We start from the raw sequence: 113308 nt of genomic DNA, 5'->3' as shown, positions 1-113308 counted from the left end.
CTGCAAGCTTGGGGAGCGAATTGATGGAGATGATCACGTACTGTGCCTGGACAGGTTCCGGAAGGGGCATGTTCAGGTCGGTGGACGTGAAGCTGTTCGTTCCCACGGCCTTGGCCCCGTCCATGGACGGCCGGTCGTTGGTGTAGACCGTGATGTTGCCTCCGGATCCTCCGAGCTGGGACAGCGTGATGGAGGAGACGGTAGCAGTGCCCTTAAGCTTCACCACGAGCGGGACGCCCTGGGGAGCCAAACCGCCCCAGTTCTCCGTCGCGAATTCCATGTCGGACCAGTAGCTGGCGGCATTTCCGTCATAGGCCTTGACCAGGTCACCATCGAATGTGGCGGCGAAATCGAAATTACCCTGCCGGCTGACGCTCTCGATTACGGGCGGGACGGCCGGCGGAGCCGACGGGGTTGCCTGCGTTGCCGGTGCCGAGTTCTGCGGAGCATTGCTGGTAACAGGGGCCGCTGTTGGCTTGGCCTGTGGTTCTGATGAGAAGAGGCTTCCAAGATTGGTGACCGCGAAGATCAGGCCCGCGATCAGGACAACAGCCAACAGGCCGCCAACCAACCAGCGCATCGAACGGGGCTGGTTGTCGGATTCATCCCGGTCATCGTCGTAGTCGTCCCGGTCAGCAAACGAGACACCTGCCGCAGCGGGTGCTGCCGCACGGGCAAAAAGAGCCCCCTTGCCCTTGACCGGACGCTGTTCCTCCGGAGCGCCATCGGAGTCCTCGTAAGGATCGTGGTCTCCGGACTGGGCGTAGTCGTCACTGGACCACAAGGACACCTTCGGCTTCTGGTCAGCAGCCGGTGACTGTTCCCCGGCAGGGCTGCTGCTCGGAGCAGCAGTATCGTTCGGGCCCGTGTCCGCCTCAGCAGAGACAGCTCGCCCCAATTCGGTTGCAGCAGTGGGCGCTACCGGCTGGGCGGCAGTGGCATCCGGATCAATCCGCGAGGCACCCGACTTAGAGGCGGCACCTGCGGCGGCAGCTGCAGCCGCCGCACCTGCGGCAGCGGCTCCGGTACGGCCGTGGGAAGTGGCGGGCTGGGCGGCGGGACGGACCGGCGGCCTGGGCGGAACGGCGGGAGCTGACCGCTCAGGTGCTGACCGCTCAGGAGCTGAACCGTAGTTATCAACCTCGTTGGGGTGTGAATCGGCGTAGCTGATGTAGCCCGCCTCGACGTGGTCTTCTTCGTCGTAGGGTTCAGGCTCGTGAGACCGCGCCTGTCCGAAGATCTCGCTGCCCAGGGTGTCCGTGAAGAACGGTTCAACGTATGGCGGATTGGGCGCCACCACAAGATCCAGGAGGTCGGCAGCGGAGGTGTGGTTGGTGATGAGGTAGGTGGCGTCCTCGGTGACGCCGAGATCCAGGACCTGGACCGTTCCGGGACGTTCGCCGGTGGCCACTTCGCGGGCGCTCTGGGCAACCTGTTCCGTGTTCTCCGGTCCGGCGACCAGGATGCTGACGGGCCGGTTGAGGACCTGGTCCACACCGTCCAGCACCAGATCGTGGTCGTGCGAGGCCAACACTGTGGCGGTGACCTTGTAGCGGCCGCCCAGTACTGATCCGACATCGATCGGGTTGGACACGTGTTCCTCCTAGACTGTCCGGGATTGCCGGCCTCAATGACGCAACCGCTTTCCAGGTGCCCGCGCGCACGGCCCGGCCTGAATGCAACTACCCCTGTATCTGTTCGATCCTAGCCGATCCGCCCCGGGCGGCTGCGGAGAAGACGGCCGCCACAGGCAGCCGAACTTACTTTTTGCGCTTACGCCGGGTACTGAAAAATGGGTTCTCGCCGGCCTTGCCCTGGTACGTCCTGCGGCCCGGAAGCGGAATCTGCTCGCTGAGCAGGCCGCCGCGGGCGGTGCTTGGCTGGTCCTCACCCGGCAGGTAGGAGGTGTCGGCAGCCTGCCGCGCCCCGCCGTCGTACGTGTCCTGGCGGCCGCCCGCGCGCTGGGGGTCCGGGCCGGCGCGGAACGATACGGCGTCGAACTCGCCGGAAATCCGTGGGATGAGCCCGGTGTCCACGGAGGTGGTGGCCCGCTCGGGCTGGTTCCCGTGGGCAGGGAATCCATCGGAGGGAGAGGACGACGGCGCGTCCCCGGCTTCCGGAGCAGCGGCCTGGTTGCCCCGGCCAAACCTTCCCAGCAGGGGCCGGAGCATGTCGCTGAGCTCGGACACACGGAATACACGGAGGAGCAGGAAGTAGACGGCCAGCATGACCGGGCCCACGACGATGAGCGTCACGAGTGCCTGGAGGCGGCCGCTCCATGCGAAACCGTCCGGGTTGTAGCTGCCCATGAGCCACAGGGCGACGGCACCGGCGATTGCCGAGCCCAGGGCCGCGTATCCCATCCGGATGTACGAGTTGGCGATCCGGGCGCCGTCCAGGTGCCCCAGCATGCGGCGCAGGAACACTGCGCTGATAACCACCGAAAGGATGTTGCCCACCATGTAGAGGACGGCGATGGCATAGATGATCTGGCCCACCGGCAGGAACTGGATGGCGAATGCACCCGCCACGTAGACGACTGCCAGGAGCAGCTGCACGTAGAACGGGGTGCGGGCGTCCTCGTTGGCGTAGAACACGCGGGACATCATGAAGTTGGCGCTCATGAACGGGGTGCTGAGGGCCAGGATGGTCAGCGTCTGGGCCAGCATGACTCCGTCCTGGCGCAGGCCGCCCGAGAAGAACATGCCCAGGGGGCCGGCCAGGGCAAACAGCGCCAGCGCACCAAAGACGGTGGCGACGGCCATGGTCCGCAGACCGTGTGAGAGCGCGTCCCGCAGTTCGACCCGGTTGCCTTCCTGGGAGGCGCGGGTCATGCGGTTGAACAGCACGGTGGCCAGGGACAGCGCGATGATCGAGTGCGGCAGCAGGTACAGCTGGCTTGCCACCTCGAGGACGGCGTTGCCGGGCAGGGTGGACGCGGCAGGGTCCCCCGCTTCCTGCAGCCGGATGCGTTCGGCGCCGGGAATGGTGGCGATGCGCATGACATACAGGAAGGCCAGCTGCCCGACGGCGGCGGTCAGCAGCGTCCATACGCTCAGCTTTGCGGCGTGGCCAAGTCCCACGCCGCGCCAGCCGAACCTGGGTCGAAGTCCCAGCTTCAGCCGGAAGACGGGTACCAGGAGGATTGCCGTCTGCGACAGAACGCCAATAGTGGAGAACCCGGCCACCAACAGCGTCTGGGTGGACCCCCAGTTGTCCAGGGTGTGGGTATTGACGTCGTTGGTGCCGAAGATCCAGATGAACATCCCCAGGCCGGCGATGGCCACCACGTTGTTCAGGATCGGTGCCCACATGGCGGGGCCGAACGCGCCGTTGGCGTTCAGGACCTGGGTGAGCAGGGCGTAGAGCCCATAGAAGAAGATCTGTGGCAGGCACCAGAACGCAAAGGTGACAGCGAGGGCCTTCTGCTGCGGCGAGTACCCCTGCGTGGTCAGCTCGATGACCCCCGGCGCCGCCAGGGTAACCAATGCCGTCAGGCCGAAGAGAAGCAGGACAGCCAGCGTCAGCAGCCGGCTGATGTAGTCCGCTCCCCTGTCCGGAGCCTTGCTGGCCTTGATGATCTGCGGGACCAGCACGGCATTGAACACGCCGCCGGCCACCAGGAGGAAGATCAGGTTGGGCAGGTTGTTGGCATTGATGAACGTGTCATTGACCGTTGAACCGAGCCCCAGCGCGGTACCCAGCATCCAGGTCTTGCCGAAGCCCAGGAAACGCGACACGAGCGTCCCGGCAGCCATGATGGCGCTGGAACGGGTCTCGCTGACGCCTGCTGCGGCAGGCTCCGCAAGGTCCGGTGCCGCGGGCTCAGGGGGGACGCCGTCGGGCGCGGCGTCATCGGGCCGGCCGGACCGGTCGGAAGGAAAGTTGGTAGCTGACATCGACTTCATCGTCTCACCCGCGGGCACTTAACACCGCAATGACGACGGCGGCGTCCGGGCTTACAGGTGTCCGGGAAGGACCTCGCGGGCGAGGTCGGCGATGCGGCGTTCGTTGGGGAAGGACAGCTTCCGGGCCAGCTCCTGGATGGGCACCCAGGCCACGTCCACGGCTTCCTGGTCGGGATCGTTTTCGATGGTGAGCTCACCGCCCGTGGCACGCAGGAGGTAATGGTGCACGGTCTTGTGGACCCGGTGGCCGCTGACGGTGAACCAGTAATCGATGCTGCCCAGAGGTGCCAGGATGGTGCCCTCGATGCCGGTTTCCTCGGCAATTTCCCGGACCGCGGCCTCTTCGTTGTTTTCCTTGCCCTCCGGGTGCCCCTTGGGCAGGCACCACTCGAGGCGTCCACCCCTGTTAAGGCGGGCGATGATCGCAACCCTCAATGCGGCGTCGGACGTGTCCACCACCACGCCGCCGGCCGACACTTCCTCAACCGTTGGCAGCGATGCCGGTGCCGACTGCTGGGCAGGGGCAACGTGCGCACCTATTGCCGACGGCAACGGTGCGTTTGTCCTCCTGCCTGGAGCGCTCGGTACTGGATGGGCCATGGAGTCCACTCTAACGACTGTTGCCCTCCCGTGATGACCGGAACATGACACCAGCATGGACGGGATATGACGTACTTTCCGGAGCGGAACGCCAATCAGCGCGGATCGTGACGCTTTTTTGGACTGCCAAGGCGCTGGTTTCTGCCAAGCTTAAGGAACTATGGCGCACGCACATCACAAGATTGATTCCCACACTGTCGACTTCAAGGTACCCCCGGTGGTCCTGGAGCTCGGGCAGCGCTTCGTGGACGCCGGCCACGAACTGTCCCTGGTGGGCGGTCCGGTGCGTGACCTCTTCCTCGGCCGGACGTCCCCTGACCTGGACTTCACCACTGATGCCACCCCGGACCAGACCGTGGCATTGATTAAGAAGTGGGCGGACAACTTTTGGGAGATCGGCCGGGCTTTCGGGACCATCGGCATGCGCAAGGCCGGTTTCCAGATCGAGATCACCACCTACCGGGCCGAGGCCTACGATCCAGACTCCCGCAAACCCGTAGTGGCCTTCGGTTCCTCCCTGACGGATGACCTGCTGCGCCGGGACTTCACCATCAACGCCATGGCGTTGAAACTGCCGTCCATGGAATTGGTGGACCCCTTCGGCGGGGTCCGCGACCTCCACGCTTCCATCCTGGCCACGCCCGGGGCGCCGGAAGCGTCCTTCTCCGATGACCCGCTGCGGATGATGCGCGCCGCCAGGTTTGCCGCGCAGCTGGGGGTTTCGGTGCACGACGACGTCCGGGAAGCCATGACGGGCATGGCCGACCGGATCAAGATCATTTCCGCGGAGCGGGTGCGGGACGAACTGGTCAAGCTGATGTGCGGGGCGCGGCCGCGGACAGGGATTGACCTCCTGGTGGACACGGGACTGGCCGAACATGTGCTGCCCGAGGTGTCCGCGCTCCGCTTGGAATCCGACGAGCACCACCGGCACAAGGACGTCTACCAGCACTCCCTGCAGGTCCTGGAACAGGCAGCCGAACTTGAGACGGACGGGAACGGACCCGTACCCGGTCCGGACTTTGTGCTGCGCTTCGCAGCCTTGATGCACGACGTCGGGAAGCCGGCTACGCGCCGCTTCGAACCGGGCGGCGCGGTGAGCTTCCGGCACCACGACATGGTAGGTGCCAAGCTCACCAGTAAACGCATGAAGGCGTTGCGGTTCGACAATGACACCACCAAGGCCGTGGCACGGCTGGTGGAACTCCACATGCGCTTCTACGGCTACGGTGACGCCGGCTGGAGCGACTCCGCAGTCCGGCGCTACGTCACGGACGCCGGCCCGCTGCTGGAGCGGCTGCACCGGCTTACCCGCTCCGACGTCACCACCAGGAACCAGCGGAAAGCCGAACGCCTGGCCTTTGCCTACGACGACCTTGAGTCGCGGATCGCAGCCCTCCGCGAACAGGAATCCCTGGACGCGGTGCGGCCGGACCTCGACGGTGCCCGGATCATGGAGCTGCTGGCGCTTAAACCGGGCCCCGTGGTGGGCCGGGCCTACAAGTTCCTCCTGAATGAACGGATGGAGCACGGTCCGCTGCCCACCGGGGAAGCGGAGGCGCGCCTGCTCCGCTGGTGGGCCGAACAGCCTGAATCAGCACCTGCCGGCCCCGGGGCAGAAGCCTCTCCCGCCGTCGTCGAACCTTCACCCGTTGAGGAGTCCAAGTGACCAATCCCGCCCTTGCCCCGCGCCCCCAGCTCTGGATCCTCCGCCACGGTGAGACTGAGTGGTCCAAAAGTGGACAGTACACCGGCCTGACCGACCTCCCCCTGACGGTGGAAGGTGAGCAGCAGGCCGTGGAAGCCCGCAAGGTGCTGGACGGCGTCGACTTCGACCTGGTGCTCACCTCCCCGCTGCGGCGTGCGCGCCGGACCGCCGAACTGGCCGGCTTCCCTGATGCCCGGCATGAGCCACTCGCGGTGGAATGGAACTATGGCGACTATGAAGGCATCAGCTCCGACCTGATCCGCAAGGACAACCCCGACTACCTGATCTGGACCCACGGGGTACCCAACGGCGAGACGTTGGACGAGGTTGCTGCCAGGGCTGACAAGATCATTGGCCGGATCCTCGAATCCGGAATGGACAATGTGCTGATCGTGGCACACGGGCATTTCTCCCGGATCCTGACCGCCCGGTGGCTTGAATTGCCGCCTGCGGAGGGACGGCACTTTGTCCTGGGGACGGCCAAAGTCTGCACCCTGGGATGGGATAAGAAGACACCCGCAATTGTCCGCTGGGGCCTCTAGAACACCCAATTCCAAGATTTATTGCCTTTTCTGCCGCAATTGCTGGTAATTCGCGGAAACCTGCGGTACTTTTATTCCTGACCCCGCGGTGACTATGCGGGGCTATCGGCCGCATCGCAAACCACGCAGCGGACAGCAGAAAAGGAGGTTGGGAAAATGATGACTTTGACTGGCGAATGGAATGCCCTCATCAATGCGTTCCCGGCCTTTGCTGATTCCGTACGCGTTGCCTCGGTTGCCCCGGATACCTGGCGCACAGCCGCCTTCCCGGGCCTGCGGCGCCGCTAACCGGCACCAGCCTTCCGGCCGGGACCACTCACGGGATTCCGCCCGGACAAATGTCCGGGTAACGGAACTATCCCTGCTGACTCATTGGTAGCCCACGGCATCACCCCTGCCTTGCCGTCGGACGGTCCCTGCCCGAGCCTTACGAGGCAGGCACAGGCCAGTTCCGCTGCAGCAACTCCCGTAATTGTCAGATTCAAATTGCGCTGAGTCCTGCAATTAATTGGCATTTCCTTATGGAATGCCGACCCCTTATTACTTCCATGCTATTTTGCGCCTAAAAAGGCGCTAATTTGTCATGCCCTTTTGCTGACGCCAAAGAAAGGAGGTGGCTCCATTGATGCAAAGAATCATGAGACTCCTGTCCCGTCCCCTGCAGCGCCACAGTTCTCTGAACAGCGACCTGCTTGAGCAGCATCGAAATGACGTATTCGTGCTGATGCACCAGCAGGTTGGCGGCCTGCGCTGACGGCCGGCCCCGGTCCCGCGGGACGGGGGCCGGCTGTAAGCTCGATCCCATGCACGAAACCCAGCCGCCGGAGGATGGTCGACGGCCCCGCATCGTGGTGCCCAGCCGAAGCGACACCCTCCTGCGGAAGTTCACCGAGGTAATAGGCGGCCCGCTGGGGACCCGGACGGATCCCGGAGTCGTCACCCCCGGCATCTTTACCGTGGAGCGGGTGCTCATTGCCCTCACGGCGCTGGCAGCCCTGCTGGGGATCCTGCTGAAGGGTTATTGCAGGGCCAACGGGTGGGAGACGCCCACGCAGTTCTATGCCACCTGCTATTCGGACTTTCCGGAGCTGTTCCGGAGCCGCGGCATGGCAGCGGGAGTCTTTCCCATCGTGGGCAGCGGCAGCTTGTTCGAATACCCGGTGCTCATCGGATTGATCGCGGGCCTGACGGCATGGCTGGTCCCGGGAGGGGACGCCAGCGCCCGGGCACTGGCCTACTACGACATCAACGCCGTCCTGCTGGCGGCCGCGGCCATGATTACCGTGCTGGTGACTGCCCGGATGCCCGGCCGCCGTCCCTGGGACGCCGCCATGGTGGCACTGGCGCCGGGCATCGTGCTGGCCGGGACCATCAACTGGGACCTCTGGGCTGCCTGCATGCTTGCGCTGGGAATGTACCTCTTTGCCCGGCAGCGGCTGGTTCCCGCCGGGGTGCTGATCGGCTTGGCCACAGCCACCAAGCTGTATCCCCTCCTGGTGCTCGGGGCCATCCTGCTGCTGGCGGTGCGGACTGCCCGCTGGCGCCCACTGCTGGTTACCGCCGGGAGCGCCGCCGCCGCATGGCTGGTGGTCAACCTCCCGTTCGCCCTCGCGAACTTTTCCGGCTGGACCTATTTCTTCCAGTACAGCGCCGACCGGGGCGCCGGTTACAGTTCGCCCTGGTTTGCCTACAACCTGGTGGCAGACAGGCTGCACTGGTCCAAGCTGGATGCCGAAGGCGTCAGCCTCCTGTCGGGCGGCCTCTTCGTGGTGGCATGCCTCGGTATCGCCGCTGTTGCCCTCACGGCCCGTCGCCGCCCGCGCCTGGCGCAACTCGTATTCCTGATCGTGGCCGCCTTCATCCTGACCAGCAAGGTCTATTCCCCGCAGTACGTGGTGTGGCTCATTCCGTTGCTCGCACTGGCCAGGCCGCGATGGCGTGACTTCCTCGTGTGGCAGGGTGTCGAAGCCCTGCATTGGGCTGCCATCTGGATGTACCTTGGTCAGGTGACCAGCGCAGGTTCCTCCCAGCACAACCTGGACATGCCCTACTACGTCCTGGCTGTGGCCGCGCACATGGCCGCGGTGGCCTACCTCATGGCCCGCGTCGTCTGGGATATATACGATCCTGCGTACGATCCCATCCGCCGGCACCACCTCGACGATCCCCACGGCGGTCCGTTTGCCAACGCGCCCGACCGGTTCCGGCTAAGCCCATTTGGGCCGGCTGCGCCGCTGCTTCCTTCGAAAGCAAGGTCCCATGCCTGATGTCGCGGTAGTAGGTTCCGGTCCCAACGGACTCTCGGCAGCAGTGGTCATGGCACGGGCCGGGCTGTCAGTGGAGGTCTTCGAGGCGGCCCCCAAAATCGGCGGCGGCACCCGGACCACAGAGCTCATGCAGCCGGGACACTTTCACGACGTCTGCTCCGCGGTGCATCCCATGGCCGTTGCGTCCCCTTTTTTCCGCGCGTTCGAGCTGCCCCGGCGGGTGGAACTGGTTACGCCGGAGATTTCTTTCGGGTCACCGCTGGACGGCGGCCGCGCGGCGCTGGCCTACAAGTCGCTGGACAGGACGGCAGCGGAGCTAGGCCAGGACGGCCCTGCGTACCGGCGGCTGATGGAACCATTGGTCCGGCACATTGACGATGTCATGGACTTCACGCAGAACCAGCTCCTCCGGATCCCCCGGAACCCCCTGGTGGCCGCCGTCTATGGGTTGCGGACAATGGAGCAGGGGACCGGGCTGTGGAACACCAGGTTCCGGGATGACCTTGCGCCGGCACTCCTCAGCGGTGTGGCCGCCCACGCCATTTCGCATTTGCCCTCCCTCGCCGCCTCCGGCGCCGGTCTCATGCTCGGCGCCCTGGGGCACGCCGGCGGGTGGCCTATCCCCCGCGGCGGCTCCGCATCAATTGCGGAAGCACTTGCCGAGGACATCAAGGCCCACGGCGGCGTCATCCACACCGAAACACCGATCGACCGGCTCGAACAGCTTCCTGCCTCCCGCGCCACCCTGCTCGACGTGGCGCCCAAGGGGCTGCTGGACATGGCGGGGAATTCCCTTCCTGCCCATTACCGGCGGGCCCTGGAGCGTTTCCGCTACGGCAACGGCTCCTGCAAGGTGGACTTCATCCTGTCCGGGCCAGTGCCGTGGCAGGCAGCCGGGCTCTCCGATGCCGGGACGGTCCATGTGGGCGGAACGCGGGCTGAACTCGCGCGCTCAGAGAACGAGGTCAGTGCCGGTCACCACCCCGAACGGCCGTATGTGCTCGTGGCCCAGCCGTCCCGCTTCGACTCCAGCCGCGCACCGGAAGGCCGGCGCATCCTGTGGACCTACTGCCATGTGCCGTCCGGTTCGACGAAGGACATGACCAGCCAGGTGGTGTCCCAATTGGAACGGTTCGCGCCGGGCTTCCGCGACCTTGTGGTGGAATCGCACGCCATCACCGCTGCGGAATTGGCCGACTACAACCGCAACTACATCGGGGGCGACTTCAGTGCCGGCGTGATGGATGTCCGCGGACTTGTCCAGAAACCGGTGGTATCTCCCGTCCCGTGGCGGACACCCCTGCTGGGTGTCTACCTGTGTTCGTCATCGACGCCGCCCGGTCCCGGCGTCACGGGTATGCCGGGGATGCACGCGGCAAAGCACGCCCTCAAGGACATCTTCAAGCTCCCGGTCCCGGAACTGGGACTGTCCTAGCTCCTCTGGACGGCTGCCACCGCCGGGGTGGCGCGGCCCACGTCCGGTCCGGGGGATAATGGCGCGATGGGGAAATCAACAAAACTTTCGCTTGCTGTAGCTGCGCTCATTCTGGGCACCACACTGGTGGCCTGCGATGACGGGAAATCCGGGGCGGAAGCAGCAGCACAACAACTTGCCGGTGCCGTATCGGCGCTTGACGTAGGGTCTGTGGCTTTCGAAGGCAAGGACGCCGCCGCGGCCAACGACCAGCTCCACCAGGTCTTCGCGGCCCTGGACCCGCAAAAGCCCGACGTCCAGGCCGGCGCCTTGACGCTGGACGGAGACAAGGCGTCCGCGCCCTTGAACTACACCTGGAAGTTCGGCGACGCGGAGTGGAAGTACACCCTTCCAGCGAATTTCAAAAAGTCCGGTGACAAATGGCTGACCGTCTGGAATCCGGCCATCCTGGCCCCAGGCCTGGCTGACAGTGAGATCGTGACCAAGGGATCCCAATCCCCCCAGCGCGCCGACATCCTGGGAGCCGGTGACGTCCCGCTGGTGACCTACCGCCCCGTGGTGAACGTAGGCATCGACAAACCCCAGCTGGGCACCGCGGACCCGGCTGATTCCGCCGGAAAGCTGGCGGCACTGGTGGGAGTGGACCCCGCCGCGTACGTCCAGCAGGTCAAGGCGGCGGGCGCGCAGGCCTTCGTTTCCGCCATCACGCTGCGTGAAGAGGGACGCACCATCTCCGATGAGCAGATCGCGGCCATTCCCGGCGCCCGCGGCATCCCGGCATCGATCCCCCTGGCCCCGAGCAGGACGTTTGCCCGCGCCGTGCTTGGCTCGGTTGGCGAGGCCACCGCGGAACAGATTGACGCTTCCAACGGTGTCCTGACAGCGGGCGACGTCACGGGCATCGGCGGCCTCCAGCAACAGTATGACCAGCAGCTCCGTGGATCAGACGCCGTGGTGGTCCGCGCGCAGCGGGCGGACCTGACCCGCGAACAGATCCAGTCCGCCGGGACGGACCCCCGGCGGGTCCTGTTCCAGGTGGAGCCCAAACCCGGGACCCCGTTGAAGACCACCCTTGACCCGCGGCTGCAGGCGCTGGCCGAAACCACCCTGGAAAAAGTAGGTCCGGCATCAGCAATTGTGGCCCTGCGCCCCTCCACGGGAGAGGTGCTGGCTGCGGCCTCCGGACCCGGCAGCAACGGCTACAACACCGCCATGCTGGGGCAGTACGCCCCTGGCTCCATCTTCAAGATGGTGGATTCCCTGGCCATGTTCCGCAACGGGATGACGCCGGATTCCACCGTCCAGTGCACGCCAACCCTCACCGTGGACGGACGGACCTTCAAGAACTCCGAAGGCTACCCTGAGACCTCCCTCGGCGCCGTCACGCTGCGCGACGCCTTTGCGCACTCCTGCAACACCGCCTTCATCTCGCAACGCGACGCCGTTTCACAGGGCCAGCTTGAAGCGGCTGCCACGTCCATGGGGGTGGCGGTTGAGGCGCCCAAACTCGGAGCAGAAGCCTTCCTGGGTTCCGTCCCCGGTGAAGCCCAGGGCACGGAACACGCGGCGTCCATGATTGGCCAGGGCAAGGTGCTGCTCTCCCCTTTGGCCGCAGCGATCATGGCCGGATCGGTAGCCAAGGGCGCCCCGGTCTCCGCGCAGCTGGTCCTTAACCCCGACGCCGGTGCTCCCGCCGCCGGGACAACCGCGGGTTCCACCGCGCCGGCAGCCGAAGCGTCGGCGACCGCCACTGCCGAGGCGCCCTCCACGGCGTCGAAGACTCCCATCACCGCCGCGGAGGCGGCATCGTTGGCCGACATGATGCGGGCCGTGGTCACGTCCGGGCACGCCGGCTTCCTGTCCAGCGTCCCCGGCGCACCGGTCGGTGCCAAAACCGGAACGGCCGAGTTCGGGACCGAGAACCCGCCCAAGACCCACGCCTGGATCGTGGCCGTCCACGGCGACCTGTCCGTGGCCGTCTTCGTCGAGGACGGCGGCCTGGGCGCCACCACCTCCGGTCCGCTCCTGAAGCAGTTCCTCACCGCCGCCGGCTAGGTCCGGCATGGGAGGATTGACGGCGTGGCCCATATTGACGTTTCCGGCATCGACTACTTCCTCTCCGACGGCACCCAGCTGCTGAACGGTGTGACCTTCAAGGTCCCGGACGGTACCAAAACCGCCCTGATCGGGCCCAACGGGACAGGCAAAACCACCCTGTTCAGGATCATCGCGGGGGACCTGGTCCCGGACGAAGGCGTCATCGGCCGCTCCGGCAATATGGGCATCATGCGCCAGTTCGTGGGCCAGGTCCGGGACGGCTCCACTGTGCGGGACCTGCTGGTATCCGCCGCTCCCCCGGCGCTGGCGGCCGCTGCCCGCGAGGTGGACGAGGCTGAACTGGCCATGATGGAGCACGACGACGAGCCCACCCAGATGAGGTATGCCCAGGCGATCGTGGACTGGGGCGACGCCGGGGGCTACGACGTCGAAACCGTCTGGGACGAGGTCTGCATGGCCGCGCTGGGTCTCCCCTTTGACCGCGCGCAGCACCGCCCGGCGTCGACCCTTTCCGGAGGCGAGCAGAAACGCCTGGTGCTGGAGGCTCTCTTTGCCGGCCCGGACGACCTCCTGCTCCTGGACGAACCGGACAACTACCTGGACGTCCCGGGCAAGCGCTGGCTCGAGGAGAAGCTGAACGAATCAAAGAAGACGGTGTTCTTCATCAGCCACGACCGGGAACTGCTGAACAACGCGGCCGGCCGCATTGTCACCCTGGAGCCCGGAATCAATGGCGCCGCGGCATGGATCCACGGTGGCGGCTTCGGGTCCTACGTGGAGGCCCGCGCAGACCGGAACGCGCGCTTCGAGGAACTCCGCAAGCGCTGGGACGAGGAGCACATCAAGCTCAAGGAACTCGTCAACATGTACAAAAACAAGGCTGCGTTCCGCTCTGACATGGCCAACCGGTACCACGCGGCGCAGACCCGGCTGGCGAAGTTCCTGGAGGCCGGGCCGCCCGAGGCCCTGCCCATCGAGCAGAACGTCCAGATGCGGCTCAAGGGTGGCCGGACCGCCAAACGGGCCATCGTGGCGGAACACCTGGAGCTTACCGGCCTGATGAAGCCGTTTTCCACGGAGGTGTGGTTTGGTGACCGCGTGGGCGTGCTGGGCTCCAACGGCTCCGGCAAATCGCACTTCCTGCGGCTGCTTGCCACCGGCGGCACGGACCCCGAGCGCGAGCACCTGCCCGTGTCCGACGTCGAGATCAAGGAAGTTCCGCACGAGGGCACCGTGAAACTCGGCGCCAGGATCCGGCCCGGATTCTTTGCCCAGACCCACGTGCGTCCGGACTTGTTGGGCAAGACCCTGCTGGAAATCCTGCACCGCGGCGACGAACACCGCTCCGGGCTGGGCCGCGAGGCCGCTGCCGGCGCACTGGATGGCTACGGACTGGCTGCGCAGTCGGAACAGAAGTATGAGTCACTCTCCGGCGGCCAACAGGCCCGGTTCCAGATCCTGCTCCTGCAGCTCAGCGGCGCCACGCTGCTCCTGCTGGACGAACCCACGGACAACCTGGACCTGCACTCGGCCGAAGCACTGGAACGGGCCATCGACCATTTCGAAGGCACCGTCCTCGCCGTCACGCACGACCGCTGGTTTGCCCGGACGTTCGACCGGTTCCTGGTCTTTGGCTCGGACGGAAAGGTCTACGAGTCCGCGGAGCCCGTGTGGGACGAACAGCGGGTGGACCGCGTCCGCTGAGGTCTACGGGGTTGGTGATCAACCCTGTGAGCAAATGATCAAAAACTGTTAGCATTTGATCATGAAAACTGATGACCGACACCGGGTCATCGCTGAGGTCCTCCGGCGGAAACCGGAAGTGGGCGTGGAAGAGCTCATGCAGGCCTGCGGCGCCTCCGGTGCGACCATCCGCCGCGACCTTGAGGTACTCGCCGCCCATGGCGTGCTGCGCAGAGTCCACGGCGGTGCCAGGAGCCTGATCGGGCAGGGGCAGAACCCCGGCTACGGACAGCGCGAGCTGGAGGAACAGGACGGCAAGCGACGGATTGCGGCCGCCGTCGCAGGCCTCCTTGCTGACCGCGAACATGTCTGGCTGGACAGCGGAAGCACAGCTACCGCCGTGGCTCGGGCCGTGGCAGGCAGGGAGCTGACGCTGATGCCGATGTCCCTCCAGGCCCTCAACGCGGTGGCCGGGGGTGAGGACGCTAATGGCCAGCACCCGGCGCTCTTGCTGCCGGGGGGCAGCGTAGTGCCCGGCGAACTTTCCTTCCGCGGACCCCTTGCCGAGTCCAACCTCAGGTCCCTCCGCTTCGACACCGCCGTGCTAACGCCCTGTGCCGTGGACTTCAAGGACGGCCTCCTGGCCCACGACCTGGACGATGCGGCAGTCAAGACCGCCGGCCTGGACTCAGCCGCGCGGGTGGTCGTGGCCGCCTCCGCTGCCAAGTGGAAGGCCCACGCCAGGGTGCTCGTGGCCGGCCTGGACCGGGTGGACGTCATCGTGACAGACCGGACATTCAGCGCGCAGGAAAATGCCGAACTCGAAAAATACTCAGTGGAAGTAGTGAGCGTATGAGCACCAACACCGGCACCGAACAGCAGGCAGGCCTCAAGGCCGCCGCTGTGGCAACGTTCGTGGTTTTCGGCATCAACGGGTTGGTCTTTGCCAGCTGGGCAGCCAGGATCCCCGCCGTCACCCAGACGCTGCAGATCACGTCGGGCCAAATGGGCACCCTGCTGTTGTGTACGGCCGTGGGCTCACTCCTCGCGCTGCCCACCGCCGGCCTGGTGGTGGGCAGGATCGGGACGGCCAACACGGTACGGTTTGCCGGGCTCCTGGCGGCAGCTGCCGGAGTGGGCATCGCCTTGTCACTTCTTTCCGTCTCCATTCCCGGAACAGCCGTGTCACTGTTCTTCTTCGGCATTGGAATCGGCCTCTGGGATGTGGCGCAAAACATCGAAGGGGCAGACGTTGAGCACAAGCTCATGCGGACCGTCATGCCCCAGTTCCATGCAGCTTTCAGTGGCGGCGCCTTCGTCGGCGCCCTGCTGGGGGCTGGGCTGTCAACCCTCGGCGTGGACCTGCCCCTGCACCTCCTGGTCATCGCGGCCGTCGTGGTGGTGGTGGCACTGGCCGTGCCCCGCTACTTCCTCCCCCACGTATCCGCGGCTTCAGTGGAGGGGGAGCCGAAGGCGGCCAAGGGGCCATCCGCCTGGCGGGACAGCAGGACCCTGCTCATCGGCGTGGTGGTCCTTGGAGCAACCCTCACCGAAGGGGCGGGCAACGACTGGATCGCCAAGGCCTCCGTAGACGGCCTGGGCACCTCCGAATCCACCGGTGCCCTGATGTTCGCCCTGTTCGTCCTGGCCATGACGGCCATGCGGTTCCTTGGCGGCCGGGTGATCGACAAATACGGACGGGTGGTTGTCCTGCGGGCCAGCATGGCCGCCGCGGCCGCCGGGCTGGGCCTCTTCGTGCTGGCAACCAATATCTGGCTGGCCGGCGTCGGCGCGGCCCTCTGGGGAGTAGGAGCCGCCCTGGCCTTCCCCATGGGCATGTCCGCTGCTTCCGACGATCCAAAGCATTCAGCAGCGCGCGTCTCTGTTGTATCCACGTTGGGGTATATATCGTTCCTTGCCGGGCCGCCCCTGCTCGGCTACCTCGGTGACCTGACCGGCATCCACACCGCGCTGCTGGCCATCATGGCGCCCATCCTCCTGGCGCTGGTCCTCGCCGGAGCAGCCAGGCCACTGCGGGTGGAGCAGGAGCAGGCGCAGCGGGACTAGCTGCCGGGGTTAGGGTGATCACATGCAAAGCACCAGCCGGGGGGGCCGGACATGGATCAGCCGCCTCGATAGGTACCTCTTAGGGTATGTTTCACGCCTGCCGGGAGGGAACCATGATGACTTCTTCCGCCGCCTGTCCGCCTCTGCCAACCAAGGCAAACTGTGGATAGCGGCGGCCGCTGTCCTGGCACTGTTCCCGGGCAAGACGCGAAGGGCAGCGGTGCACGGCCTGCTCGCCCAGGGAGTAGCCTCCGCCGTCACCAATGTGGTGTTCAAAACGCTGCTGCCCCGGACGCGTCCGCTGCCGGAGCATCTGCCCGTCTTCCGCTTTGTGCACCCGCAACCCACGAGCTCCTCCATGCCGTCCGGGCACTCGGCGTCAGCCGTGGCTTTTGCAGTAGGAGTGGGGCTGGTGCGTCCGGCCCTCGGTGCAGCCCTGGCGCCGGCTGCCCTGGGCGTGGCCTACTCGCGGGTCCACACCGGTGCACACTGGCCGTCGGATGTCCTGTTCGGGTCGGCGCTTGGTGCCGGTGCCGCCCTGGTAACGCGCCACTGGTGGCCGGTCCGGCCGCCCATTCCCCAGACCTCACGGGCCTGGACCAGCGCGCCGGCACTCCCGGACGGTGAGGGCCTCAGCATCGTGGTCAATACCTTGGGCGGTTCGTTCAAGGAGGAGACGGCATCGGCGCTTCAAGAAGTATTTCCCAAGGCGCATATAACTACCGTGCAGCCGTATGAGGACCTGGTGCAGCGCATCAACGCCGCCGCCGGCTCTCCCGGAACCCTGGCGCTGGGCGTGTGGGGCGGAGATGGGACAGTAGGCGCAGCGGCCGCCGCCGCCGTCGAACGTTCAATTCCCCTGCTGGTCCTGCCGGGCGGGACCCTCAACCATTTCGCGCGCGACGCTGGAACCGGAAGCCTGAAGGATGCGGTGAAAGCGGCCACGAACGGTGAGGCCGCCCTGGCCGACGTCGGCATGGTCACCGCTGAACGGGGACTGGCCGGCAACCCGGAGGTTTCACACCTGGTCATGCTTAATACCTCGAGCGTGGGCCTGTATCCGAATTTTGTGCGGCGGCGGGAGCACCTGCAGCGGGCGCTGGGGAAGCCCCTGGCCGGCGTCGTGGCCATGTTCCGGACGTTCGCCGCCGGGACCCCCACCACCCTGAGCGTGGACGGCGTCCGGCATAAGGTGTGGATTGCCTACCTGGGGCGGGGCCGCTTCTACCCGCGGGACCACGCGCCGCTGATCAGGCCAGTGATGGATGACGGTGTCCTGGACGTCCGCCTGATCACCGCTGATGAACGCTTTGCCCGGCTCCGCCTTCTCTGGTCCGTGCTCACGGGTACGGTGGCAAGCTCCGGGATCACGCACCTCCGGGAGGCAACAAAAGTCAGGATCGACGCCGGCGGCGGCCCCATGGCGCTGGCGGTGGACGGAGAAGCGCTGGCCGGGGTGCGCAAAGTGGCCTACGAAGTCCGGCCCAGGGCTCTGACGTACTACTCTCCCCGGCCCTAGTGCAGCCCGTGCAGTGGAGGGCTACCCTGATTCTCCCCTGAATCATCCCTGAAAGCGGCGAAAAGCGGCGGCGGCCTCGGTAGCGTGGGGAAGGTACCCGCACCCAACAACGTCTGCAGCCGTCCGCTGCCGTTCAAAGGATGATTCATGATCGAGGTAAACGGGCTGACCAAGGTCTACGGCGACAAAACCGCCGTAGCCGGGGTCAGTTTCACCGTCAGGGCAGGGCAAGTCACCGGCTTCCTGGGCCCCAACGGGGCAGGAAAATCCACCACCATGCGCATGATCATGGGCCTGGACCGTCCGACGTCGGGGTCTGCCAAGGTGAACGGCCTGCCCTATGTCCAGCACAAGGCACCCCTGCGCGAGGTGGGTGCGCTGCTTGACGCCAAAGCCGTCCACACCAGCCGCAGCGCCTACAACCACCTGCTGGCCATGGCAGCCACCCACAGCATCCCCAAGTCCCGGGTGCATGAGGTGATCGAGATGACCGGGCTGGAAGCCGTGGCGCGGAAGAAGGCCGGCGGTTTCTCGCTGGGCATGGGCCAGCGCCTGGGCATCGCGGCTGCCCTGCTGGGGGATCCCCAGACGCTCATCCTCGACGAACCGGTCAACGGGCTGGACCCCGAGGGCGTGGTGTGGGTGCGCAACCTGGTCCGGTACCTCGCCGGGCAGGGACGCACTGTGTTCCTCTCCAGCCACCTGATGAGTGAAATGGCGCAAACAGCCGACCACCTGGTGGTCATTGGCCGCGGCCGCGTCATTGCCGACGCCCCCATCCAGGACATCATCACCGGCAAGGGCCAGTCCCGTGTCCGCCTCCGCACCGACCAGCCCGACCGCCTGCACCAACTGCTCGCCGAACGCGGTGCAACCATTGCTTCTCCGGAGCGTGAACTGCTGGAAGTAACGGGCCTGGACCCGAGGAACATCGCAGCCCTGGCCCTGGAGAACCAGGTCATGGTGTATGAACTCACGCCCCTTGTTGCAAGCCTCGAGGAAGCGTACATGGAACTGACCAAAGACGACGTCGAATACCACTCCCTGCCCGCTGCGGAGGTAAGCCACTCATGAGCTCCACGACCACTGAATCCATCCCCCCGCGCGAACCGGCAGCCTCCCCCGCCGGGCCAGGCGCACGCAATGCCGGCCAGGCCCTTCCCGGGCCAACATTCCTCCGGGTCCTCAACTCTGAAGTCATCAAGTTCCGGAGCCTGCTCTCCACGCTGATCCTGCTCGCCTCCACCGCGGTGGTCATGGTCGGCTTTGGTGCCCTGTCGGCATGGGGGACGGGCCAGTTTGCCGATGCGGCCAACCGGGATCCGCAGGCCGCGGCCCGGATGGCCGCCCAGGGCGGAGACCTAGCCGTCAGCGTGCCCACATCCGGCATCGCCTTCGCCCAGCTGATCCTGGGATCACTGGGCGTGCTCCTGATGAGCTCGGAATTCACCACTGGCATGGCGCGGTCCACCTTTGCGGCAGTGCCCCGGCGCCTTCCCGCTTTCGCTGCCAAGCTGGTGGTGGTGATGGTGACATCGTTCGTGGTCACTGCCGCCTCCACCTGGGTAGCGGGACTGGTCGCTGTACCCGTGCTGGACAACTACGGCCTCAAGCTGGACCTGGGAAGCTCACAGTCGGTGAAACTCCTCCTGGTCAACAGCGTCTATGTGGCGGCCGTCGCTGCCATCGGCATGGCCCTGGGCACCCTGATCAGGAATTCGGCCGGCGGAATCATGAGCCTGGTGGGCATCTTCTTCGTGGCACCCATTGCGTTCCAGCTCATCCCCGGCGACTTCTTTACGGAGGCCCGCAAATACCTGCCGGGCAACACCGTGGAGCCGTTGACGGCGGCGCAGCACGTTCCGGACACCCTTGAGGCGTGGCAGGCCGGCTTGGTCCTCGGCGCCTGGGTGGTCATCCCCGTCCTGCTCGCCGGCATCCTGTTGAAGCGGCGGGACGTATAGTCCCTGAACCCGGATTCCGCCACGCGCCACACCGGGCGCGTGGTTTCGGGCACATTACAAATGTGCCTGAAGGAAAACTTTTATTGCTCCCAAGTGTTTCTGCTTGGAGCGCCGTCCTGTTGGCGGGAAGCAGGTCTGTTGGACTGCACAAAGCAAGGCGCATAATGGCGGATCTAGGGTGAAACGACGATGTGGTGCATCACACGGTCTTCTGCCGGTGCACCAAGGCACGTCGCTCAACCCATGCTATTTCCCAACAGGACGGCGCTTCCATGCATGCTGACCAGCAACTTTCAAAGTCCCTGAAACCCAGGCACCTGTCCATGATTGCCATTGCCGGCGTCATTGGTGCGGGCCTTTTCGTCGGCTCGGGGGCAGCCATCCAGCAGGCCGGACCGGGCATCCTCGTGGCGTATGCAGCAGCCGGGCTGGTGGTCATCCTGGTGATGCGCATGCTGGGCGAGATGGCCGCGGCAAACCCGGAGACAGGCTCCTTCTCCACCTATGCGGACAAGGCACTGGGCCGGTGGGCGGGTTTCAGCATCGGCTGGCTCTACGCCTGGTTCTGGATCATCGTCCTGGGCATCGAGGCCACCGCCGGCGCCGCCATCATGCACCGCTGGGTGCCGGGCATTGACCAGTGGGTATGGGCCCTCGTGCTCATGGTGCTGCTGACGCTCACCAACCTCGGTTCCGTAAAGTCCTACGGCGAGTTCGAGTTCTGGTTCGCCTCCATCAAGGTGGCGGCAATCGTCCTCTTCCTCATCTTTGGCGTCGCCGCCATCCTCGGCCTCATCCCCGGCGTCCCCGCACCCGGCCTGGACAACCTGGTCAATAACGGCGGGTTCATGCCCAATGGGCCGGGAGCCGTGCTGGCCGGCATCCTCGTGGTGGTCTTCTCCTTCTTCGGCGCCGAGATCGCCACCATCGCGGCCGGCGAATCCGAGAACCCCGTGGATGCCGTCAAGAAGGCCGTCAAATCCACCGTATGGCGCATCCTGGTCTTCTACATCGGCTCCATCGCGATCGTGGTCACGCTGCTTCCTTGGAACTCCGCCTCCGTGGCCAAGAGCCCGTACGTGGCAGTCATCGAACTCTTCGGCATCCCCGGTGCCGGAACCATCATGGACGTCGTGGTGCTGACCTCTGTCCTCTCCTGCCTGAATTCCGGGCTGTACACCGCCAGCCGCATGCTGTTCTCCCTCTCCACCCGCGGTGACGCCCCGCGCTCCTGGACCCGTATCTCCCGCCGCGGAGTCCCGGCCGCTGCCGTCCTGGCCTCCACCGTGGTCGGCTTCGTCACGGTGGGCCTGAACTACATCGCCCCGGACACCGTGTTCCTGTTCCTGGTCAACACTTCCGGCGCCATCGCCCTGTTCGTGTGGCTGGTCATCTCGGCCTCGCAGCTGGTCCTCCGCCGTCGGATGGGTGCCGCAGCGAAGGACCTGCAGCTGAAGATGTGGCTGTTCCCGTACCTCACCTGGGCAGCCATCATCAGCATCGTGGCCCTGCTCATCGGCATGGTGATCGTGGAATCAACCCGGGAATCCCTGCTGCTCTCACTGGCACTGGCCGCCGTCGTGGTCGCCCTGGGCGTACTCCGCTACCGGCGGAAGGATGCCGCAGGCGCCGGACAGGCCGCCGCAGCAGCCGAGGCTGCCCCGGCTTCAGCGGAGCAGACGCAGCGCTAGACTCGGGACCATGCCTTTGCCTTCCTCTGCCGCAGACCACATCCAGGATCTTGGCGCGTATGTCAGCGCATCGCCGTCGAGCTTCCACGCTGCGCATGAGGGGGGCAGGCGGCTGGAGGAGGCCGGATTCGTCCGCCTGGATGAGCTGCAGCCGTGGGAGGGCGGCGCTGGATCCTTCTTCGTGATCCGCGACGGTGCGCTGATCGCGTGGGTGGTCCCGGAAGGAGCAGGGCCGGCCACGGGGTTCAACATCCTGGGGGCGCACACCGATTCGCCGTCGTTCAAGCTGAAGCCCAAGCCCACCACCGGTGCCCATGGCTGGCTGCAGGCCGGGGTGGAAATTTACGGCGGACCACTGCTGAACTCCTGGCTGGACCGCGAGCTCCGGCTCGCGGGCCGGCTGGTGATGCTCGACGGCACCGAGCACCTCACAGCCACGGGCCCGCTGCTGCGCTTCCCGCAGTTGGCCATCCACCTGGACCGTGCGGTGAACGAGGGCCTGGCCCTGGACAAACAACGCCACATGAATCCCGTGTGGGGCCTGGGAAATCCCACGGACTCGGACCTGCTGGGCGTGCTGGCGGCCTCGGTAGCCGGCGCAAGCGTCGACCCGGGGCAGATTGGCGGGTACGACGTCGTCATTGCGGACACGCAGGCACCGGCAGTTTTCGGGGGCAAAGGGGAGTTCTTCGCATCCGGGCGGCTGGACAACCTTTCGGCCACGCATGCAGGCCTGGCGGCTTTGGCGGCCCACGCCCAGTCCGGGCCTCAGGGCGGCCCCATCGCAGTCCTCGCCGCTTTTGACCACGAGGAAATCGGGTCCAACTCCCGCTCCGGTGCGTGCGGACCCATCCTCGAAGACGTGCTGGTGCGCATCTCCGACGGCCTCGGCGCCACGGTGAGCCAGCGCCGGCAGGCCCTGGCGGCGTCGTTCTGCCTTTCCGCCGATGCCGGCCACGCCGTGCACCCGAACTACCCCGAGCGGCATGATCCCGCCAACCACCCGGTGCTGAACGGCGGCCCGCTGCTGAAGATCAATGCCAACCAGCGCTACGCCACGGACGCCTACGGTGCGGCGTTCTGGGCGCGGCTCTGCGGTGAGGCCGGGGTGCCGTACCAGGAGTTCGTCTCCAACAACGTGGTGCCCTGCGGCTCCACCATCGGCCCGCTCACTGCCACCCGGCTGGGTATCCGCACCGTGGACGTAGGCGTGCCGCTGCTGTCCATGCACTCCGCCCGCGAACTGTGCGGCGTTGAGGATCCCCGGCGCCTTGCCACCGTCACGGAGCTGTTCTTCCGCACGGCGGCATAGTTCCCCTGCCCGCCGGCCACCACAAAGCACCGTGCGGATATCCACATAGTCCTTGCCGCCGTATGGTCCGGCTCCCAGGACCCACCTAGCGTTGGACTGGAGATGCCAGCGGGGTGATTGAGCCAGGTTCCGGCTCCGTCACGTCCTCCTGCCGGCGTCGATTTGCCAGGTAAGCGACAGCAGGGCCGCCAAGCCGGCCCGCAGGCGTGCCGGGGGAGTGCAGACCCCCTTCATGCCGCTTCGCGAGTGGGCCGCGACCATGGAGCCGGAATGACATCTGCACGAGGAGACCTTCGCCGCCGTATCCACGGGCTGGGGACGGTGGATCGGGTCGCCCCCAAAAGCGTTGGCCACAGAGCGGAACGGCGGCCATCCGCTGCCTCCCGCTCCACGGGTTCTGCCCCCGCCCGGAGCCAGGGCATGAAGGTGAACCTCGGTGGGGTAGCCGTTGACCTGATGGGCCGCGACGAGGCCGTGGCGAGCATCATGCAGCGCGCTGTCTCCGGCGGTCCAAAGCCACTGGGTGTGCTGTCCGCAAACCTGGACCACCTGAACCACTTCGGTGCCGGTGGCCGGTGGGAGAACACCCTGGACATCGCCGCCGTCGAATGGATGACGCTGCTGGACGGTGCGCCATTGGTAGCCAAAGCCGCCGAACTCACGGGTCAACGCTGGCCGCGCCTGGCGGGAAGCGACCTGATCGGGCAGATTCTCGACACCGCGGCAGTGCGTGGGCTTTCTGTAGGATTCCTGGGCGGAAGCGAGGAAGCCCAACGCATGGCCGCGAACCGGCTTGGAACCGAAAAGCCGCTGCTGCGTGTAGCCGGTTGGTGGGCACCAGCCCGGCACGTCCTGACGGACCCGCGGGCATCGCGGCGCCTGTGCCGTGAGATCAGTGCTGCAGGTGCGGACATCCTGTTGGTTTGCATGGGCAAGCCCCGGCAGGAACTCTGGATAGCGGAGTACGGCCATCTCACGGGTGCCAAGGTCCTGCTGGCCTTCGGCGCCGTGGTGGACTTCCTGGCCGGGAACGTCCGGCGCGCGCCGGGGCAAGTGAGCTCCATGGGACTCGAATGGGCCTGGCGCTTGGCCATCGAGCCGCGGAGGCTTGCCAGGCGGTACCTGCTGGAAGGACCCGAATCCTACCTACGGCTCCGCCGGCACAGCGCAACACCCGTGCCCGGCGTGCTCTCAGTGCCCCACGCCCCGGCCGGGACTGCCCGGGCCCTCAACCCCAGGCCCCTGGGCTTTACCCCCGTCGACAGGCATGCCGACGTTGCGGCGCTGGTGGTCACGTACAACAACGGCGCCGATGTATGCCGAATGCTTGAAAGCCTCCTGCAGGAAACAAAAGACCAATCGATCAAAGTGGTCGTGGCCGACAACTCGCCCACCCCTGACACCTTGGCCTGCCTGCAGAAGTACCCGGAGATCATGGCCTTCGCCACGGGGGGAAATCTGGGCTATGCCGGCGGTATCAACGCTGCCTATGCAAAAGCCGGCCCTGCTGACACCTACCTGGTGCTCAACCCGGACCTGCGTGTTCAGCAAGGGGCCGTCCAGGCTCTCCGTGCGTCCATGGCAAGGACAGGCGCAGCCGTTGTTGTCCCCCTTCTGCAGGACGCGGATGGGACGCTGTACCCGTCCCTGCGCCGCGAGCCAACCATCCTGCGCGCACTCGGCGACGCCGCCCTGGGCAGCAAATTCCCAAGCCGCCCCGGGTGGCTCTCGGAAATGGACTTCGACGCTGAGAGCTACGCCCATCCGCACAAGGTGGAATGGGCCACCGGCGCTGCCCTGCTGGTCCGGGCTGACGTGGCAGCGCAGGTGGGCAGCTGGGATGAGAGCTACTTCCTGTATTCCGAAGAGACGGACTACCTGCACCGGGTCCGCGACATGAAGGCCGCCATCTGGTTCGAGCCCCTGGCCGCCATGACGCACTGCCGTGGAGGGTCGGGAAGCTCACCGGCGCTTGATGCGTTGATGACCGCAAACCGGATCCGCTACGCCCGCAAGTTCCACAACGTCAGCTATGCGCGGGCCTTCCGGGCGGCTGTCCTGCTGTCCGCACTGCTGCGGGCGCCGCTTGCCGGACACCGGGGAATCCTGGGGCTTGTTGCCTGGGAGTCCCGCTGGGCGGACCTTCCCCATGCCGTTGCATACCCGACGTCGACTGGCGTTGATGCGGACTTCCCGGCCGGGGCAGTCATTATCCCTGCACACAATGAAGCATCGGTTCTCGGCAGAACCCTCGCGGCTCTCGAGTTACCCCTGGCCACCGGCCGAGTCGAGGTGATTGTGGCGTGCAACGGCTGCAGCGACGGCACCGAGGCAGTTGCACGGTCCACCCCAGGCGTGCAGGTCCTGCACGTGGGGGAGGCGTCCAAGGTTGCGGCCCTCAACGCTGCGGACAGGGCAGCCACCCGCTGGCCCCGCATATATGTGGACGCGGATATTGAGGTACCGGCGGAGGCGCTGCGGGCCACCATGGAAGCACTCTCGGCCACACCGGGAGTGCTCTGTGCCCGGCCGGCCTTTGTCTACGACACGTTCGGAGCCTCCTGGCCGGTCCGTGCCTACTACCGTGCCCGGAACCGTCTTCCCCAGGCATCAGGATCGATGTGGGGCGCCGGCGTATACGGACTCAATGAAGAGGGCCATGAGCGCCTGGGGGCATTCCCTCCAGTAACCGCAGACGACTACTACATCGACCAGCTCTTCAGCACGTCCGAAAAGCTGGTGGTGGAGTGCGTTCCGGTTATTGTCCGAACACCGCGTTCCACCCGGCTGCTTCTTTCAACGCTCCGCAGGGTGTACCGGGGAAACAGCGAACTGCGGAGCATGGGCGGCGCCCGGACGGGGCGGACGCTGCGTGAACTTCTTGCCGCCGTCGAAGGACCGGCTACCGCCTTGGACGCCCTGGTGTATGCAGCTTTCGCTGTAGCCGGCCGCGTGGCACGGAAACGTCGTCCGGGGAGCGCGTGGGAGCGCGACGAAAGCAGCCGGATCCCGGAACTGTAAAAGCGTGGAGGGGATCCCGCATCCCCTTCGCCGGCCTGCAGGCCTATACATCCAACAGGGACTTTTTACCGCGTGGTTTGTTGCGGGCTTTCAGCTTTGCTTTGCCGGTCATGAGGGCTGCCCCACTGGCCAGTGCAAGGGCAAGGACAGTGAGGGCACCCACGGCGGCGGGCCGGTTCGTGCCGTGATAGCTGGTGGTGGGTACGGACGGTGAAAGCTCAGTGGAAATCCGGGCTGTCGGAATGACCCCCAGTGCTCTCTGCTCCTGCCCTGCGGACAAAGTGATGCTGTCCGCCAGTTGCATGGCCCTCTGCGTCGCAGTTGCTTCGTCTTCCGACACGACTTCAATGGACACTACGGCCCTCTTGAAGGAACGCTGCCACTGACTTCCCGCGTTGGGCTGGTAGACGCGATACCCCTCCCGGATTCCTGCTGCGAAAAGACTGGCTCCGTTCAGCTCGATGTCCGGTTCAGCGCTTTTAGTGATGGCCCGTCGTTGAATCACAGCCGCGAACTGCACGACATCCTGGGAATCGGAGCGCAGTGGATTGCCTGCAGCAGCCCCCGCGGGCGGCAGGAAGACCACATCCACACGGGACCAGTAGACGCCCTTGCTCTGGCCGGCCGCAATGATGATCGGCACCATCAGAGCCAGGATGACCAGGGCCGCGGGCCACCGACGAAGCACCGCCCCTCGGGGTGCAGGTTTCATGAAGCGGCTAGCCATGACCTGCCTCCACATCAACATCTTTGAGCCGCCAGAAGGCACCGCACAGGCCGAGAACCAGGAACAGCACGCCGGCTGCCTGGGGGAATGACAAGGCATCGAAGAAGCCCGTCAGCACTGCTCCCGCTACGACGCTGGCCGCCAGTCCGGGACCGAGGCTCCGGAAGAGTGGGTGTGCAGAGCGCCTTCCTGCCTTGATTGCCACAACGACCGCGGTAGCCGCCACGCCGGCGAAGGCCGCCAGCCCCAGCGCGCCGGTTTCCACCAGCGTGAGCAGGTACTGGTTGTCGAGGATCCGGTACGCAGGCAGGAAGGTGCCAAAGCCGCGGCCAAACACCGGATTGAGCTGCCAAAATGACCAGACAACTGTGTAGCTGTCCGTTCTCGAGTCCACACCCGGATCATGCTCGCCGAACAGATTCAACAGCGTGCCCATCATGCCCGGAACCATGATCCACACGACCCCCAGAAGCCCCAGGGCTGCAACCGCAGCCTTTCGACGAACATCCGCCGTCCAAAAGGGCACAAGAACCACGGTGGCAACGGCCACCCCGACAATTGCCGACCTTGAAACGGAGAGCGCGGCCGCAGTGGCAATGGCGGCCACCGGGAACCAGCGCATGAGTGCGTTCTGCTTCCTGTCGTGGAGGGCCAGACTGACGGCGATGGGAAAGAACATAGAGAGCACGTAGGCGTACTCCAGGGGATTCCGGGCCGTTGAGGAGGGCCGGTTGAAGCCTCCCCGTTCCTGGAGGGCGCCGAAGTCGCTGACTGCCAGCCCGGGAAGGGAAATACCTTCCACAAAAGACTGTCCTGTGACGAACTGGACAACCCCCAGGGTCGCGTACATCCCGCACAGGAGGCAGCACCAGCGGAGCAGTTGGATCAAACGGCGCCTGCTCGGGATGCCGTCAGCGGCGACCGCCAGGATACCCATGAACGAAGCAGCCCTCAGCAACCCCAGGTTGAGCCCATTGCTTTCGGGGTCTGAGAGGGCACGCAGTGATCCAGCGGCGTAGCTTGCCAGGATGCAGAGCAGGAGAATGACCATGGCGGTCCGCACTGGCTGGGCCGGGGCGGGGAAAAGCCGGGCTTCCCGCTGAGCCGCATACCATCCCCACCACGGCAGGAAGAGCAGCGCGAGAAGCATCGCCGGAACGCCTGCCCCACCAAGGGGCTCGATGGTCCGGTTGGACGGAATGGCAAGCAGAACCAGGAGCAGCAGCGCCAGGGCATCCACGGCATCCCAGCCGCCATCTGCCCGCTTGCGCAAAGGGCGGCGTAATCGCGTCCCTGCAACGGCTGTGCCGCTTGAGATACGTTCAGGGCTTTGCGGCATCCACGTGTTCCCGCCCGTGTGCAGGGTCCTCACCCGTCAACCGGGAGCTGCTGTTGGTCCCGGCCCCGGATCCCGCCCGTGTTGGTCCATGGGTCCTGTTGCGCCTGCCGGCGGCACCCGCGCCAACATGCCGAGGGCCTTCAACGACAAAATCCTCCTTCCGTGGAGAGGCCGGCTTCACCGAGGGTTCGCCGACGTTGGGAGGAACGCCGTCGCGGCGCCGGCGGAGAAGGACCTTATCCAGTTGGCCGGTCAAAATGACTGTTCCAGCGATTCCCACTGCAGCCAGGGCCAGGAGGATCCGGCTTCTGCCGCTGCCGTTGGCCACCGCTTCATCATCTTGCGAAAGCGGGAGCGAGGTCATCCGTGAAGCGGCGCTCAAGTTGAGTGCGTCCTGCAGCGACGTGAGGTTCTCCGGCACCGAGCCGAGGACCTGGCGGAGCACGCTGAGGGTTTCAGTGGCATTGGGTCCGCTGACGGAAATTCGGACAATCGGACCATTCGTGGAGGGTTCCCGTACGGCGGTGTATTCGGTGTCGGGAAAATTGTCCGAGACTTTGTGCTGGACTTCGGGCGAATTCAACTTAACGATCAGCACACCGAGTGCCTGTTCCAGTCCACCCATGTACAGGAACGGGTTATCTCCCGAAATGACAGCAGTTGCCGGGGGCACCAGGGCAACGCTGCCGGAGGCCTCGTATTTGACGGGAGACTGGCCGTAGGCCAGTCCCGCTATGGCAGCTGTTATCAAAATCCCTGCCGCTACGATGTACCACCGACGCCTAAGGCTGTCGTACAGGTCACGCAAGAACATGGTTTACTCCTTCCTATTTACGACTGACCAGGGCATTGGCCTGTGCACGAACGAGGGTTTTGACTCGGTCCAGGCCATCTTTACCGGCCAGCAAGATGATGGTGTCCCGCGTCGCCGACCGCGCGGCATCCCGGGCTCCGCGGTAGAGGCCAGCGGAGGCTTCCCGCAGCAGCGCGGCTTTCGAGGGGTTTTCGACACCAGCCAGCAGGGAGCCAAAACGCAGGATGTGTTCAGCTCCCACAGCGATTCGTCGTCCGCGGACGCGGTTGCTGACGTTCGTTCCGTGTATGACCTGCAACCAAGCGGCCGGCCCACCGATTTCCGCCACGGACATGGAAAGGCCCAACCGGTTGTGCCAGTCTGCCCAGCACGTTTGGGGATCATCCCAGGACTCCCTGACGGAGCAGAATGCGTTTGCAGCGTCCTTGCGGGCGTAAACCCTTTCGCCGTGGCGGATCAGGCCTTGGGTGAAGTAGACAGCCGATCTTGAATGGCTGTTAGGGAGGTTTTGCAGGCGCTCGACGAAGTCTGCCGCGAGTCCATCATCGTTGTCGAGATTTGTCGTGATGAGGGTCTTGCCGGCGGCGCCCGTGACGGCCTCCAAATCCTGTACACGATCCGCCGCCGAAACTGCGGTTCGGAATACAGGAGTGAAAATCCGCGGCGAGTTGAGGTCATTGAGCCGGTCGAGCAGCCAGTCCGGGCTTTCGGGATCAAGGTAGATAATCCAGTGAAAATCCTGGCATGTCTGGGCGCGGACCGATGGCAAACAGAATTCCTCAAACAGATCCAATCTGCGTGAAAGCCATCCATCCTGGGCGCGAACGTAGCTTTCCGTGCCTAAAGACGGAAGGTTGAAACGGGTAAGCAGTACGTGATCGATTGACCGGCTCATAGCTTCACCTTGTAGATGTGGTAGGTCGATTCTTTAGGGAACGAATCAGAGAACTTACCCTGGCTGTCGACGCTTATGGACCGGTTTTCGAAGAGCAATTCCGCGGACGACGTCTTGATTGAACCGGGCAGGGTGAGCGTCCGGTCGCCGGGACGGGAGCCTGCTTCAATCATTGCGAACACGTACGCATATCCCTCATGGACCTTGAGCATTGTGTCCATGCCGTCGCCAAAGCGGTACTCAAAGGACTGGGTATTGATTACTGGCGCCAGCTCGCGGATGTGTGCATTGACTGTGCGCATCGCGTCCATCTGGGCTGCACCGCAGAAGCCTGGAGACACCTGGGCCGCACGAAGTGCGCTGCCCGCCAGGCAGGGCCCGTTAAGGCTCTGGTTGAAATAGACGATTCCCCGCGCCTCGTGAATAACAGAGTTCATGACGGCGCCTTGGAGCTGGTCGGCCGCAATATTTGCAACATGGCTGCCCCCGCCAGGGCCGCCGTTGAGGTTCTCGACGAACTGCCACAAAGGCTGGAGTTTCCCGTCTGCAGCGTCCTGGAGACGCAGGGCGTCCAGGGTCTTTCCGTAGCTTGAGGCGCTCCGGCAACTTTCCCGGCTGATGGGAACAATATTTGTGTTGACGTAGGTGGCGGGATTACAGGTAGGAACCGTGTACCAGTACATATCGACCGAAACCGCGTCGGTGAATTCGTTGACGAATGCCTGCGCATCAGCAGCCTTCATATTGTTTCCAATCACCATATTGGTGAAGTTTGCGTAGCTGAAAAGCCCCGGGGGTACCTCCGCACGCAGTTGGGCGCGGTGTTTCCGGCCCTCTTCCGGGGTGAACCGTCCGTCAACCTCATCATCGAGAATTGCGCCCACCCAGTTCCTGCTGGACGACGTAAAGGAGTCATTTAGCTTCCCGCCAATCCAGAAGACGCCATTGCGGTCGAAGATGGAATAGGGGGTGCTGCTATCCATGCCAATGTACGTATTGATGCCATGATCTTTGTCGAAACGGACTTCATCATCGGTGCTGATGCCGTTGTACCAAATTGCTATCGGAAAAAATGCAGGATCATCCCAGCCGGCCGCATCAGCCTTGGCGAATGACTTCCAGTAGCCGGGACCGCCTTCCCAGGGGATGGTCTTCAGATTGAGTGGTTCCCCGGCGGCGGGGAGTGCATCTGCGCTCGGGGTGCAAGCGGAGCAGCACATGCCGATCAGCGCGAAGATGACCGCCGCAGCCCTAATTGCTTTGATTCCCATGCTCACCGGTCCCTTCAAAACTCCGGATCAGTTGCGCGGCGCGCTCGTCCCACGTGTGGCGCGCGGCAAAGGCCCGGTACTTTCCGGGGGAGAACCCGCGCGGATCGGAGCGGAGAATCCGATGCACCTGCTCAACGAAGTGTGAAGGTCCGCTGGAAATGGACACCAGGTCGGTATCCAGCCACCGCACCGAGGGAAGGTCAGTGGCCACAACGGGCAGTCCCGAGGCCAGGTAGTCGAGGGTCTTGAGCGGAAACGCGGCCCGGTTGAAGGGAGTATCACGGTACGGCGTGAGTCCGACCCGGGCTGAGCGCAGGTGCGCCTGGGTGTCGGCGTACGGCAGTTTGCCCAACCAGGACACATTGTCCGCAGCCAGGAATGCGTCCAATCGCGTCCTGGTCTCCGGGTCCCGCTCAGTGCGGGGACCCGATGACGGTCAGGTGGATGCCGGATGCCTGCAAGGCCTCCAATACCGGCAGGTCCAGACGCTCGTTCAACTGACCTACCAGGACGGCTTCTGATGCCTTGGTTCCGGGCTCTTCGCCTGGAACCGGAAGTTCACATCCATTGGGGAGGACGGCGGTCTTTTGCACCGTGGATGGCAGCAGCGCGTCGAGACGGCTGGCCAGGGCGGGTGACACTGCCATTGTTGACTGGGCTGCCTTGAGATTGCACTCAAGCGTCTGCTGGACCAGGCCGCGGTCCAACCCCATCAGGGGGGCCCCGGATACCCAGTCATCCGTGGCGTACAGGACTTTGGTGCCTGGGAGGCCGGTTGGGAAATGCGCCAATGGCGACAGCACCAGGGTTGCGACTGGGGTGAGCCGGAGTTTCGCAATGGTGCGCCGGATGGCTGTATTGACAAGGAACCTCGCGGCCGGTGCCAGTTGCCTTCGTGTGAATCCCGGGACTGTCATGACCCGCAGACGGGTGATGCCAGGATCGACCAGGGAAAGGTCCGTGGGTTTCCGAAGGACATCCCGCCCGCGCAGGGCGAGGTGGAGTGGCAGCGGGGGGTCGACCCAGAGGACAGGGATCGATTTCGACAGCGACCTGGCCAGGTGATGATCAGTTCCCCTGACATCCTCCCAACGGCTGCCGGCCAGGAGAACAATGGTTCGCGCGGGTGCCATCACGCGTTCCCCCTGACGGTATGACCGGGACTGGAGGGTGCTGCCAGCACCTTGTCCATTGCGTTGAAGTCGTCCCGGGCAACAGGGCCGAAAAGTCGCCGTGCCTGCTGGGAGAATTGATGGGCGATGTAGCGGCGGGCAGCGTCTGCGTCATTCCGCAACGCCGACCCGGGCTGCCGTGCCGCTATGGCCCTGGCGTAGAACTCCTCCTGGAGTTCCGCAGCCCTGCCCAGTGAAAACCGGTCGGAGACTGTCTTGAGGCAAAAGGTTCCCAGTGCCGCCCGCCTTCCCGGCTCTGACTGCAGGGCGGTCAGGAGTCCAGCCAGCTTTGAGGAGGCACCCAGCGGGTTGTCACCGATGCCGTACCAGCCTTGCCGGAGGAAGAAAGGCAGGGTTTCCGGGGTGACCAACTCCCAGAAGCCACGCTCACCCTGCACAATGGTAGGTTTTCCAAAAGCCATGGCCCGAAGGGCTGAACTTCCCATGCCAATGACCGCATCCGCGCAGGCGTATGCCGGCCGGGGGTCCGCGAGCTGCCCGGTTAATATGACAGCCTCGCGGCCCAGGCCGGCGTTGGCCACGGCCGCGGCTGATGCGACTTCACGGCGGGCTGGGCCGTCGCCGGCGATAAGCAGTTGGACCCGCAGTGCGGGATCTACCTGCCGCACTGTGTCGATTGCAGAGAGGATGCCCTCCAGCTTGAGCTCGGCGGCCAACCGCGTAACGGTGACCACCACGAACGAGCGGTCCTCCAGGCCCCACGTGCGCCTGAAGGCAGTTGCGCCTACGTCAACCGCAGGGTTGTTTTCCGCCAGGTCGACAGGTGGTTCCATCAGTTCAACCGCTGTACGTCCGAAGCCGCGTTCCCTGCAGAGGATTTCCTCCGTGCCTACCAGCAACGGCACATGTTTGGGAATGAAGGGAGCAACGGCCATGGACATCACCGTGGACACGGCTACTGCCCGCGAGCGTCTCGCGGCGAGCAGGCATTCCAGGGCCGGCGGCCATTCATAGCCGTGCAGGACGTCAATGCTGCGTTCTTTCACCAACCTGATGAGGGTCCCCACAATTCTCGGAGTGGGCCGGTGCGAGGGGCGCGGTGCAGCCACGAACTCCAGCCCAAGCTGGGCAATCCTCCCGTTCAAGGCCCCTGGTTGACCGAAAATGACCACCTCGTGTCCGCGGCGTTGAACGCCGGCTGCAATTTCGATGGCGTTGGTCTGGCTGCCGCCGATGCCAAGATCGTGGGGAAATACGAGGATTTTCATGACGCTGCCGCAGTTCTCAGCGGGGCGGAACCTACGGTGCGAAGATCCCGTACAAGGTCGCGGCGCCGATACAGCAGCCATAGTGTCCCGCCGCCAGCCGCCGTTCCGCCGGCAACGAGGGCGAGCACCGGATTTGGTTGCAGGGACGCCGCCAGCCACGCGAGTCCACCAACTGCCAGCCCCACCGTTGCCGGGACGAGCATTCCCCTGAATATGGCGCCCGTGTCCAGGCCGGCTTTGTGCAACTTCCGCAGGTACGAGGGAAGCACGATGAAGCCGGTCACCAGCGCCTGTGCCGCTGCCACTCCGGGGACACCAAAGAGCTTTGATCCCGCGATCAGGGCTGGAACAAGGACCAGCAGGCTTCCGGCCTGGATGTAGAACACCGTGCCTGACTGGCCCAGTACTACAAGGAAGTCATAGGCAAGATCGCAGAAGATCTTTGTGAAGGCGGCCAGGATCAACCAGGAAAGGACTTCTGCCGACGGCAGCCAGGCCCGTCCGTAAAGCAACAGGACCAGCGGCTGGGCGCAGCCCACCAGGAAGAGCATGGCGGGAAGGGCGGCGCATGTGATCACGGAGAAAATTGCCCCTGGAAGGGCGTTCATCCGGCCGCGGTCATGCTGGAGGGATGAAAAGGCGGCCGGTGCGACCCGTCGCAGCGGCTGGGCGAGGATACTGACCGGCCAGCTTGAGAGGTTGAAGGCCAGGACGTAGAAACCGAGGGCCGTGGAGCCCAGGACTGCCCCGGTGGTCAGCTGGTCCGCGTAGCCCAGGGCAAAGAAGATAATGCTCGTGCCCGCCAGTGGGAGCCCGAACCGCAGCAGTGGCATGACCAGGTCCCGGTCCAGGCCCAACCGGTAGGGGAGCGGTGACGCCCGGAGGAACATCGCGGCGGCGAGCAGGCTGCCGGCCACTCGTCCCAGGGCCAGCGCCATCGCCCCCATACCGGTAAGGGCCAGGACCAGGGAGAGCAGGGCGCCCACCCAGACATTGACCTGGTCGATCCCCAGCCTGGTCTTCTCGCGGAAGTCCCGCTGGAGCAATGCGGCCGGGGACGCCACCACGCCGTTGATCAGGACGCTGAGGATCAACACCCTGATGACATCTGTTGCCTGTGGATCTCCCACGGCGGAGGTAAACAGCGGAGCAGCAACTATGGCCGCCCCGCAGAAGACGGTACTTCCCACCACCGAAATGGTGTTGACGGTCGGCACGATCCGGGCAGGATCCCCGGGCCACCTGACGATGGCCAGTGACACGCCGAGTTCGTTGAAGCTCAACACCGCCATGAGCGCCACCAGTGCCACCGCGAAGGTACCGAACGACTCCGGCCCCAGCACGCGGGCCAGGACGATGCCGATCCCCAGCGTCCCCAGCCGGGAGAGGACGGTGTTCAGCAGGCTCCAGCCGAAGGCACTGGAAGCTCCGGGGCGGGACGCAGTTTCCGTCATGCCGCCCCCACTGCACCTGCAAGCACATCGACCACCCGTTCCTGCTGCTCCGCAGTGATGTGCGGAAACAGCGGGAGGGACAGGATGCGCCGCGCGGCTTCTTCGGCCACGGGGAACGAACCGGAAGCGCCGGCGGCGTAGGCGCCGCTCATATGCACAGGGACGGGGTAGTGGATTCCGGCCTGTATCCCGGCGGCATGCAGGGCCTGCAGGACCGCATCCCGGCGCGGAACCCGCACCACGTACAGGTGCCACACGTCCACGTTTCCGGGCGCCTCCTGCGGGATCTCAACGCCCGGCACGTCGGCCAGCAGCGCGGCGTACCGCTTCGCCGCCGCGCGCCGTCGCAGGTTCCACGCGTGAAGCCTGCCAAGTTTAGCCTTGAGGACCACAGCCTGGACCGTGTCCAGGCGGGAATTGAATCCAATGGCCTCGTGCCGGTACTTTTCCGAGCTGCCGTGCGCCCCCAGCAGCCGAACGCGGGCTGCAAGCGCGGGATCGTTGGTCAGGACCGCTCCGGCGTCCCCGGCGGCGCCAAGGTTCTTGCCAGGGTAGAAGCTGGTCCCTGCCGCTGTACCCAACGTGCCGGCATGCGCACCAAAGCGCGTTGCACCCTGCGACTGTGCAGCATCTTCAATGATTGCGGCACCGCTGGACTGCGCAATGGGCACCAGCCGCTCCACGAAGGCCGTCTGCCCGAACAAGTGGACCGGCACGATGGCCTGCGTTCGTGCCGTGACGGCGGCGGCCACGGCGTCCGGATCGATCAGCAGGTAGCGGGGGTCGACGTCGACTGGTACCGGGACTGCCCCGATCCGGCTGACTGCCTCGGCGGTCGCGATGAAGGTGTTCGCGGGGATGATCACTTCCCCGCCGTGGTGGACACCCCCGGCTCGCAGGGCAAGTTCCAGGGCGTCCGTTCCGTTGGCAACGCCCACGCAGTGCCCTGCGCCCACGAAAGAGGCGTATGCAGCCTCAAAATCTGCAACCGCCGGGCCGCCAATGAAGGAGGCTGTAGAGAAGACGTCTGCCAGTTCGGCCATGACTCCCTCATGGACCTCCGCCTGCTGCGCGGCGAGGTCCACCAACGGGATGGCCTGCAGATCGACACCGGCACTCATGACATCCCCCTGAACGTGGAGTTCGTCCCGCTGATTTCGTGCGCCGGCACACCCACCCACGTCTGTCCATCGGGAACGTCGCTGAGGACCGCCGCGCCCATCCCCACCGTGGCGTAGGCCCCCACGGACGTCCGTTCGCGCACGCTGGCGTTCATGCCCACATACGCTCCCCGGCCAACCCGGACTCCGCCGCCCAGGGACACTCCCGCAGCGAATGTGGCGAAGTCGGCCACGTCGTCGTCGTGCGTGAAGGTCACCGAGGGCATGGCGACCACATGGGCGCCCAGCGTCACGGACGCGGTCATTGTGACGTTACGCAGCAGGATGCTGCCCCTGCCGACGCGGCAGCCCTCCGGGTACTGGACGGAGGGATCCACCGCGATGGCATATCGGGACTCGGTGAGTCCCATCGCAGTCAACCGCTCCACCACGGCTTCACGGACCCGGCCGGACCCGATGCATACCAGGACGAACGCGTGCGTGTACTTCGCCGCGTCATCGATGGTTCCCAGGACGGGTGCCCCGTCCACGGTGACGCCCGCCATGTCCGTATTGTCATCAAGCAGTCCGACGACGTCGTACTGGCCGCTGCTGCGGACCATCGCCAAGACTTCGCGGGCCAGGCCGCTGGCAGCGATCAGGATCAGCTCACTCATGTGCGCATCCCGGCAGCTGCAGCCCGGATGGTGCTGATGATCCTGGCCAGCCCCTCGTCATCCAATTCGTGGTAGACGGGGAGGATCAGCGTCCTGTCATTGAGCCGTTCAGTCTGCTGCAGCAGTGCCCGGCCGGCGTTGTGCCACCGGTACGCTGGCTGGCGATGCGCCGCCATGATCCCCCGTCTCGCCGAGATACCGGCTTCCGCCAGGAGCTCCATCAGGCCGTCCCGGGTGGTGCCAAAGCTGGGGAGGACCTCCACCCAGAACGACTGGAAATTGGTGGTGCCGTACGGTGGGTCGGACACCAGCCGCAGGCCCGGCACCCTGGCCAGGCCGGCAACATACTGCGCGGCGATGTCCCGCCGCCGTGCCAGGACTTCCGGTAACCGGCCCAGCTGGACAATTCCGACGGCGGCCTGCAGGTCCGTCATCCGGTAGTTGAAACCCACCTCCAGGTAGGACTCCGGCGGGGCGAGCAGGGAACCGTGCCGGTCCGCCGCGGATACGCTCATCGAATGCTCGCGCAGGGTCCTGGCCCTTGCCGCCCAGTCAGCCCGGTTGGTGGTGAGCATGCCGCCTTCACCGGTGGTCAGGATCTTGCGCGGGTGGAAGGACCACACGGCGACGTCCGCGCCCGCACCCACCGGACGTCCCTTGTAAGTGGAGCCCACGGCACAAGCAGCATCTTCGATGACGGTGATTTCGTGGCGGTCGCACAGCTCGCGGATGGGGTCGATGTCCAGCGGCACGCCGCCCTGGTCCACCACGATCACGGCACGGGTGTCCAGGGTAAGCGCGGCGTGGATGGTTTCCGCGGTCACGTTTCCGGTAGCCGGGTCCACGTCGCAGAACACCGGGCGCGCGCCCACGTACGTGACGGCGTTGGCGGTGGCGATGAACGACAGGGACGGAACAACCACGTCGTCCCCCGGGCCTATTCCAGCGACCACCAGGGCAAGGTGCAGGGCCGTTGTGCAGCTCGACGTGGCAACCGCGTGGCGGACTCCCTGGAACGCGGCGAAGCGTGACTCGAATTCCTTGACCTTCGGTCCCTGTGCCACCCAGCCGGAGGCCACCACTTCAGCCAGGGCACGGGCTTCCTCCTCGCCAAGCCAGGGCTTCATGACGTTGATCCGGGCGAGAACGGGTTCAGCAGTCATCACGCACCAACCTTCCGGGCAGCGCCGATCTCCCCGCGGAGCGGCAGCCACCAGCTGACGAGCTGCCGCAACCCCTCTTCCAGGTCCACTTCGGCCTTGAAGCCAAGATCGCGTGCGGCTGCCGAGGTGTCAGCCAACCGGCGCACCACTCCGTTCACCTGCCGCGCGGGCCCGTGCTCCACGGTGAGGCTGGATCCCATGACCCGAAGCAGTGCCTGCGCCATCTCCAACAGGCTGGTTTCCGTCCCGCTGGCCACGTTGTACGTCCCTTCAACGACGTCACTGCCGGCGGCCAGCACATTTGCGCGTGCCACGTCGGCGGTATGGATGAAGTCCATCGTCTGGAGGCCGTCGCCGAAGATCAGCGGCGGCTCCCCGTCCATGATCCGTTCCATCCACCGCACAAGGACTTCCGTGTAGAGGCCGTGGACGTCCATCCGCGGCCCATACACGTTGAAGTAGCGGAGCATCACATAGTCCAGGCCTGTCATGGCCCGGAAGCTCCGGGCCATGCCCTCATTGAAGGATTTGGCCGCCCCGTAGAAGGTGTCGTTGTTGGCATGATGGTGCCGCTCCGTGGTGGGGAATTCTTCAGCCATCCCATAGACGGAGGCGCTGGACGCGGCGACGACCTTGGCCACCTTGTGCTCCGCGGCCGCCTCCAGGACATTGAAGCTTCCGTCCACCAGCACCTCCAGGGCCAGCCGCGGCTCCTCGGCACACTGCGTGATGCGGATGGCCGCCTGATGGAACACCAGGTCCTTGCCGCGCGTGAGGTCATGCACCAGGTCACGGTCCTGGATGCTGCCCTCCACCAGCCCTACCCGGCCGGATGCCAGGGCGCCGGCCAGGTTGTCCCGCCTGCCGCGAACCAGGTTGTCCAGCACGTCGATGCGGCTGACGCCGGCGTCAAGAAGGGCATCCACCAGGGTCGATCCGATGGTGCCGGCCCCGCCTGTCACCAGGACGCCGGCACCCTCCAGGGCGCTCACCGCGCCCCCTCCATCTCGGTGCCCGTTCCCGCCAAGGCTGAGCCTGCCACCGGTGACGCCTGTCCATCCATTCCCAGGCTGCGGGTGACCGCCTCAAGGACGGACAGCACCCGCAACCCGGAAGTGCCCCCCGTCCTGGCCTCCTGGCCGTTGCGGATGCAGGATGCCAGTTCCTGTACCACCAGGCCCAGGGCCTCACGCTCCGGCAGTGCAGGGGACCAGGTATCGCCTAGCCGGTAGGAAACTGCAGTGGTTGCCTTCTCTCCCACCGACCTGGGCTGCCGGTCCAGGCTGACGCCGCGGTCGTAGACGCTGAGCCGCTGCTGGGGGTTGAGGTCGTCCCAGACCAGGGTCCGCAGGGACCCGCCGATCACCATTTGGCGGATCTTGGTGGGGCTCAGCCAGTTCACGTGCACGTGGGCGGTGGCATCGTTGGGAAGCCGGAAATTCAGGTGCCCCACGCAGTCCCGCCCGGTACCCAGCGGGTCTGCGCCGAAGGCGGACACGGCAGCGGGATTAAGTCCCCCGGGGAGCACAAAATCCAGGATGGACAAATCGTGCGGTGCAAGGTCCCAGAAGACATCCACGTCGGGCTGGACGAGCCCCAGGTTGATCCGGGTGGAGTCCACGAACAGGATCTCCCCGAGGGAGCCGGACTGCACCAGTTCCTGCATCTTCAGGACAGCCGGGGTGTAGCAGTAGGTGTGGTCAGCCATCAGCACCAGCCCGTTCGCCTTGGCTTCGGCGACCATTTCCAGCCCGTGTTCCCTGCTGTCCGCCAGCGGTTTTTCCACCAGCACGTGCTTGCCGGCGCGCAGCGCCGTCATGACCGCGCCGTGGTGGGTGCGGGCCGGCGTCGCTATGGCCACCGCGTCCACCTCGCAAAAGTCCAGCAACTCATCCATGGACTCCACGCACGGGATGTCCCCGAGCGTCGCAGCGAGTTTCCGCGCTCGTTCAACATCAAGGTCGCAGATTGCCACCAGGTCCCAGTCCGGGCTGGCCTGGAGGTTGCGCGCCAGGTTTGGTCCCCAGTAGCCGGCACCGACGACGGCGATACGGAGTTTCCGCGCGGGCGGCTTGGCTGGGGCGTGGGTGTGAGTGGCGAATGCTCTCATGTGATTGTCTTCCCATTTTGTGGATGTGCTAGTAGGCGCCGGACGGCCGGACGACGGCCCGGAATGTCCGCCACAGAATCAGCAGGTCCCCTGCGAGGGACCAGTTTTCGACGTAGTAGAGATCCAGCCGGACCGATTCCTCCCAGGAAAGGTCCGAGCGGCCGTTGACCTGCCAAAGGCCGGTGATGCCGGGCTTGATCAGGAGCCGGCGGTGGGTGTGGCGTTCGTAGCCGCTGACTTCGCGGTCCAGCGGGGGCCGCGGCCCCACCATGCTCATGTCACCGAGGACCACGTTCCAGAGCTGGGGAAGTTCGTCCAGGGAATACTTGCGCATCCAGCGGCCGCAGTGGGTGACCCTGGGGTCATCCTTCATTTTGAAGAGCACCCCCGCCCCCTGGTTCTGCTGGCCCAGGGCAGCCAGCTGCGCCTCGGCGTCGGACACCATGGAGCGGAACTTGAACATCCCGAACACCTGGCCGTCTTTGCCAATCCGGTCCTGCCGGAAAAGGATGGGCCCGGGACTGTCCAGCCGCACCACCGCGGCCAGCGCCAGGAGGACTGGAGAGAGAACTAGCAGCGCAGCGAGTGCGCCAATGACATCCATGATCCGCTTCAAGGCGTGCTTTGCCCCGCTGTACTGCGGAATATCAACATGCATGAGGGGCAGGCCATCCACCGGACGCCAGTGGATCCGCGGGCCGGCAACGTTGGTCAACGTGGCCGCCAGGATCAGTTCCGTGGAGGACTCCTCGAGTTTCCAGCCCAGCTCCCGAATGAACTTGTTTCCGCCGGGCAGCGGTCCGGCAACGATCACCGAATCCGCGTCCACCAGGCGGACGGTCCGGGCAATGGCGTCCGTCGACGAGAGGACCGGCACCGTGCAGCCCTCCACCCGCAGGCCGGCTCCCCGCCGGGCCCCAGGGAGGCAGGCCCCAAGGATTTCGTACACCGCCCCTGACCGCCGGGACACCTGCTGTATGACGTACCTGACGTCTTCCGGTTCGCCAACGACAACGGCCCTCGAGAGGTGCCGGCCGCGAAGTTTTTCCGCCGCCAGCCGCCTGCGGAATACCCAACGGTTGGCGGTAAGGGCCACCAGGCCCACCGGCAGTGACACCGTGACGAATGCGGTTGCCCCGTGGACGGAAAGGACCACGGCAGCGAGGGCCATCAGCCCAAAAATCCGGAGGGTGGCTGACGCCACGCGCTTATACTCGTCGGCGCCGATCCCGAGCACCTTGGGATCCCTGGTGTGGTAGGCCTCCAGTGCCGCCAACCAGGCGACCGTGAGCGCCGCTGCAGCGGCCGCTGCTCCGCCGTCCCTGGGGCCGACGGGCGAGAAATCTGCCTCGGAGAGGAGGAAACCGGAGTACACGGCACCCGCGACCACAGCGGCGTCAGCGCCCCGCAGAAGATTCACGTGCCTGGAGATCCAGGCCGCGGTTGCTTTCCGGGGCCGGGCTTCCCGCTCCTCAACAGTGGATGCTGCCGGCGGCAACGGAAACCGGGTTCCTACGGTGTCCGTTGCCGCCGGCTGCTGGGCTGCCACCCGCTGTGCAGCAGCGGGAGCAACGGGCCAGGCAAAGGCGGCCTGCCGGGTCTTGGATACTGGTATCTCCGCCATCGTGCCCCTTTCCAACGCAGCTGCCTGTTCTCTGGCCGTGAAGCAAAACTAGCCCCGGACTGACGCGGTTAAGGGGGAACCGGATGGGCCTTTGTGGGTACCTTGGAGCAAGGATGTGGAAACTGCGGGTACCTGCAAATTGCAGGACTTTCGGCCTATAGGACGGGCAGGACGTACGGTTCGGCCGCGGTGGATCCCTTGCCCGCTGCGAGGGCGGTCAACTGCGCCCTGGACTCAACACCGAGCTTCCGGTAGATGGCGGTGAGGCGTACTTCGACCGTGCGCACGGAGACATAGAGCGTGGCAGCGATTTCCTTGTTGCGCATGCCCCGCGCCACCATCTTGGCCAACGACCGCTCATGGTCCGCCAGCAGCAGCATGGCCGGGTTGCCCTGCGGGCGGACCGGCTCCATGCGTTCATCCAGGAGGAGCGCGTCCACATGCTGGGTCCACGCGTCCGCACCGGCTTCGTCGAACATCACCTTGGCCCGCTGCAGCGCATCGCGTGCGTCGCGCAGCCTGCCGAAAGCGTGCAACCGCTCCGCGTAGCAGGCCAGGGTCCTTGCCCGTTCAAGGGTGTGCCCGTTCCTGCTGTCCAGGGTCTGGCTGAACAGCTGCAATGATTGCTCACCGTCAGCGAGCAGGGCGCGGCTTCGCGCAACGGCCATCATCAGCCACGGCGACCGCAGGCCCACCGAGCGGCTCTCGAGGCGCAGAAGTGCCTGCGTGGCCTCGTGGTGCCGTCCGAGCCGGATCAGGACTTCCACGAGGTCCGCCTCGCAGCGCAGGAGGGTGGGGTTGCCAAAGCGCATGCCGATTTCGGCGGCCCGGGACAACTGGGCTACGGACTCCGCCAGGTCGCCGCGCAACAGCGCGAACTGGCCCTGGCAGGCTGCGAGCTGTGCGGTGATGGCGGGGTGGCTGTCCGCCCCCGCATAGCGGAGTGCCTCGGCAGCATGCGCCCGGGCCTGGGCGTCATCGCCCAGGGCATGCGCCCGCCACACCCGGAACAGGTGGCGGGTCCCGCGGTGGTATTTGAGTTCGGGCTCGGAAAGCTCCAGGTCGTCAATCAGCCGGACGGCCGCGCGCACGTTGCCGGCCCGGATCGCATTGTCAACGGCCATGAATGCTGCGGTTTCCTGCCAATTGACGTGGCCAGGTTCGTCTGAGCTCCTGAGCAGCGCAAAGGTCTCGTGGGCGCCTTCGTAGTGCTCGGCGTAGGTGAGGGCCCGGCCATGCATCAACAGGCCGGCGGCCCGGGCAGCACCCGTTTGTTCCTGTTTGCGGCCAAGGCCCGCAGTGCCGCCCCCGACCGACTCGATCAGGAGCTCGGTTTGTTCGGTGATGCCCAGGCATTGCGCGGAGGCGGACCCCCGGAATGCGTTGCCGTGACGCAGGAGTTCCGAGGCTTCCTGGAGTTCCCACCGCTCGGCGTAGTACAAGGCTCCGATGGCCAGCAGGCTGGCGGCATACGCAGGATCATGCTGGCCGAATTCCTTCACCAGCCGGAGCACCATGCTCGAACGCACGGCGGCGCCCTGGGCGAACTGGATTTCAAAGGAGAGGCCGGTAAGCCGCAGGATCAGTGCGGGGTTGCGGGTTACCCGCTGGGCCCATTCCAGGTACCGGCGCGCGTACACAAACTCACCCCGGTTGAACAGCATTTCCGCCACGCTGGTCAGCCGCGCCGCTGTTTCCGCTTCCCAGGGGTTGATGGTGAGGGCCCGCTCGATGTACTCCACGGCAAAACTCACTTCGCCATTCCGGACCAGGTCAACGGCGTGCCGGAGCAGTTGGAACGGAGTTTGGCGCTCAAGCGCGGTGAAGCTCAGGTGCCACCTGCGGGCATAGGGGTCCGTTTCGTTTGCTGCTTCCGCCAGGGCCCGGTGGTTGGCCGTGCGCACGGCCGGAGTCATGGCCGCGAAGACATATCCCCGCAGCAGCTGGTCGCCGATCCCCAAGTGCGGACCCGTTCGTTTGATCAGGCCTGCGGCCAGCAGTTCGTCCACGCTCGTCCACACTTCGCGGTCGAGCTTCTCAATCGTCGAAATGTCGCTGCGGAAGGAAAGGGCCAGGAGGTCAAGCACGTTGCGGGCGCCAGGGGTCAGCCCACCTACGGCCGACGCGTACTCGGCATCAAAGCTGCCCCCGGAGGGCAGCGGGACGGGCAGCGCATACTTGCCAGCGGTGTGCCTCTCCAGCAGCCGGGTGTAAAGGTCGACGGCGGCGAGCGGGTTGCCGCCGGCGGCTGCGGCAACTGCGTGGGCAGCCGCCGTCGTGGTCCTTGTGGCGGCCATGCTCTCCAGCATCCGGACGGTGTCGCTGTAGCCCAGCGGGCCCAGGCGCAGGGTAGAGAGGCCACTGAAGGGATTGTCCGGGAGGTCCTCCCGCATGCCGACGAACAAGACGATGTCCGTACCCACCAGGCGCCTCGCCACAAAACCGATGACTGCCTGGCTGCTGGGATCCAGTTGGTCAGCGTCATCGAGCACGACGATGGTCCGCGAGGATGAACGCTGGTGGAGGCCGTTGAGCAGCATGCTGGAAACTGCCGGTACGCTCATGGCCCCGGTGGTGTCCCGCAGCAGCTCGTCAGCGATCCGGTTCAGGACCGGATCGTCCATGTCGTTCAACAGCGCAGTCAGCCCTGACAAGGGCCAGTCCGATTCAGCCGCGGTGGCGGACAGGAAGACGGTGCGGTAATCGGAGAGCATGGGGATCGCGGACAGAAGGGCGGTTTTGCCCGTGCCTTTGCGGCCAATCACCGCCAGTGCGGTGTCCTTGGGCCCGCGGATAACCGACAGGATGCGGTCCAGTTCTTTGCTTCGGCCGATAAGTGGCATGGAGTCCCCATTCGTCGAAGAAGGAGACCGCATTCTTGCACTGCCGGATCATGTCGCAGCAGTCCGCTCCCCAGTGCGGATTCTGCCGGTACCTGTGAATATAGCGCCGCAACCAGCAGGGGCACCACAACGTTCCCGCTGGATTCCATCAAGATTGGCGCCTGCACTTGATCAAGGGCTTCCGCGGGGTACTTGCCCCATTCCGGAGGCATGGCCCCCTGCCCTCCGATTCCCGCTCCAAGGGCAATCCCCTATACCTAACGGAATCCGAAAACCCAGAGCCCCTTACTTGCCTAACAGGGGGTGAACGGTAGGTAAAAAGCGAGTACCTACTACTCGTGATACCTGCATTAGGTAGGGGATAGTCTTCCTGAAACGGCCAGAGGATTGGCGATGGGTTGCTGGGGGACAGCGACCAGACCATGACCGGATTAAGCGTTGGTGCCGCTGCCGAAGGGCCGGCGGCATTGTCAAGAATCCGAACTGTCATGAAGTGGTGAGGCAATTGTCGATTTCGCCCCAACTTCCAGCTCTGTTTTCCGAGCCGGGACTGTTATCTCCGCAAGCATCGATCAGCGTGATCATCCCTACGTTGAACGAAGAAAAGAACATACCCTGGGTTCTGCGCAGAATGCCATCCTATGTCGATGAGGTGATCATCGTGGACGGCCGCTCGCAGGACAACACAGTTGAAGTGGCGAAGGCAGTCCGTGCCGACGTGGTGGTGGTCAACGAAACCCGGAAAGGAAAGGGCGTAGCCCTTCGCTCCGGCTTTGCAGCGGCCTCGGGCGACATCATCGTGATGCTGGACGCGGACGGGAGCATGGATCCGCGGGAAATCGGCTGGTTCGTTGCGCCGCTCCAGCACGACTTCGATTTCGTCAAAGGCTCCCGGCACGTAACCGGCGGCGGGTCCGAAGACCTCACCCGTTTGCGGAAGGCCGGCAACAGGGCCCTGACCGGACTCGCCAATGCTGTTCTGCACAGCAACTATTCAGACCTTTGCTACGGCTACATCGCCTTCCGGCGGGAATGCCTGGAGGTGCTGGAACTGCAGTCCGACGGCTTCGAAATCGAGACCGAACTCATTGTCCGGGCTGCCAAGGCGGGCCTGCGGATCGCGGAAGTCCCCAGCCTGGAGCTGGACCGCATCTCGGGGGCATCCAACCTCCAGACGTTCCGCGACGGGTGGCGGGTCCTGCACACGCTGGCCCGCGAATGCACCGTTTGGGAAGCCCCAACCGCGGGTGCCCGCCCGGAGGCCCTCCGCCGCGTGAAGTACACCTATTCAAATGTCCGCTTCCCGCGGCTTCCGGTGGATCCGCACAGCGTCCTCACGCCGGTGGTGAGCCAGCATGCTTGACCGCATGAAGCCCCTGTCCGTGACAGTAGTGATCTGCGCCTACACCTCGGAACGGTGGGGCATGCTGCTGGACGTCATCGAATCCGTGCGCAACCAGACCCTCACCCCTGACCAGGTGCTGGTTGTCATCGACCACAACCAGGACCTGCACGAAAGGCTCGTCGAAATCGTCGACGACGTCACCATCGTGGAAAGCACCGGACTCCCCGGCCTGTCAGGCGCCCGCAACACGGGTGTCGGTCTCGCTGAGTCGGACATCGTTGCGTTCCTTGATGACGACGCCGAGGCGGCACCGGACTGGCTTGAACGCCTGGTGGCGCTGTATGACGATCCCGACGTCCTGGCCGTCGGCGGGAAGGTTGTTCCACTGTGGGAAACCGGCAGGCCCGGTTACTTCGGGGAGGAACTGGACTGGATTGTGGGATGCAGCCACCGCGGGTTGCCCCGCGTGGCCTCGGAAGTCCGGAATGTCATCGGCGCCAACATGTCGTTCAGGCTTGAGGTGCTGCGCCAAGTGGGTGGTTTCAACCAGGCCCTTGGCCGAAAGGGCACCTTGCCGCTCGGCTGCGAGGAGACCGAGATTTGCATCCGGTCAACCATGGGATCGCCTGGCGCCCGCATCGTTTACGAACCCGCGGCCCTGGTCAGGCACCATGTACCGGCCGAAAGGGGCAGCGTGCGCTACATGCTCTCAAGGTCCTGGTCGGAGGGAATTTCCAAAGCGCAGGTCAGCCACATCGTCGGGCAGAAGAGGGCACTTGGGCCCGAACGAAGGTATGTCCGCAGCACGTTGCCGCGTGCGGTGTTCTCCGGAATCCGCGATTGGAGCCGCGGCGCGAACCCCCAGGGACTGGGCCGGGCAGGATCCGTCCTCGCCGTACTGGCCTTCACCTCCGCCGGCTACATCCGTGGACGCCGGATTGCCCACGGGTCAACGACGCAGCTGGCTGAGCTTGAGCTCCAGGGCGCACCGTGGCGGCAGGTCCAGTGACACCCGGATAGGGATCCTCAGCCGCGAGGGCCTGGGTACGGTGGAGAACCGGACCCAGGCCCTTCGGCGTTGTGTGCAGCCGTCCGTTGTTCCGCAGGGAAGGCCAAGTGAATGAAGCCGTGCAGGGGCTCTTAGCCGGCCATCTGGCGCCAGTAACGCAGCCCGCCTTCAGTGGACCCGTCGTCGGCAACCTTTATGACGGCGTAAGGGAACGCCGTGCGGTCTGCCTGGTCGGGCCCGAAGCCGCGGACATCGGAGGACCAGGTCCCGGTGTTGATGTAGCGGGTTGGCGAAGCCTCGAGCGTCGATTCGAGGGCACGGTGCGTATGGGCTGAGGCATACCAGGCCACGCCGGAGCGGTACGTTTCCAGTATCCCTGCGACCCTGGCGGCCGCTGCCGGGGGCTGGTCGCCGCCATGGATGTTGCGCCCGGCGGCAGCAAGCACCATGCGGGTGGCCGTCAGGGGCAGTGCTGACACGGACCGGAAACGGGAGAGGCGCGCGAGTTCCCGCACTGCCGTCCCATCGAGCGTGAGCCGCGACGATTCGGTCTCCAGCAGCTCGTCGTACTCGGGCCTCCGGACCCGGCGTTCCGCCCGTTCCGAGGCCACGCAGGCCCGGGCCACGGCTCCGGCACGGCTAAGCCGCGATGCCGTAGGATCCGCATGCCAGGCCGCCAGTGGTGGCAGGTCCAGCTCGTCCGTGCCATTGACGGCGGTGCGGAGCACTTCGGGTATCCGGTGCAGCGCATGATGGAGGTGCCCGTGTTCGGCCACGAGCACGCCGGGGACGTAAAGGAGCCAAGGGTGCACGCTGACCCGGGTGGGATCACCTGGGGACAGCAGCGCTGACAGCCGCGCGGCCACCGGGGGCCGCGCCAGCTCCACGTCGTGGTTGCCGCAGACGAAATGCAGCCGGACGCCGGCTGCAGCGCATGCCTGCAGCGCCCCCAGCGTTTCGGAATGGTGCTTGAGGATGGACTCAAGCCTTGCAAGGCTCTGCGCCTCGTCCAGCCTGACGAGCTCAAACGTGTCACCAAGGAAGATGACGTGCTGCTCCAGGCCTGGTGCTTGGGTTTCGTGCACCTCGCGGCGGAGGAACTCAGGCAGGACTTTCCCCGGGTGCCGGGGATCGCTGTCCGACACGTCCAGATGCAGATCGCTGAGGAGTACCCATCGCGCCGCGTGGTTCACGTCAGCAGCCCCAGGACACGCGGGAGAAGGAGGATGACCACCAGCAGCCACATGGCGCCGACTGCGATCCTGATGTTCACGGCGTGGCTGAAGAGCCGCAGGCTTGTCGGCTGTCCGGACGCTGACCCGGTATGACGGACCTCCAGCCCGATAAGGGTAACCAGCAGAACGGCAGCGGCAACCAGTCCGGCGATATCGATCATGACGCGGCCTCCTGCCGTGCGCGTGCAAGGCACGCAAGGATGGTTATGGCACCCATGGTGACGACACAGGCCTGCCAGGACCAGACGGAGAGGTAGAACATCGCCGTGGATACCGCGGTGAGGCTGGCAAGGCCGAGTGCCAGGACAAGCAGTGCGCCGAGGCCGAAGTCGGTGACCCTCATGAGCCTGGTGAGTGCCTGTCCCGGGAGCAGGACGAGCACAAGGAGTGCGGCGACTGCCTGGATCGGTGTTGGCAGCCCAAGGAGGGACACCACGGAGAGGACCACGGCCGTGAGCGCGATCGCCATGGTGGGCCGGGTTATAGTACGGGCGTTCATGGCGCCACCCGGTACACTCGGGCGTCGCTGTTGCTGAAGGCGAGATCTACGCCGTCTTGTGCCTTGAGCCAATTTTCCAGCTCCTCGAAACTGCGTGGGGTGGTTTGGCCTTGCAGTACAAGGCTCGATTCCGCGGAGGTCATGAGCAGCAGGTAGCCACCTCCGGGGTTGTGCTTGGCGTAGCGGTAGACGAGCGGGCCGCACGTTGCCGCCGACAGGCTGGAGGGACAAAGGTCCTCGATGGTCCGGTACCGGTGGTCAAGGTAGTCCTGGCTGCGCCAAGGCGTTGGATGGGCTGCCGAGATGATCGCGGAGCCGGGCGGCGCGAGATTGTCCACGGCTTGGACAGCGGCGATCTCATCGTCCGCGAACACGTCGTACTGTGCGTTGCCGAACCTGCCGGTCACTGTCATCACGGCGAGCAGGACACAGGCCGGCACCAGGACCACCGCGTTGCGGGACGAAAGACGGACGCCGCCCGTGGTGGGGAGCAGGACTGAGCTCGCCTGCACGGCAATGAAGGGCAGTGCAAACAGCGAGACGCGGATGAGCATTTCCCCGCCGTAGGCCTGCACGGGAAAGAGCAGTAGGGGAGTGACAGCCAGGAGGACCACCCGGATATCAAGGCGTCCCCGGCGCCAGTCGCGGACCGATCCAATCGCGGCGAGGACCCAGAGAATAAGGGTGAGCGCCATCCGGATCTGGACCACCAGCACATGTCCCGCTGAACCCGTCGTGCGGTCCACGAGGTTCGCTTGGATGGCGGTCTGCAGTCCTGCATCCGCCAGGGGCGGGTGACCGGAAAGGTAGGCGCTTGCCGGATAGACGAGCCACAGCACCAGGAGGATGCCGGTAATGAGCGGCAGCCTGCCGGGCCACACCCGCCCGCTGAGGGTGAGCGCGGTGACGGCGATCAGTACCAGGAACGGCGTCAGTTGATGGCTTGCGCAGATGACGGCGGTCAGGAGGAGGGTGACCACGAGGGCGCCGACCCGGTGCCCCGGACGATCATCGGCCGGCGTCCTCGCCAGCCACCATGATTTGAGGGCGGCCCGCTTGAAGCCGGGGAAAGCAGGCGCCTTGGCGGCAAGGGGGCCCATGAGGAGCACGATTACCACCAGGTACAGGAAGAAACCGAAGGCCTGGGGAGACAGGTAGTCCTGGTCCTGCCAGTTGCCGAGGCAAAAGATCCAAAGCACCAGCCACTGCCGGCGCGGATCCTTTGTCAGGTAGCGGGTCAGCACGCCCACGGCGGTGAGCCACAAGCCCATGTTGAACACCGGTGCCCACAGGGCGAGGGTCACTGGGTCGATACCGGTTGCCCGGAGCACCGTTGCAAGGAGCGCAAAGAAGCCTGGCCAGTTGAAGTACGCATCGATGTTCGGATCGACTTCGCCGGAAGTTGAAAGAGCGTCGGCAATGCCAAGGTGGCGGAAAGCAACCTCCCCGCGGGGGATTTCCGTGACGAACGCGGCAGCGCCGAAGAGCATCAGCACGAGGACTGCGATGAGCCACAGCATGACTGGCCGGCGCGCGGGCCCGGTGGCATCTCCCCGCAGCGCCACGACAAAGGCGACGTTGAGGATAAGAACGCCCACCCAGAAGGGGTAGGGGAGCACGCCCACAAGCCCAAGGTCGCTGTTTATAGGGACTGCCACCGTGGCGGCACTTCCCACTGCCAGGGCCAGTGCGACGGCGCCCGCCACGGCGCACCAAATGTCACGGGCATGCCAAGGGTGTGCCCGGGTCCGGCTCGGTTGCTTCAGCGTGCTGGTCATGACGCCTCCTTTTTGGCGCGGCGGAGAATAGCAAGCAGTCGGAGGCCCACCGCGACGGCCCCGATGTAAAGCACCACCATCCACGCAAGGGCCATGGAGCTTGAGCCGCTTTCTGCGGCCCACAAAGCCGAGACGCAGAGGGCGGTCCCGAGCACTACGCCGACCGCGATCGCTTCTGTGTAGAGTCCCAGGACGCGGCAGACGGAGTTATAGGCCTGCAACACCGCATAGGCCACGAGTCCGGCAGCCAGGAGCCGCAGGGCGACGGTGGACGCGTTTGCGTACCTGTCTCCGAGCAGGTGGAGAAGCGGGTGGGCGAAGACAATCAGTACGACGGCGGCCAAGCTTCCTATGACAAGCGACCACCGGAAGCTGGTCCAGGTAGTGGTGGCCAGGCGGTCCGGGTCCCGCACTCCCTCGGAGAATTGGACGATGCCAATCAGCATTGGTGCGGTGTACGCGGCCCAGGCCATCATCCATGCCGGGTACCAGTAGGCCGCGACCTCGGGCGATACCAGGTGCGCGAGCAGGAGCGGCAGTACCAGCCCGGGGGCGCGTTCGGTAAGGGTAAGGAGCTGGTTTGGTATTCCCAGCATCAGCAGCGGCCTGTGGCGTGCCGGGTGCAGGGTGGGGCGCGGCCGGTATCCGACCAATTTCCGCAGCTGGATGGCGCCGATCATGCATGACACGGCCGACCCCAGGGTCCAGCAGGCCAGCAGGACGTCGGCGGAGGCTCCGTGGGCCTGCCAGGCGACCAGGGCTGTGGCCGCGAGGGAAGCCACACCGCCCACCGTGTACCGCATGGTCGCACTGCCGCCGCGCCCCAGCGCAACGAGCGCCTGGTCCAGTACCGTGCACATGGTTCCGGCGACGGCGGCCACGATGAAGGTCAGCCAGAAGAGGACCGAGAGTGAGGCCGAGTCGGGCGCCACAAAGGTCTCCAGCACGAGGTAGCCGAGGGCCAGGACCGTGCCGGCTATTCCCACGATGCCAAAGGCCGCGTCCAATACCCGGGCGGGCGGCTCCCCGCGCCCCACCGACACGATGACGGCAGAACCGGTGCCCAGCACTGCCAGTTGGGTGCAGATCATCACCGCCGACACTGCGGCCGTGGTGAGCCCCACCTCACGGTCAAACGTGGCGTGCGCGGCCAGGATCCAAAATGCGAAGCCGGTACCGGTTTGCGCCGCCTTGGCGATGACCAGGCCGATGGAGCTGCGCAGGGGAGAGTGCCGCCGGACGGCGGATGAAGCCTCCGATGGGGCAATCTCCCGCTCAGCCGTCACGACCTAAACCCCTAGCCATTCCCGCGTAGTTGTACCAGCAGAAGGCAACGTAATAGCGCACCCATTGAGGCTGGCCGGCGGCGAGGCTTAGTACGCTCCCGCGGGCTGCCGCCGCTGCGGGCAGCAGTGCCAGTCGTGCACCGCGCCAGCCGTGCTTGCGGACCATGCGTCCCAGGCCCGTGCCGTCCATGAGGAACTGGTCGAGCGCGAAGTCGAAGTCGTCCGCGGCAAATCTGTGTTCAACGAAGACCCGCTGCGACACGCCAGTTTTCATTCCCGACTGCCTCATGCGCCACCGCAGTTCGATGTCCTCCCCGGACTTAAAGGAATCGTCGAAGCCGAGGTTCAGCATCAGATTCCGGTCCACCAGTGTCGCCACGAGCCCGAACCAGTTGCGGCTGCGGCCCGTGCGGTGGTGGTGCGCCAGGGCCTGCCCCCAGTAGCCCGGGCCGGCAACGCTTTCCAGGCCCGCCTGGAGGGCGTCATACCCGTCCTCCACGAACTCGATCAGCAGGTCCGCCACACCGGTCGCTCCGAACACGACGTCCGCGTCCACGAGAAGGACCCAACGAGTGGTGCTGCTGCGGACCCCGAGTGTCCGGGCCCAGGGAAGGCCCCGGCCTTCATCACTCAGCACCCGGGCGCCCGCCTCACGGGCGATCTCGACAGTTCGGTCGGTGGACAGGCCGTCCACCACGATAATCTCGGCTACACCGGACTGGCGCAGGGCTTCCAGGCAGCCTGGGAGTAGATGCTCCGCATTGCGGGCCGGAACAACCGCCGTTACGTCTGCTGTGCTGTGGGCCACCGTCCTACCCCTTTCAGACGTGCTCGTCGAGGACTGAGGGCAACAGCTCCTCAAGATGCCGGACAATGTCGTCCGACGCCTGGTCCGCGGAGTATGCGGCCGGTACCTGCAATAGGTGGCAGGGACGCCCGTCCAGCGCCTTGTTAAGCACCAGCCCCTTGGCTGCGAAATGCTCCCGCCACGGGACCACGGACGTGGCCGCCAGGCCCGTCACCACCCGCTGCGAGAAGCCGGCCATCTCGATGTGGAAGTTGCCCATCATCCGGTCGACCATCCAGTCGCTCGTCCGCTCAAGGATCCTGGACCGTGCGCCGTCGTAGCGTTCGATATAGATCGAGGCTGCGAGTGGGGCCTTGGTGGTGACTTCCCGTCCCGGGAATGCGGCCTCGGGGGTGACCATCCGGTGCTCCGGCGACCACCGCCGGGAGAAGTCTGCCAGCCGCGGGTAACGGATAACGAAGGGGTGCACCACCGTGGTCAGCCGGCCGACGGGTCCCGAGAACCTTGAAGGAACGAGGGGTTTCCGTGCGCCCTCAAAAAGGTGCGGGTAGATCGCCCGGTGATGCGGTTTGATGAACATCGGCTTCGCGTAGCCGAGCAGCGTGGCGTCCTCAGCGAGGAATGCCCAGTCGTCTCCCATGAACGACCATCCCTCGCGCCGCATCAGTTTCGCGGCGGTACTCGTCTTGCCGGTACCTCCTGCCGCGGGAAGTGCGATCGCGTGGCCACGGTACGCCATGGTTGCTGCGTGGATCATTGCAGCTCCGCGGGCCACCATGGCGGCGTCCAGGACGGGCACCACAGTGGTCAGGAGTTCACCAGGTCCGTGGATCCGCCAGTGGTCTGCGTCCCTGACCACCTGGACCCGGTCGGCCTGGAACCTGACGCTGTTGTCCGTGTATGCCAGTTCGTGCTCAACATGGCCGGCATCCGGCATCGGCTCCGGTTGGTCGTCAACGACGATCTCAGCCTGCCCTTCCTTATCGGAGGCGAAACATGCCAGCATGCTCTGAAGCTGCTTCGCCGCCGGTGCCGTCGCGTCCACGTTGATCGTGACGCGGCCATGAATGTCGAAGTGCAGTGCCTTCGCTCGCCTGTTGCTCATGGTCCTCCCCTGTCTGATTGGTGTCAGCCGTGGTTTCCGTACCTGGGTTCAAGCCCGCCAGTGCCCCTATGCGGATTCGAAAACCCCGGCGTGTGACTCCGCCGGCAGAATCGAGCGTAGGGTAGGTCCGCTAGGTAAACACCGGTAGTAGGTACTCGCTTTTGCACCGGGCCCTACGTGGGGAAATTCGCGGTTACGCAGGCAATAGGGGTGGAGGGACAGCGCCCTGGGCCGTGTTAGGTACGTTAGGGGTTGGGGTCACCGGAGTACTGGGTATAGGGGGTACCTATTCCCAGTGACGAGTACGCTTCCGGGCAGCTCCTATAGGCGGGGACTGCCTGCAGCCGGGTAGACGCGGACCCAGTCAACACGCATCTCGCCAGGGCCATCGGCGGTGACATTATCGGGGAACCAGTCCAATTGAAGTGTCTGGTGCATCGAACCAGGAGGCTGGTGCGCGGGATCGCGGTCTTCAAACCACTTCACGCCGTCGATGTAGCCCACGATGGCGTCGGGAGTCCAGTCGACGGCATAGTTGTGGAACTGGGTCAGGTCCAGGGCCCTGGAGACGGACGTCTTCGAGTTCGAGCACCCGTAGTGGTGGAAGAAGTTGATCAGCCCCCAGTTGCCCGTGGTCTCCATGTAGTCGACTTCGCCGTCACACGGCCAGTTCCCACTGTCCGGCCACAGGATCGACACCATGTGGTAGGCATCGTCGCCGGAACCGGCGGCCCGGACCTCCCAGCGGCCGTACCTCTGTTTGCCAAACTTGGCGCTTATGCCGGCGGAAACGCCGTCCGGGGTTCCGGTGATGACCATTTGGGAACCATCAACCGTGGCCTGCCGGGGACTGCGGATGCCATTCCCCGCATGGCCGGAACTATCGTAGACAGACCACTTCGAAGAGTCCGGTGCGCCGGTGTAGTTGAACTCATCGCCGGCAATCGGGGCACCCCAGGCCAGCATCGCGGCGGCAGAGTCGGCCACTGGCGTAACGGCCCCCGGCATGGCTGATGCCGGATCGGAGCCCTGGTCCGCCCCGTTGGCTGCCGGCTGTGCAGGAGGTGAAGAGCAGCCGGACAAGAACATTGCCGCCACGCAGATGGCGATCAACTGTCGACGCATACGTCAGATGATAGGGCCCCGGCTGTACGGTGCCTATGGGAGTTGCCTCCACCGGGCCGCCCCCGTTTTCCACATAGCCGCATTGACCAGCCCCCTCCCGCATCCCCGCTGGCTAGCCTTGGGTCAAGCGTGAATCGCCTATCGGGTCCAAATGCACTAAGATATTGAAGTCTGTGCTGCGTCCTGCCTCCGTTCCGGTGGCGGGGCATCGCGCGGAATCGCAAATGAACCTCCTGTTACGGAAATGCCGTAACCGCTTAGCCCAAAGGAGGTGGGTTCACATATGCGTCCTTACGAATTGATGGTAATCATCGACCCCGAGGTCGAAGAGCGTACCGTTGAGCCGTCGCTTCAGAAGTTCCTGAACGTCATCACCAACGATGGTGGAACCATCGAGAAGGTTGACATCTGGGGCCGTCGCCGCCTGGCTTACGACATCAAGAAGAAGTCCGAAGGTATCTACGCCGTGGTGAACTTCACCGCCAAGCCTGAGACCGCCAAGGAACTTGACCGCCAGCTGTCTCTTAACGAGACCATCATGCGCACCAAGATCACCCGCCCCGAAGAGCAGAAGGTTGTTGCTGAGTAATTCAGCACCATTCTTCATTCTTTACCCCGCAGGAAACGCACTCTTCACACAGGATCGAACAAGGAGGCAGTAGATGGCAGGCGAGACCACCATTACGGTCATCGGTAATCTCACCAATGACCCGGAATTGCGGTTCACACCGTCAGGTTCGGCAGTAGCGAACTTCACCATCGCTTCCACCCCCCGCACCTTTGATCGCCAGTCCAACGAGTGGAAGGACGGGGAAACCCTGTTCCTCCGCGCCGCTGTTTGGCGTGAAGCAGCCGAGAACGTCGCCGAGTCCCTGACCAAGGGCATGCGCGTCATCGTTACCGGCCGCCTGAAGAGCCGCTCCTACGAAACAAAAGAAGGCGAAAAGCGCACCGTTATCGAGCTTGAGGTCGACGAAATCGGCCCCAGCCTGCGCTACGCCAATGCCAAGGTCAACCGTACCCAGCGCTCCGGCGGACAGGGTGGCGGCGGCTTCGGTGGCGGCAACAGCGGCGGTGGCTTCGGAGGCGGCAACTCTGGTGGAAACCAGGGCGGCAACTCCGGTGGAGGCTGGGGCGGCGGCAACCAGCAGGCTGCACAGGACGATCCCTGGGCCACGCCCGGTGTGTCCAATGCAGGCGGCTGGGGCAACGGCCCCGATTCCGAACCTCCCTTCTAAAACCTAAACAACGGCCCGGCGCTGGGGCTGCCAAGGTGCGTAATGCACCCGGGCACTGCCGCCGTCGGACCACCACCATCCCGTGGATCAATATCCACGGGCTCCCTAGAATAGGAGCTCCACGATGGCTAAGGCTGAACTCCGTAAGCCCAAACCAAAGTCCAACCCCTTGAAGGCCGCTGACATCACTGTCATCGACTACAAGGACGTAGCATTGCTGCGCAAGTTCATCTCCGACCGCGGCAAGATCCGCGCCCGTCGCGTCACTGGCGTTACGGTGCAGGAACAGCGCAAGATCGCCCAGGCAATCAAGAACGCCCGCGAAGTTGCTCTGCTGCCTTACTCCGGCGCTGGCCGCGGCTAAGGAAGGGATTAACTAACATGGCAAAGCTCATTCTGACCCACGAAGTCACCGGTCTCGGTGCTGCTGGCGATGTTGTCGAGGTCAAGGACGGTTACGCACGTAACTACCTGCTGCCCCGCAACTTCGCCCTGACCTGGTCGAAGGGTGGCGAGAAGCAGGTTGAGTCCATCAAGGCTGCACGTGCCGCCCGCGAGCACGCTTCCCTGGAAGATGCTCAGAAGCAGGCCGCTGCACTGTCCGCCAAGCCGGTCAAGCTGGTCGTCAAGGCCGGCGAGTCCGGCCGCCTGTTCGGCACCGTCAAGCAGGGCGACGTTGCTGACGCTGTTGAGGCCGCAGGCCTTGGCAAGATCGACAAGCGCAAGGTTGAACTGCCCGCCCACATCAAGTCGGTCGGCACCTACCAGGCCAACGTCCGCCTCCACGCTGACGTTGCCGCTGTGATCGAACTGGACGTGGTGGCAGGAAAGTAATTTCCCCACCCCACGTCAAGACCCCCGCTGCCGGACTCCGGCGGCGGGGGTCTTTCGTATATTCGGCTCCGGGCGGCTTTCGCCTGCCTCCGCCTGCCTCCGCCTGCGTTCGGGAATACTTCACTACTGCGACGGGTTCATGGGTATAGATGCAAATGCATGTATGATGGATTGAACGAACACCAGGAGAATGCCATGGAAACCCGCCGCATCACCGTCCTTTCGGCAGGACTCGGCGTGCCGTCGTCGAGCAGGCTGCTGGCTGACCAGCTTTCGGCCGCCGCCACCCGGCAGCTCGAAGCAGCCGGGTATGAGGTGGCCGTGGACGTCGTCGAGCTCCGCGACCTGGCCGTCGATATTGCCAACAACTTCGTCACCGGCTATGCAGCGCCGCGGTTGGCGGAAGTCATTGCGGGTGTTGAGGCATCCGATGGGATCATTGCCGTCACTCCCGTCTTCAGCGCCTCCTACAGCGGACTCTTCAAGTCCTTTATCGACGTCCTTGATCCCAAGTCTCTTGACGGCAAGGCTGTCCTGGTGGGCGCGACCGGTGGAACAGACCGGCACCAAATGGTCCTGGACTACGCAATGCGGCCACTGTTCAGCTACCTGCGGGCCCGCATGGCGCCCACCGGAGTTTTTGCAGGTCCACAGGACTGGGGAACCGCAGACGAGGGTGGGGCCTCCCTCGCGGACCGGATCGACCGCGCGGCCGGGGAATTCACCCGCCTGCTTGAAGGGCCGCAACCGGGCCGGAAGGACGTCCCGCTGGAGTCCCTGCCATTCGAACAGCTGCTGGCGGGTATTTCCGGCAACGCCTGAAACACCGGAGCCTGCTGACGGGCTGGGATTCCAGCGGTTAGGGGCTGATCCGGCTGGGGTTTAGGGGGCACACCGGGGTTGTTATTTGCTGCCGCCACCGCGAACACTGAACAAACTGGGGATTGGCGGAGTTTTCGACACCGGGGAGTGACGTTGATGGACCATCCAGTATTCAAGTCCGGCCAGCCAGCGCGAAATGTCGGCACGCTGTGGCGGTTTGCCAGGCGACGGAACTCCGGTCCGGGCGGTCCCAACCCGTCCCAAACGCGGAAACTGGGCTTGCAGGCCCTGCTGGCTGCCTTGCTCCTCGTTCTCGGGGGCGGGCTGGTGGTGCCGATTGCCGCCTCTGCCGCTACGGGGGACGTGGGCGTAGAGGGGCCCTCCCATTCAGGGACCGGGACGCCAACCGGCACTAAACGGCAGACGAACTCGCTGTGGTTCAACGACGGCATCTGGTGGGGAAACCTCTGGGACTCGGGCAGTTCCAGTTTTCGAATCTTCCGCTTCAACGCAGCAACAAGTTCCTGGACAAGCACCGGCGTCGTGACCGAGTCCCGGTCGAACACGCATCACGACGTGCTGTGGGACGGGAAGACCCTGTACGTCGCCAGCTACCGTTTCGTGAACGACGGCTTGCCGGCCGAGCCAAACTTTCCGACCACCATGCGCCGCTACAGCTACAACGCCAGCACAAAGACCTATACGAGCCTGGGATCCACCCAGATCAACAATCAAAAGATTGAAACCCTGTCCATAGACAAGGACTCGACGGGCCGGGTGTGGGCCACGTGGCAGCAGGGTAACCGTATCTATCTGAACGTTACCGGGACGGATGGAGCGACGTGGGGGACGCCGTTCCCGCACCCCGCGTCGTTGAGCAATGTATCCGTGGACGACAACTCGGCCGTTATCGCCTACAGCGGGAACAAGCTGGGCGTCATGTGGAGCCGGCAGCTCGGCGACGCCAGCGATGGCATGTACTGGAGCTACCACACCGACGGAGCCTCGAACTCGTCCTGGAGCGCCCCGGTGGCGGCGGTGAAGGGGCAGCGCAGCGGTGATGACCACATGAACCTGAAGTGGCTGGACGCTTCAACCGACAAGGTTTTCGCTGCCATCAAGACATCCTTCACTTCGGCTTCCCAGCCGCTGATCCAATTGCTCGCCCTGAATACCTCGACATCGACATGGTCGGCCCATACGATCGCAACCGTGTCCGAGTGCCCGAACCGGGTGATCGTCCTGATTGATGAAAGCACCCAGAAGCTGCGGACCTTCGCTACCTATCCGAAACCAAGTGGAACGACGAACGCAGGTGTCTGCACCAGCACGGGTGGCGCGATCTACGAGAAGTCCACGCCGCTGGACGCCATCAGTTTCACCACCACCAAGACGCCACGAATCGTCGACGCCGACCAGTACGTCCACAACGTGACCTCCACCAGGCAGAACGTCAACAGTTCCGGCCGCGGAACGGCCAACAGCGGCCTGTTGATTCTTGCCGACGTCAATGCCACCAGCCGGTACTGGCACTTTTACGACCCCAGCGGGGGTGGCGGCTCCGGCGCCGATACGACGGCACCGACAGTGACGGCCACGTCCCCGGCTTCCGGTGCCACCGGTGTAGCCGCCGCAGCCAACGTGACTGCGACCTTTTCCGAAGCAATGAACGCCTCGACGGTGACAGCAAGCAGCTTCACCTTGCAGGCGGGAACCTCGACGCCCGTAACGGCCGCTGTGTCCTATGACAGTGCCAGTAACGTGGCAACGCTGAATCCAAACGCGGACCTGGCTGCGGGAACGGTCTACACGGCTACCGTCAAGGGCGGAACCAGCGGGGTTAAGGACAGTGCCGGCAACGCCCTGGCAGCGGACAGGACGTGGACATTCACCACTGCTCCGGCCTCGGGGGGCGGCGGAACGGCGCAGACCGTGACGCTCACCGCCACGGCCGACACCTACGTGTCGAGCGGGGCGGCGGGAACGAACTATGGAACTTCCACCATGCTGGGGGTTGATAACAGTCCGGTGGAAGTTGCATACCTGAAGTTCGACCTTACGCCCTACGCCGGCAAGACGATCCAAAGTGCCACATTGCAGCTGGTCAGTGCCGGGAGCGGCTCGACCGGCAAGCAGAACGTCAAGCTGGTGGCTGACGACGGCTGGACCGAGACCGGGGTGACCTATAACAGCCGCCCCGCGCTGGGAACCAGCATCGGAACCTTGGGGCCAACCGCGACCAACACCAGCTACAGCGTCCCGCTCACGCCTGCCGGATTGGCCGGTGACCTGGGAAGCCAGCTCTCGCTGGGGCTCGACACCACCAGCAGTGATGGCCTCGACCTCAATTCCAGGGAGGCGGGCGGCGCCGTAGCACCTAAGTTGGTCCTCACCCTGGGCTAGCCACCCTGGGTTAGCCATTCGCGTAAGAGTCGGGGCCCGGCCGTCCAGGACGGCCGGGCCCCGACGCGCCGGGACGGGCCGCTAGTCGTCCAGCAGCGCGATGAACTCCCGTGCCTGCTTGAGTGAGATATCCGAATGCCGTGTCAGTGCGGTGGCTGCCGCCTCCGTCTCGCCGCTCCGGGCCAGCGTCCGGATCCGGCCGTAGATTTCGTCGTTAAGCATGTTGCTGCTTACTTCCCGGGTGACGTCACCCTTGCTCGCGATCGCCCGGTAGCGGTACGGGAACCGCTCTGGCTCGTCGTCGTCCTCCTCCGGGACCTGCATCGGCTCCTGGGCCCGGTAGGGCTGGGGGTGGGCCGCCATGGCGCCGACGGCGTCACGGGAGGCCCGCAGCCCCTCGCCGGTGGCCTCGTGGTAGAGCTTGATGGCGGCCATGGCCTGTCCCTGGGCTATCAGGGCGTAGATCCGCCGATGCTGGTCCTCGGACAAGCGTCCCGCGGCATCCCGTGCCGATTCCTGCGATGTTGCAGCCGGCTGGGCGGGGACTGTGCCGCGCGTTGCCTTGCGCGTGCGGGAGGCACGGTACGCGAGTATGACCCCGGCAACGACTGCGAGCAGGATAAGGACCGGGACCACAAGGGATTCCATTTTCACGTGCCGTTCTCTGTTCTTCCTGGCCTCTGCCAGGTGCGGTCGTTTTGCTGGCTGGCCGCACGGATATATTCCTGCTGCTGGTTGTGTTGCTGGGCGTTCTGGCTGGGGTGGGTAGCGGCGGCCAGGCGGTCGCGGGCGGCAGTGGCCGCCTGTACCTGGGCCGCGTAGTGGCGTGCCGACCGCTCGGCAAGCTCGCGCTGGTACTTTGCGGCCTCCGACAAGCCTGGATCACGCGGCCGCAGCGCGGTGGCGACGCCCCACAGGAGGGCCACCAAAACAATCGCCGGCAACAGCACCAGCAGGAGATCGCCCATACCTAGAGCCTAATCCAGATCAGGTTTATCCACAGCAATATTCACTGTTCCGCATACAGGGCCGCGGAGGTGGCAGTCAAACTCCCGGGCCGGAATATGAGGAGCGCCACGAACATGGGGTGCCGGTGATTCCGAGGCCGTTCCGCACCTTCCATCCCTGCTGATCCCACTCAGTGCCTGTGGATGAAATTCCGTGGAAGAAATATTTACTCCACATGCTGGCGGCAGTCTTTCCGCAGGTCAAAGGCATGTGCTGCGCGAAAAAAACTTTGTATCCACAGACTTCCCCACAGGCTGTGCACAAGCTATGCCGCATACTGCACAGGTTATCCACAGGGTGAGCGGCAAGCTGGCTTTGCTGCGGGCGCCATGCCGGTTAGCGTAGCGGGGTACCTGTTCTCCGGGGCCGAAACAGGATCTCTGTTCCGGTCACCGGGACCCCATCCATGCATCATCCACATCTCTTTGTGGAAAAGCTGTGGATATTGGGGATAACTCCGGTCCGGAGCTGAATTCCGGAACTCCGGCACGTGATTGTCAGGGCCTGCAGGTAGATCTTGACGGGTGGCGGATCCGGATATCGGAGCCCATGAACAGGATGGATCACCGGACTGCACACCCGGTACAAATGGAGGACGGCAGCTTTGTCAATCGCGCATCTGGACCCTGTCGAGGCAACCCGTGGAGCGGACGCGAGCCGGAAGCCGCCGCAGGACATCGCAGCCGAGCAGTCGGTCCTGGGCGGAATGATGCTGTCCAAGGATGCCATCGCGGATGTTGTCGAGATCCTCCGCGGCCAGGATTTTTACCGCCCCGCGCACGAGACCATCTATGAGGCCATCATCGACCTCTATGGGCGCGGCGAGCCCGCGGACGCCGTCACGGTGTCCGATGAACTGACCAAGCGGGCCGAGATCAACAGGATCGGCGGCCCTGCCTACCTCCACGAGCTCATCCAGACCGTCCCCACCGCCGCCAACGCCGGCTATTACGCCGAGATCGTGGCCGAACGGGCGGTGCTTCGCCGCCTGGTCAACGCCGGCACCAAGATTGTCCAGCTGGGCTACGGTTCCGACGGCGAGGTGGAGGACCTGGTCAACCAGGCCCAGGCGGAGGTTTACGCCGTGGCCGAACGCCGCACCGCAGAGGATTACGTGGTGCTGAAGGACGTCATGGAGTCCACGGTGGACGAAATTGAGGCGTCCGGCCACCGCGGGGAGGGCATGACTGGTGTGCCCACAGGCTTCTACGAACTCGACGAGCTGACCCACGGGCTGCACCCAGGCCAGATGATCGTCATCGCCGCGCGCCCCGCCGTTGGTAAGTCAACGTTCGCCCTGGACTTCGCCCGGTCCGCCGCCATCAAGAACAACCTCTCCACGGTGATGTTCTCCCTGGAAATGGGCCGGAACGAGATCGCCATGCGCCTGTTGTCCGCCGAAGCCACCATTGGGCTCCAGGACCTCCGCAAGGGAACCATCAAGGACGAACAGTGGTCCAAGATCGCCACCACCATGGGCCGCATGAACGATGCCCCCTTGTTTATTGACGACAGCCCCAACATGTCCCTCATGGAAATCCGGGCCAAGTGCCGCCGCCTTAAGCAGCAGCACGACCTCAAGCTGGTGATCCTCGACTACCTGCAGCTAATGAGCTCGGGCAAGAAGGTGGAATCCCGCCAGCAGGAAGTTTCCGAGTTCTCCCGAGCGCTGAAGCTCCTCGCCAAGGAACTCCAGGTTCCCGTCATTGCCCTGTCCCAGCTGAACCGTGGATCGGAACAGCGCCAGGACAAGCGCCCCATGGTCTCGGACCTCCGCGAGTCCGGGTCCATCGAGCAGGACGCCGACATGGTGATCCTGCTCCACCGCGAAGATGTCTATGACAAGGAATCACCCCGCGCCGGGGAGGCGGACATCCTGGTGGCCAAGCACCGTAACGGCCCCACCAAGGACATTGTGGTCGCCTTCCAGGGCCACTACTCCCGCTTCGCCAACATGGCGGGCGACGCTGGCGGCGGCGGCTTCTAGGAGCCCTCTTCGCCGGCTCTGGACGAAGCTGTGCCGGCATGGCCTGCTGCGGCGAGCAGGTGGTTCGGCAGGCGGTTTCCGGGCGCCGTACCCCGGATTTCCAGGAGCTCGCGGGCGTGGGCGTGGAGCCGCTTGTCTTCCTCGCTGATCGGCACCCACGCCGGGACGGGCACTGAGTTTCCTTCGTCGTCGCGCGCGACCATGACGGTGAGGCAGTAGGTGGTGAGGTTCAGCTCCCGGCCTTTGGGGTCTCCGGAGCGGACGTGGACCGCGATGTGCATGCCCTTGGTCCCGGTGTAGACCAGGCGGGCCTCCACTTCCACCACGTGGCCGATCAGCAGGGGCCGGTAGAAGCGCACGCCGCCGGAGAAGACCGCCACGGTGTCCCTGCCGCAGTAGCGGGAAGCGCAGACGTAGGCTGCTTCGTCGATCCATTTCATGACAATGCCGCCGTGGACCTTTCCGCCCCAGTTCACGTCGGTGGGGGCGGCCATGAACCGCAGCGTCACGCGTTCGGCCGTGCCGGAGTCGGTATATTCCTGCCGGTTCATGGCTTCGACGATCTCTTCCCGGACCTTGATCCTGGCCAGGGCGTGGTCCCGCTGCTCGATTTCGGCGGGGGTGGAAGGTTCGAACTGCTGCACCGGGATGGGTTTGCCGTCCTCGCCGACGGCCACGAAGATCACCATGCACTGGCTGCGCATCGTGGCCGGGCCGCCTTTGGGATCCCCGGAGGAGACCACGGTGTGGATGTGCATGGAGGAGCGGCCGGTGTAGACGATGGTGGCCTCGACTTCCACCATGTCGCCGCTGTTGACGGGGTCGGCGAAATGGATGTTTCCCACGTAGGCGGTCACGCAGTAGGACTTGGCCCACCCCACCGCGGCGGCGTAGGCGGCCTTGTCCACCCACTCGAGTACTGTGCCGGCATCCACCGAGCCGCTGTGGCCCACGTCGGTGGGGGCGGCCAGGAAGCGGAGGGTTACGGAGTTGGGACGGCCGGTCTCAGTCATGCTGCGATCCTACTGGCGGCCCCGGTTACCGGCAGGTTGGCGCTGCAACAATTGGATGCGCAGCTTAAAATCCGACGGCGGCAGGCACCTTGGGTGGCCTGCCGCCGTTCGTGGCGTGGGGAGGGGGCTACGCGAGGACTGCCAGCCGTGATTCCGGACGGCGGCCGAAGAGGGCGCGGTCCACGGACAGCCGGCCTGCTCCGGTAAGGGCCAGGGCGAAGGATGCCGCTGCCAGCAGGAGGACGAGTTCGTAGCCTCCGTTTGCCGCGAAGACACCGGCGGGGGCATGGACCAGGAACAGGGCGCCAAGCATGTCCACCACCAGCAGGGCGGCCACGACCCGTGTCAGGATTCCCAGGATCAGGGCAATGCCGCCTGCCAGTTCGAGGACGGCGATCGCGGGGGCCATGACGTCGGCGGCCGGAACGCCCATCTTGGCGAAGGAGGCCTGGGTGCCCGCGATGGTCCATTCATTGAACTTCTGCCAGCCGTGGGCTGCGAAGAGGAAGCCGAGGATGATGCGGAGGGCGGCGAGGGCAGTGGTGGTCAGTGCTGACTTGTTCATGGACACCACTGTTCCGGATAGATAGTTGAAGTGTCAACTAATGAGTCATACTTGTGGTCATTGTCATGCCCCCCAAGGATCCCGCGTACGGCCCGGATAGGCTGGCAACGTGCCCCAACAACCTGCCCTCGCCGCCGTCTTCGGCAGCCGCGGGCCTGCCCGTGACATTCTCCGCCTCGCCATCCCCGCATTCGGGGCGCTGGTGGCTGAACCGCTGTTCCTGCTGGCCGACTCGGCGATTGTGGGGCACCTTGGTGTCGCCCAGCTCGCAGGCGTGGGGCTGGCATCTGCGGTGCTCCAGACCGCCGTGGGGCTCATGGTCTTCCTGGCCTACTCGACGACGCCGGCCGTGGCCCGGGCGATCGGCGACGGACAGCTCGGCAAGGCCCTGGCGGCGGGGCGCGACGGCGTGTGGCTGGCCACCCTCCTGGGCGTGCTGCTCGCTGCCGCCGGCTTCGCCTCGGCCGAACCACTGATCGACCTCCTGGGCGCTGAGGGCAGCGTCCGCACCTTCGCCATCGATTATTTCCGCTGGTCCATGCCCGGGCTGGTGGCCATGCTGCTGATATTCGCCGGCACCGGAGTCCTCCGCGGCCTGCAGGACACCCGTACCCCGCTGGTAGTGGCCACGGCCGGATTCGGCGCCAACGTCCTGCTGAACCTGTGGCTTGTCTACGGGCTGGGCTTGTCGGTAACCGGTTCGGCGATCGGCACCAGCCTTGCCCAGTGGGCCATGGCTGGGGTCTACGTGGTGATGGTGCGCCGGAACGCCGTACGGCACGGCGTCAGCCTGCTTCCCAGCTGGCGGGGCATCCGGAGTATGACGCGCGTTGGCTCCTGGCTTATGCTGCGCACGCTTAGCCTGCGGGCCGCGATTCTGGCCACGGTGCTGGTGGTAACGGCCCAGGGTGAGGTCAACCTCGCCGCCCACCAGTTGGCCATGACCATCTTTTCCTTCCTGGCGTTCGCTTTGGATGCCCTGGCCATCGCTGCGCAGGCGCTCATCGGCAAGGAACTCGGTGCCTCCAACGCCGGCAGGGCGCGCCTGCTGACCGGCACCATGATCAGGTGGGGGGCCGAGTTCGGCGTAGTGACTGGCCTGCTGCTGGCTGCGGTCGCCCCTTGGGTGGGGGGCCTGTTCACGACTGATCCCCGCGTGCAGTCAGTCCTCACCGTTGCGCTGTGGGTCCTGGCCGCCGGACAGCCAATCGCCGGTTACGTCTTTGTGCTCGATGGGGTGCTGATCGGTGCCGGGGACGCCCGCTACCTCGCCCTCGCCGGGTTGGTGAACATCGCCATCTACGTGCCGCTGCTGGCCTGGGTGGCACTTTCCGGTCCAAGCGGCGCCGCAGGGTTGGGATGGCTGTGGGCCGCTTTCGGCGTGGGATACATGGCCGCGAGGGCACTCACCCTGGGCGTGCGGGCCCGGTCCGACCGCTGGATGGTGCTGGGCTCCGCCTGAATGAGTGCAGGCGAGGTGCCTAACGGCGCCCGGTTCGACCTTCCAGCAGCCCCCACTAAACTGGACCGGTGACGCAACCTTCCATCCCCGCGGGCGCTGCCCAGGGAACTGCCCCCCGTAACGACCTCTGGAAGCCGGTCCTGCTGCGCTCGGCTGCTGCCCTCGTGTTCGGCGCCGTGACGGTGTTTTGGACGTCGCCTTCCGTGGAAGTCATGGGCTGGGCAGGCGGCCTCTATCTTTTGGCGACCGGCGTGCTTTCGCTCCGGAGTGTCCCGGCGGCGGGTTTCGCCCAGAATTCCGCCCCCGGCAAGCTGCTTTCCGCCGCCGGCGCCGTCCTGGCCGGGGCCGGTTTTGCGGTGGTCCTGCTGCACAGCGACCTCTTGTTCGCAGTCATCGCAGCCCTCGGACTGGGCGTGGCCGGTGTCCTTGAGCTTGCCTGCGGCCTGCAGCACAGGGGACGCCACGTGCTGGCCCGGGACTGGATTGCGTCTGGCATCATCGGGATCGGCACCGCCGTCCTGCTGCCGTTCTTCGTCAACCTCGGGGCCCACGCCCTGCTGGGTGTGGCCGGGGGAGGCGCCATTATTTCCGGCGTCCTGTGGGTCCTGTCCGGCCTGACCCTGCGGCACGATGCCCGCACCGGCGCAGGAAAGCCGTAAACTAGGAGGAGCGCCCTTCTACTTTCTGTAGAAAATCCGGGTGCAACACCGGAATTCGTAAACCAGGCGGACGTACGCCGCCTGCAGGGAGGAACCACTGTGGCTGACCAGCATCAAGGAAAACCGCGCAAGCTGCGGACCTCGGTGAAGGGGCCGCTGATGTTTTCGGCGTTCTGGGCCGTCGTCGCCTTCGTTGCAGTGCTGATCTTCGCCTCCGGGGGAAGTGCCCGGGCACCCCGCTTCGACCTCGCCTTCACGGCCGCCGGCATCGCCTTCATCGTGACCCTGGTCATCGCCGCGATGCTGTCCATGAGCTACAAAGAAAATGCCGAACACCTTGGCAAGGGATCGGGCATCAACCTGAGTTCGGCGCCCAAGGCATCCCCCCACGGAGGTTCCGGCAGCCAGACCCCGCCGGCATCAGGCGACAGCACCGACGGCACGCCACAGCGCTAGCGGCACACGAGCGCCCAAGCCAACAGGCACTCCGAGGCGCTAATTCGCCGCCGCCTGCCTGGCCCGATAGGCGGCCACATGGGCCCGGTTGGCGCAGTTTCCGGTATCGCAATACCGCTTGGACCGGTTTCGGCTCAGGTCCAGCACGGCGGCATCGCAGTCCTCTGATTCGCAGGTGCGCATCCGGTCCATTTCCTTGCCGCGGATCACGTCCGCGAGGGCCATGGCAGCCTCGGTGCTCATCCGGTCCGCCAGGGGAGCATCCGGTGCCGTGGCGTGAAGGTGCCAGTCCCAACCGTCGTGCTTCATCAGCTGGGGCAGCGCATTCGCATCCCGCAGCAGCCGGTTGACGGTGCCAACGGCCGCGTCCTCATCCGCCGTCCACACGCCCGTTAGTTCACGGCGCAGCTCCCGCACGCTTTCCAGTTCCGCCTCATCCCGGCTCCGGCCCCCCGAAAACCCCTCGGCGGCCAGGAAGGCGTCGAGGTCCTCGATGGTGGCCAGTCCCTCCCTGCCATTGGCAGACGTGTTGATGAGGTTCACCACCGTGCGCAGCGCCACTTCCGTGTCAGGGGCGAAAACCATGTTGACTCCTTACAGTGCCCGGGCGTAATGTCATGAGCATTACCCCACTTTACTCCTGACAGGAGGCGACGGTGCCTGCCGCCAAAAACCACCTTCCCACCACGGAAGTGCCCGCCGGGCGCCGCGGCTTCCTGGCATCCGGGCTGGGGATTGCGCTCTTCTCCTCCGCGGTCTTCGGCCTGTCCGGATCCTTTGCCAAGTCATTGCTGGAGACCGGCTGGTCGCCGGGAGCTGCCGTCACCGCCCGCCTGACGGGTGCGGCCCTGATCCTTGCGCTGCCGGCCATATTCGCGCTCAGGGGCCGGTGGCATCAGCTGAGGGACAATTGGCTCACGATCGTGCTGTTCGGGCTCATTGGCGTGGCGGCCTGCCAGTTGTTCTACTTCAATGCCGTGGCACGGCTGTCCGTGGGCGTGGCACTCCTGCTGGAGTACTTGGCCCCGGTGATCATCGTCCTGTGGCTCTGGGCCGCGAGCCGCCGGCGCCCCCGGCTGCTGACCTCCGGCGGGACGCTGCTGTCCCTGGCCGGGCTGGTGCTGGTCCTTGACCTCACGGGAGCCGTCAAGGTGGATCTGGTGGGGGTTCTTTGGGGGATGGCGGCGGCCGTGTGCCTGGCCATCTACTTCTTCATCACCGCCAAGGAAAACGACACCCTCCCTCCCATCGTGCTGGCGTCAGGGGGACTGATGACTGGCGCTGCCGTGATGTGGCTCGCCGCGGCCACCGGCCTGCTGCCCATGGCCTTCAGCGCCGCGGACACCACCCTTGGACCCTGGACCACCCCGTGGTGGGTCTCCCTTGCCGGGCTGGTGGTTCTGGCCACGGTACTTGCCTACACGTCGGGCATCATGGCCGCTAGGGCGCTCGGCTCAAAGGTCGCATCCTTCGTGTCGCTCACCGAGGTCCTGTTTGCCGTCCTGTGGGCGTGGCTGCTGCTTGGGGAACTCCCCGGCGCCATCCAGCTCCTCGGCGGAGTCCTGATTGTCGGCGGGGTCATCCTGGTCCGGCTTGACGAGCTTCGCGCCGCTGCCTCCGGCGACGGAACGGGGATGAATGTCCAGGGGTCGCCGCTGGAGCACGCGAACGACGTCGAGCCCGTCCCCTAGAGCGCGTGCCACCACAAAAAAGGGCAGGGACACCGACTGGTGTCCCTGCCCCCGCCAGGTGGCGGTAAAGCCTAGTGGGAGGCCTGGCTCTGCTCTTCGGCGTTGCGCTTGGCCTGCGAGCCGGCTTCCTTCAGTGCCTCGGCAACCTTGGTCAGCATCGCGGTGTGGGTACCGGACCATTCGTTGCGGAACTTGGTGGCGTCCGGACCTTCCCAGTTGGTGCTGCTCAGAACCTTCGTGAGAGTGGACTTCTGCGTCTCGATCTCGGACGCACCTGCCTGAAGCTTGCTGCCGAGCTGGCGAAGCTGCTCAACGTCTGCACCCCAAATAGCCATCAGTTTCTCCTTGTTAGGTGTGTGGATCCGAACCAGATCGGCATCCCCAGCGGCCCCCCGGCTCATCCGGAAGATCCATTGCCTAAAACCTATCCCGGCCCCCAAACAGTGTCGATGGGCAGCCCTGCCCATGCCGGGCTCCCCATGGACGCCGGGTGAAGACCATGAAAAGGGGTCGATCCCAGGCGTTGGAAGAGCCTAGCATGGCGTTATGTGCCGGAATATCCGAACCCTTCATAACTTCGAGCCGCATGCCACGTCCGAGGAAGTCCACGCCGCAGCGCTGCAGTACGTCCGCAAGATCAGCGGCAGCACCAAGCCGTCAAAGGCCAATCAAGAGGCCTTTGACGACGCCGTCCATGAGATCGCCCACATCACCCAGCACCTGCTGGAGTCCCTGGTAACGCAGGCGCCGCCCAAGGACAGGGACGCTGAAGCGGCCAAGGCCAAGGCCCGTGCCGCAGTGCGGTACGGTGCGGCCTGATCCCGCGGTGTAACCGCCGCGGCTACTTGCCGAAGCTGCGCAGCCGCAGCGAGTTGGCCACCACCAGGACCGAGCTGGCAGCCATCGCCGCGCCGGCGATCATCGGGTTGAGCAGCCCCAGTGCGGCCACCGGGATACCCACCGCGTTATAGAAAAACGCCCAGAACAGGTTGGTCTTGATGGTGCCCAGGGTCTTCCTGGACAGCTCAATGGCCTGCGCCACCTGGGCCAGGTCGTTGCCCATCACGGTCAGGTCCGCGGCCTCAATGGCCACATCCGTACCCGACCCCATCGCAATTCCCAGGTCGGCCTGCGCCAGCGCAGCAGCGTCGTTGACGCCGTCGCCGGCCATGGCCACCGTGGCACCGCCGGCCTGCAGCTTGCGCACTGCCTCGACTTTTCCTTCGGGCAGGACGCCGGCGTAGACATCCTCCGGAGCAATCCCGACGGCGGCAGCCACCCGGGCGGCCACAGCGGCGTTGTCCCCGGTCAGCAGGATAGGCCGCAGGCCCAATGCCTTCAACCGGCCGACGGCGGCCGCGGAACCTTCCTTGACCGTGTCCCGGAGACTGATGATTCCGGCGGCATTCCCGTCCACGGCGACGCAGATGGCCGTTGCCCCGCCCTGTTCAGCAGCTGCGAGCGTCGCCTGCTGGCCGGCGTCCAGGGTGATCCCGTTCTGCTCCAGCCAGCCGCTCCGCCCGGCCAGAACGGACCGGCCCTCCACGGTTCCGGACACTCCGCCGCCCGGAGCGGAACGGAACCCCAGCACGGATGGCAACGTGCCGGCGTCGTCCGTGGTGTCTGTGGACGGGGCCGCGGCAGCTGCTGCGATGGCGCGGGCCACCGGGTGCTCGGAGGCGGCCTCGACGGCGCCGGCAAGCCGAAGGACTTCATGGTCCTGGGAGCCGGGGAACGCTGCCGTGGCGTCCACGGCCAGGACGCCAGTGGTGACCGTGCCCGTCTTGTCCAGGAGGATGGTGTCCACGGTGCGGGTGTCCTCAAGGACCTGCGGGCCCTTGATCAGGATGCCCAGCTGGGCGCCCCGGCCTGAGCCGGTCAGCAGGCCCACGGGCGTGGCCAGGCCCAGTGCGCAGGGGCAGGCAATGACCAGGACGGCGACGGCGGCGGTGAATGCCCGCCGCAGGTGGTCCCCGTCCGCGGCGGGCCCGGCGAAGAGGAGCCAGAGTACGAAGGTCAGCACCGCCAGCGCAAGGACTACCGGCACGAAGACGCTGCTGATCCGGTCCGCGAGCCGCGCGATGGGCGCCTTCCCGGTCTGGGCCTGCGACACCAGCCGGGCCATCTGGGCAAGGGTGGTCTCAGAGCCCACCCGGGTAGCCTTGACCAGCAGGCGGCCGGACGTGTTGATGGTGGCACCCGTGACACAGCTGTCGGGGCCAACCTCGACGGGGACTGATTCACCCGTGACCAGGGACGCGTCAACGGCCGAGGCGCCGTCGACCACCACGCCGTCAGTGGCAATCTTCTCTCCCGGCCGGACCACCAGGAGGTCGCCCACCTGGAGCAGGTCGGCGGAAATCTTCTCCTCAGTGCCGTTGCGCAGGACCGTGGCATCCTTGGCGCCCAGGTTCAGCAGGGCCTTAAGGGCATCACCGGCCTTCTGCTTGGCATTGGCCTCCAGGTACCGGCCCAGGAGCAGGAAGGTGGTGACGACGGAGGCCACCTCGAAGTACAGGCCGCCCGTCATGCCCTCCATGCCCGGGTGTTCGGTCATCCGTGGGTCCGCCAGCAGCTGCCACGCCGAAAACAGGTAGGCGGCCGCCACCCCAAGCGATACCAGGGTGTCCATGGTGGACGCCAGGTGCCTTGCGTTGATGGCCGCCGCGCGGTGGAAGGGCCACGCCGCCCAGGTAACCACTGGAAGCGACAGCACCGCGGCCACCCACCCCCAGTTGGGGAACTGGAACGCCGGGACCATGCTGACAAGGAATGCCGGGACGGTCAGGACGGCTGCCAGGATGAGCCGCGGGCGGAGCTCGGCGGCGGGAATGGCGGCAGGTTCAGTGGCCGTACTTTCGCCGCCCGTCGGCCGCTGCTGGCGCACCTTCGCCTGGTAGCCGGCCGCGTTGACAGTCTCCACCAGTTGCTCGTCGGTGATGCCTGCCGGGACCGTGACGTACGCGGATTCCAGCGGCAGGTTAACCGTTGCGGCCACTCCGTCGAGTTTGCCGAGTTTCTTTTCCACCCGGTTGACGCAGGACGCGCAGGTCATCCCTTCGATGTCGAGTTCGACGACTCGGGTGCCCGGTGGGTGGAGCAGTTCCTGGTGGCTCATGGTCAGCTTTCCGGTCTTGGGAGGGTTATCAGGCTTCGTTGGCAACCACCAGGTAGCCTGCCTCGGCTACGGCTTCGCCGATTTCCGCTGGAGACAGTTCCTTGCCGGAGGTGATGGTCACGGTGGAAATGCCGCCTGCATTCAGGTCCACGTTCACGGCTTCAACGCCTTCAAGGGCTTCGAGTTCTTCGCTGACGGCCGACACGCAGTGCCCGCAGGTCATGCCGGAAACGCTGACGGTCGTGGTGGTGGGGGCGGTAGTGCTCATGGCTTGCTCCTGCGTAGGGCCGGCGGTGGCCGGGTTGTGATGGTGGTGTCAGCGAAGCAACCGGCCGATGGCGTCGGCAGCTTCCTTGACCTTGGCATCTATGGCTTCTGCGCGAACGTCGGGATCCGGTTCGGAAGCTGCCCCGACCACGCAGTGGCCGATGTGTTCCTCCACCAGTCCGAGGCTGACGGCGTGCAGGGCCTTGGTGACGGCGGCAACCTGGGTCAGGATGTCGATGCAGTATTTGTCCTCATCCACCATCCGGGCTATGCCCCGCACCTGGCCTTCGATGCGCTTCAGGCGGCGGAGGTAGGCATCCTTGTTTCCCGTATATCCGTGCTCGGGGGGAGTGCCATCCTCGGAGGCGGGCCGTTCAGCGGCCGCGACAACGTCTTCGATAGCGTTCATGCAGTCAACCTATACCCCTTAGGGGTATAGGCGCAAGTACCCCCTGGGGGTATGTGCTGGCGGGCCAATATCCCAAACCGCCAAGGCACAAAAAAGCTCCGGAGTGCGTTATTGGGGGATACGCACTCCGGAGCAGATTTTGGGCAATTCCTGCTTCCACCTGGGTGGATCGGCCTTGCTTGAATCAGCTTACTGGCTGGTACGGCACGGCGCCAGCACCCTGAATAACTACTTTCGCTTTACTTAGCCGGACCCTAAAGGAGTGCGTTTTGCCCGTTACATTTATTGGGTCCCCGAGGGTCGGGGATTTGGTCGCTGGATCCGGTATGACTTTCTTGCCCTGTCTTTGATGATCCGGGGGGTGTTGTCGCCGGGTTCGGAGGCACGCGTTGACTGCTGATAGGGACACGGCCGGCTCCTTCCGATGGGGCCAGGTCTCTTTGTAACGTGGGTGCCAGCATCGGGTGTCGTGACTGCGGCCATAAGTGGTGCAAAGGAGCGCCGGATGGACGAACGATACGAGATTTTCTGCGGGCTTGATGTGGGCAAATCCGAGCACCACGCCGCGGCATTGAACGCAGCTGGCGAACGGGTCTTCGACAGGCCCCTGCCTCAGGATGAGGCGCGGCTGCGCGAGCTGTTCACCGGGCTACAGCAGCACGGCCGCGTGCTCGTGATCGTCGACCAGCCCAACACCATCGGCGCTCTTCCGATAGCCGTGGCCAGAGACTGCGGCTGCACTGTTGCTTACCTGCCCGGCCTGGCGATGCGTAAAGCCGCTGACCTGTATCCGGGAAAGTCCAAGACGGATGCACGTGATGCGTTCATCATCGCCGAGACTGCACGTGCGATGCCGCACACGCTGCGGGCCGTTGACCGCGACAGCGAGGTGCTCGCGGCCCTAAAGGTGCTCTCCGGATTCGACGCGGACCTGACCCATGAGTGCACCAGGGCGATCAACCGGCTGCGGTCGCTGTTGCTGCAGATTTTCCCCGCCCTGGAGCGAGTCTTCCCGGGGACAGTGCTGACCCGGTCCCTGGTCCTGGAGCTGTTCATCAAATATGCCGGACCGACCGGCCTGCGGGCCGCGGGGCGATCCAACGTGTTGCGCTGGGCCAGGAACCACAGCCGCAAGGACCCGGTGAACCTGGTTGACGCCGTCTTCACGGCACTGGGCGAGCAGACGGTCACCGTGATCGGCACCGAAGCCGTCGAATTGGTCATCCCCCGCGTCGCCGCCCAGATCAAGGAACTCAAACACCAGCGAGCCATCGTGGCCGAAGAAGTCGACAAGCTCCTCGATGACTTCCCTCTTTCCCAGGTCTTGATGTCCATGCCGGGAGTCGGCATCAAGACCGCAGCGACGATACTCCTGACCATCGGCGATGCCGGCACCTTCACCTCTCCCGGGCACCTCGCCGCCTACGCAGGCATCGCCCCTGTCACACGACGCTCCGGCACCTCGATACGCGGTGAATTCCCCGCACGATCAGGGAACAAACAACTCAAGAACGCCCTCTTCAGATCCGCCTGGATCGCCAGCTGCCACCACCCCGCATCGAAGGCCTACTACCAAAAGAAACGGGCACAGGGGAAGAAGCACAACGCCGCCGTCATCTGCCTGGCCCGCCGGCGCTGCGACGTCATCTACGCAATGCTCAAACACGGCACCTTCTACGAGGAAAAACCCGCCCTGGCCGCTTGACCAAAAGCATAGGGACACCCCCCATCGCACGACTCATGGCCGGTCCTCATGCGCGGGCATCCGGTAGGGAACCACCAGCACGGGCCGGCTTTGGTGGTGGCTGAGCCAGGTTCCCACGGAGCCGTTGAGGGCTTCCGAGAGGCGATGGGTAAATCCCCGTTCCGAAGTCCCCACAATGATCAGGGGCGCGTCCATTTCGGCGGCCAGTTGCCCTAGGGCGCGGGCAGGATCACCGGTGAGGGTGCGGAAGGACCATTCGGGCGGTCCGCCACCCGCCGGCAGTTCGTCGAGGGTGGACTGGACCTGTGCTTTCAGCTCCGCAGTCAGTACCAGCATGTCGTCGTCCGCATTTGCATCCGGGTGCCGGGACAGGCGATGGGCGGAGCGGGCCGGATCCCATTCCACGAGGTAGCTGGCTTCATCCACGTACGCGCAGACCAGGGGTGCCGCCAGCCGGGCAGCGAGGACGGCCGCGGTCTGGATGACCTCCGGGTGCTGTTTCGGCACGATGCCCACCAGCAGGGGAGCCCCGTCGAAGTGTTCCCACGTCATGCTGCCCATTGTCCGGCAACCGAAGCCGGTGTGAACAGGTACGTTGGCCCCGGATCTGCCGGGTTTGCCTGGCCGGGTGCTAGGGGGCAGCCGGGGAAGCGGTGACCACGACGTTCTTGCCCCACGGGTCCTCGGTAAAGCAGCTGATAAGGACCAGGCGGTTGGGCACCATTTCCCAGACGGGGCTGTCCTTGAGGCCGGACTTCACGTAGGTGGTAACGCTGTCCACGTGGTAGCTGATGGTTCCGGCCGCAGTCTCAACATCAAACCGGTCACCAACGGCGGCCGCGGAGCTCAAATGGTTGAAGGGGGCATCCGCGCCTTCCCAGCTGTGGCCTATGACGTATGTGGTGTTGCCGGATCCCTGGCCTGGAGTGCCGAAGGCCGAAAGCCAGTAGCCGTCCTTGGTGGCGGGTGGCTCGATGGTGCGGCTGGATTGGGCTTCGCCGTCCAGGTCCAGCGGATGGAGGGGCACGTCGAAGGCGGCGGCCGGGTAACGAATGTGGATCGGCTGGGCAGCCGGCGGCAGGACGGGTGCTTCCGGCGCTGGGGTCACCACTGGCTGGGGCTGGGCCGTCGCGGTTGCGGTTGCCTGCGGCATGCCGGTCTCCGCCATCGGGGCCGCTGCCCCGGCAGGCGCAGCGGCGGCGCGGACACCGGGAGCCGAAGTGGAGATGCCGGGGACCGTCAGCTCGGGTGCCTCATGGAAGAGGGGTGCGCCCGCCGTAAACGACAGGAAGGTGAGGACGCCGCAGCAAAGGATGGCCAGATCGCCCCTGTTCCACCGCTGCCAAGTGGCGATGCGTCGCCCGGGCGCTGCGTGCCGGCGTCGGTCCTGTGGCATGACACTTCCTCACGGGTGGTCGGTGGAAAGGAAGGAAGGCGCCCTGCCGGGCACTGGCAGGGCGCCTTCCTTGTCTGTAAGCCACCAGGGTGGCGGATTGTGGGCTAGCGGGTGATGTGCAGTGGACGTGGCCGACGGCGTAAACCCACGAGCGCTCCTGCGGCAGCCAGTGCTCCGAGGCCCGCAAGCCAGCCGGGTGTGCTGTCAGCCGCCACGGCTGTCTGGGCGTTGTAGCCCTGGTTGGTTCCCACACTGACGGGGGCTGCGGCGGGAGCAGCCTTAGGGGCTGCCTTGGGGGCGGCCGCCTGGGTCAAAGTCGCCGAGACGTTGGTGTTGTCGGTGCCTCCGCCGCCGCCGGTGTTGCCGCCGCCGTTGTTGGTTCCGCCGTTGCCGCCGCCGGTGTTGCCGCCGGCGTTGCCGCCGTTGTCGGTGCCTCCGCCGCCGGTGTTGCCGCCGCCGTTGCCGTTGCCGTTGCCGCCGCCGTTGTTGGATCCGCCGTTGCCGTTGCCGCCGCCGTTGTTGGTTCCGCCGTTGCCGTTGCCGCCGCCGTTGTTGGTTCCGCCGTTGCCGTTGCCGCCGCCGTTGTTGGTTCCGCCGTTGCCGTTGCCGCCGCCGTTGTTGGTTCCGCCGTTGCCGTTGCCGCCGCCGTTGTTGGATCCGCCGCCGGTGTTGCCTCCGCCGCTGTTGTCGGTGCCTCCGCCGCTGTTGTCGGTGCCTCCGCCGCCGGTGTTGCCGCCGCCGTTGTTGGTTCCGCCGTTGCCGTTGCCGCCGCCGTTGTTGGTTCCGCCGTTGCCGTTGCCGCCGCCGTTGTTGGTTCCGCCGTTGCCGTTGCCGCCGCCGTTGTTGGTTCCGCCGTTGCCGTTGCCGCCGCCGTTGTTGGTTCCGCCGTTGCCGCCGGCGTTGCCGCCGCCGTTGTTGGTTCCGCCGTTGCCGTTGCCGTTGTTGGTTCCGCCGTTGCCGTTGCCGCCGCCGTTGTTGGTTCCGCCGTTGCCGCCGCCGTTGCCGCCGCCGTTGTTGGTTCCGCCGTTGCCGCCGCCGTTGTCGGTGCCTCCGCCGGCGTTGTTGGTTCCGCCGTTGCCGTTCCCGCCTGCGCTGTTGACATTGAATTCCAGCGGTATCAGGGTGCTTCCGCCAGGCTGGCTGACTACCACTGGGGCGGAAGCTGCGATGGCAGGTGCTGTGAGGCTCATAAGGCCAAGCCCCACCGCCCCAAATGTGGCTAAGGTGCGTTTCATGTCTTCTCCCCATGTCTGTTCGTGAAACGGACCATGGCGGGGACGGCCAGCGGTTGCGCCGTATGCCCCAGCAGCACGGTCAGCTTGCTATGAGATTTCAGGCTAGGGACCCCGGCCGGGCCAGTCGCCAGTAGGGGGTACTCGTCTTTCCCGGGGGCTGGCGGCCCAAGTTACCTGCCAGTACCCTAAAGCCGGCCCACGCCACCTGCTTCCGCCACGGGCCCTTGTCCGCCGCTGGGGCCGGGCCTACCGTTTTAACTGAAGCAGGGAGGGGGAATCGTGGAAATCTACATGTGGTGGCTGGACCTGGACCTGGCCAGCAAAGAGTGGCTGCGGCAGAACCTCCGCACGCTGGAGTTGCCGCTTCCGGTGCTCCAGGGGATCGCGGAGGCGGGCGGTCCGCACCCCGGCAACCCCGCTGCTGTACTGACCGCCGCGGACTGGGACTTCATCGAGACCCAGTCGGAATTCGTGGACTAACCCCCGACCGCCGGCAGTTCGGGAGCTGAAGGGGGCCTGTACCCGTTGCGCCTTGGCCACTGCGGTGGTTGCATGGTCCGCATGGCAACGGCGGCAGAATCCTTCATCCTGGCAATCGGCACCAAGAAAGGCCTGTGGCTCGCCACGAGCCGCGACCGGCAGGAGTGGTCCTTTACCGGCCCCCATTTCTTCATGGCCGAAATCCCCAGCATCGGAATCGATACCCGGGAAGGCCGCACCAGGATCCTGGTGGGAGTCCGCAGCCCGCACTGGGGACCGACCGTTGCACACTCCGATGACCTCGGTGCCACCTGGTCCGAACCGGAGCAGGGCGCCATCACCTTTCCCGGCGACACCGGCGCCGCCCTGGAGCGCGTATGGCAGATCTACCCGGACGCCGAATCCCGGCCCGGGGTGGTATGGGCCGGAGCGGAGCCCATCTCCGTGTGGAAATCGACCGACGGCGGCGAGCACTTCGAGTTGAACCGGGGCCTGTGGGACCACCCGCACCGCAGTGAGTGGGGAGCAGGCTACGGCGGTGCGGCGGCACATTCGATCGTGGTGGACCCCGCCGGCGAAACCGTGCACGTGGCCATGAGTACCGGCGGTGTGTACCGCTCAGTGGACGGTGGGTCGTCCTGGGAAGCGCGCAACAAGGGCATCTCGGCCTACTTCATGCCGGACCCCAACCCGGAGTTCGGCCAGTGCGTGCACAAGATTGCCGCGGACGCCGCCGTCGAAGGACGCCTCTACGCACAGAACCACCACGGGGTCTACCGGACCGATGACAATGCCGACAGCTGGAACTCCATCGCCGACGGCCTGCCGGCCGACTTCGGCTTCGTGATGCTGACGCATCCGCGCCGGGACGGCACCGCCTGGGTGGTGCCGCTGAAGGCCGACGGCGAACGCATCCCTCCGGACGGAAGGCTCGCCGTCCACCGCACCAACGACGCCGGGAACACCTGGACGCGGCTCAGCGCCGGACTCCCCGAGCAGGAATACAACAGCGTGCTCAGGGATGCCGCATCGGTGGACACGGCGGAACCGGCCGGGGTCTACTTCGGCACGCGGGGCGGGACCGTCTACGCGAGTGCTGACGAGGGGGAGTCGTTCATGGAAGTAGCGTCCCACCTGCCGGACGTCCTCTGCGTCCGGGCGGCAGTGGTGGCCGGTGGCTGAGATTTCGCTGCTGTTGCCCAGCGTCCTGCAGCCCCTGGCCGGCGGGCAGTCCGTCCTGTCCACACCGGCCGACGGGCCCGTAACGGTAGGCCGCCTGCTCGATGCCGTGGCCGCAGACCATGCCGTGCTGGGACGCCGGCTCCGGGACGAGACCGGGGCGCTGCGCAGATTCGTCAACATCTATGTCGACGGCGACGAGGTGCGGCGGCTGCAGGGCCTGGAAACCGAGGTGGTGCCAGGCCAGGAAGTGCTGGTCATCCAGTCTGTTGCGGGCGGCTGAGAGGCGGCTGGAGTCCAAGGCGCAAGCCGAGTGCAAAATCGTTGACAATTTCGTCCGCGATCCGTACCGTCGGTTTCGTGCAGTGGTGATCAACTGCACCCATTCCTAGCGATGATGCGACAGGAAGGTACAGGGTGGCCGCGAGCCTGAGCCTCAAGGACGTCAGCCTGCACTTCGGCGGGGTCAAGGTGCTGCAGGACGTCAGTTTCGACGTCGAGCCCGGCGTGATCTTCGGCCTTGTGGGTCCGAACGGTGCCGGAAAGACCTCCCTGTTCAACTGCATCAGCGGCCACTACAGGCCAAGCTCCGGTTCGATTTCCATCGACGGAAACGAGGTGTCCGGCAGCGCCCCGTCGCGGATGGCACGCCTTGGACTCGCCCGCACCTTCCAGCATCCGGCGCTCCAGTTAAACGCCACGGTCCTGCAGAACGTGCTTCTCGGCGGCCACACGCGGCTGCCCGGCGGCCCGGTCTCGTGGGCGCTGCGGATGCCGTACACCCTCCGTGCCGAGCGCGCCGTCCGCGCCGAGGCGCTCGACCTCCTTGCCAACGCCGGGCTGGGATGGGCGGCGGACGTCCCCGCCGACGAACTGTCCCACGGGCTCCATAAGGGCGTTGAGCTGTGGCGGGCGCTGCTTTCCAGGCCCTCGTTGCTCCTTCTCGATGAACCGGCAGCCGGTCTGTCGCACGGGGAGGTTGAGCAGCTCATCGCCACCGTGAAGCGTCTCCGCGCCGAGCAGGACCTCACCATCATCATCGTTGAGCACCACATGGGACTCATTTCGGCGCTGACGGACCAGGTAGTGGTCCTGGACCACGGGCGGAAACTGATGTCGGGAACCGCGGCGGAAGCCCAATCCGACCCCCGCGTCATTGAGGCCTACATCGGAAAGGACGCTGCGGATGACGCTGCTTGAACTTACCGGCGTCACAGCGTCGTACGGCCCCGTGCAGGTCCTGGAGGGAGTCTCCCTCAGCGTCCCGGAGGGCGGATCCGTAGGCATCCTGGGCGCGAACGGGGCAGGCAAAACCACCACGCTCCGGGCCATCAGCGGCAGTGTCCGGACCGGCGGCAGCATCAGGTTCGATGGCAGGGACATCAGGGGCCTCCGGCCGGACCAGGTGGCAGCACTGGGCATAGCGCACGTACCCGAAGGCCGCGGCACCCTGGGCCAGCTGAGCGTGCGGGAGAACCTGATGGTGGGCTCCTACCTCCGCAAGGACCGGAAGGCCATCGCCGGCGACATCGACTACTGCCTGGACCTGTTTCCGCAACTGCAGGACAGGGTTGGCTCGCGGGCAGCGGCACTTTCGGGCGGCGAACAACAAATGCTCGCGGTTGGCCGCGCCTTCATGGCCAAACCCAAACTGTTGCTCCTGGACGAAGCCTCGCTGGGGCTGGCGCCGAGCACCGCCAAGACGGTCTACCAGGCCATCCGGCGGCTGCGGCTCGAATCCGGGATCGCCATGCTGGTGGTGGAACAGAATGCGAACCTCGCATTCTCCCTGGTGGACACCGCTACCGTCCTGGAAACGGGCCGGAACGTCCTCACCGGAACCTCGGCCGAACTCAAGGGCATGGACGAAATCCGCCGCGCCTACCTGGGGGGCTGAGCGTATGGGAACCTTCATCCAACTCGTCGTCGACGGCCTCGCCACCGGCTCCATCTACGCGGCCCTGGCCCTGGCCATCGTGCTGGTGAACCAGGCCACCGGCCTGATCAACTTCGCGCAGGGCGGCATGGCGGTGCTGTCCGCCTACATCGCCTACGTGTTCGTGCAGCTCGGCCTGCCGCTCATCCTGGCCATCATCATTGCCATTTTCCTGTCCTTCCTCTTCGGCGCACTGGTGGAACGCTTCCTGATCCGGCGGTTTGAGCGGGGAGATCCGGACACCGCAGTGGTGGTGACCATCGGCCTGCTCACCCTGGTGACCGGCATCTGCGCAGTCCTTTGGGGCTACAACAACCTGGGGTTCCCGTCACTCTTCCCGCTGACCAGCGTTGAAATCCTCGGGGCCGTCGTCAGCGTCAGGTCCCTTGCCACCGCCGTGACCATCGTTGTGATCATGGTGGTCCTGCAACTGCTCTTCCTGCGCACCAAGCTGGGACTGGCCCTTCGCGCCGTTGCCGACAACCCGGCGTCGGCCGCTTTTTCCGGCCTGCCGGTGGGCCGCCTGCTCATGGTCGGATGGGGACTTGCCGCCACCCTGGGGGCGATTGCCGGCGTCCTGGTGGCTCCGCAGCTGACCTTGACGCCCGGGATGCTGGACACCGCCCTGGTCTACGCGCTCGCCGCCGTGATCCTCGGCGGCCTGACCAGTCCCATCGGCTGCGTGGTGGCGGCATCCGCAATCGGTGTGCTGGAAAACCTGGTGGCCGTCTACGTGCCCTTCATTGGCCACGACCTCAAAATCGCCGTGCCGTTCGCGCTGATCTTCGTCATCCTCATCGTCCGTCCCCAGGGCCTGTTCGGCAGAAAGGTCGTGGTGAGGGTCTGATGAACGCCGTTGCCGCCGCTGCACGCAAGCCATGGGTCCGGATACTGCTCGCCGCCGTCGTGGCCTTAGTGCTGATCGTGGCCCCGTTGGCCCTGCCGGCCTTTGCGAACCAGACGCTGGTCCGTATCGGCGTCTATGCGGTGGCGGTGCTCGGGCTGAACATCGTCATGGGCTATACCGGCCAGGTCAACCTGGGGCAGATCTTCTTCGTGGGGCTGGGCGCGTATGTCACCGCCTACGGCGTCAACCATGGCTGGAACATCCTGCTGGTGTTCGTCGCGGCGTGCGCCGTGGCCGGTGTGGTGGGGCTCCTGGTGGCGCTCGCGGCCGCACGCCTGGGTGGCCTGGCCATCGCGATGGTCACCATCGCCCTGCCCATCGTCGGGGTACCCCTGGCCAAGCGCCTTTCCGAATTCACCGGCGGCTCGCAGGGAATCTCCGCACGGTTCACGGATGCCCCGGACTGGTCCGGGCTGGACAACGACCAGTGGCAGTTCTACATCGTCCTGGTGGTGGCGGCCGCGGCCTTCCTGCTGGCGCGGAGCCTGGTCCGGGGCAAGTACGGGCGGGCGTTCGCGGCCGTCCGGGAAAACGAGGCTGTGGCCGCCTCCATGGGCATTTCCCCCTACCGGACCAAGGTGCTTGCCTTCACCATCGCCTCCATCTTCGGCGGTGCCAGCGGTTTCCTGTACCTCGCCGCCGTACAGTACACCTCGCCTGAGACCCTCAGCTTCGGCCACTCCATCAGCCTCCTGGCCGCAATGGTGATCGGCGGTTCGGGAAGCATTGCCGGGTCCCTCCTTGGCGGTGCCTACTACGTCTTCGTCCCGCAGTTGACTAACGCCATAGATCCCAACCTCACCACCGTCAGCCAGGGCGCCCTCCTTCTCGCGGTGCTGTTCCTGCTGCCCGGCGGCCTGGTGAGCGTGCCCCGGGTGATGCGCCGGCTGGCCCGCCGGACCGGCGCCGGCCGCTCCACGGGCCGGCGGTCCTCCGCCGGCCCAACCCGGGAGACTTCCCAGCAGACCGCTCCAGCGCACCGTCCGGTACCGGACGATGCGCCGGAGGGACATGAACAAACAGAGAGGCAAGATGGACCATGAACATGAGAAAGAAGCCCGGCGGGGTCCTTGGCATCGTTGCCGTGACAGCCGCCCTCGCGCTCTCCCTGTCCGGCTGCAGGGGCGATAGCGGCGGCCAGGGCGGCGGGGGTTCTGCGTCCTCACCCGGGATCACGGACTCGGCGATCACGCTTGGCATCACCACCCCCCTCAGCGGTGCCACCGCCGGGCCGGGCAAGTGCACGGTAGCCGGGGTCTCGGCCTACTTCGGTGCCGCCAACGCCGCCGGCGGCGTGAAGTTTGGCGACGGCAAGACGCGCACCGTGAACATCAAGTCCTACGACGACGCCTACGATCCGCAAAAGTCGCTGGCCAACTTCCAGCAGATGGTGTCGGACAACGTCTTTGCCGCCACGGCCGGCCTGGGCACACCCACCAACCGTGCTTTCCGCGACGCCGCGATCAGCCAGAAAGTCCCGCAGGTGCTGGTGATGACCGGCGACCCGCTCTTCAGCGACCGGAAGCAGAGCCCGTGGCAGCTGGGCTTCGTGCCCGTCTACCAGAATGAGGGGGCCGCCTTCGGCAAGCTCCTGGCGAAGTCGGGCGCGCAGCACAAGGTGGCCATCCTGTCGCAGAATGATGACTACGGCAAGGGCTACGTGGCCGGTTTCAAGGAAGCCATCCAGGGAGCATCCAACATTTCGGTGGTGGGGGAGCAGACCTACGAGGCCACCGACACGTCCGTGGATGCCCAGCTCACCCAGCTGGCCTCCTCCGGGGCGGACGTTTTCTTCAACGCCATGTCCATCACGCCGCTGACCATCGCCTCGTTGCAGAAGGCGCAGCAGATCGGCTGGAAGCCCAGTTGGTTCCTGCCCTCCAATACGTCCAGCCCCACTGCGATCCTTGAGCCCGGCGGCGGCGCCGCCTACCCCGGCATCTACTCGGTGTCCTTCGCGAAGGCGCCGCAGAGCCCGGCATTCGCCCAGGACCCCGACGTCGTGAAATTCCTTGATGAACTCAAGAAGTACGGGAACTACCCGGACATGCCGGCCTTCCCGCACTGCATGTGGAGCTACATGGTGGGCGCCACCCTTGAGAAGGCGTTCCAGAACATGAAGGAACCCACCCGGGACAGCTTCATGACCGCGCTGCGGGACATCAAGGACCTCAAGGCGCCGCTGATGCTGGAAGGTACGTCGGTCAACACTACGGTGGACGGCCAGCCGGCAGTGTCCTCGGTGGTGGTGCAGAAGTACAACGGCAAGGGTTACGCAACGGCCGAGAACTTTGGCTGACTAGGGCGGGTTTCCGCTAAGCGCGGGCGGCGCTCGGCTCCGGCCGGGCGCCCCCGGATTCCAGGGCGTCCACCAGTTCCAGCCCGCGCCGGGCCCACGCGATCTCCACGAGGGCCCGATCCACCAGGCCCTCGTAGGTGAACCTTTTAAAAGCGATGGTCCGTTCACGGTCGGCCGGATCCGTCACGGCCAGGCGGCGCACCAGCATTGGGTTGTCCACTTGGTCGATGCGCTGGAGTTCACCTTCCCATTGGGCGAGTTCGGACTCCCACTGGTCCCTGTGCCGGCGGAAGAACGCCCGGGCGGCTTCCGGCGACGCCGCTTCAAGGTAGGCGGCCCGCAGGTGGGCCGGGTCGCGGACCCGGGCGTACTCCAGGGGGGTCTGCATCCAGTCGAGGAAGGCCTGGTTTCCTGTATCCGTCACGTGGTACAGCCGCCGGGTGGCGCGCTGGCCCCGGGGCTGCTCCTCACCTTCGATGAGGTTTTCCGCCTCCATCTTGCGCAGCTCGGGGTAGATCTGCGAGTCGGGGGCGTGCCACACGTGCCCCACAGACATGGAGAACTGCTTCTGCAGTTCGTAGCCTGACAGCGGGCCCACGCGCAGCAGCGCAAGCAGCGCGTACCGAAGGCTCATGCGGTACTCCTCCAAGGGCTCAAGGAAGGTGCGGGGGCGCACTCGCCCCCGCACTCCGGGGTCCCCAGCCTAGGCCGACTGGTAGTTCGTCCGCCACCCGCCGTGGTAGGTGGCGCGGGCCACGGTGGAGTAGGGCACGGGGCTGACCACGGCCCGCACCTCGGTCTGCGCATGGGGTTCGACAGCGGCCTTGGCAGTGCCGCCGTTGGGCTCACCCCACACGACCTTCAGTTCCGTGCCCTCGGGGACGTTGGGATCAATCGTTGCGAGCGAGAGGGCGCGGCGTTCGTTGGCGCTGTAGCCGGTGAACATCGAGTAGCCCACCACGGTCCCGTCGGCGTCCACTACGGAGTCATAGTTGGCCGAGCCGTAGTTTGCCAGGGGCAGGTCGAAGAACTTGTAGCTGGGGCCGTCCACGTTGAACAGCGACGCGAAGATGGAGGTGACATCTTCGGCATCCCAGGCCAGGGTGACTTTCTTGCGCTGGGCGGCGGGGTCCATTTTCTGGAGTGCGTCCCGGCCGATGAAGTCGTGGTCGAACTTGACGAACGAGCCGTAGCCCAGCTCCCACGGGGTCAGGTAATAGTCCTCGATGTTCCCGGACACGAAGGATCCCGCCAGGGTCCCGGTGGCTTCGTAGCCATCTGCCGGCAGCCATTCACGGTAGCCGCGCTCCGCTTCGCCGGTGTAGATGGCCGGAAGTGGAGACGGGATCCACCCCGATTCAAGCGTGTTGGACGGGTACGCCCGGGAGCCGACGGGGACCAGCCCGAACTCGGCTCCGGCGTCCACGATCGCGTCGCGGATGCGGTCATGGTCCGCGTACGGTCCCCACACCTCCAGACCCGGTGCGCCGGCCATGCCGTGCCGCAGGGTACGGACGGTGGTGCCGGCAATGGTCATGGTGGACATGTTGAAGAACTTGAGCTGCTCCAGGGCTCCGCCGTTGAGTTTTTCGATCACCTGCCAGGCATTGGGTCCCTGGATCTGGAAGCGGTAGTACTGCCGCGAGACCCCGTGGCCGTACGGCCGCGACGGTGAGCGCCGGTCCACGGTGATGTCCAGGTCCCGGTAGCCGCCGGTTTCGCCGTGGTAGAGCAGCCAGTTGGCTGCCGGGGAGCGCCCGACGTACACGTATTCGTCCTCCGCCTCGTGGAAGAGGATGCCGTCCCCGATGACATGCCCGGACTCGGTGGTGGGCACGTACTGCTTGGCCTTGTTCACCGGGAACACGGCGGTGGAGTTGATGGCGGTGGCCGTGATCAGCTTGATGGCGTCCGGGCCCTTCAGGAACAGGTTGTCCATGTGGTGGGACTGGTCGTACAGCACTGCAGTCTGCCGCCAGGCGGTCTGCTCCTTGATCCAGTTCTGGAAGTCTGCCGGCACCACCGGGTAGATGTAGGAGCCAATCTGGGAGTTGCGGAGGAGGTCCACGGCCCCTTTCGACGCGTCGAGGACTTCCTGCAGGTTTTTCGGTGCCACGTTGAACCTCTTGTTCTGTATCGGATTGTTGGTGGGTCGTTAGAAGACGATGGTCTGGTTGCCGTGCCGGATGACCCGGTCTTCGGCATGCCACTGGACGGCGCGGGAGAGCACTGCGCGTTCCACGTAGGCGCCCCGCGCCTGCAGGTCCAGCGCTGAGTGGGCGTGCGTCACCCGGGCCACGTCCTGTTCGATGATCGGCCCCTCGTCCAGGTCCTTGGTCACGTAGTGCGAGGTGGCGCCAATCAGCTTGACGCCCCGGTCCTTCGCCTTGCGGTAGGGCGCGGCGCCCACGAACGCAGGCAGGAAGGAGTGGTGGATGTTGATCAGCGGCACGGAAACCGCGTCCAGGAATCCGGGGGACAGGATCTGCATGTACCGGGCCAGCACCACGAAGTCCACGTTCCCTTCCAGCAGCTTCAGGATCTGGGCCTCGGCCGCGGCCTTGTCCGTCCCGGCGGAGGGGACGTGGAAGAACGGGACGCCAAAGGACCGCACGTCCTCCGCCGTGTTGGTGTGGTTTGAGATCACCATGGGGATGGTCACCGGCAGTTCACCCCGCCGGTGCCGCCACAGGAGTTCGAGCAGGCAGTGGTCTGAGGTGGATACCAGGATGGCCATGCGCTTGGGGATGGAGCGGTCGGTCAGCGTCCAGGCGAGCCCCAGTGGCGTGAGCGTCCCGGCGAGGTCGGCCTCGATCTCGGGCATTGCGGCGGACAGGTCCGGCCGGTTGAAGACCACCCGCTGGAAGAAATCACCCGACGAAGGATCACTGGAGTACTGGTCCAGGGACACGATGTTTCCCCTGTTGCGGGTCACCAGGGCGGCCACCGCAGCCACGATGCCCGGCCGGTCCGGCCCGTAGACGATCAGGCAGGACTGGTCCTTGCGGGATTCGGTGTGCAGGACCATGGCTTGCCGCCCTAGCCCTCTTCGGTGAAGTGCCGGACCCAGTTGGCCGTGGCCAGCAGGCCGCCAAAGGTGTAGAAGTGAAGCCCCACCTGCGCCGGGAGGTGGTGGTCCTGCCCTGGTGCGCGGTCTGCCAGTACGGCGGCCAGATCGTTGACGAACCGGTCCGGGCCGGCGTCACCCATCAGGTTGGTCAGCGAGAAGCCGTATTTCTTCACGATCATGGCGTTGGCTCCCACCCCGAAGCGGCGTGCGAAACCGAGGAGCCGCTTGACTCCGGCCGGGCCCGGCGTGCCCACGCGGATGGGAGCCTGGATGCCCCTGGCCCGGACCTCGTCGATCCACGCGGCAACCGGCGCGGTGTCGAAGGCGAACTGCGTGATGATGGAGGCCTCGAGGCCCTGCGCGGAAAGGGCTGCGGACTTGTCCTCCAAGGCACGCCAAAGGTCTTCCTTCCGGATGTCCGGATGGCCTTCCGGATATCCGCCGATTCCCACTTCCCGGACCCCGTACTGCTGCAGGAGGCCGGTGTTCACCAAGGCCAGGGAGTCACCGTACGGGCCCTCCGGTTCTGCGGGGTCGCCGCCCACCACGAACAGATGATCGGCGGCGTCCACCTCCCGCAGCCGCCGGAGGAATTCCTCCAGGTCCCCCTTCGAGGCCAGCCGGCGCGCCGAAACATGCGGTACCGGGACGAAGCCCAGGTCCCGGGCGGCCTTGGCCGCGGCCAGCCGCATCTCCAGGTCCTCGTTGCCGAGGAAGGTGACGTTGATGCGGGTGCCCGGCGGAATGCTGTCCTTTGCCTCGATGAGGGCAGGAATGTCCTTGCCGGTCATCTCCAGCGAGAAGTTCTTGATGAGTTCCAGGGATGCTGCCCGGTTGGGGGCGGGCATGGTTCGAGTCGCCATCAGGTCGTCCTTTCGGCGGATGCAGCGGTGCACCCGCCTCCAAGATTACCTATGTACATAGGTAATGTCGATAGCTATTTAGGGATACCTGCTCCCTTAATGCCCGCAGGCCCTACCCTTGTGCTGCGTCCGGTTCCAGATAAGCGATGGCGCGGGTGTCCTGGAAGGCCCGGACCCCTTCGATGCCCTGTTCCCGGCCCATGCCGGACTGCTTCATGCCGCCGAAAGGCGCCCGCAGGTCCAGCCGGGTTGCGCCGTGGTCGTTCACCCAGACGTAGCCGCAGACCAGCCTGCCGCCTACGCGGCCGGCCGCTGCCGGGTCGGCGGTCCATACCGAACCGCACAGGCCCGCCCAGGTGGCATTCGCCGCCTCCACCGCCTCGTCCTCCGTGTCGAACGGGATCAGGGGGATGACCGGCCCGAACTGTTCCTGGGTGACAACCCTCAGTGAGGGGTCCGGATCGATGACGAGTGCCGGGCGCAGGAAGTTCCCGCCGTGCAGTTCAGGGTCCGCCGGAAGGGTGCCGAACTCCCTGACATCCGCGTCCGCCTCCCTGGCCTCCTCGATGAGCTCAGCCACGAAGGCCTTCTGCACGGGGGAGTGCAGCGGACCCATGGTGGTCCCGTCGTCGAGCCCGTAGCCAATGACCGCCTTTTCCAGCCGCTGCGAGAGGCCCGCCACCACCTCGTCCAGTCGCGAACGGTGCACATAGACCCGCTTCGCGTTCATGCAGATCTGGCCGGTGGTATCGAAGATCGCGGCATAGAGCCGGTCCAGATGGGTGTCGTCAAGGACCGCGTCCGCGAGGATAACGGCGGCGTCGTTCCCGCCGAGTTCAAGCGTCACCCGGGTGAGTGACTTCGCGGCCATTTCCATGATGCGCTTGCCGCCGCCCACGCTTCCCGTGAAGCAGACCTTGGCGATATCCGGGCTGGTAATGAGCTCGGCCATGTCCGCGTCCTTGCCGGTCACCACGTTCAGCACCCCCGGCGGCAGCTTTTCGGCAATCCGCTGGACCACGCGCGTCGTCGCCAGCGGCGCCGTGGGTGGCGGCTTCACAATCGCCGTGTTCCCCGCCAGCAGCGCGTGCGGCAGCGAGGCCGCAAGGATGGCGATGGGCCAGTTGAACGGCACGATAACCGTCACCACTCCCAGGGGCTGGAAGGTGACCGAGGTGGAGACGGGAATTCCGGGCGCGGGCGGCAGCACCTTGGCGGTGTCGACGTCGGGAGCCAGTTCCAGCGCGAGGTTCCACCTGATCTCGAACACCAGCGAGTCCACCCAGGCTTCCATGCGGATCTTGCCGTTTTCCTGCGAGAGGATGGCGGCATCCTCGTCGCGGAAGTCCGCGATGCCTTCCAGTGCCTGCCGCATCCGGTCCGCGCGCTCCTGTGCACCCAGCGCTGCCCATCCGGGATAGGCCGACTTTGCCGCGGCGATGGCATCCTGGACGTCTGACGGGCCGGCAGCCGCGGCGTGGCCCACCACTGTGCCGGGCTTGCCCGGATCGGCAATGTCCATGGTGGCGGCGGCCTGGCGTTCGGCGCCTCCGATGAAGAGGCCGGTGGTCACCGGGGCTGACGTGTCCACTGTATTGGTCATGATGATGCACCTCTCTGTGCGGTACTGCCGGGATCCCTTAATTTTCTCACTGGCGGACGTTCGGCGTTCCGTGCGTATGGAACGTCTCGATGGTTTTCATGCCCCAGGCCTGCCCTTTCCGGCGCTCCTCCTGGTTCCACTCCACCACCGGCGAGTCCGGGTCCAGCAGCAGGCGGGCGCCGGCGTTGGCCAGTTCGATCCGGTTGCCGCCGGGCTCCCAGACGTAGAGGAAGAACGTCTGGTTGATGGCGTGCTTGTGTGGACCGGATTCGATGTGGATGCCGTTTTCAAGGAAGATGTCCGCGGCCTTCAGGATGTCCTCGCGGGTATCGGGGGCGAATGCCACGTGGTGGAGCCGGTTGCCGTGCTTGAGCCAGTCGTCGGAGTAGACGATGTCGTAGGACTTGTTGTTGAAGTGGAACCACCAGGCGGCGTATCCGCCGTCGTCGAGCCGGATGCGTTCACTCTCCCGCCCGCACAGCGCGTGGGCCACGAACTCCCCGTTGGCCACCACGTCCTTGGCCAGGAAGTTGATGTGGTCCAGCCGCCGGGCGTTGACGCCCCGGCCGGGGAAGGCCGAGGCCTGGTTCTTCAGGGCGGGTTTGTCGTCCGTGGCCACGTACCGCTCGGTTTCGTAATAGATGCCCATGAGGTGCCCGTCGGGGTCCCGGAAGGAGTAGGTGGGCCCGGTTCCCACCTCACCCTCTTCCCAGCCGATGCCCAGGCCGGTGGCTTCGATGGCCGCGACCCGGCGCTCCAGGGCCTCCTGGCTGGTGGTCCGGAAGGTGGTGCGCCCGACGCCGGCATCGGCCGAGGCGGTGAGCTTGAGGGTGTAGCGCTGGTATTCGTCCCAGGTGCGAAGGTAGGCGGACTTCGTGCCGCCGCTGCCGGTCTCCGCCACGACGCGCATGGCGAGCAGGTCGCGGAAGAACCACAGGCTTTCCTCGAAGACGGGGGTCAGTAGTTCCACGTTTCCCAGGTGGGCGACGTCGAACGAGGTATACCCGGTCATGAAACTGTCCTCTCTAAAGGGGGTCGTTGGGCAGGCGTCAGGGGCGCGGGCGCGGAAAGACACGTCCTTCGAAAATCTTCCGTGCCGTCCTGAGGGCGGTGGAGCGGGTCACGGTGTAGCCGTCCGGGGTGGAATCGATGGCCACTTCGACGTCGAAGTGCCCGGTGGGGTGTTCCACCCGGAAGGGTTCCCCCGGCGAAGGGAGCGCGGCCAGGTCATGGCCCACGGATCCTGCGGCCAGGACCCCGGCCGCGACGGTGAGTGCTCCCAGCACCCCGATGGAGGTGTGGACCCGGACGGGAAGGAAGCTGCGGGTGGCAATGGCGCCCCCTTCCCGTGGCGGCGCCAGCAGCACCAGCTTGGGCACGGTGGCAGCGCTGACATCGCCCATGCCCATCAGGTCCGCCGCGGCGAGGCGGATCCCGGCCAGCCGTTGTGCCAGGCCTTCATTGGCCTCGAGGTCTGCAGGTGCCTCGTTCCCGGTGATGCCCAGATCGGCGGCACGCATCAGGACGGTGGGCATTCCGTTGTCAACGCAGGTGAGGTCCACGCCCTCCGCGCGGTCCACCACGTTGCCCGTGGGGAACAGGGCGCCGGTCGAAGACCCCGCCGTGCCCTCGAAATTGAGCCGGATGGCTGCCGCCGTCCCCGGAACGCCATCGATCGCCACCCCACCGCCTGCCGCCGGGCCGCCGTCGTAATCCACGACGCCGCCGGGGGTGGCAAACCGTGCGGTGGCCATGCTGCCCGTGTTCAGCATCCGGATGCGCACTTCCGTGTGGCCGTCGGCCGGCCGCACCAGGCCGCGTTCCACGGCGAAGGGCCCGACGGCGGCAAGGATGTTGCCGCAGTTCTGCCGGCTGCTGACAAGTGCGGCGTCCACAGCGACCTGGAGGAACAGGTAGTCCACGTCCGCGCCGGCGCCAGGAGACGGCGCGATGACGGCGACCTTGCTGGTCAAGGGGTGCGCTCCACCCAATCCGTCCACCTGGCGGGGATCAGGGGAACCCATGATCCGTAGCAGCAGGTCGTCGCGTTCTGCGGGGTCGGAAGGCAGGTCCGACGCCAGGAACAACGCACCCTTGGAGGTCCCGCCCCGCATCAGGAGGCAGGGGATCCCCTCTGTATCGGGCATGTGCACCCTCGCGTTCCACGGCGGGCATGGTGCCTGGGCGGCCCATGGTCAGTCCTTTCCGGCGGACAGTGCCAGAAAACCACGCTCTGGAACTTTGGTCAAGACATCCGATACAATTTTGTTAGCAATCGTGTTGGTACTGGACGTCCGGGGCTGCTTCTCGCCGTGGACCGAACGATGGAGTTCGCAGTGACAGGCATTTCGCAGTGACAGGGTCTTTGCAGGAGGCGCTGGACCAGGCGGCTTCACCGGTCCAGCTTTTACGCGATTCCCCGGCCAGCCCCCACGTTTTTCCCGTGCGGGCCGAGTTCAGCAACTGGCGCTCCGAGCAGAATTCCTGGCGTACAGCCTGTGCCCTCCTGGACCAGTCGCACCACATGACCGATCTCTTCCTCTCCGGACCGGGCGCGGAAGGGTTGCTGCGCGGGCTCGCGGTGAATTCCTTCGCGAACTTTCCCGTGGACCGTGCCAAGCAGTTCATCGCGGTAAACCATTCAGGGCAGCTCATCGGGGACGCCATTTTGGCACACCTCGACGAACAGTCCTTCAACCTGGTGGGTCACCCGATGGCCATCGACTGGGTGCAGTACCACGCCGAAACCGGAGGCCACGATGTTGAGGTCTCCCGGGACGGAAACTCGATCGTCCGCGCCGGTGACCCCCGGCTGTTCCGTTACGAGCTCCAGGGGCCAACCGCCCTGGCCCTCGTCGAAAAACTCACCGGCGCCCCTGTGCCGCAGCTCGGTTTCTTCCACATGGGGCACCTCCCCATCGCCGGATTGCAGGTCCGGGCCATCCGGCACGGCATGGCCGGGCAGCCCGGCTATGAGCTGTTCGGCCCCTGGGCAGAGGGCGAACGCGTCAGGGACGCGTTGCTGCAGGCCGGCGGGGAGTTCGGGCTGACCCAGGTGGGGGCTAAAGGCTACTCGACGGCGAACCTTGAGTCCGGGTGGGTGCCCTCGCCCGTGCCGGCGGTCTTTACGGACGAACGGTTGCGCGGCTACCGCGAATGGCTCCCGGCGTCAGCGGCCGGTTCACTCGGCGGAAGTTTCGATTCAGTGGACATCGAGGATTACTTCCTGACCCCGTACGAGCTCGGGTACGGCCGCTCCGTCGCATTCGACCACGACTTCGTGGGCCGTGAGGCGCTGGAGGCGCTCTCCCGCACACCCTCCCGCCGCAAGGTGACACTCGTCTGGAACCCGGACGACGTCCAGGACGTGATGGGTTCCCTCCTGCGTCCCGGGCTTCCCGCCAAGTACATCGACATGCCAAAGGCCCGCTACGCCCTGTTCCAGGTGGACCGGGTGCTCCAGGGTGGCGTAACGGTGGGCCAGTCCTTTGACTGCGGCTACATCGCCAACGAGCACTCCTTTGTTTCCCTGGCGGCGGTGGACGGACTGGAGGACGGCGCCGAGGTCACCGTGCTCTGGGGCGAAGAGCCCAACTCCGCCAAACTGCAGGTGGAACCCCACCGGCAGGTCACCATCCGGGCCACCGTCGCCCCCGCTCCCTTCGTGCAATACGCACGCGAGAGCTACCGCGCCACCCACTGAACTGCGCCACCCCTGAACCGAAGGAGAACAGCCCATGGCCCCGAAATCCCTGCAGGACGTGCTCGATGCGGCGGGCAGCACCGTCGAACTGCTGCGCAATTCCCAGCTTGGCACCTACATCTATCCGGTGGTCCCGGCAGAGTTCACCAACTGGCGGCGCGAGCAGCGCGCGTGGCGTGAAACGGCAGTCCTCTATGACCAGTCCCACCACATGGTCAACTTCTTCGTGAAGGGCCCCGATGCCTTGAGGCTCTTCTCGGATACCGGCATCAACAGCTTCGCCAACTTCCCGGTCAACACGGCCAAGCAGTTCGTGCCCACGGCCTCCAACGGCGGGGTGATCGGCGACGGCATCCTGTTCCACCTGGAAGAGCAGGAATTCGTCTACGTGGGCCGCGCGCCGGCCGCCAACTGGCTCCAGTTCCATGCCGAAACCGCCGGATACGACGTCGAATGCACCTACGATGACAGGTCGCCGTCACGCCCCTACGGCCAGGCCGTCAGCCGGAAGTACTACCGCTTCCAGATCCAGGGCCCCAGCGCCTGGCAGATCATCGAAAAGCTCAACGGCGGGACCCTGGAGCAGGTGAAGTTCTTCCACATGGGCCACCTGGGCATCGCCGGGGAACAGGTCCGCACGCTGCGCCACGGCATGGCGGGAGCCCCGGGGCTGGAAATCTGGGGACCCTACGAACAGCACGGGAAGATCCGGGATGCCGTGCTTGAGGCCGGGGCTGAGTTCGGCCTCGAACCGTGCGGGTCGCGGGCCTACTCCTCAAACACGCTGGAATCGGGCTGGATCCCCTCCCCGCTGCCGGCCATCTACAGCAGCGACGCCGAGCGCGCCTACCGTGAATGGCTGCCGGCAACCAGCTATGAAGCGGTCAACGCGCTCGCCGGCTCGTTTGTCTCCGGCAACATCGAGGACTACTACCTGACCCCCTGGGAGCTGGGTTATGGCTCCTTCGTGAAATTCGACCACGACTTCATTGGCCGGGACGCCCTCCAGCAGATCGACCCCGCCGCGCAGCGGAAAAAGGTCACCCTCGCCTGGAACGACGAGGACCTGGCCGCCATCTGGGCATCGTTCCTGGACCGCGACAAGCCCGGCTACCAGTTCTTCGACGTCCCCAACGCCAACTACGGGTCGTCCAACTACGACTCCGTCATCGACGCCGACGGGACGGGGGTGGGCCTGTCGCTCTTCACCGGCGTGACGGCCAACGAACGCCGCGGCCTCTCGCTGGCCACGGTGGACCCCAACGTGGAGATCGGTACCGAGGTGCGGGTTGTCTGGGGCGAACCCGACGGCGGATCCCGGAAGACCACCGTGGAACCGCATGAACAGATCAGTGTCCGGGCCGTCGTCAGCCCCGCCCCCTATGCGGTGACAGCCCGAACCGAATACCACGGCGGCTGGCGGACCGCTGCGGCCGGTGCCCGCTAGGCCGGCGGAAACGGCCGGCCCCGCTGTTGCCGTCCTGGGCCTGGGGGAAGCCGGGAGCATCTATGCCGAGGACCTGGCCGGCCGTGGATTGCGGGTGACGGGGACGGACCCGGTGGTCCAGGCAGTCCCGCCAGGGGTGCTGCGGGCTCCTGGTGTCAGCGAAGCGGTGGCCGGCGCCGGCCTGGTGATCAGCCTGGTGGGCGGCACCGCGGCGGACGCCGTCCTTGCGGAGGCGCTGGCCGCCATGCACCCGCAAGCCATCTTCGCGGACCTGAACACCGCGGCACCGGGCCAAAAGCGGCAGCTCGCGGAACGGGCCGCCAGGAGCGGAGTCCTGTTCGCCGACGTCGCCATCCTGGCGCCCGTTCCCCGCGGGCGGATCAATTCGCCCCTGCTGATTAGCGGCACGGGGGCTGATGCTCTGCTGTCACTCTTCACCGGATGGGGTATTCCGGCGGCCGGCGCGGGCGGCGAAGCCGGTGCTGCGGCCGGCCGGAAGCTGCTCCGCAGCGTGTTCATGAAGGGGCTGGCCGCGGCTGTCCTGGAGGCGGTCACGGCCGCCGAGGCGGCCGGGGCAAAAGACTGGATCATCAGCCAGATCGCAGCGGAACTTGGCCCGTCAGGCGATGCGCTGGTGGCGCGGTTGCTTGAGGGGACGCGGCTGCATGCCGTCCGGAGGGAAGCGGAGATGGTTGAGGTACGGGAGTTCCTTGAGTCGCTGGGGGCCGCCCACCCGGTCACTGACGCCACCATGGAGTGGCTGCACTCGCTGGCGCAGCACCGGCAGGAGGGGCAGGTTGCGGACAGTCCTTCCTGACTACGCCCGCACCCGTCTTCCCGGACCCGCTAGGCCAGCCGCCAGACGCTGCACTCGTCCGTATTGATGGCTTTGCGCACCCCGCTGATGCGGTCAAGGATCCAGACCACGCCGATGCCGGGCGCTGTTTCCTGCACGCTGCCGCGGCGGATCACCACGTCGTCATAGGAGGGCCCCACTGACAGGCGGGCTTCGATTTCATCGCCGCGGTGGAGCTGGTCCAGGGCGCGGACTCGTGTTACATGCGTGGTCGCTTTCTTCAACATCGCGGGGCCTCCTGGCTGGAGCTGGTGCCGGCTCTTGCCTGCACTACCAGTGTGGGCCGGGAATGTTGCGCGCCGGTTTCCCCGCGGTTAGGGCGCGGTTAGTTCTTCGCGCCCGCCCGGTTTCAGGCAGCTGCCCCGCCGCGGTAGGCGGCCAGGAACGTGGAAATCCGCCGGACGGCTTCCTCGATGTCAAGCACCGAGGGGAGGATGACGAAACGGAAGTGGTCCGGCGCGGGCCAGTTGAACGCCGAACCGTGGGAAACCAGGATCTTTTGGTCCCGGAGCAGGTCCAGCACGAACTTCTCGTCGCTCTCGATCGGGTACAGGTCCGGGTCCAGGCGCGGGAACAGGTACATGGCGCCCGACGCCGGGACGCAGGTGACGCCGGGAATGGCAGTAAGGAGTTTGTGGGCAAGGTCCCGCTGCTCGCGCAGCCGGCCGCCCGGCTTCACCAGCGCGTCGATGCTCTGGTACCCGCCAAGGCAGGTCTGGATGGCGTGCTGCGCGGGAACGTTGGCGCACAGGCGCAGCGATGCCAGCAGTTCCAGGGCCTCACGGTAGGCGGCGGTGGCGGCCAGCGGACCGGTAATGGCCACCCAGCCCGCACGGTAGCCGGGCATCCGGTAGGCCTTGGACAAGCCGCTGAAGGTCAGGCAGCAGACGTCCTCGGCCACGGCCGCGGTATGGATGTGCGTGGCGTCGCCGTAGAGCACTTTCTCGTAGATCTCGTCGGAGAACAGGACCAGGTTGTGCTTCCGGGCCAGGCCGGCGAACTGTTCCAGGATGTGCCTTGGGTAGACGGCGCCCGTGGGGTTGTTCGGATTGATGATCACGATCCCCTTGGTGCGGTTGGTGATCTTCGCTTCAACATCGGCCATGTCCGGCCACCAGTTGTCCGCCTCATCGCAGATGTAGTGCACGGCCTTGCCGCCGGTCAGGGTCACGGCGGCGGTCCACAGGGGGTAGTCCGGGGCGGGAACCAGGATTTCGTCGCCGTTCTCCATGAAGGCCTGCAGGCACATGGAGATCAATTCGCTGACGCCGTTGCCGACCACGATGTCCTCGACCCCGATGTTCATCAGGCCACGGGTCTGGTAGTACTGCGAGATGGCGGTCCGGGCCGTGAAGATTCCCTTGGAATCGCTGTAGCCCTGGGCACCGCGAAGGTGGTGGATCATGTCCACCACCACGGACTCGGGCGCTTCCAGCCCGAAAGGTGCCGTGTCCCCGAGGTTCATTTTGAGGATCCGGTGCCCTTCAGCCTCCATGTTCTTGGCGGCCTCAAGGATGGGACCGCGGAGTTCGTAGCGGACATTGCGGAGTTTGCTGGAGTGTTGCATGGCGCGCATGGTTGATCTTTTCATAAAGCACGACGACGGGCGGCGGGGAAGGCCAGTCCGTGGACGCGTGCTGGCAGAGCGTTCCTTATTCGATAAGTTGTGAACTTGTAGTACTGCCTTCCTGCGGTGGTGCACGGCGGAACGGGAAGGAAGTACCCCACGTGGGCGGTGTGCTGATCGGACTGGCGGTGATCGGCGTCGTCATTGCCGTCGGATACCTTGCGGCGCGCTGCGGCCTGGGCGATGAACCCACCATCAACGCCCTGACCCGCACCGCCTTCTTCATCACCAACCCGGTCCTGCTGTTCACGGTGGTGCTGAAATCGGACCTGTCCGTGGTGTTTTCCGCCTATGTTCCGCTGTCCATGATCACGGCGGCGGCCACCGCGCTGTTATACGTGGCCGCCAGCCGGATCTGGTTCCGGCGGCCCCTGGCCGAGACCGCAGTGGGTGCCATGGCCGGCTCCTACGTCAACGCCAACAACATCGGCATCCCCATCACGCTCTATGCCCTGGGGGATGCCACCCCGGTGGCCCCGGTCCTGCTGGTCCAGCTCCTCCTGTTCGCCCCGCTGGTCCTGACCCTGCTGGACCTCTCGGAAGCCGGCCGGTTCTCGCCCCGGCTGATGCTCACGCAGCCCTTCCGCAACCCCATGATCATCGCCTCGCTCCTCGGTGTGGTCCTGGCGGCGTTCCACGTCGAGCTGCCCGCCCCGGTGATGGCGCCGCTTACCCTGCTCGGAGGTGCTGCTGTCCCGGTGGTGCTGCTGGCCTTCGGCATGTCGCTGCGCGGCACCAGGATGCTCCGGAGCGGCGGGCACACGGCCGAAATCCTCACTGCCACGGCGCTGAAGTCCGCTGTGATGCCTGCCGTGGCATACGTCGTCGGACGCTTCCTGTTCAACCTGGACCACCACATGCTCCTGGGGGTGGTGCTCATGGCTGCGCTGCCCTCGGCCCAGAACGTGTTCCTGTTCGCCAGCAAGTATGGGCGCGGGGTGGCCGTGGCGCGGGAGACCATCCTGCTCTCCACGGCGGCCGCTGCACCGGTGCTGGTGCTGGTCGTGTGGCTGCTGGCGGCCTGAAGCGGGCGCGCCGCCCTACCGCCCGGGCCGCCGGCCGGGCAAGAATGGGCACATGGAACTTCCCGTGATGCCGCCCGTCCCGCCCATGCTCGCCAAGGCCGTCAGCGGCATCGACGGCATCCCCGGCAGCGGAGACCTCAGCTACGAACCCAAATGGGATGGCTTCCGGTCCATCATTTTCCGTGACGGCGATGACCTGGAAATCGGCAGCCGCAACGAAAAACCCATGACCCGCTACTTCCCGGAACTGGTGGCCGCGCTTAAGGAAAACCTGCCCCCGCGCTGCGTGGTGGACGGCGAGATCATCCTGGTGGGGGCGTCGGGGGACCGGCTGGATTTCGATACCCTGCAGCAGCGCATCCACCCCGCCGCCAGCCGGGTGAAGATGCTGTCGGAACAGACCCCAGCAAGCTTTGTGGCCTTCGACCTCCTGGCCCTGGGCGGCGACGACTACACCGGGCGGCCCTTTGCGGAGCGTCGGGCCGCGCTGGAGAAGGCGCTCGCCGGCAGCAAGGCGCCTGTCCACCTCACCGCCGCCACCACGGACAAGGACACCGCCGCGCAGTGGTTCGAGCAGTTCGAGGGGGCCGGGCTGGACGGCATCGTGGCCAAGCGGCTGAACGGCCGGTACGAGCCGGACAAGCGGGTGATGTTCAAGGTCAAACATGAGCGGACTGCGGACTGCGTGGTGGCCGGCTATCGCCTGCACAAGAGCGGCCCGGACGCCATCGGCTCACTGCTGCTGGGGCTCTACAAGGACGACAGCGGCCTGGCCAGCGTGGGAGTGATTGGTGCCTTCCCCATGAAGCGCCGGCAGGAGCTGTTCCAGGAGCTGCAGCCGTTGGTGACGGACTTCGACAACCACCCCTGGGCCTGGGCTAAGCAGGAGGAGGGCGAACGGACGCCGCGCAATGCCGAGGGCAGCCGCTGGAGTGCCGGGAAGGACCTGTCCTTCGTGCCCCTGCGGCCCGAACTGGTGGTGGAGGTCCGCTACGACCACATGGAGGGCGACCGGTTCCGCCACACCGCCCAGTTCAACCGCTGGCGGCCGGACCGGGACCCGGAATCCTGCACTTATGCGCAGCTGGAGGAGCCGGTGAACTTCGACCTCGCCTCGGTGCTGGAGACCGGCCGGTAGCCGCAGCGGTGTGCCCGCACAGACGGGCCCGGTTTTAACGGGGGAGAGCCCGCCATTTGGGGGAATGGCGGGCTCTCCGGCCTGAAAACCGGGCCAGTCTGTGCGCGGCGGACGGCCTACTTCAGGCCGAGCAGCTTGGTGGGTGTCCGGAAGGATTCCTTTGCCGTCAGGGCGGATACGGCTGCGACGGCGCAGATGATGGCGGTGAAGATGCTGATCTGGACCCAGCCGCCGGGCTTGATGCCGCCCATGGCGGCGACGATTGCCGGGGCGAACCCTGCCATCAGGAAGCCCAGCTGGGTGCCGATGGCCAGGCCGGAAAAGCGGACCTTGGTGCTGAACATCTCGGCGTAGAAGGACGGCCAGACGGCGTTTGCTGCTGCATAGCCGCCGGAGAAGTAGCCGATGGCGGCAAGGAACATCAGCGCGACGCTGCCGGATTCCAGGCTGAGCAGGAACACGGGGGTCAGGATGGCGCTGGCCAGGGCACCGTAGATGAAGACGGGCTTGCGGCCGATCCTGTCCGCCAGCATTCCGAAGAGCGGCTGCGTGCCCAGGGCCACGATATTGGCGGCCACGACCAGCCAGAGGGTGGTGGTGCCGTCCACGCCGGCAACGGTCTTGGCGTAGCTGATGGCGAGGGTGCCGAACACGGTGGAGACGGCGGCGATGAAGGCGCAGCAGATAACGCGGAGGACGTCGCGCCAGTGGCCCTTGAGCAGGTCCGCCACGGGAAGCTTGGCGATCTCGGCGTTCTTCCGGGCTTCCTCGAACGCGGGCGGCTCGTGCAGGGTGCGGCGGATCAGGAACGCAACAATAACCACAACGGCGCTGAGCCAAAACGGGATTCGCCACCCGATGCCGTACTTGATCTCATCCGGCAGTGCCAGGACGGGGATGAACACCAGGGCCGCGAGGATCTGGCCGCCCTGGGTGCCGGTGAGGGTCCAGGAGGTGAAGAAGGAGCGGCGGTTGTCCGGGGCGTGCTCCAGGGTCATGGAGGACGCGCCTGCCTGCTCGCCTGCCGCGGAGAGGCCCTGGCAGAGGCGGGCCAGCACCAGCAGCGCCGGAGCCCACCAGCCAACGGTGTGGAAGTCGGGCAGGCAGCCGATGACGAAGGTGGAGGCACCCATGAGCAGCAGGGTGAACATCAGGACCTTCCGGCGTCCCACGCGGTCGCCGAAGTGGCCCAGGATGATCGCGCCGATGGGACGTGCCACGTAGGCGAACCCGAAGGTCGCGAAGGACATGATGGATGCGTTGGCATCGGCGTTGGGGAAGAAGACCGTGGGGAAAATCAGTGCTGCGGCGGAGCCGAAGATGAAGAAGTCATAGTATTCGACGGCGCTGCCCAGGAAGCTGGCGACGGCGGCCCTCTTGGGCGTCCCGGCGTGGGTGAGGGCGCCCTCCCCGGCGGACGGAAGTGTCTGGCTCATGGTGTTCCTTTGGTGTGACGACATTGTCGCGGATGGATCTGGGGTCGCAGCCGCCGTTGCCTTGGTGCGGGCGGGGATGCGGCTGGAGTCCGGTAGAAAGACCCGGCAGGGGTAGCCACATGGTGGGAGCTACTTGTGCGATACAGAAACTATGACTGTGAGGACAGTCACCTGTCAAGAAAATAATCACCATCTAGAAATAGCTCTCACATTGTGGCAATATCGAAGCATGAGTGTGAACCAAGCCACAATGAACGACGACGTTCAGCCGGACCCAGCCGCGCTGGCCGAAGAGCCCGAGGGTGGAACTAGGGCGGGCGCCAGGAAGGCGGCGGACCGCACGGACATGGTGGGCAAAGCCCTGGGGCTGCTGGTGCTGCTGGGGGAGGAGCCTCGCGGTGCAAGTGCCGCCGAAATATCCCGCCGGGCGGAACTGCCGTTCAGCACCACCTACCGCCTGCTCGGATCACTGGCGCGCGATGGATTCGTGGACTACGAGCCGGATGGCCGCCGGTACCACCTCGGCCTCCGGATCTTCCAGCTGGGCCAGCGCGTTTCCAACCACCACGGTTTCGCCGGCACGGCCATGCCGGTATTGCGCAGGGTGACTGCCGAAACCGGTGAAGCAACCATCCTCAGCGTCCGCGACGGCCTCCACCATCTCACTGTCAGCAAGGTGGACGGCCCGCAGATTTTCCGGGTGACCAGCGACCCCGGCCACCTGGGATCCCTGTCCACCACCGCCGTCGGAAAGGCCCTGGTGGCATTCGCCGAGGATGCGGAGCGCGAAAAGCTCCTCGCAGAGTTGCCGCTTGAGCCGCTGACCGGGAAGTCCATCACGGACCGGGAGGCGTTCCGGGCCGAGATTGCCCAGGTGCGTCGGCAGGGGTACGCCGTCATGGATGAAGAGAATGAGGCCGGCATGCGGGCGGTTGCCGTGCCGCTGCTCAACAGCCAGGGTCACGCCTTCGCGTCACTGGCAACGGCGGTTCCCGTCTTCCGGCTGGACCTGGCGGACCTGATCGCCCATGTTCCCCTGCTGCAGGAGGCTGCCGCCGAGCTGGCGGCCCGGCTGCCGCAGCGATAGCGCGCTCGGCGCACGCCCACTTCTCGCCACCCGTTTGTTCGTATAAAGAACATAAGTGCGATAAGTGAACATCTGTTGTACTGTAATCCCTATCACCCCGCAGCGCGGCCTGAGTCCGCGCCTGCCCGGTGCCGTACCAAAGGAGCTGCACGCATGAGCATTCGAACTGAGTCCTACCTGGTGGGACTGGTTGGTGACGGCGTCACGCCATCGCTCACGCCGCCCATGCACGAACGGGAAGGTGACGTGCAGGGCCTGCGCTACCTGTACCGGCCCATCGACCTGCTGGAACTGGGGCTGACCGGGGAATCGGTGGGCGCCATCCTGGACAGTGCCCGCACCCTGGGCTTCAACGGCCTGAACATCACCCATCCCTGCAAGCAGCTGGTCCTGCAGCACCTGGACGAGGTCAGCCCGGACGCGCGGCGGCTCGGTGCCGTGAACACCGTGGTCATCCGGGACGGCCGCTTCATCGGCCACAACACGGACTTCTCCGGCTTTGCTGCCGCCCTGGCATCCGGCCTGCCCGGCGCGCGGCTGGACCGCGTGGTCCAGCTCGGCGCAGGAGGTGCCGGCTCCGCCGTCGCCTACGCCCTCCTCAGCGCAGGTGTGCAATCCCTTGACCTGGTGGACATGGATCCGCAGCGCGCCGCGGCGCGGGCCGCCGAACTGGCAGGCTTCTTCCCGGACAGCACCGTGACGGCACGCACGACGACGGAGCTGCCGCAGCTGATGCGCGTGGCCGACGGCCTGGTGCACTGCACGCCGGTAGGCATGGCAGCCCACCCGGGCGTCCCGCTGGATATGGATTTGCTGGAGCCCCGGCACTGGGTGGCGGACATCGTCTACCGCCCCATCGACACCGAACTGGTCCGCGGCGCCCGCGCCAAGGGCTGCGAGGTCCTGGACGGCGGCCGGATGGCGGTGGGCCAGGCAGCCGACGCCTTCCGGATCTTCACCGGGCTGGACGCTGACCCGGAACGCATGCGCTCCCACTTCCTGGAGCTTGTGGCCGCCGAGGCGGTGGCCGCCTGATGCGCACCGGAATCGCCACCGTGTGCCTGTCCGGCACCCTGAAGGAAAAGATGCAGGCCTGCGCCATCGCCGGCTTTGACGGGATTGAGATCTTCGAGCAGGACCTGGTCACCTCACCGCTGAGCCCCGAGGACGTACGCAGGATGGCAGCGGACCTGGGCCTCGGCCTGGACCTGTACCAGCCCTTCCGCGATTTCGACGGCGTCACCCCGGACCTGCTCAAGGCCAACCTCCGGCGCGCGGAGGCCAAGTTCAAGCTCATGGCGCGCCTGGGCATGGACACCATCCTGGTCTGCTCCAACGTGGCCACCGCCACCATCGACGATGACGGCGTCCGCGCCGAACAGCTGGCGCAGCTGGCAAACCTGGCGGGGGACCACGGCGTCAAAGTCGCCTACGAAGCCCTGGCATGGGGCAAGTACGTCAACGACTACGAGCATGCCTACCGCCTGGTGGAGATGGTGGACCACCCCAACCTGGGCACCTGCCTGGACTCTTTCCACATCCTCTCCCGCGACTGGGACACTGCCCCGATCGAGGACATCAACGCCGACAAGATCTTCTTCGTCCAGGTGGCGGACGCCCCCAAGCTCTCCATGGACGTCCTGTCCTGGAGCCGCCACTACCGGGTGTTCCCGGGCGAGGGACAGTTCGAGCTGGCCAAGTTCATGGGCCACGTGGTCCGCGCCGGCTACACCGGGCCGGTTTCGCTCGAGGTGTTCAACGACGTCTTCCGCCAGTCGGACGTCGAGCGCACCGCGGTGGATGCCATGCGGTCCCTGATCTGGCTGGAGGAGCAAAGTGCCAAATGGCTCGCCGGCACCGAAGCCGCACCCGGCACCGCAGCCGCGCTCCGCCGTCGCTATCCCATGGAACTTGCCACGCTGCCCAAGGTCAACGAACCCGCCGGCTTCAACTTCGCCGAGGTCAAAGCGGACGATACCGCCCAGCTGGAGAAGCTCCTGGGCCAGCTCGGTTTCCAGTTCGAAGGCCGCCACCGTACCAAGGACGTCCAGCTGTGGACCATGGGGCAGGCCCGGGTCATCATCAACGAACAGGCCGCGCAGCACGCTGAGCCGGCCATCGCGGCGCTCGGATTCGACGTCGATTCCCCCGTGATCGCCTCAGCCCGCGCCCAGCAGCTTAAGGCCCCCGTGGTGGCCCGCAAGGTCCAGGCGGACGAGGAAGTGTTCCAGGGCATCGCCGCGCCGGACTCCACCGAGATCTTCCTCTGCCAGGGCAGCCCGGACGGCACCGCGGCCTGGACGCACGAATTCGGCGAAGGGCTGGAACACCCTTCGGCCGGAACCACGGCGGTCATCGACCACGTCAACCTGGCCCAGCCCTGGCAGCACTTCGATGAAGCCGTCCTCTTCTACACCAGCGCCCTGGCCCTGGAGCCGCAGCCATTCGCCGAGGTTCCCAGCCCCAGCGGGCTGGTGCGCTCGCAGGTCATGCAGACCTCCGACGGCGCGGTGCGGCTGGTCCTGAACCTCGCCCCGATCCAGCAGGCCCGGCACGAGGCCCGCAAGACCTACCAGGAACACATCGCCTTCGCCGTGGAGGACCTCGTGGCCACCGCCCGGGCCGCCCGGGAGCGCGGCCTGGAATTCCTGCAGATCCCGGCCAACTACTACGAGGACCTGGATGCCCGGTTCGACCTGGAACCCGGATTCCTGGCCACCCTGCAGGAGCTCAACCTGCTCTTCGACCGGGATGCCGACGGCGAGTTCCTGCACTTCTACACCGCGACCGTGGGCAGCGTGTTCTTCGAAATGGTCGAACGCCGCGGCGGCTACGACGGCTACGGCGCCCCGAACGCCCCGGTACGGCACGCGGTCCAGTACGAATCGCTGCACCGCACCACTTAAACCCGCACCACCCAGACGCAACAAACCCAACAGATCAGAAAGGAGCCAGCCGTGAAGGAAGACATCAACGCCGAGCTGGAGTCGGAGGAGCTCGTGCCCCCGGCCGAACCGAAGGCTGCCCACCAGCCCCTGGACAAGGCCATCGAGTCGCAGGCGGACCTCAGCGCAGAGATCAACGCCATCGGCGAGGCCTACCGCCGCGCGCTCAAGGACGGCGGCCAGCCGGAGATCCAGCCCCGGCTGGACTACCCGCCGTACCGCAGCAGCATCCTGCGCCACCCCACCAAGAGCCTGCAGCACGCGGACCCGGAAACCATCGAGCTGTACTCGCCGGCCTTCGGGCACCAGGACGTGCACGCCCTGGAATCGGACCTCACCATCCAGCACAACGGCGAGCCCCTGGGCGAGCGCATCATCGTCTCCGGCAAGGTCCTGGATGGCGACGGCCGCCCGGTGGCGGGCCAGCTCGTGGAAATCTGGCAGGCCAACTCCTCCGGCCGCTACATCCACAAGCGTGACCAGCACCCCGCACCCATCGACCCCAACTTCACGGGCATTGGCCGCTGCATCACCGGCCCGGACGGCTCTTACCGGTTCATCACCATCAAGCCCGGGGCGTACCCGTGGAAGAACCACCTGAACGCGTGGCGGCCGGCGCACATCCACTTCTCGCTGTTCGGCACCGAGTTCACCCAGCGCATCATCACCCAGATGTACTTCCCCGGCGACCAGCTGTTCCCGCTGGACCCGATCTACCAGACCATCGTGGACCAGGACGCCCGCGACCGGCTGGTGGCCACGTATGACCACAGCATCACCGAGCCCGAATGGGCCCTGGGCTACAACTGGGACATCGTCCTGACTGGCCCGAAGCGCACCTGGACCGAAAACGAGGCGCTCGGCGCCGAAGGCGACGAGGAGTAGGAAAGATGACCAAACTGGTACCCACCCCCGGCCAGACCGTGGGCCCCTTCTACGGCTACGCGCTCCCGTTCGAGAAGGACAACGAACTCCTGCCTCCCGGCTTCCCTGGCTCCATCCGCCTGCAGGGCACCGTGTACGACGGCGCCGGCCACACCATCCCGGACGCCATCCTGGAAATCTGGCAGCCGGACGCGGACGGCAAGGTTGTCCAGCGCACCGGTTCCCTGGTCCGCGACGGCTACACCTTCACCGGCTGGGGCCGCGGCGCCGTGGGCAACTCCGGCGTCTTCACCTTCACCACCGTCAACCCCGGCCCCACCAAGCCGGGCGCGGCACCGTTCATTTCGGTGGCCCTTTTCGCCCGCGGCCTGACCAACCGGCTGTTCACCCGCATCTACCTGCCGGAGGACACTGAGGCGCTGGCCAATGACCCGCTGCTGGGCTCGCTGGAGCCGGAGCGCCGGGAGACGCTCATCGCCCGCCGCGACCCTGACGGCGGCCTCGCCTGGGACATCCGCCTCCAGGGTGAGGGCGAGACGGTCTTCCTGGACTTCCAGTGACCCACGCCGCCGCTTTGGGAGACTTGCGCGCCCTCGCGGAAGAGGCCGACGCCGGCCTGCTCACCCCCGTCTCAGCGTCGCCGTTGGTGGCGGCGCTGACGGGGGACCGGGCAGTGCTGGCGGCCATCCTCGCCGTCGAAGCCGGCTGGGCCGCCGTGCTGCAACGGGCCGGGCTGGCACCGGCCGGTGCGGCCGCCGTCGTCGCCTCCGCCGCCGAGGCGGGACGCTACGACCTGGCCGGTATCGCGCTGCGCGCCCAAGGCGGCGGCAACCCGGTGATCCCGCTGCTGGCGGACCTCCGGAAGAACGTAGCGGCGCTCGATGCCGCCGGAATTGGTGCCGCAAAGGCCGTGCACACCTCCCTGACCAGCCAGGACGTGCTGGACACTGCCCTGATGCTGCTGGCCCGCAACACCGTCCACGCGGTGCTGGCGGACCTGAAAGGCACCACGGCCGCGCTGGCACACCTTGCCGGGCAGCATGCGGACACGCTGTGCGTCGGCAGGAGCCTGACGCAGCATTCGCTTCCGTATACGTTTGGGCTGCGGGCCGCGCAGTGGTTCCAGGGCGTGGCTGCCGCAGGGCGCCAACTGGAAAACCTTGAATTCCCGGTCCAGTTCGGCGGAGCGGCGGGCACACTCGCTGCCGGAACCGTGCTGACGGCTGGCTCCGACGCCACGCCGTTCACCCTGGCCGACGCCCTGGCGGCCCAGCTGGGCCTCGCCCCGGCCGCTGCTCCCTGGCACACCAACCGCCTGGCCATCACGTCCCTGGGCCATGCGCTGGCTTCCACGCTGGACGCCTTCGGAAAGATCGCCGCCGATGTCCTGTTCCTGAGCCGGCCCGAGGTGGCTGAAGTCGCCGAGCCGCGGGCGGCCGGGCGCGGCGTTTCCTCGGCCATGCCGCAGAAACAGAACCCGGTGCTGTCCGTCCTGGTGCGCAGCGCCGCCCTCCAGGCACCGCAGTTTGCCGCCCAGCTGCATGTGGCCGCCGCCAACTTCAACGACGAACGCCCGGACGGCGCCTGGCACTCCGAATGGCCGGCCCTCCGCCAGCTGCTGGCGCTGGCCCTCGGCGCAGCAGGACACCTACGGGAACTCGCCGAAGGGCTCCGGGTGTTCCCGGACGGCATGCGCCGCAACCTCGACCTGTCCGGCCCGCTGCTGCTGGCCGAAGGCGTCACCGCCGCCGTGGCTCCGCTGCTTGCGGAGCAGGACGGGCGCACCGGCAAGCAGCAGCTGCAACAGGTGGTGGACCGGACCCTCGAAGCACCTCCTTCGGAGCAAGCCGGAACGTACCGCAGGCTGTTCCGCGAAGCCGTCCCCGCCGCCGTCGTCCCGGACGCCCGGCTGGAGGAACTCCTGGACCCCGCCAGCTACCTGGGCCAATCGGCGGAGATCACCCGCCGCATCCTTGCCGCCTACCCCGAATTTGATTCCACCACCACCGACGCGAATGGAGCTTCCCGTGGCTAAGCCAGCCTTGAAGGCAGCGCTGCTGTCCCCCCAACGTCCCCTGGGCGACCACCCACTGATCGTGGCAGGCCCGTCCCTGGGCACCTCCACGATCTTGTGGAACAGGGTGGCGTCCCTGCTCGGCAATGATTACGACGTAGTGGCCTGGGACCTCCCCGGCCACGGGGTGTCGCCAGCCGCCGGCGAAGGGTTCGACGTCGCCGCGCTCGCTGACGCCGTGGTGGACCTAGTGGACTCCATCGCCCCCGGCGAAAACTTCCACTACGCCGGGGTTTCCCTGGGCGGCGCGGTGGGCCTGCAGCTGGGCATCAAGCACGGTGAACGGCTGAAGAGCCTCTCCGTACAGAACAGCGGCGCCAAGATCGGCACCCCCGAAGGCTGGCTCGAGCGCGCGGAAACCGTCCGTACGCAGGGCACGCCCGTGATGATCCAGGGGTCCGCCCAGCGTTGGTTCGCGCCGGGCTTCATGGACCGGGAACCCGAGTTCAGCAGCAGGCTCCTGCACGCCCTGCGCGACGCCGACCGCTTCAGCTACGCCTTCTGCTGCGAAGCGCTGGCCGCCTTCGACGTCCGGGAAGAGCTGGGCAGCATCACCGTCCCCACCCAGGTGATCGCCGGCGCCCTGGACGGTGTGGCCACGCCCGCCATGGCCGAGGAAGTGGCAGCGGGTATCACCGCAGCGGGCGGCACCGCGACTGCGGTGACCGTGGAGGGCATCTCCCACCTGGCACCCGCGGAGGCCCCGGCCCATATTGCAGACCTGATGCGCAGCCTGGCCACCTGGGCCGAATCACGGCAGGCCGCCCAGTGAGCGGCGCTGAACACGACGGGGCGCAGCGCCACGGCGTGGTCCAGCCAGGCGCCACCAGCCAGGAGATCTACGACGGCGGCATGGCGGTCCGGCGCCAAGTGCTCGGTGACGCGCACGTGGACCGCGCCAACGCCAACAAGGACGAATTCACCGACGACTTCCAGGACATGATCACCCGCATCGCCTGGGGCGGCATCTGGACCCGGCCCGGCCTGACCCGCCAGATGCGCTCCGCGGTCACCATCACCGCCATGGTGGCGCACGGCCACTGGGAGGAGCTGGCCATGCACATCCGCGCCGCCCTCCGGAACGGCCTCAGCAGGGACGAAATCAAGGAAATCCTGCTGCAGACCGCCATCTACTGCGGAGTCCCCTCCGCGAACACCGCCTTCAAGACCGCCCAGCAGGTCTTTCGAGAAATGGATACCACCCCGTGAACCAGGCTTTTGTGTACGACGCTGTGCGCACCCCCTTCGGCAAGTTCGGCTCCGGCCTTGCCGCCGTCCGTCCGGACGATCTTGCGGCGCACGTGATCAAGGAATCCGTAAAGCGGGCGCCGTCCCTCGACGTCGAGCGGATCGATGAGGTGGTGTTCGGCAACGCGAACGGTGCCGGTGAGGAGAACCGCAACATCGCCCGGATGGGCACGCTGCTGGCGGGGCTCCCGGTTTCCATCCCGGGCACCACGGTGAACCGGCTCTGCGGGTCATCACTGGATGCGGCCATTATTGCGTCCCGCCAGATCAACGCCGGCGACGCCGACCTGATGCTTGTCGGTGGCGCCGAGTCGATGTCCCGCGCCCCGTGGGTGCTGCCCAAGACGGAGAAGCCCTACCCGGCCGGGGACATGACCCTGGCGTCCACCACGCTGGGCTGGCGCCTGGTGAACAAGGCGATGCCCAAGGAGTGGACCATCTCCCTGGGCGAGGCCACCGAGCGGCTCCGTGAAAAGTACGGTGTGACCCGGGAGGCGCAGGACGAGTTCTCCGCTGCCTCGCACAACCTGTCTGCCGCCGCCTGGGACGAAGGGTTCTACGACAACCTGGTCACCCCGGTCCCCGGCACAGACCTGGTGCGGGACGAAGGGGTGCGCCCCGGCTCCTCGGCGGAGAAGCTCGCGGGCCTGAAGACCGTGTTCCGGGCAGAGAACGGCACTGTTACCGCCGGTAATGCGTCCCCGCTGTCCGACGGCGCCTCCGCGGCCTGGATCGGTTCCGAGGCGGCCGCCGGGCTGCTGGGGCTGGACCCGCTGGCGCGTATCGCCGGGCGCGGCGCGCACGCCAATGATCCGCAGTACTTCGGCTACGCACCGGTGGAGGCGGCGAACAAGGCCCTCGCGAAGGCGGGCATCGGCTGGGACCAGGTGGGCGCCGTCGAACTTAACGAAGCGTTCGCCGCGCAGTCCCTGGCCTGCATCAACGCCTGGGGCATCGACCCCTCCATCGTGAACCGGCACGGCGGGGCCATCGCCATGGGCCACCCCCTGGGCGCCTCAGGCACCCGGATCCTCGGCACCCTAGCCCGGTCCCTGCAGGCCTCCGGCGAACGCTGGGGCGTCGCCGCGATCTGCATCGGCGTCGGCCAGGGCCTCGCCGTCGTACTCGAAAACGTCACCGCTGCCGGAACCACCGCTGGAAAGGACCAGTAATGCTGAACTTCGTAGATTCGGTCCAGGACGCCGTCGCCGGCATCAAGGACGGCTCCACCGTGATGATCGGCGGGTTCGGCAACGCCGGCCAGCCGTTCGAACTGATCGACGCGCTGCTGGACTGCGGCGCCACGGACCTGACCGTGGTGAACAACAACGCCGGCCAGGGCGACCAGGGCCTGGCCCTGCTGATCAAGGAGGGCCGGGTGAAGAAGATGATCTGCTCCTTCCCGCGGCAGTCCGATTCCTGGCACTTCGACGCCAAATACAAGGCCGGCGAAATCGAGCTCGAACTCGTCCCGCAGGGCAACCTCGCCGAACGCATCCGCGCCGCGGGGGCCGGCATCGGCGGGTTCTTCACCCCCACCGGCTACGGCACCATGCTGGCCGAGGGCAAGGAAACCCGTTTCCTCGATGGCAAGTGGCAGGTCTTCGAGACCCCCATCCACGCCGACGTCGCCCTGGTCAAGGCCCTCAAGGCCGACGGCAAGGGCAACCTGGTGTACCGCAAGACCGCCCGGAACTTCGGTCCCATCATGGCCGCGGCCGCGAAGCACACCATCGTCCAGGTGTCCGAAATCGTCCCGGCCGGGGGACTGGACCCGGAGAACGTGGTCACCCCGGGGATCTACGTCAACAGCATCGTCAAAGTTGCCGGCAGCGGCAGCGCAGCAGGAAAGGCGGCCTGAGATGAGCCTCACCGAAACCAGCATCAAGACGTCCGAAACGCCGCTGGGCCGCGATGACCTGGCCAAACTGGTGGCCAGGGACATCGCGCCCGGGTCCTTCGTGAACCTGGGCATCGGCCAGCCAACTTTGGTGTCTAACTACCTCACCGAGGAACAGGACATCACCCTCCACACGGAGAACGGCATGCTGGGCATGGGCCCGGAAGCCAAGGGCGACCAGATCGACGGCGACCTGATCAACGCCGGCAAAATCCCCGTCACCGAACTCCCCGGTGCGTCCTACTTCCACCACGCGGACTCGTTCGCGATCATGCGCGGCGGGCACCTGGACATCTGCGTCCTGGGCGCCTTCCAGGTCTCCGCCACCGGGGACCTCGCGAACTGGCACACCGGGGCACCCGGGGCGATCCCCGCCGTCGGCGGCGCCATGGACCTCGCCACCGGCGCCAAGGACGTCTTCGTCATGATGACCCTCCTGACCCGGGAAGGGGCCTCCAAGATCGTGGACGCCTGCACCTACCCCATCACCGGCGTCGGCTGCGTCACCCGCGTCTACACGGACAAGGGAGTCTTCCTCACCGGCCCCGACGGCGTCTCCGTCCGCGAAACCTTCGGCTGCACCCTCGAGGAACTCCAGGAACTGGTACCGGTCCCGCTCAAGGCCGCACCCGCCACCGGACGCCAGGACCCGGGCGCGTCCTAGGATTGGTAACCATGACCGACGCCGCAGGTACCGAGACCAGGCCCGCCCCGCAGGCCGGCGACCAGTATGTCCAGTCGCTGGCCCGGGGGCTGGCGGTAATCCGTGCCTTCGACGCCGACCGTCCCGTCATGACACTCACCGAGGTCGCCTCCCGCACTGGCCTGACACGGGCCACGGCGCGCCGCTTCCTGCACACGCTGGTGGAGCTCGGCTACGTACGGACCGACGGCAAGACCTTTGCGCTGACCGCCAAGGTCCTCCAGCTGGGGTACGCGTACCTTTCCGGGCTGTCGCTGCCGCAGCTCGCACAGCCGCACCTGGAGGAGCTGTCCCTCAAGCTGGGCGAATCCACGTCCGCCGCGGTGCTGGACGGAACGGACATCGCCTATATTGCGCGGGTGACCAGCCGCCGGATCATGACCGTTGGCATCACCGTGGGCACCCGGTTCCCGGCCTATGCCACCTCGATGGGCCGGGTGCTGCTGGCTTACCTCCCGCCCGCGGACCTGAAGGCCTACCTGGCGTCCGCCGAGGTCAGGCCGCTCACTCCGCGCGCCCTGGGCTCCGTGGACCAGCTGGTGGCGGTCCTGGACAGCGTCCGGGCCCAGGGCTGGTGCCTGCTGGACCAGGAACTGGAGCTGGGGCTCATGTCCGTGGCCGCGCCGGTGTACGACGGGGCCAAGGTGGTGGCGGCGGTGAACGTGTCGCTGCAGGCCCAGTCCGTGCAGGCCAAACCGGACCCGCAGGCGTACCTGGCATCGGTGGCGCAGGAGATCGTTGCCACCGCCAAGCTGATTTCCGCCGACCTTACAGCCCGGGGCTAGCAGGAGCCCGGGCTTCAGTCCACGTACCGCAGTCCGGCTTCCTCCAGCGGTCCGCGCATGCCGTAGATGTCCAGGCCCAGCTCTCCTGCTGCGAAGCGGCCACGCTTGGCTTTCTCGTTGTCTTCGCGTTTCCGGGCGGCTTCCGCGACGTCGGCGGCACGGGAGGCAGGGACCACGGCCACGCCGTCGACGTCGGCAATCACCACGTCCCCGGGGCTCACCAGCGCGTTGGCGCAGACCAGCGGGATATTCACTGAGCCGAGGGTGGCCTTCACGGTGCCCTTGGAGTTGATGGCCCGGCTGAACACGGGAAAGTCCATGGCCTGGAGGGCTGCCACATCGCGGCAGCCGCCGTCGATGACCAGGCCGGCTGCACCCTGCGCACGGAGCGATGTTGCCAGCAGCTCGCCAAAAAAGCCGTCCTCGCATTCGGTGGTGCAGCCGGCCACCACCACGTCTCCGGGCCGGACCTGTTCCGCCGCGACATGCAGCATCCAGTTGTCGCCGGGCTGCAGCAGGACGGTCACAGCGGTCCCGCACAGGGTGGCACCGGGGTAGACGGGCCGGATGTAGGGGCGCATGAGTCCCAGCCTCCCCATGGCTTCATGGACCGTGCTGACGCCGAAGGCGGAGAGGGCCTTGACGGCGTCCGCCGGCGCGCGGGTGATGTTGGTATGGACCACCCCAAGTTCCTGCATCATGGTTCCCTTCGACGGCATCTCACCTGCCCTGCCGCTTGAGCAGGGCGTCAAGGCGCGGATAGGCGGCACGTGCGTTGTGCTCGTGGATGGCACCGAGTTCGGCCTCGTCGAGGCCGGCGGCGTCGATGTAGCGTGCCGTGTCGTCGAAATGGTGGCCGGTCCATGGATCGATGTCCCGGACCGCGCCGATCATTTCGGAGGCGAAGAGGATGTTCTGCGTGGGGATGACTTCCAGCAGCAGGTCGATTCCGGGCTGGTGGTACACGCAGGTGTCGAAGAAGACATTTCCCAGCAGGTGCTCTTCCAGTTCGGGTTTCCCCAGGGCCATGGCAAGGCCCCGGAAGCGCCCCCAGTGGTAGGGCACTGCGCCGCCGCCGTGGGGAATGATGAGCTTCAGGGTGGGGAAGTCCCTGAACAGGTCCCCCTGGATGAGCTGCATGAACGCGGTGGTGTCCGCATTGAGGTAGTGGGCGCCGGTGGTGTGGAAGGCCGGGTTGGCGCTGGTGCTCACATGGACCATGGCCGGGATGCCGTACTCCACCATTTTCTCGTAGACCGGGTACCAGTACCGGTCCGTCAGGGGCGGGGCAGTCCAGTAGCCACCGGACGGGTCGGGGTTCAGGTTCAGGGCTACGGCGCCGTATTCCTCCACGCAGCGCGTGAGTTCGGGGAGGCAGGTTGCAGGGTCCACGCCGGGGGACTGGGGGAGCATGGCGGCCGGGACGAACCGTTCGGGGTAGAGCCGGCTGACCCGGTGGCA

106 protein-coding genes (2 of these 106 running past the window's edge) are annotated in these 113308 nt (G+C 66.0%); 55 read left to right on the top strand and 51 right to left on the bottom strand.

Features of this window, described 5'->3' with window-relative positions:
- From ACZ9J7_RS07125 to ACZ9J7_RS07115, 3 genes are all read right to left on the bottom strand, one after another.
- Positions 1–1594, bottom strand: partial view of a discoidin domain-containing protein gene (locus ACZ9J7_RS07125; protein ID WP_476208187.1) — the 5' portion only. 56 nt of this gene lie to the left of the window's left edge; the window shows 1594 of its 1650 coding nt (coding positions 1–1594); its start codon is at positions 1592–1594; the stop codon falls past the left edge of the window.
- Positions 1595–1760: 166 nt separating this feature from the next.
- Positions 1761–3899, bottom strand: coding sequence for a murein biosynthesis integral membrane protein MurJ (murJ, locus tag ACZ9J7_RS07120; protein ID WP_476208185.1), 2139 nt, complete (start codon positions 3897–3899; stop codon positions 1761–1763).
- A gap of 60 nt (positions 3900–3959) precedes the next feature.
- Positions 3960–4460 carry an NUDIX hydrolase gene (locus ACZ9J7_RS07115; RefSeq protein WP_476211812.1) on the bottom strand — a complete coding sequence of 167 codons (501 nt, stop codon included), beginning with the start codon at positions 4458–4460 and terminating at the stop codon, positions 3960–3962.
- A 208-nt stretch (positions 4461–4668) separates the two neighbouring features.
- Between ACZ9J7_RS07115 and ACZ9J7_RS07110 the strand changes: the two genes are divergently transcribed.
- From ACZ9J7_RS07110 to ACZ9J7_RS07040, 15 genes are all read left to right on the top strand, one after another.
- Entirely contained in the window at positions 4669–6177 is a 1509-nt protein-coding gene (locus ACZ9J7_RS07110) for a CCA tRNA nucleotidyltransferase (RefSeq protein ID WP_476208183.1), read from the top strand.
- Positions 6174–6758: a histidine phosphatase family protein gene (locus ACZ9J7_RS07105; protein WP_141158817.1), complete on the top strand. Its 585-nt coding sequence runs from the start codon at positions 6174–6176 to the stop codon at positions 6756–6758. The genes ACZ9J7_RS07110 and ACZ9J7_RS07105 overlap by 4 nt, the downstream gene beginning before the upstream one ends.
- Before the next feature lie 156 nt (positions 6759–6914).
- The gene (locus tag ACZ9J7_RS07100) at positions 6915–7046 is read left to right on the top strand and encodes a hypothetical protein (RefSeq protein ID WP_476208181.1); all 132 of its coding nucleotides are present in this window, start codon (positions 6915–6917) and stop codon (positions 7044–7046) included.
- Positions 7047–7561: 515 nt separating this feature from the next.
- A complete protein-coding gene (locus ACZ9J7_RS07095; RefSeq protein ID WP_476208180.1) occupies positions 7562–9025 on the top strand; it encodes a glycosyltransferase family 87 protein in 1464 nt (487 codons plus the stop codon).
- Positions 9018–10460, top strand: coding sequence for a phytoene desaturase family protein (locus ACZ9J7_RS07090; protein WP_476208178.1), 1443 nt, complete (start codon positions 9018–9020; stop codon positions 10458–10460). Before ACZ9J7_RS07095 ends, ACZ9J7_RS07090 begins: the two co-directional genes overlap by 8 nt.
- 66 nt (positions 10461–10526) lie before the next feature.
- A complete protein-coding gene (locus tag ACZ9J7_RS07085; RefSeq protein WP_476208176.1) occupies positions 10527–12515 on the top strand; it encodes a penicillin-binding transpeptidase domain-containing protein in 1989 nt (662 codons plus the stop codon).
- Between the two features lie 24 nt (positions 12516–12539).
- On the top strand, positions 12540–14222 hold the full coding sequence (locus ACZ9J7_RS07080; protein ID WP_476208174.1) for an ABC-F family ATP-binding cassette domain-containing protein: 1683 nt from the start codon (positions 12540–12542) through the stop codon (positions 14220–14222).
- A gap of 61 nt (positions 14223–14283) precedes the next feature.
- Entirely contained in the window at positions 14284–15057 is a 774-nt protein-coding gene (locus ACZ9J7_RS07075; RefSeq protein ID WP_476208172.1) for a DeoR/GlpR family DNA-binding transcription regulator, read from the top strand.
- Positions 15054–16268 carry an MFS transporter gene (locus ACZ9J7_RS07070; RefSeq protein ID WP_476208171.1) on the top strand — a complete coding sequence of 405 codons (1215 nt, stop codon included), beginning with the start codon at positions 15054–15056 and terminating at the stop codon, positions 16266–16268. Before ACZ9J7_RS07075 ends, ACZ9J7_RS07070 begins: the two co-directional genes overlap by 4 nt.
- A gap of 22 nt (positions 16269–16290) precedes the next feature.
- The gene (locus tag ACZ9J7_RS07065) at positions 16291–17787 is read left to right on the top strand and encodes a phosphatase PAP2 family protein (protein WP_476208170.1); all 1497 of its coding nucleotides are present in this window, start codon (positions 16291–16293) and stop codon (positions 17785–17787) included.
- A 147-nt stretch (positions 17788–17934) separates the two neighbouring features.
- Complete coding sequence (locus ACZ9J7_RS07060; protein ID WP_476208168.1) at positions 17935–18861, top strand: ABC transporter ATP-binding protein; 927 nt, start codon at positions 17935–17937, stop codon at positions 18859–18861.
- Positions 18858–19751: an ABC transporter permease gene (locus tag ACZ9J7_RS07055; protein WP_476208167.1), complete on the top strand. Its 894-nt coding sequence runs from the start codon at positions 18858–18860 to the stop codon at positions 19749–19751. The genes ACZ9J7_RS07060 and ACZ9J7_RS07055 overlap by 4 nt, the downstream gene beginning before the upstream one ends.
- Positions 19752–20023: 272 nt before the next feature.
- Entirely contained in the window at positions 20024–21442 is a 1419-nt protein-coding gene (locus ACZ9J7_RS07050; RefSeq protein ID WP_175317100.1) for an amino acid permease, read from the top strand.
- 10 nt (positions 21443–21452) lie between these two features.
- Positions 21453–22754 (top strand): M18 family aminopeptidase, encoded by a 1302-nt coding sequence (locus tag ACZ9J7_RS07045; protein WP_476208165.1) that lies wholly within the window; start codon positions 21453–21455, stop codon positions 22752–22754.
- Between the two features lie 270 nt (positions 22755–23024).
- Entirely contained in the window at positions 23025–25775 is a 2751-nt protein-coding gene (locus tag ACZ9J7_RS07040; RefSeq protein WP_476208163.1) for a WecB/TagA/CpsF family glycosyltransferase, read from the top strand.
- A gap of 43 nt (positions 25776–25818) precedes the next feature.
- Here the strand turns inward: ACZ9J7_RS07040 and ACZ9J7_RS07035 are convergent, their stop codons facing one another.
- The 16 genes from ACZ9J7_RS07035 to ACZ9J7_RS06960 all read right to left on the bottom strand — a co-directional run bounded on the left by ACZ9J7_RS07035 (position 25819) and on the right by ACZ9J7_RS06960 (position 44193).
- A complete protein-coding gene (locus ACZ9J7_RS07035) occupies positions 25819–26502 on the bottom strand; it encodes a hypothetical protein (RefSeq protein WP_476208162.1) in 684 nt (227 codons plus the stop codon).
- Complete coding sequence (locus tag ACZ9J7_RS07030) at positions 26495–27775, bottom strand: O-antigen ligase family protein (protein WP_476208160.1); 1281 nt, start codon at positions 27773–27775, stop codon at positions 26495–26497. Before ACZ9J7_RS07030 ends, ACZ9J7_RS07035 begins: the two co-directional genes overlap by 8 nt.
- Before the next feature lie 49 nt (positions 27776–27824).
- The gene (locus ACZ9J7_RS07025; protein WP_476208158.1) at positions 27825–28655 is read right to left on the bottom strand and encodes a YveK family protein; all 831 of its coding nucleotides are present in this window, start codon (positions 28653–28655) and stop codon (positions 27825–27827) included.
- Positions 28656–28668: 13 nt separating this feature from the next.
- Positions 28669–29550 carry a glycosyltransferase gene (locus ACZ9J7_RS07020; RefSeq protein ID WP_476208156.1) on the bottom strand — a complete coding sequence of 294 codons (882 nt, stop codon included), beginning with the start codon at positions 29548–29550 and terminating at the stop codon, positions 28669–28671.
- The gene (locus ACZ9J7_RS07015; RefSeq protein WP_476208155.1) at positions 29547–30821 is read right to left on the bottom strand and encodes a hypothetical protein; all 1275 of its coding nucleotides are present in this window, start codon (positions 30819–30821) and stop codon (positions 29547–29549) included. Before ACZ9J7_RS07015 ends, ACZ9J7_RS07020 begins: the two co-directional genes overlap by 4 nt.
- Positions 30802–31209, bottom strand: a complete 408-nt coding sequence (locus ACZ9J7_RS07010) for a glycosyltransferase (protein ID WP_476208154.1) — start codon at positions 31207–31209, stop codon at positions 30802–30804. Before ACZ9J7_RS07010 ends, ACZ9J7_RS07015 begins: the two co-directional genes overlap by 20 nt.
- A gap of 25 nt (positions 31210–31234) precedes the next feature.
- Entirely contained in the window at positions 31235–31954 is a 720-nt protein-coding gene (locus ACZ9J7_RS07005) for a hypothetical protein (protein WP_476208153.1), read from the bottom strand.
- On the bottom strand, positions 31954–33222 hold the full coding sequence (locus ACZ9J7_RS07000) for a glycosyltransferase (RefSeq protein ID WP_476208151.1): 1269 nt from the start codon (positions 33220–33222) through the stop codon (positions 31954–31956). The genes ACZ9J7_RS07005 and ACZ9J7_RS07000 overlap by 1 nt, the downstream gene beginning before the upstream one ends.
- Positions 33219–34676 carry an oligosaccharide flippase family protein gene (locus tag ACZ9J7_RS06995; RefSeq protein ID WP_476208150.1) on the bottom strand — a complete coding sequence of 486 codons (1458 nt, stop codon included), beginning with the start codon at positions 34674–34676 and terminating at the stop codon, positions 33219–33221. Before ACZ9J7_RS06995 ends, ACZ9J7_RS07000 begins: the two co-directional genes overlap by 4 nt.
- Positions 34673–35797, bottom strand: a complete 1125-nt coding sequence (locus ACZ9J7_RS06990) for a DegT/DnrJ/EryC1/StrS family aminotransferase (protein WP_476208148.1) — start codon at positions 35795–35797, stop codon at positions 34673–34675. The genes ACZ9J7_RS06995 and ACZ9J7_RS06990 overlap by 4 nt, the downstream gene beginning before the upstream one ends.
- Positions 35794–36453 carry a NeuD/PglB/VioB family sugar acetyltransferase gene (locus ACZ9J7_RS06985; protein WP_476208146.1) on the bottom strand — a complete coding sequence of 220 codons (660 nt, stop codon included), beginning with the start codon at positions 36451–36453 and terminating at the stop codon, positions 35794–35796. The genes ACZ9J7_RS06990 and ACZ9J7_RS06985 overlap by 4 nt, the downstream gene beginning before the upstream one ends.
- Positions 36450–37616 carry a DegT/DnrJ/EryC1/StrS family aminotransferase gene (locus tag ACZ9J7_RS06980; protein ID WP_175317088.1) on the bottom strand — a complete coding sequence of 389 codons (1167 nt, stop codon included), beginning with the start codon at positions 37614–37616 and terminating at the stop codon, positions 36450–36452. Before ACZ9J7_RS06980 ends, ACZ9J7_RS06985 begins: the two co-directional genes overlap by 4 nt.
- A complete protein-coding gene (locus ACZ9J7_RS06975) occupies positions 37616–38608 on the bottom strand; it encodes an NAD-dependent epimerase/dehydratase family protein (RefSeq protein WP_476208145.1) in 993 nt (330 codons plus the stop codon). The genes ACZ9J7_RS06980 and ACZ9J7_RS06975 overlap by 1 nt, the downstream gene beginning before the upstream one ends.
- Positions 38605–39726 carry a Gfo/Idh/MocA family protein gene (locus tag ACZ9J7_RS06970; protein ID WP_476208144.1) on the bottom strand — a complete coding sequence of 374 codons (1122 nt, stop codon included), beginning with the start codon at positions 39724–39726 and terminating at the stop codon, positions 38605–38607. Before ACZ9J7_RS06970 ends, ACZ9J7_RS06975 begins: the two co-directional genes overlap by 4 nt.
- A gap of 28 nt (positions 39727–39754) precedes the next feature.
- Positions 39755–41350 (bottom strand): sugar transferase, encoded by a 1596-nt coding sequence (locus ACZ9J7_RS06965; RefSeq protein ID WP_476208142.1) that lies wholly within the window; start codon positions 41348–41350, stop codon positions 39755–39757.
- Positions 41351–41505: 155 nt separating this feature from the next.
- On the bottom strand, positions 41506–44193 hold the full coding sequence (locus ACZ9J7_RS06960) for a LuxR C-terminal-related transcriptional regulator (protein ID WP_476208141.1): 2688 nt from the start codon (positions 44191–44193) through the stop codon (positions 41506–41508).
- Between the two features lie 493 nt (positions 44194–44686).
- Between ACZ9J7_RS06960 and ACZ9J7_RS06955 the strand changes: the two genes are divergently transcribed.
- Positions 44687–45556 (top strand): glycosyltransferase family 2 protein, encoded by an 870-nt coding sequence (locus ACZ9J7_RS06955; RefSeq protein ID WP_476208139.1) that lies wholly within the window; start codon positions 44687–44689, stop codon positions 45554–45556.
- Positions 45549–46547: a glycosyltransferase family 2 protein gene (locus tag ACZ9J7_RS06950; RefSeq protein ID WP_476208138.1), complete on the top strand. Its 999-nt coding sequence runs from the start codon at positions 45549–45551 to the stop codon at positions 46545–46547. The genes ACZ9J7_RS06955 and ACZ9J7_RS06950 overlap by 8 nt, the downstream gene beginning before the upstream one ends.
- Before the next feature lie 131 nt (positions 46548–46678).
- Here ACZ9J7_RS06950 and ACZ9J7_RS06945 read toward each other — a convergent pair whose 3' ends face one another.
- From ACZ9J7_RS06945 to ACZ9J7_RS06910, 8 genes are all read right to left on the bottom strand, one after another.
- A complete protein-coding gene (locus ACZ9J7_RS06945; RefSeq protein ID WP_476208137.1) occupies positions 46679–47740 on the bottom strand; it encodes a hypothetical protein in 1062 nt (353 codons plus the stop codon).
- Positions 47737–47943, bottom strand: coding sequence for a hypothetical protein (locus ACZ9J7_RS06940; protein ID WP_476208136.1), 207 nt, complete (start codon positions 47941–47943; stop codon positions 47737–47739). Before ACZ9J7_RS06940 ends, ACZ9J7_RS06945 begins: the two co-directional genes overlap by 4 nt.
- Entirely contained in the window at positions 47940–48281 is a 342-nt protein-coding gene (locus ACZ9J7_RS06935) for a hypothetical protein (protein ID WP_476208135.1), read from the bottom strand. The genes ACZ9J7_RS06940 and ACZ9J7_RS06935 overlap by 4 nt, the downstream gene beginning before the upstream one ends.
- Positions 48278–50059 carry a glycosyltransferase gene (locus tag ACZ9J7_RS06930; RefSeq protein WP_476208133.1) on the bottom strand — a complete coding sequence of 594 codons (1782 nt, stop codon included), beginning with the start codon at positions 50057–50059 and terminating at the stop codon, positions 48278–48280. Before ACZ9J7_RS06930 ends, ACZ9J7_RS06935 begins: the two co-directional genes overlap by 4 nt.
- On the bottom strand, positions 50056–51345 hold the full coding sequence (locus ACZ9J7_RS06925) for an MATE family efflux transporter (RefSeq protein ID WP_476208131.1): 1290 nt from the start codon (positions 51343–51345) through the stop codon (positions 50056–50058). Before ACZ9J7_RS06925 ends, ACZ9J7_RS06930 begins: the two co-directional genes overlap by 4 nt.
- Positions 51335–52153, bottom strand: a complete 819-nt coding sequence (locus tag ACZ9J7_RS06920) for a glycosyltransferase (protein ID WP_476208129.1) — start codon at positions 52151–52153, stop codon at positions 51335–51337. Before ACZ9J7_RS06920 ends, ACZ9J7_RS06925 begins: the two co-directional genes overlap by 11 nt.
- A gap of 13 nt (positions 52154–52166) precedes the next feature.
- Positions 52167–53258 carry a hypothetical protein gene (locus tag ACZ9J7_RS06915; protein WP_476208127.1) on the bottom strand — a complete coding sequence of 364 codons (1092 nt, stop codon included), beginning with the start codon at positions 53256–53258 and terminating at the stop codon, positions 52167–52169.
- A 321-nt stretch (positions 53259–53579) separates the two neighbouring features.
- Positions 53580–54383 (bottom strand): glycoside hydrolase family 16 protein, encoded by an 804-nt coding sequence (locus ACZ9J7_RS06910; RefSeq protein ID WP_476208125.1) that lies wholly within the window; start codon positions 54381–54383, stop codon positions 53580–53582.
- A gap of 283 nt (positions 54384–54666) precedes the next feature.
- Between ACZ9J7_RS06910 and rpsF the strand changes: the two genes are divergently transcribed.
- From rpsF to ACZ9J7_RS06880, 6 genes are all read left to right on the top strand, one after another.
- Positions 54667–54972 carry a 30S ribosomal protein S6 gene (rpsF, locus tag ACZ9J7_RS06905; protein WP_015939036.1) on the top strand — a complete coding sequence of 102 codons (306 nt, stop codon included), beginning with the start codon at positions 54667–54669 and terminating at the stop codon, positions 54970–54972.
- Between the two features lie 73 nt (positions 54973–55045).
- Positions 55046–55621, top strand: a complete 576-nt coding sequence (locus ACZ9J7_RS06900; protein WP_141158852.1) for a single-stranded DNA-binding protein — start codon at positions 55046–55048, stop codon at positions 55619–55621.
- 124 nt (positions 55622–55745) lie between these two features.
- Positions 55746–55985, top strand: a complete 240-nt coding sequence (rpsR, locus tag ACZ9J7_RS06895; RefSeq protein WP_003800144.1) for a 30S ribosomal protein S18 — start codon at positions 55746–55748, stop codon at positions 55983–55985.
- Between the two features lie 17 nt (positions 55986–56002).
- Positions 56003–56455 (top strand): 50S ribosomal protein L9, encoded by a 453-nt coding sequence (gene rplI / locus ACZ9J7_RS06890; RefSeq protein WP_141158853.1) that lies wholly within the window; start codon positions 56003–56005, stop codon positions 56453–56455.
- Positions 56456–56650: 195 nt separating this feature from the next.
- Complete coding sequence (locus ACZ9J7_RS06885) at positions 56651–57277, top strand: FMN reductase (RefSeq protein WP_476211811.1); 627 nt, start codon at positions 56651–56653, stop codon at positions 57275–57277.
- Positions 57278–57433: 156 nt separating this feature from the next.
- Positions 57434–59680, top strand: a complete 2247-nt coding sequence (locus ACZ9J7_RS06880; protein ID WP_476208122.1) for a CBM96 family carbohydrate-binding protein — start codon at positions 57434–57436, stop codon at positions 59678–59680.
- 81 nt (positions 59681–59761) lie between these two features.
- On the opposite strand, the gene ACZ9J7_RS06875 is transcribed toward ACZ9J7_RS06880, so the two are convergent.
- A complete protein-coding gene (locus tag ACZ9J7_RS06875; protein WP_476211810.1) occupies positions 59762–60328 on the bottom strand; it encodes a hypothetical protein in 567 nt (188 codons plus the stop codon).
- A 2-nt stretch (positions 60329–60330) separates the two neighbouring features.
- A complete protein-coding gene (locus ACZ9J7_RS06870; protein WP_476208121.1) occupies positions 60331–60648 on the bottom strand; it encodes a hypothetical protein in 318 nt (105 codons plus the stop codon).
- A gap of 644 nt (positions 60649–61292) precedes the next feature.
- On the opposite strand from ACZ9J7_RS06870, the gene dnaB reads away from it, so the two are divergent.
- Positions 61293–62675: a replicative DNA helicase gene (gene dnaB / locus ACZ9J7_RS06865; protein ID WP_476208119.1), complete on the top strand. Its 1383-nt coding sequence runs from the start codon at positions 61293–61295 to the stop codon at positions 62673–62675.
- Here dnaB and ACZ9J7_RS06860 read toward each other — a convergent pair.
- Both ACZ9J7_RS06860 and ACZ9J7_RS06855 read right to left on the bottom strand, forming a co-directional pair.
- The gene (locus ACZ9J7_RS06860; RefSeq protein ID WP_476208117.1) at positions 62672–63688 is read right to left on the bottom strand and encodes an acyl-CoA thioesterase; all 1017 of its coding nucleotides are present in this window, start codon (positions 63686–63688) and stop codon (positions 62672–62674) included. The genes dnaB and ACZ9J7_RS06860 overlap by 4 nt on opposite strands.
- A gap of 127 nt (positions 63689–63815) precedes the next feature.
- A complete protein-coding gene (locus tag ACZ9J7_RS06855) occupies positions 63816–64253 on the bottom strand; it encodes a DoxX family protein (RefSeq protein ID WP_476208116.1) in 438 nt (145 codons plus the stop codon).
- A gap of 109 nt (positions 64254–64362) precedes the next feature.
- Between ACZ9J7_RS06855 and ACZ9J7_RS06850 the strand changes: the two genes are divergently transcribed.
- From ACZ9J7_RS06850 to ACZ9J7_RS06840, 3 genes are all read left to right on the top strand, one after another.
- Positions 64363–65715 carry an MATE family efflux transporter gene (locus ACZ9J7_RS06850; protein WP_476208115.1) on the top strand — a complete coding sequence of 451 codons (1353 nt, stop codon included), beginning with the start codon at positions 64363–64365 and terminating at the stop codon, positions 65713–65715.
- A 68-nt stretch (positions 65716–65783) separates the two neighbouring features.
- On the top strand, positions 65784–66374 hold the full coding sequence (locus ACZ9J7_RS06845; RefSeq protein ID WP_476208113.1) for a hypothetical protein: 591 nt from the start codon (positions 65784–65786) through the stop codon (positions 66372–66374).
- Positions 66375–66473: 99 nt separating this feature from the next.
- Entirely contained in the window at positions 66474–66830 is a 357-nt protein-coding gene (locus ACZ9J7_RS06840; protein ID WP_476208111.1) for a hypothetical protein, read from the top strand.
- Positions 66831–66869: 39 nt separating this feature from the next.
- On the opposite strand, the gene ACZ9J7_RS06835 is transcribed toward ACZ9J7_RS06840, so the two are convergent.
- Positions 66870–67415 carry a CGNR zinc finger domain-containing protein gene (locus ACZ9J7_RS06835; RefSeq protein ID WP_476208109.1) on the bottom strand — a complete coding sequence of 182 codons (546 nt, stop codon included), beginning with the start codon at positions 67413–67415 and terminating at the stop codon, positions 66870–66872.
- A gap of 71 nt (positions 67416–67486) precedes the next feature.
- Between ACZ9J7_RS06835 and ACZ9J7_RS06830 the strand changes: the two genes are divergently transcribed.
- Entirely contained in the window at positions 67487–68521 is a 1035-nt protein-coding gene (locus ACZ9J7_RS06830) for an EamA family transporter (protein WP_476208108.1), read from the top strand.
- Between the two features lie 71 nt (positions 68522–68592).
- Here the strand turns inward: ACZ9J7_RS06830 and ACZ9J7_RS06825 are convergent, their stop codons facing one another.
- On the bottom strand, positions 68593–68856 hold the full coding sequence (locus ACZ9J7_RS06825; protein ID WP_110545130.1) for a WXG100 family type VII secretion target: 264 nt from the start codon (positions 68854–68856) through the stop codon (positions 68593–68595).
- 211 nt (positions 68857–69067) lie between these two features.
- Between ACZ9J7_RS06825 and ACZ9J7_RS06820 the strand changes: the two genes are divergently transcribed.
- On the top strand, positions 69068–69340 hold the full coding sequence (locus tag ACZ9J7_RS06820) for a DUF2277 domain-containing protein (RefSeq protein ID WP_387562255.1): 273 nt from the start codon (positions 69068–69070) through the stop codon (positions 69338–69340).
- 22 nt (positions 69341–69362) lie between these two features.
- Here ACZ9J7_RS06820 and ACZ9J7_RS06815 read toward each other — a convergent pair whose 3' ends face one another.
- From ACZ9J7_RS06815 to ACZ9J7_RS06805, 3 genes are read right to left on the bottom strand one after another with little or no spacing between them, the layout of a single operon-like run.
- The gene (locus ACZ9J7_RS06815; RefSeq protein ID WP_476208104.1) at positions 69363–71639 is read right to left on the bottom strand and encodes a heavy metal translocating P-type ATPase; all 2277 of its coding nucleotides are present in this window, start codon (positions 71637–71639) and stop codon (positions 69363–69365) included.
- A 28-nt stretch (positions 71640–71667) separates the two neighbouring features.
- On the bottom strand, positions 71668–71907 hold the full coding sequence (locus tag ACZ9J7_RS06810) for a heavy-metal-associated domain-containing protein (protein WP_476208102.1): 240 nt from the start codon (positions 71905–71907) through the stop codon (positions 71668–71670).
- A gap of 48 nt (positions 71908–71955) precedes the next feature.
- The gene (locus ACZ9J7_RS06805) at positions 71956–72315 is read right to left on the bottom strand and encodes a metal-sensitive transcriptional regulator (protein WP_476208100.1); all 360 of its coding nucleotides are present in this window, start codon (positions 72313–72315) and stop codon (positions 71956–71958) included.
- A gap of 505 nt (positions 72316–72820) precedes the next feature.
- Between ACZ9J7_RS06805 and ACZ9J7_RS06800 the strand changes: the two genes are divergently transcribed.
- Positions 72821–74020: an IS110 family RNA-guided transposase gene (locus ACZ9J7_RS06800; RefSeq protein WP_476206826.1), complete on the top strand. Its 1200-nt coding sequence runs from the start codon at positions 72821–72823 to the stop codon at positions 74018–74020.
- Positions 74021–74053: 33 nt separating this feature from the next.
- On the opposite strand, the gene ACZ9J7_RS06795 is transcribed toward ACZ9J7_RS06800, so the two are convergent.
- The 3 genes from ACZ9J7_RS06795 to ACZ9J7_RS06785 form a co-directional block, all read right to left on the bottom strand.
- Complete coding sequence (locus ACZ9J7_RS06795; RefSeq protein WP_476208099.1) at positions 74054–74572, bottom strand: universal stress protein; 519 nt, start codon at positions 74570–74572, stop codon at positions 74054–74056.
- Between the two features lie 79 nt (positions 74573–74651).
- On the bottom strand, positions 74652–75416 hold the full coding sequence (locus ACZ9J7_RS06790; RefSeq protein ID WP_476208097.1) for a class F sortase: 765 nt from the start codon (positions 75414–75416) through the stop codon (positions 74652–74654).
- Between the two features lie 104 nt (positions 75417–75520).
- On the bottom strand, positions 75521–76651 hold the full coding sequence (locus ACZ9J7_RS06785; protein ID WP_476208096.1) for a hypothetical protein: 1131 nt from the start codon (positions 76649–76651) through the stop codon (positions 75521–75523).
- 279 nt (positions 76652–76930) lie between these two features.
- Here ACZ9J7_RS06785 and ACZ9J7_RS06780 point away from each other — a divergent pair, with 279 nt between their 5' ends.
- The 8 genes from ACZ9J7_RS06780 to ACZ9J7_RS06745 all read left to right on the top strand — a co-directional run bounded on the left by ACZ9J7_RS06780 (position 76931) and on the right by ACZ9J7_RS06745 (position 83452).
- On the top strand, positions 76931–77131 hold the full coding sequence (locus tag ACZ9J7_RS06780; RefSeq protein ID WP_476208094.1) for a hypothetical protein: 201 nt from the start codon (positions 76931–76933) through the stop codon (positions 77129–77131).
- 72 nt (positions 77132–77203) lie between these two features.
- Positions 77204–78313, top strand: a complete 1110-nt coding sequence (locus ACZ9J7_RS06775; protein WP_476208092.1) for a WD40/YVTN/BNR-like repeat-containing protein — start codon at positions 77204–77206, stop codon at positions 78311–78313.
- Positions 78306–78593 (top strand): MoaD/ThiS family protein, encoded by a 288-nt coding sequence (locus tag ACZ9J7_RS06770; protein ID WP_476208091.1) that lies wholly within the window; start codon positions 78306–78308, stop codon positions 78591–78593. Before ACZ9J7_RS06775 ends, ACZ9J7_RS06770 begins: the two co-directional genes overlap by 8 nt.
- Before the next feature lie 134 nt (positions 78594–78727).
- The gene (locus tag ACZ9J7_RS06765; protein ID WP_476208090.1) at positions 78728–79510 is read left to right on the top strand and encodes an ABC transporter ATP-binding protein; all 783 of its coding nucleotides are present in this window, start codon (positions 78728–78730) and stop codon (positions 79508–79510) included.
- The gene (locus ACZ9J7_RS06760; protein WP_476208088.1) at positions 79497–80207 is read left to right on the top strand and encodes an ABC transporter ATP-binding protein; all 711 of its coding nucleotides are present in this window, start codon (positions 79497–79499) and stop codon (positions 80205–80207) included. Before ACZ9J7_RS06765 ends, ACZ9J7_RS06760 begins: the two co-directional genes overlap by 14 nt.
- 4 nt (positions 80208–80211) lie before the next feature.
- The gene (locus ACZ9J7_RS06755) at positions 80212–81093 is read left to right on the top strand and encodes a branched-chain amino acid ABC transporter permease (protein ID WP_476208086.1); all 882 of its coding nucleotides are present in this window, start codon (positions 80212–80214) and stop codon (positions 81091–81093) included.
- A complete protein-coding gene (locus tag ACZ9J7_RS06750; protein ID WP_476208085.1) occupies positions 81093–82196 on the top strand; it encodes a branched-chain amino acid ABC transporter permease in 1104 nt (367 codons plus the stop codon). Before ACZ9J7_RS06755 ends, ACZ9J7_RS06750 begins: the two co-directional genes overlap by 1 nt.
- A 2-nt stretch (positions 82197–82198) precedes the next feature.
- On the top strand, positions 82199–83452 hold the full coding sequence (locus tag ACZ9J7_RS06745) for an ABC transporter substrate-binding protein (protein WP_476208083.1): 1254 nt from the start codon (positions 82199–82201) through the stop codon (positions 83450–83452).
- A gap of 16 nt (positions 83453–83468) precedes the next feature.
- On the opposite strand, the gene ACZ9J7_RS06740 is transcribed toward ACZ9J7_RS06745, so the two are convergent.
- The 7 genes from ACZ9J7_RS06740 to ACZ9J7_RS06710 all read right to left on the bottom strand — a co-directional run bounded on the left by ACZ9J7_RS06740 (position 83469) and on the right by ACZ9J7_RS06710 (position 91135).
- The gene (locus ACZ9J7_RS06740; protein ID WP_476208081.1) at positions 83469–84086 is read right to left on the bottom strand and encodes a PadR family transcriptional regulator; all 618 of its coding nucleotides are present in this window, start codon (positions 84084–84086) and stop codon (positions 83469–83471) included.
- A 69-nt stretch (positions 84087–84155) separates the two neighbouring features.
- A complete protein-coding gene (ligM, locus tag ACZ9J7_RS06735) occupies positions 84156–85568 on the bottom strand; it encodes a vanillate/3-O-methylgallate O-demethylase (protein ID WP_476208079.1) in 1413 nt (470 codons plus the stop codon).
- Between the two features lie 39 nt (positions 85569–85607).
- The gene (gene purU, locus ACZ9J7_RS06730) at positions 85608–86480 is read right to left on the bottom strand and encodes a formyltetrahydrofolate deformylase (RefSeq protein ID WP_476208077.1); all 873 of its coding nucleotides are present in this window, start codon (positions 86478–86480) and stop codon (positions 85608–85610) included.
- A gap of 11 nt (positions 86481–86491) precedes the next feature.
- A complete protein-coding gene (locus ACZ9J7_RS06725) occupies positions 86492–87385 on the bottom strand; it encodes a methylenetetrahydrofolate reductase (RefSeq protein ID WP_476208076.1) in 894 nt (297 codons plus the stop codon).
- A 112-nt stretch (positions 87386–87497) separates the two neighbouring features.
- On the bottom strand, positions 87498–88988 hold the full coding sequence (locus tag ACZ9J7_RS06720; RefSeq protein ID WP_476208074.1) for an aldehyde dehydrogenase family protein: 1491 nt from the start codon (positions 88986–88988) through the stop codon (positions 87498–87500).
- Positions 88989–89034: 46 nt separating this feature from the next.
- Complete coding sequence (locus ACZ9J7_RS06715; protein ID WP_476208073.1) at positions 89035–90000, bottom strand: VOC family protein; 966 nt, start codon at positions 89998–90000, stop codon at positions 89035–89037.
- Positions 90001–90037: 37 nt separating this feature from the next.
- Positions 90038–91135, bottom strand: a complete 1098-nt coding sequence (locus ACZ9J7_RS06710; protein ID WP_476208072.1) for a 4-oxalomesaconate tautomerase — start codon at positions 91133–91135, stop codon at positions 90038–90040.
- 206 nt (positions 91136–91341) lie between these two features.
- Here ACZ9J7_RS06710 and ACZ9J7_RS06705 point away from each other — a divergent pair, with 206 nt between their 5' ends.
- Genes ACZ9J7_RS06705 through ACZ9J7_RS06695 form a run of 3 tightly spaced genes read left to right on the top strand, consistent with a single transcriptional unit; the run spans position 91342 to position 94955 of the window.
- On the top strand, positions 91342–92691 hold the full coding sequence (locus tag ACZ9J7_RS06705; protein WP_476208071.1) for an aminomethyl transferase family protein: 1350 nt from the start codon (positions 91342–91344) through the stop codon (positions 92689–92691).
- A gap of 34 nt (positions 92692–92725) precedes the next feature.
- Complete coding sequence (gene ligM, locus ACZ9J7_RS06700) at positions 92726–94138, top strand: vanillate/3-O-methylgallate O-demethylase (protein WP_476208070.1); 1413 nt, start codon at positions 92726–92728, stop codon at positions 94136–94138.
- On the top strand, positions 94128–94955 hold the full coding sequence (locus ACZ9J7_RS06695) for a DUF1932 domain-containing protein (RefSeq protein ID WP_476208068.1): 828 nt from the start codon (positions 94128–94130) through the stop codon (positions 94953–94955). Before ligM (ACZ9J7_RS06700) ends, ACZ9J7_RS06695 begins: the two co-directional genes overlap by 11 nt.
- A 29-nt stretch (positions 94956–94984) precedes the next feature.
- On the opposite strand, the gene ACZ9J7_RS06690 is transcribed toward ACZ9J7_RS06695, so the two are convergent.
- Positions 94985–95221 carry a hypothetical protein gene (locus tag ACZ9J7_RS06690; RefSeq protein ID WP_476208066.1) on the bottom strand — a complete coding sequence of 79 codons (237 nt, stop codon included), beginning with the start codon at positions 95219–95221 and terminating at the stop codon, positions 94985–94987.
- A gap of 122 nt (positions 95222–95343) precedes the next feature.
- Positions 95344–96570, bottom strand: coding sequence for a pyridoxal phosphate-dependent aminotransferase (locus ACZ9J7_RS06685; protein ID WP_476208064.1), 1227 nt, complete (start codon positions 96568–96570; stop codon positions 95344–95346).
- 152 nt (positions 96571–96722) lie between these two features.
- Between ACZ9J7_RS06685 and ACZ9J7_RS06680 the strand changes: the two genes are divergently transcribed.
- Both ACZ9J7_RS06680 and ACZ9J7_RS06675 read left to right on the top strand, forming a co-directional pair.
- Positions 96723–97646: an AEC family transporter gene (locus ACZ9J7_RS06680; protein WP_476208063.1), complete on the top strand. Its 924-nt coding sequence runs from the start codon at positions 96723–96725 to the stop codon at positions 97644–97646.
- Positions 97647–97698: 52 nt separating this feature from the next.
- Positions 97699–98784, top strand: coding sequence for an ATP-dependent DNA ligase (locus tag ACZ9J7_RS06675; protein WP_476208061.1), 1086 nt, complete (start codon positions 97699–97701; stop codon positions 98782–98784).
- Between the two features lie 116 nt (positions 98785–98900).
- Here the strand turns inward: ACZ9J7_RS06675 and ACZ9J7_RS06670 are convergent, their stop codons facing one another.
- Positions 98901–100220, bottom strand: coding sequence for an MFS transporter (locus ACZ9J7_RS06670; RefSeq protein ID WP_476208059.1), 1320 nt, complete (start codon positions 100218–100220; stop codon positions 98901–98903).
- 229 nt (positions 100221–100449) lie between these two features.
- Here ACZ9J7_RS06670 and ACZ9J7_RS06665 point away from each other — a divergent pair, with 229 nt between their 5' ends.
- The 12 genes from ACZ9J7_RS06665 (at position 100450) to ACZ9J7_RS06610 (ending at position 111847) form a co-directional block, all read left to right on the top strand.
- Positions 100450–101307 (top strand): IclR family transcriptional regulator, encoded by an 858-nt coding sequence (locus ACZ9J7_RS06665; protein WP_476208057.1) that lies wholly within the window; start codon positions 100450–100452, stop codon positions 101305–101307.
- Between the two features lie 153 nt (positions 101308–101460).
- Positions 101461–102342 carry a shikimate dehydrogenase gene (locus ACZ9J7_RS06660; RefSeq protein WP_476208055.1) on the top strand — a complete coding sequence of 294 codons (882 nt, stop codon included), beginning with the start codon at positions 101461–101463 and terminating at the stop codon, positions 102340–102342.
- A complete protein-coding gene (locus tag ACZ9J7_RS06655; RefSeq protein ID WP_476208053.1) occupies positions 102342–104213 on the top strand; it encodes a bifunctional sugar phosphate isomerase/epimerase/4-hydroxyphenylpyruvate dioxygenase family protein in 1872 nt (623 codons plus the stop codon). The genes ACZ9J7_RS06660 and ACZ9J7_RS06655 overlap by 1 nt, the downstream gene beginning before the upstream one ends.
- 51 nt (positions 104214–104264) lie before the next feature.
- Positions 104265–105137: a protocatechuate 3,4-dioxygenase subunit beta gene (gene pcaH, locus ACZ9J7_RS06650; RefSeq protein WP_476208051.1), complete on the top strand. Its 873-nt coding sequence runs from the start codon at positions 104265–104267 to the stop codon at positions 105135–105137.
- A 5-nt stretch (positions 105138–105142) separates the two neighbouring features.
- Positions 105143–105697, top strand: coding sequence for a protocatechuate 3,4-dioxygenase subunit alpha (gene pcaG / locus ACZ9J7_RS06645; RefSeq protein WP_476208050.1), 555 nt, complete (start codon positions 105143–105145; stop codon positions 105695–105697).
- Positions 105694–107172 carry a lyase family protein gene (locus tag ACZ9J7_RS06640; RefSeq protein WP_476208048.1) on the top strand — a complete coding sequence of 493 codons (1479 nt, stop codon included), beginning with the start codon at positions 105694–105696 and terminating at the stop codon, positions 107170–107172. The genes pcaG and ACZ9J7_RS06640 overlap by 4 nt, the downstream gene beginning before the upstream one ends.
- Positions 107165–107983: an alpha/beta fold hydrolase gene (locus ACZ9J7_RS06635; protein WP_476208046.1), complete on the top strand. Its 819-nt coding sequence runs from the start codon at positions 107165–107167 to the stop codon at positions 107981–107983. The genes ACZ9J7_RS06640 and ACZ9J7_RS06635 overlap by 8 nt, the downstream gene beginning before the upstream one ends.
- Positions 107980–108420, top strand: a complete 441-nt coding sequence (gene pcaC, locus ACZ9J7_RS06630; protein ID WP_476208044.1) for a 4-carboxymuconolactone decarboxylase — start codon at positions 107980–107982, stop codon at positions 108418–108420. The genes ACZ9J7_RS06635 and pcaC overlap by 4 nt, the downstream gene beginning before the upstream one ends.
- Positions 108417–109631, top strand: a complete 1215-nt coding sequence (locus ACZ9J7_RS06625) for a thiolase family protein (RefSeq protein WP_476208042.1) — start codon at positions 108417–108419, stop codon at positions 109629–109631. The genes pcaC and ACZ9J7_RS06625 overlap by 4 nt, the downstream gene beginning before the upstream one ends.
- On the top strand, positions 109631–110320 hold the full coding sequence (locus ACZ9J7_RS06620; protein ID WP_476208041.1) for a 3-oxoacid CoA-transferase subunit A: 690 nt from the start codon (positions 109631–109633) through the stop codon (positions 110318–110320). Before ACZ9J7_RS06625 ends, ACZ9J7_RS06620 begins: the two co-directional genes overlap by 1 nt.
- A 1-nt stretch (position 110321) precedes the next feature.
- On the top strand, positions 110322–111023 hold the full coding sequence (locus ACZ9J7_RS06615) for a 3-oxoacid CoA-transferase subunit B (RefSeq protein ID WP_476208039.1): 702 nt from the start codon (positions 110322–110324) through the stop codon (positions 111021–111023).
- Between the two features lie 11 nt (positions 111024–111034).
- Positions 111035–111847 carry an IclR family transcriptional regulator domain-containing protein gene (locus ACZ9J7_RS06610; RefSeq protein ID WP_476208037.1) on the top strand — a complete coding sequence of 271 codons (813 nt, stop codon included), beginning with the start codon at positions 111035–111037 and terminating at the stop codon, positions 111845–111847.
- Between the two features lie 14 nt (positions 111848–111861).
- Here ACZ9J7_RS06610 and ligK read toward each other — a convergent pair whose 3' ends face one another.
- Positions 111862–112545 carry a 4-carboxy-4-hydroxy-2-oxoadipate aldolase/oxaloacetate decarboxylase gene (ligK, locus tag ACZ9J7_RS06605; RefSeq protein WP_476211809.1) on the bottom strand — a complete coding sequence of 228 codons (684 nt, stop codon included), beginning with the start codon at positions 112543–112545 and terminating at the stop codon, positions 111862–111864.
- A gap of 22 nt (positions 112546–112567) precedes the next feature.
- A protein-coding gene (locus tag ACZ9J7_RS06600; RefSeq protein ID WP_476208036.1) for an amidohydrolase family protein crosses the window boundary here: on the bottom strand, positions 112568–113308 show its 3' portion. The gene runs 285 nt beyond the window's last position; only the last 741 of its 1026 coding nucleotides appear in the window; its start codon lies off the right edge, out of view — the gene reads right to left on this strand; its stop codon occupies positions 112568–112570.

This window comes from Pseudarthrobacter sp. TE9888 (assembly GCF_056279345.1).
The sequence above is the reverse complement of the archived record's forward strand: the minus strand, read 5'-3'. Positions and strand labels throughout refer to the sequence as shown.

Excerpts from the sequence above, each read along its gene's own strand:
- murJ (WP_476208185.1), bottom strand. The coding sequence starts at position 3,899 with ATGTCAGCTACCAACTTTCCTTCCGACCGGTCCGGCCGGCCCGATGAC.
- ACZ9J7_RS07110 (WP_476208183.1), top strand. The coding sequence starts at position 4,669 with ATGGCGCACGCACATCACAAGATTGATTCCCACACTGTCGACTTCAAG.
- ACZ9J7_RS07100 (WP_476208181.1), top strand. The coding sequence starts at position 6,915 with ATGATGACTTTGACTGGCGAATGGAATGCCCTCATCAATGCGTTCCCG.
- ACZ9J7_RS07095 (WP_476208180.1), top strand. The coding sequence starts at position 7,562 with ATGCACGAAACCCAGCCGCCGGAGGATGGTCGACGGCCCCGCATCGTG.
- ACZ9J7_RS07090 (WP_476208178.1), top strand. The coding sequence starts at position 9,018 with ATGCCTGATGTCGCGGTAGTAGGTTCCGGTCCCAACGGACTCTCGGCA.
- ACZ9J7_RS07085 (WP_476208176.1), top strand. The coding sequence starts at position 10,527 with ATGGGGAAATCAACAAAACTTTCGCTTGCTGTAGCTGCGCTCATTCTG.
- ACZ9J7_RS07075 (WP_476208172.1), top strand. The coding sequence starts at position 14,284 with ATGAAAACTGATGACCGACACCGGGTCATCGCTGAGGTCCTCCGGCGG.
- ACZ9J7_RS07070 (WP_476208171.1), top strand. The coding sequence starts at position 15,054 with ATGAGCACCAACACCGGCACCGAACAGCAGGCAGGCCTCAAGGCCGCC.
- ACZ9J7_RS07065 (WP_476208170.1), top strand. The coding sequence starts at position 16,291 with ATGCAAAGCACCAGCCGGGGGGGCCGGACATGGATCAGCCGCCTCGAT.
- ACZ9J7_RS07060 (WP_476208168.1), top strand. The coding sequence starts at position 17,935 with ATGATCGAGGTAAACGGGCTGACCAAGGTCTACGGCGACAAAACCGCC.
- ACZ9J7_RS07055 (WP_476208167.1), top strand. The coding sequence starts at position 18,858 with ATGAGCTCCACGACCACTGAATCCATCCCCCCGCGCGAACCGGCAGCC.
- ACZ9J7_RS07050 (WP_175317100.1), top strand. The coding sequence starts at position 20,024 with ATGCATGCTGACCAGCAACTTTCAAAGTCCCTGAAACCCAGGCACCTG.
- ACZ9J7_RS07045 (WP_476208165.1), top strand. The coding sequence starts at position 21,453 with ATGCCTTTGCCTTCCTCTGCCGCAGACCACATCCAGGATCTTGGCGCG.
- ACZ9J7_RS07040 (WP_476208163.1), top strand. The coding sequence starts at position 23,025 with ATGACATCTGCACGAGGAGACCTTCGCCGCCGTATCCACGGGCTGGGG.
- ACZ9J7_RS07035 (WP_476208162.1), bottom strand. The coding sequence starts at position 26,502 with ATGGCTAGCCGCTTCATGAAACCTGCACCCCGAGGGGCGGTGCTTCGT.
- ACZ9J7_RS07025 (WP_476208158.1), bottom strand. The coding sequence starts at position 28,655 with ATGTTCTTGCGTGACCTGTACGACAGCCTTAGGCGTCGGTGGTACATC.
- ACZ9J7_RS07020 (WP_476208156.1), bottom strand. The coding sequence starts at position 29,550 with ATGAGCCGGTCAATCGATCACGTACTGCTTACCCGTTTCAACCTTCCG.
- ACZ9J7_RS07015 (WP_476208155.1), bottom strand. The coding sequence starts at position 30,821 with ATGGGAATCAAAGCAATTAGGGCTGCGGCGGTCATCTTCGCGCTGATC.
- ACZ9J7_RS07005 (WP_476208153.1), bottom strand. The coding sequence starts at position 31,954 with ATGGCACCCGCGCGAACCATTGTTCTCCTGGCCGGCAGCCGTTGGGAG.
- ACZ9J7_RS07000 (WP_476208151.1), bottom strand. The coding sequence starts at position 33,222 with ATGAAAATCCTCGTATTTCCCCACGATCTTGGCATCGGCGGCAGCCAG.
- ACZ9J7_RS06995 (WP_476208150.1), bottom strand. The coding sequence starts at position 34,676 with ATGACGGAAACTGCGTCCCGCCCCGGAGCTTCCAGTGCCTTCGGCTGG.
- ACZ9J7_RS06990 (WP_476208148.1), bottom strand. The coding sequence starts at position 35,797 with ATGAGTGCCGGTGTCGATCTGCAGGCCATCCCGTTGGTGGACCTCGCC.
- ACZ9J7_RS06985 (WP_476208146.1), bottom strand. The coding sequence starts at position 36,453 with ATGAGTGAGCTGATCCTGATCGCTGCCAGCGGCCTGGCCCGCGAAGTC.
- ACZ9J7_RS06980 (WP_175317088.1), bottom strand. The coding sequence starts at position 37,616 with ATGACTGCTGAACCCGTTCTCGCCCGGATCAACGTCATGAAGCCCTGG.
- ACZ9J7_RS06970 (WP_476208144.1), bottom strand. The coding sequence starts at position 39,726 with ATGAGAGCATTCGCCACTCACACCCACGCCCCAGCCAAGCCGCCCGCG.
- ACZ9J7_RS06965 (WP_476208142.1), bottom strand. The coding sequence starts at position 41,350 with ATGGCGGAGATACCAGTATCCAAGACCCGGCAGGCCGCCTTTGCCTGG.
- ACZ9J7_RS06960 (WP_476208141.1), bottom strand. The coding sequence starts at position 44,193 with ATGCCACTTATCGGCCGAAGCAAAGAACTGGACCGCATCCTGTCGGTT.
- ACZ9J7_RS06950 (WP_476208138.1), top strand. The coding sequence starts at position 45,549 with ATGCTTGACCGCATGAAGCCCCTGTCCGTGACAGTAGTGATCTGCGCC.
- ACZ9J7_RS06940 (WP_476208136.1), bottom strand. The coding sequence starts at position 47,943 with ATGATCGATATCGCCGGACTGGTTGCCGCTGCCGTTCTGCTGGTTACC.
- ACZ9J7_RS06935 (WP_476208135.1), bottom strand. The coding sequence starts at position 48,281 with ATGAACGCCCGTACTATAACCCGGCCCACCATGGCGATCGCGCTCACG.
- ACZ9J7_RS06930 (WP_476208133.1), bottom strand. The coding sequence starts at position 50,059 with ATGACCAGCACGCTGAAGCAACCGAGCCGGACCCGGGCACACCCTTGG.
- ACZ9J7_RS06915 (WP_476208127.1), bottom strand. The coding sequence starts at position 53,258 with ATGAGCAACAGGCGAGCGAAGGCACTGCACTTCGACATTCATGGCCGC.
- ACZ9J7_RS06910 (WP_476208125.1), bottom strand. The coding sequence starts at position 54,383 with ATGCGTCGACAGTTGATCGCCATCTGCGTGGCGGCAATGTTCTTGTCC.
- rpsF (WP_015939036.1), top strand. The coding sequence starts at position 54,667 with ATGCGTCCTTACGAATTGATGGTAATCATCGACCCCGAGGTCGAAGAG.
- ACZ9J7_RS06900 (WP_141158852.1), top strand. The coding sequence starts at position 55,046 with ATGGCAGGCGAGACCACCATTACGGTCATCGGTAATCTCACCAATGAC.
- rpsR (WP_003800144.1), top strand. The coding sequence starts at position 55,746 with ATGGCTAAGGCTGAACTCCGTAAGCCCAAACCAAAGTCCAACCCCTTG.
- rplI (WP_141158853.1), top strand. The coding sequence starts at position 56,003 with ATGGCAAAGCTCATTCTGACCCACGAAGTCACCGGTCTCGGTGCTGCT.
- ACZ9J7_RS06885 (WP_476211811.1), top strand. The coding sequence starts at position 56,651 with ATGGAAACCCGCCGCATCACCGTCCTTTCGGCAGGACTCGGCGTGCCG.
- ACZ9J7_RS06880 (WP_476208122.1), top strand. The coding sequence starts at position 57,434 with ATGGACCATCCAGTATTCAAGTCCGGCCAGCCAGCGCGAAATGTCGGC.
- ACZ9J7_RS06875 (WP_476211810.1), bottom strand. The coding sequence starts at position 60,328 with ATGGAATCCCTTGTGGTCCCGGTCCTTATCCTGCTCGCAGTCGTTGCC.
- ACZ9J7_RS06870 (WP_476208121.1), bottom strand. The coding sequence starts at position 60,648 with ATGGGCGATCTCCTGCTGGTGCTGTTGCCGGCGATTGTTTTGGTGGCC.
- ACZ9J7_RS06860 (WP_476208117.1), bottom strand. The coding sequence starts at position 63,688 with ATGACTGAGACCGGCCGTCCCAACTCCGTAACCCTCCGCTTCCTGGCC.
- ACZ9J7_RS06855 (WP_476208116.1), bottom strand. The coding sequence starts at position 64,253 with ATGAACAAGTCAGCACTGACCACCACTGCCCTCGCCGCCCTCCGCATC.
- ACZ9J7_RS06835 (WP_476208109.1), bottom strand. The coding sequence starts at position 67,415 with ATGGTTTTCGCCCCTGACACGGAAGTGGCGCTGCGCACGGTGGTGAAC.
- ACZ9J7_RS06825 (WP_110545130.1), bottom strand. The coding sequence starts at position 68,856 with ATGGCTATTTGGGGTGCAGACGTTGAGCAGCTTCGCCAGCTCGGCAGC.
- ACZ9J7_RS06820 (WP_387562255.1), top strand. The coding sequence starts at position 69,068 with ATGTGCCGGAATATCCGAACCCTTCATAACTTCGAGCCGCATGCCACG.
- ACZ9J7_RS06815 (WP_476208104.1), bottom strand. The coding sequence starts at position 71,639 with ATGAGCCACCAGGAACTGCTCCACCCACCGGGCACCCGAGTCGTCGAA.
- ACZ9J7_RS06810 (WP_476208102.1), bottom strand. The coding sequence starts at position 71,907 with ATGAGCACTACCGCCCCCACCACCACGACCGTCAGCGTTTCCGGCATG.
- ACZ9J7_RS06805 (WP_476208100.1), bottom strand. The coding sequence starts at position 72,315 with ATGAACGCTATCGAAGACGTTGTCGCGGCCGCTGAACGGCCCGCCTCC.
- ACZ9J7_RS06800 (WP_476206826.1), top strand. The coding sequence starts at position 72,821 with ATGGACGAACGATACGAGATTTTCTGCGGGCTTGATGTGGGCAAATCC.
- ACZ9J7_RS06795 (WP_476208099.1), bottom strand. The coding sequence starts at position 74,572 with ATGACGTGGGAACACTTCGACGGGGCTCCCCTGCTGGTGGGCATCGTG.
- ACZ9J7_RS06790 (WP_476208097.1), bottom strand. The coding sequence starts at position 75,416 with ATGCCACAGGACCGACGCCGGCACGCAGCGCCCGGGCGACGCATCGCC.
- ACZ9J7_RS06785 (WP_476208096.1), bottom strand. The coding sequence starts at position 76,651 with ATGAAACGCACCTTAGCCACATTTGGGGCGGTGGGGCTTGGCCTTATG.
- ACZ9J7_RS06775 (WP_476208092.1), top strand. The coding sequence starts at position 77,204 with ATGGTCCGCATGGCAACGGCGGCAGAATCCTTCATCCTGGCAATCGGC.
- ACZ9J7_RS06760 (WP_476208088.1), top strand. The coding sequence starts at position 79,497 with ATGACGCTGCTTGAACTTACCGGCGTCACAGCGTCGTACGGCCCCGTG.
- ACZ9J7_RS06755 (WP_476208086.1), top strand. The coding sequence starts at position 80,212 with ATGGGAACCTTCATCCAACTCGTCGTCGACGGCCTCGCCACCGGCTCC.
- ACZ9J7_RS06750 (WP_476208085.1), top strand. The coding sequence starts at position 81,093 with ATGAACGCCGTTGCCGCCGCTGCACGCAAGCCATGGGTCCGGATACTG.
- ACZ9J7_RS06745 (WP_476208083.1), top strand. The coding sequence starts at position 82,199 with ATGAGAAAGAAGCCCGGCGGGGTCCTTGGCATCGTTGCCGTGACAGCC.
- ACZ9J7_RS06740 (WP_476208081.1), bottom strand. The coding sequence starts at position 84,086 with ATGAGCCTTCGGTACGCGCTGCTTGCGCTGCTGCGCGTGGGCCCGCTG.
- purU (WP_476208077.1), bottom strand. The coding sequence starts at position 86,480 with ATGGTCCTGCACACCGAATCCCGCAAGGACCAGTCCTGCCTGATCGTC.
- ACZ9J7_RS06725 (WP_476208076.1), bottom strand. The coding sequence starts at position 87,385 with ATGGCGACTCGAACCATGCCCGCCCCCAACCGGGCAGCATCCCTGGAA.
- ACZ9J7_RS06720 (WP_476208074.1), bottom strand. The coding sequence starts at position 88,988 with ATGACCAATACAGTGGACACGTCAGCCCCGGTGACCACCGGCCTCTTC.
- ACZ9J7_RS06715 (WP_476208073.1), bottom strand. The coding sequence starts at position 90,000 with ATGACCGGGTATACCTCGTTCGACGTCGCCCACCTGGGAAACGTGGAA.
- ACZ9J7_RS06710 (WP_476208072.1), bottom strand. The coding sequence starts at position 91,135 with ATGCCCGATACAGAGGGGATCCCCTGCCTCCTGATGCGGGGCGGGACC.
- ligM (WP_476208070.1), top strand. The coding sequence starts at position 92,726 with ATGGCCCCGAAATCCCTGCAGGACGTGCTCGATGCGGCGGGCAGCACC.
- ACZ9J7_RS06690 (WP_476208066.1), bottom strand. The coding sequence starts at position 95,221 with ATGTTGAAGAAAGCGACCACGCATGTAACACGAGTCCGCGCCCTGGAC.
- ACZ9J7_RS06685 (WP_476208064.1), bottom strand. The coding sequence starts at position 96,570 with ATGCGCGCCATGCAACACTCCAGCAAACTCCGCAATGTCCGCTACGAA.
- ACZ9J7_RS06675 (WP_476208061.1), top strand. The coding sequence starts at position 97,699 with ATGGAACTTCCCGTGATGCCGCCCGTCCCGCCCATGCTCGCCAAGGCC.
- ACZ9J7_RS06670 (WP_476208059.1), bottom strand. The coding sequence starts at position 100,220 with ATGAGCCAGACACTTCCGTCCGCCGGGGAGGGCGCCCTCACCCACGCC.
- ACZ9J7_RS06665 (WP_476208057.1), top strand. The coding sequence starts at position 100,450 with ATGAGTGTGAACCAAGCCACAATGAACGACGACGTTCAGCCGGACCCA.
- ACZ9J7_RS06660 (WP_476208055.1), top strand. The coding sequence starts at position 101,461 with ATGAGCATTCGAACTGAGTCCTACCTGGTGGGACTGGTTGGTGACGGC.
- ACZ9J7_RS06655 (WP_476208053.1), top strand. The coding sequence starts at position 102,342 with ATGCGCACCGGAATCGCCACCGTGTGCCTGTCCGGCACCCTGAAGGAA.
- pcaG (WP_476208050.1), top strand. The coding sequence starts at position 105,143 with ATGACCAAACTGGTACCCACCCCCGGCCAGACCGTGGGCCCCTTCTAC.
- ACZ9J7_RS06620 (WP_476208041.1), top strand. The coding sequence starts at position 109,631 with ATGCTGAACTTCGTAGATTCGGTCCAGGACGCCGTCGCCGGCATCAAG.
- ACZ9J7_RS06615 (WP_476208039.1), top strand. The coding sequence starts at position 110,322 with ATGAGCCTCACCGAAACCAGCATCAAGACGTCCGAAACGCCGCTGGGC.
- ACZ9J7_RS06610 (WP_476208037.1), top strand. The coding sequence starts at position 111,035 with ATGACCGACGCCGCAGGTACCGAGACCAGGCCCGCCCCGCAGGCCGGC.
- ligK (WP_476211809.1), bottom strand. The coding sequence starts at position 112,545 with ATGCAGGAACTTGGGGTGGTCCATACCAACATCACCCGCGCGCCGGCG.